The sequence below is a fragment of the Amphibiibacter pelophylacis genome (assembly GCF_037688875.1).
In the GTDB taxonomy this organism is placed as follows: Bacteria; Pseudomonadota; Gammaproteobacteria; order Burkholderiales; family Burkholderiaceae_C; genus Amphibiibacter; species Amphibiibacter pelophylacis.
The window spans coordinates 57,042-169,662 of the sequence record NZ_JAWDIE010000004.1 but is presented as its reverse complement, the minus strand read 5'-3'; the positions used below and the strand labels follow the sequence as shown (position 1 = coordinate 169,662).

The following is a 112,621-nucleotide window of genomic DNA, read 5'->3' as shown; positions in this document are numbered from 1 at the left end:
ACCGGCTGAGCCGGCCTCTGACCCGGAAGAAGCGGCCAGCGCAGCTTCGGCCGCTGCGTTGCCACCTGCGCTGTCGCCCCTGCCTTCGGTCACGCTGGACGATGCCCGTGCCAGCCTGTCGGGCTGGATGCAGGACCGCCTGGGCCTGGCGCCCGGCAGCTTCGTGATCGACAGCGGCTCGGGACTGTCGCGCCACACGCAGCTCTCGGCCGTCCAGTTCACGCGTCTGCTGCAGACGGCCTGGGGCAGTGCGGTGATGCCCGAATTTGTCAGCAGCCTGCCGCTGGTCGGGGTGGATGGCACGTTGCGCAAATCGCACGCCACGCCGGGCAGCGGCCACCTCAAGACCGGTACACTGCGCGACGTCAAGGCCGTGGCCGGTTATGTGCGCGGGCGCAATGGCCGCATGTACACCCTGGTGGCGCTGGTCAATGGCGCGGGCGCTGAAAAGGCCGCCCGGGCTTTTGATGTCCTGATCGACTGGGTCGCCACCCAGAACTGACCGCCGCCAGACCTCTAATTTCACGGACGCCCCCATGCTGCGCCAGATTTTTCTCGATACCGAAACCACCGGCTTCTCGCCCGACGAGGGCGACCGCATCGTCGAAATCGGTTGTGTGGAGTACATCGGCCGCGAACCGACAGGCAACGACCTTCATTTCTACCTTAACCCCGAGCGCGACAGCAGCGAAGGCGCACTGCGCGTACACGGCCTGACGACCGAGTTCCTGAGCGACAAACCCCTCTTCGCCGCCATCGCCCGCGAGCTGGCCGATTACCTGCGCGGCGCCGAGGTCATCATCCATAACGCGCCCTTCGACACGGCCTTTCTGGACGCCGAGTTTTCGTCCTGCGGCCAGCCGCGCCTGAAGGATCTGGCCAGCACCATCACCGATTCGCTGGTGCTGGCGCGTCAGACCTGGCCGGGCAAGATGAACTCGCTGGACGCGCTGTGCAAGCGCCTGGACGTGGACAACACCGGCCGCACCCTGCACGGCGCGTTGCTGGACGCGGGGCTGCTGGGCGAGGTTTTCGTGCGCATGACGCGCGGCCAGAAAACCCTGTTCGGCGAACGCGACGAGGCTTCCGGCGCCAGTAGCGTCAACGGCCAAAAGGCGCTGCGCCGCAGCCTGCCCCCCGCGCTGCGCGGCCTGGAGCTGCCCGTGCCCGTCGCCAGCGCCGAGGAGCTGGCCGCGCACCAGGCGATGTTGTCCGAAATCGACAAATCCAGCGGCGGCAAGCTCAAGTGGCCCAAAGCTGTGCCATAATCTTTGCTTACCGATTTTTGCGATGCCGCTCTTACAGCGGTACAGTGCACAATTCGGGCGGTTAGCTCAGTGGTAGAGCACTGCCTTCACACGGCAGGGGTCACAAGTTCGAATCTTGTACCGCCCACCAGTACATTCAAGGCCTTGCAGCGATGCAGGGCCTTTTTGTTTCTGGTGCGCGGGGTTTAGACGGATGGCCGGGCGAAATGGGCATCCATCCCGCTAAAGCGGAAGTCGATTTGATCCCGCAGTCCGCTCAGGTCGGTTTTTCGGACCAGATCGCCTTGTCCTTCGGCCAGCACGCGCCTCAATATGCCAGCCGCGCCACCTCGCGCAGCTCCTGCGCGGTGGCGGACGGGAAGCCGAAAAATTCCAGATAGGCGGGAATCATCTCGAAGAGCATGTCCGAGCCCACCTGCACGCGGCAGCCTCGCGCGGCGGCGGCGGTCAGGAAGGCGGTCATTTCGGTGCGCATGACGACTTCGCCGACAAAGGTGTCCGGCGACAGGCGCGAGACGTCAATGGGCAGGGGATCGCCCTCGTTCATGCCCATGGGCGTGGCGTTGACGACCAGATCGAAGCCCGCCGGGTCGCAGTGGCCGGTGGCGACGTCGATATCCGTGTAGTTCTCGCGGATGCGCTGCGCCAGGCCTTCTGCGGCGGCGGCGTTGACATCAAACACGCTGATGTGCGCGATGCCTGATCCGGCCAGCGAGGCCGCGATGGCGCAGCCCACGCCGCCGCTGCCCACCACCAGCACGCGGGCGCCGCCCAGGGCCAGGCCCTTGCGCTGCACGCCACGCACGAAACCGGCCCCATCGAACTGATCGCCCCCCAGACGCCCGTCCGGCAGGCGGCGCACGGCGTTGCACGCCCCGGCCACGCGCACGGTGGGCGTGACCTCGTCGAGCAGCCCCACCGTCACCACCTTGTGCGGCATGGTGATCAGCGCGCCACGGATGTTGGTCAGCGTGAACAGGCTGCGCAGGAAGGCCGGGTAATCGGCGCTCTGGCAGCCCATGGGCACGACCAGGGCGTTGACCCCGGTCTTTTCAAACCAGGGGTTGTAGATCATCGGCGACTTGAAGCTGTGCGTCGGGTAGCCGATGTGGGCGATGAGTTCGGTGTGGCCGTTGATCATGGGACTGCTTTCAGAAAAGAACTGCGGTGCTGCGCGGCTCAGGAGGCAAACTCTTCGGAAAACACCTCGCTGGTGCCCTGCGCGTTGTAGCGTGCGCCGACCACCTGCTCGTGGCGCAGCGCGGCGCTGGCCCGTGCGATCAGCCCGGGCGGGATCGTCAGGCCGAGTGCGGCCTGGTTCTCCCGCAGGTGTTCAGCGCGCTGCGTGCCGGGGATGGCGTGCACGTGCGTCCCCTGCGCCAGCACCCAGGCCAGCGCCAGTTGCGCCAGCGAGCAGCCGGCCTCGTCGGCCAGCGCCTGCAGGGCAGGCAGCAGGCGCAGGTTGGCGGCGTAGGCGTCCGGGGCAAAGCGGGGCATGTGGCGGCGGATGTCGCCTGCGGCCAGATCGTCCACCTGGCGCAGGCGGCCGGTCAGGAAACCCCGGCCCAGCGGGCTGAAAGCGACCAGCGCCACGCCCAGTTCGCGGGTGGCGTCCAGCAGCGCGATTTCGGGGTTGCGCGTCCACAGCGAGAACTCGTTCTGGATGGCGGTGATGGGCGCCTCGGCGTGCGCCTGGCGCAGCAGCGCCACCGACACCTCCGACAGGCCGATGCCGCCGATTTTGCCCTCGGCCTGCAGCCGGGCCAGTTCGCCCACGCTCTCGGCGATGGGCACGCGCGGGTCGTGCCGGTGCAGGTAGTACAGGTCGATGTGATCGGTCTGCAGGCGGCGCAGCGAAGCCTCGCACTGCGCGCGCAAGGTGGCGGGGCGGCCGTCGATGACGCGCACCAGGCGCCCGCTACCTTCCACATCCACGCCGCCCATGCCGCATTTGCTGGCCAGGAAAAAGCGCTGGCGCTCGCCGCGCAGCGCCTGGCCGACCAGCGTTTCGCTGGCGCCAAAGCCGTAGAGCGTGGCCGTGTCGAAGTGATCCACGCCCAGATCCAGCGCCTGGCGGATCAGCGCGCGGGCCTGCTCGTCGGGCAGGGCGGCGCCGTAGGCGTGGCAGACGTTCATGCAGCCCAGGCCGATGGCCTGGACACGGGCGCGGCCCAGAGGGCGGGGAGAAGACAGCGAAGAAGGCTGGGAAGAATCCGTCATGCATAAGCTCCAGGGTGAGTGCCGGGGTGAGTGCCGCGAAGGGCGCGCAGGCCGGGCGGCAGCGTCAGCGGCGCGCTGCGGTGCAGCACCTCGTGGACCAGCCACAGTGTGCTGGCGCGGGCGCGCTCGGCCACGGTATCCAGCGGCAACTGCTGGTAATCGTCGTTAAAAACCTCGTAACTGTAATCGCCCGCGTAGCCGATGGCGTCCAGCTTGAGCACCAGTTGCGCCAGCGCCTCGCTGTGCACGCCTTCGCCGGGAAAGACGCGGAAGGTGCGCGCTGTCTGCATGCGGTCCTCAAAGGTGGGCGTGTCCTGCCACATGAAATCCGACAGCTGGACGAGGAAGATTTTGTCGGGGTCGATCTGCTCCAGCGCGTCCAGGGGCGTTTCGCTGGCGAAGATGTGGAAGGAATCGATGCCTATGCCCAGGTTGGGCGCGTTGGCACGCTCGACCAGGTCCCAGGCCTGGGTGAATTCGTTGACGTGACGTCCCCAGGAGAGCGCCTCGTAGGCGACGCGGATGCCCAGCGGCAGCGCCATCATGGCCAGCTTGTGCAGATCGCGGGCGAGCTTGTCCGGATCGCTGCTGGCGTGGCGCGAGGTGGACGAGCAGGCCAGCAGCACGCGGCTGCCCAGCGCGGCGCACATCTGCAGCATGCTCTGCGCGATATCCACCTTGTAGTGGTGCAGGTGATCGGACAGGCCTTCGAAATCGCGCAGCACCTGAAAGCCCGTCGGACGCAGGCCACTGGCGCGCACGGCGGCCACGGCCGCATCGACGCCGCCTGGGTGTCCGACCAGATCGCGCGCCGACAACATCACCTGGCTGAATCCGGCGCGCTGCATGGCTGCCAGCCGGGCCTCCAGCGGTCCGGCCAGGGTGATGGTGTCCATGCCAAAGCCGTCCAGGCGCTTCATGACACGCTCCATTCGGGGCGGCGCACCAGCTCGAAGGCCACCCCACCCAGCTCGCCGCGCGTGAGGGCTCCGTGGGCGCCGGTCTCGCCCTGGCGCAGCCCGGCGGCTTCGACAAAGCGCACGCCGCGCGCCTGCAGCGCCTGCACGGCGCCAGAAACGTCGTGCGTGCCAAGGCCGATGCGCTGCAGGTATTCGCTGCTGGGCGTGATCGCGTCGCCCCAGGTTTCGGGCTCGATAAGCTGCCAGAAAAAGCGGTGGCAGGGGCTGCGCAGCACCCGGCCCTTGGGCAGGATGCCAAAGCGTTCGTCGTCCGGCAGCGGCGTGAAGCCCAGCAGGTGGCCGTACCAGGCCTGCCAGTCGCTGGCGCGATCCAGGCCGACGTACTGCACCAGGCCGAAATAATCCATGCCCGCGATCGCCGGGGGGTGCGTGTCCACGCCCGGAATCGGGACGAAATCGATGTCGAAAATGGAGAAATCCCGCCAGCGGTCCACCCAGTAAAAGCGGCTGCCGCCGGGGCCCTGGATGGCCGGAATGTGCAGCTCCATGCCGCGCGCGTGGCTGGGCACGTCCCAGGCGCCGAGATCCAGGCAGTGGGCGTGGGCGCGCTGGGCGTCCTGCACGCGAAAGGCCACCGCCGATAGCACGGGCTGGCTGTCGCGCGCAGCGACCACGCGGCTGTCGTCGGGGCTGGCGTTGACGACCAGATTCATGCCGCCCTGGCGGTAGAGCGTCACCTCGCGCGAGCGGTGGCGGGCGACCGGGCAGAAGCCCATGGCCTCCAGCACCTGGCCCAGCGCCTGCGGGCGGTGGGTGGCGTATTCGACGAACTCGATGCCGTCCATGCCCAGGGGGTTGGGCGGGCTGGGAATGTCCTCGCGGACCATGGGCTGATCGCTCATTGCGCTCTCCTGCAAGTCATGGGTGCATCCTGGCACGGGGTGGCCGGGAGGATGGGTGGACGGAAAGACCGGCTTGGGGGTCTTGTCCGCTCAGGCGCCCAGCTGCTGCTCCAGCCCGTGCAGCACGCGGTAGCAGGGCAGCACCTGCGCCAGGCTGGCATTGGGCTCGCGGCCTTCGCGGATGGCGGCGAAGAACTCGCGGTCCTGCAGCTCGATGCCGTTCATGCTGACGGCCACGGGGCTGACGTCAATTTTCTCGTCCTTGCCGGTGTACAGGTCGTCGTAGCGCGCGAGGTAGGTCGCGGTGTCGCCGATGTAGCGGAAGAAAGTGCCCAGCGGGCCGTCGTTGTTGAAGGACAGGCTCAGCGTGCAGATCGCGCCGTTTTCGGCTTTCAGCTGCAGGCTCATGTCCATGGCGATGCCCAGCGTGGGGTGGATCGGGCCCTGGAGGGCGTTGGCCTTCACAATGGGCGAGCCAGACTGGTAAGCGAACAGGTCAACCGTGTGCGCGGCGTGGTGCCACAGCAGGTGGTCGGTCCAGGAGCGCGGTTGGCCCAGCGCGTTCATGTTGCTGCGCCGGAAGAAATAGGTCTGCACATCCATCTGCTGGATGCTGAACTCGCCCGCCGTGATCCGCTGGTGCACGTACTGGTGGCTGGGATTGAAGCGGCGCGTGTGCCCGCACATGGCCACGAGGCCGGTTTTGCGCTGCAGGTCCAGCAGCGCCTCGCCCTCGGCCAGCACGTCGCACAGCGGGATCTCGACCTGCACGTGCTTGCCCGCTTCCAGGCAGGCATTGGCCTGCGCGGCGTGCATCTGCGTGGGCGTGCACAGGATGACGGCATCAACTTCCTTCAGCGCCAGGCTGTCGGCCAGTTCGGTGCTGACGTGGGCGATGCCGTACTGGTCGGCCACCTGGCGCGTCTTGTCCAGATCGCGGCTGACGAGCGAGACCACCTCGACGCCCTCGATGTTCCTGATGCCGTCCAGATGCTTGATGCCGAAGGCGCCAGCGCCAGCGAGTGCGACTTTGATTGTCATGGGGAATCCTTATGCGTTTTCCAGAATGAGGTGGCCCACCGCCGTGTTGCTGGCAGGCACATGGTAGAAGCGGTGCGCGACGCGCGGCGGGCGGCCGCTGCCCGCAACGTCGCTCATGGCGCCGCGCGCGATCAGCCACATCACCAGTTCGATCCCTTCGCTGCCGGCCTCGCGCACGTAATCAATGTGCGGTGTGGCGGCGCAGGCGGCCGGATCGGCGATCATCTGGTCCAGCCAGGCGTTGTCCCACTCGCGGTTGATCAGCCCGGCGCGCGCGCCCTGCAGCTGGTGGCTCATGCCGCCCGTGCCCCAGATCTGCACGTTCAGGTCTTCGTCAAAGCTCTCGACGGCGCGGCGGATGGCCTGGCCGAGCTGGAAGCAGCGCTGGCCCGAGGGCACGGGGTACTGCACCACGTTGACGTGAAAAGGGATGACCGGACAGGGCCAGGCGCCGTGCACCGGATCCTGCTCGCCGCACATCAGCGACAGCGGCACGGTCAGGCCGTGATCGACATCCATCCTGTTGACCAGGGTCAGATCAAAATCCTGCTGGATGACGCTTTGCGCGATGTGGCTGGCCAGCTCCGGGTGGCCCTGGACCACGGGCACCGGCCGCGCGCCCCAGCCCTCGTCGGCGGGATTGAACTGCGCGCCCGTGCCCAGCGCGAAGGTGGGGATCAGGTCCAGGCTGAAGGCCGTGGCGTGGTCGTTGTAGACCAGAAAGATCACGTCCGGGCGATTGTCCCTGAGCCATCGGCGCGAAAAATCATAGCCCGCGAACAGCGGCTTCCAGTAATCCTCCCCGGTTTTCTGGAGATCCATGGCCACGCCGATGGCGGGCACGTGCGAGGTGTAAACGGATGCGGTGATGCGGGCCATGTCAATCCTTTGTGTGTCCGGCCTGGCCTTGCGGCTGGCGGTGGGGCTGGGCGTCGCCGTCCTCGCCCAGGTAGCGGTTGCCTTCGATGGAGCGGCCGCCCGACACCATCATGTGGCGGTATTTCTGCTCGCTCATGCCGGTCATGGACCCGGCCATCTGCTGGAAGGACAGGCCGTCGGTGGCGCCGATGCGCGCCAGGAAGTAGATGTTGCCGCCCTGCGCCATGCAGGCGTTCAGGTCACGCGCCAGCACGGCGGCTTTCTGCGCCTCGGTCATCGGCCACTCATCCAGGTAGGCGCGCTCGTCGGCCTTGAAGCGGGCGCGGTTCTCCGCCTTCATCAGGCTGGTGCAGAACTGGTTGAGCCAATACCCTTTGCGCGATTGCTCCGCGTCGAAAATCGTGGTGCCAGGAATGTCCTGATAGGGTTTGTCCAGGGCCATGGTCATGCCTCCTCGGGCCAGTACAGCCGCATCGGGTTATCGACCAGCAGCTTGCGCTGAAGTTCGGGCGTCGGTGCGATGTGGGGGATGAAATCGACCAGCAGGCCGTCGTCGGGCATGTGGTCCTTGAGGTTGGGGTGGGGCCAGTCGGTGCCCCACAGCACGCGGTCGGGGAACTCTTCCACCACGCGGCGCGCGAAAGGCACGACATCGGCGTAGGCGCTGCGCTCACCGTCCAGCGCCTTCGGTCCGGTGACCGACAGGCGTTCGGGGCAGCTGACCTTGCTCCAGACGTTGGGGTGCTCGCGCATGAATTTCAGGAAGAGCCCGAACTGCGGCCCGTCCACCGGCAGGCTGACGTCGGGGCGGCCCATGTGGTCCACGACGACGGTGGTCGGCAGTGCGGTGAAGAAATCCCACAGCTCGGGCAGATCGACCGCCTCGAAGTAGATCACCACGTGCCAGCCCAGCGGTTTGATGCGCGCGGCGATCTCCAGCAGCTCGTCTCTGGGCGTGAAATCGACCAGGCGCTTGACGAAGTTGAAGCGCACGCCGCGCACCCCGGCCTCGTGCAGCGCCTGCAGTTCGGCATCGCTGATGCTGCGCCGGACGGTGGCCACGCCGCGCGCATGGCCACCGCTGTGCTGCAGCGCATCGACCATGGCGCGGTTGTCGGCGCCATGGCAGGTGGCCTGCACGACGACGTTGCGCGCAAAGCCCAGATGGTCGCGCAGCGCAAAGAGCTGCGCCTTGCTGGCGTCGCAGGGCGTGTACTTGCGCTCGGGCGCGTAGGGGAACTCGGCGCCGGGGCCAAAAACGTGGCAGTGCGCATCCACCGCCCCGGCCGGCAGCCGGAACGCCGGCTGGCTCGGGCCCGCGTACCAGTCCAGCCAGCCGGGGGTTTTGGTGCAATCGCCTGAGGTGGGTTTGTTCATGGTGCAGTTCTTGAATAATCTGGGGTCGGCTCAGCGCATCGCGCCACGGGTTTCTGGCGTGAACGCCAGGGCCAGCAGGTAAAGCAGGGCGATGACGGCGGTCACGCCCACCAGCGTCGCAGCCAGGCCGGTGGCCTGCGCCGACAGCAGCGAGACCAGCACCGGCGTGGCTCCGCCCAGCGAGAAGCCGATGTTCCAGGACACCGCCGTCCCGGTTGATCGGATGGCGGTGGGAAACAGCTCATTGAGCACGATCAGCAGCGGGGCGTAAGCCAGCGTGCCCAGCGCACTGAGCGCTACGGCCAGCCAGGCGATCTCGGCTGTGGATGTTGCCCCACCCAGCGCACGGTAGAGCAGTGGAATGCCCACCAGGCTGATCAGCCCGTAGATCGCCATGGCCTTGCGGCGGCCGATCAGATCGGTGATCCAGCCCGCCAGCACGGAGCTGGTCATCACGGCAAAGGCGCAGGCGCTCAGGATCAGGCCGGTCTCCTGCGCGGGCAGATGGCTGACCAGGCGCAGGAAGCTGGGCAGATAGCCCGAGGTCAGATAAGACAGCGCGCCGCCCGCAAACGTCAGTGCGATGCCAATCGCGGCGGCGCGCCGGTTGCCGGGCTCCAGCAGGCGCCGGGCGGGCGGTTTTTCGCGCTTCACCGGCGCGGCGGCCTTGTGCTGCTGCAGCGAAGCCCACAGCGGCGATTCCTGCAGCTGCGTAAAGACCAGCAGGCCCAGCACCGAACTGAGCAGACCGCTGAAGAACATCACGCGCCAGCCCCACTCGTCGAAAGCCGGACCGGGGAAGAGCGTGCTGGCCAGCAGAAAGACCAGAGAGGCCATCAGCTTGCCGACGCCGGAGCCCCCGCCCGAAATGATGCCCGAGGCCAGACCGCGCCAGCGCGGCGCGATCGATTCCGTGCCCAGCGTGTGCGTCGAAGCGACCATGCCGCCCATGAACACGCCCTGGATCAGGCGCAAGGCCAGAAACAGCAGCGGCGCCAGCACGCCGACCTGCTGCAGCGTCGGCAGCGCGCCCATCAGCGCGGTGCTGGTGCCCACGCCCACCGAGGCAATGACCATGGCGCGTTTGCGTCCGTGCGTATCGGCCAGCGGGCCGAACAGCATGCCGCCGACCGGACGCATCAGCAGCGTGGCCGTGAACGAAGCGTAGACCGCTGCCAGCGACAGCATGGGCACATCCGAAGGAAAAAACAGGCGCGCCAGCACCGGTGCCACATACAGCAGGATGAAAAGATCAAACAGATCGAATGCCCAGCCCAGGCAGGAAAAGCCCACGGCCAGCATGGCCTGACGCTGGGGCAGCGGCGGCGCAGCAGCGCTGCCGTGTCCAGTGATGGTGGTGGCAGTCATCGCCGTGCCCTCAACCGACATACCGCAAACCCGCAGCCGCCAGCGGTTCGCGCATTTTGTACATGTCCAGGCCCAGCACGCCGCTGGCCAGTCTGGCGCGTTTTTCGCCCTCGAAGCTTTCGCGCCTGACGGAGGCCTCCAGCGCGGCGGCGGCCATGGCGCGGGGCACGCAGACCACGCCGTCGTCGTCGGCGACGATGACATCGCCCGGCGTGACAAAGGCCCCGGCGCAGACCACGGGAATGTTGACGCTGCCCAGCGTCGCCTTGATCGTGCCTTTGCTGGAAATGGCGCGGGACCAGACCGGAAAGTTCATCTGCTGCAGGGTTTTCACGTCGCGCACGCCCGCGTCGATGATCAGGGCGCGGGCGCCGCGCGCCTGGAAGCTGGTGGCCAGCAGATCGCCGAAATAGCCGTCGGTGCAATCGGCGGTGACGGCGGCGACGACCACATCACCGGGCTGGATCTGTTCGGCGGCCACGTGCATCATCCAGTTGTCGCCGGGCTGCAGCAGCACCGTCACGGCCGTGCCGCTGACTTGGCAGCCGGGGTAGATCGGGCGCATATAGGGCTTCATCAGGCCGACGCGGCCCAGGGCCTCGTGGACGGTGGCGGAACCGAATCCGGCCAGTTCGTCGCTGACGGATTTTTCGGTGCGGGTGATGTTGCGGTAAACCACGCCAAGTTCGTACATGTCAGTCTCCTGTGTCAGTGCGGGCTCAGAGGCCCCGGGCGGCGAGGCGCGCATCCAGGCGCGGGAAAACGCGGCGCGCGTTGCCTTCAAACACCTGGTGGCGCTGGGCCTCGGTCAGGTGGGGTGTGGCGGCCACGTAGCGTCTGGTGTCGTCAAAATAGTGGCCGGTCTCGGGGTCGATGCCGCGCACGGCGCCGATCATTTCGCTGGCGAACAGGATGTTGTCCACCGGGATCACCCGGGTCAGCAGATCAATGCCGGGCTGGTGATAGACGCAGGTGTCGAAGAAGATGTTGTTGAGCAGGTGGTCCTGCAGCAGCGGTTTTTTCAGCTCCTGCGCCAGACCCCGGAAGCGGCCCCAGTGGTAGGGCACCGCGCCGCCGCCGTGCGGGATCAGGAAGCGCAGCGTCGGGAAATCCTTGAACAGGTCGCTGGTCAGGCACTGCATGAAGGCCGTGGTGTCGGCGTTGAGGTAGTGCGCGCCCGTGGTGTGGAAGCAGGCGTTGCAGCTGGTGCTGACGTGAATCATCGCCGGGATGTCGTACTCGACCATCTTTTCGTAGATCGGGTACCAGTGGCGGTCGGACAGCGGCGGGCTGGTCCAGTGGCCGCCGGACGGGTCCGGGTTCAGGTTGATGCCGACGTTGCCGTACTGCTCCACGCACTTCACCAGTTCGGGGATGCAGGTGGCCGGATCGACGCCCGGGCTTTGCGGCAGCATCGCGGCGGGCACGAAGTGATCGGGGAAGAGCTGGCTGACGCGGTAGCACAGCTCGTTGCAGATCGCCGCCCAGGTGCTGCTGGTGGAGAAATCGCCCACGTGGTGCGCCATGAAGCTGGCGCGCGGGCTGAAGATCGTGAGGTCGCTGCCGCGCTCGCGCATCAGGCGCAGCTGGTTGGTCTCGATGGTTTCGCGGATGTCGTCGTCGCTGATTTTCAGCTCGGACGCTTTCGGCGCCCGCGAGGGGTCACTCAAAGCGGCGACCTGCAGATCGCGCCAGGCGCCCAGCGCCGCCGGGGCCGTGGTGTAGTGGCCATGCACATCGATGATCAAGGGTGTGTTGCGGCTCATGGGGGTCCTTGCAGGAGGTGTGGGTGGCGGCGGGTGGGGCCAGCGGCGTGTCATGGCCCCTATTTTTCCCGCCGGGTGGACGCTTGCCCAGACCTTGGGCGCTCTAGCAGTTATGCCAAAGCGCTATGCAGTGGGTCGGGGTATGCCTGTTGTTCGATGAGGGCCGGTGGATTTACCCACCAAAGGTCCGTACAGGCGGTTGATGATGAAGACTTTCATGCCCACGGGCGGGTGAACCAGGCCGATCTCGACCACCATCAGCGCCGGGATGCCGTGAGTTGGCGGGCGGGGGTCATGGTGAGTCTCCTTGGGTTTTCAGATCAGAAAAGAGTCCGTGCAGGTCAGGCCTCACAGGCCCAGTCCGACGTAGTTTTCAGCCAGCACGGTCTGCGCCGCGTCCGAGTTCATCAGGTAGGCCAGTTCGGCGTCCTGCATTTTTTCGTCAAAGCCAACCGCTTCGCCGTTGAAGCGGTGCATCAGGCTGGTGAACCACCAGCTGAAGCGTTCAGCCTTCCAGATGCGGGCCAGCGCGCGGGTCGAGTAGTGCGCCAGCTCGTCCTCCTGCCCGCTGCGGGCAAAGCCCGCGATGGCCTCAAACAGGTAGCCGACGTCGGAAGCGGCCAGGTTCAGGCCTTTGGCCCCGGTGGGCGGAACGATGTGGGCGGCGTCTCCGGCCAGAAAGAGGCGGCCAAAGCGCAGCGGTTCGGCGACAAAGCTGCGCAGGGGCGCGATGCTTTTCTCGATCGAGGGCCCAGTCACCAGAGCCGCGGCAGCCTGCGGGTCCAGGCGGCGGCGCAGTTCGGCCCAGAAGGCGTCGTCGCTCCAGGCGTCCGGGCTGTCGGCCAGGCTGCACTGCAGGTAGTAGCGGCTGCGCGTGCGGCTGCGCATGCTGCACAGGGCAAAGCCACGCGCGTGGCGCACGTAAATCAGTTCGTCATCGACCGGCGGTACGTCGGCCAGCACGCCCAGCCAGCCAAAGGGATAGACCTTTTCGTACTGCTGGATGGCGGTCGCAGGCACGCTGGCGCGGCAGACGCCGTGAAAACCGTCGCAGCCCGCGATGATGTCGCAGGCCAGTTCGTGCGTCTGACCGTCCTTCTCAAAGCGCACGCGCGGGTGGGGGCTGTCGAAATCCAGCGGTGTCACGTTGCTGGCCTCGTACACCGTGGGCAGACCCGTAGCAGCGCGGGCCGCCATCAGGTCGCGGGTGATTTCGGTCTGGCCGTAGACGATGACCGATTGGCCGCCCGTGCGCTCGCTCAGGTCGATGCGCTGGCGCTGGCCGTCCACGCACAGCGAAAAGCCGTGGTGGATCAGGCCTTCGCGGTGCATGCGTTCAGCGACACCGGCCTGGGCGAGCTGGTCGGCCGTGGTCTGCTCGATCACTCCGGCGCGGATGCGCGACAGCACGTAATCGGGGCTGCGCTGCTCAAGGATGACCGCGTCGATGCCGGCGCGGTGCAGCAGCTGGCCCAGCAGAAGGCCAGCAGGGCCGGCGCCAATAATGGCCACTTGCGTGCGGGTGGGAAGGCTCATGGGGCGTCCTTGTCGGGGTGAAAAATCACGCGGCGTCCATCCCCTGGCGCCGCTTCGCTTCCGCCGTGCCCGGCGCGGCCATGAAGGCCAGCACCTCGCGGCCCAGTGCAGCGTGCGGGCTGTGACGCGCCATAGCGCCGCCAAACACGGTGGTGATCTGGGCGTCGGGCGGCAGATCGGCCAGGGTCAGGCCCTCCAGATGGATCAGCTCGGCGCGTTGCTGAAAGCCCAGGCTGACCTCGCCGCGCGCGACCAGCTCGCCCACCGGCGTGCCGGGCGGCGCGGTGACCAGGCGCGGCTGAATCTCGTCCAGGAGGCCCCAGCGCGCAAAAAGCTGCGTCAGCGCCGCGCCGCTGGGCCCGGTGGACACGCCGACGCTGGGCGCGGCACGCACGGCTTCGCGCAGCGTGGCGGCGCTGTCCAGGCGGGGCAGGGGAGCGCCCGCCGCAACCGCCACGACCACGCCGGAGCGCGCCAGATCAACGCGGCTGCCCGGCAGCAGATGACCGCTGGCGTCCAGGCGCTCCAGCGCGTCGCTGGCCAGGAAGATCAGGTCAAACGCCTCGCCCGCTACCACGCGCCGCGCGGCTTCAACGCCACCGACCGATTCAATCTGCAGCGCCACGCCGCCCACCGTGCCCCAGGCGCGGGCCAGATCGGCCAGCAGCCGCCGGGTGGCCATGGAGGAAATGCCGCGCAGTGCAGCCGGGATTTCGGATGTTTTCATGCAGCCCATTGTTCCTGCGCACCCCGGGGCTGAACAGACCACCGGGGCTCTAGCAGTTATGCCGAAGCGTTATACTGAGTTCAGGGCTATGCCGATAAGGGTTTTTACGGATGGACATCAAGCAGCTGGAATACTTCGTTCGAGTCGCCGAACTGGGCAGCTTCACCCGTGCTTCGCAGGCGCTGGGCGTGGCGCAGCCTGCGCTCAGCCGCCAGATTCGCCTGCTGGAGGTTGAACTGCGTCAGAACCTGCTCACCCGCAACGGGCGCGGCGCGCTGCCCACCGAGGCCGGTCAGCTGCTGCTGGAGCACGGGCGCGGCATCCTGCACCAGATGGCGCTGGCACGCGAAGAGCTGGGCCGTGCGCGGGGCGCGCTGGCCGGACACGCGGCGATCAGCCTGCCGCCCAGCCTGTCGCGCCTGGTCACGGTGCCGCTGACGCGCGCGCTGCGCCAGGCCATGCCCGATGCGCAGTTCAGCCTGAAAGAGGGCTTTTCGGTGCTGATGCTCGATGCGCTACGCATGGGCAGCCTGGACCTGGCGCTGCTTTACAACCCGCCCGAAAGCCCGGAGATCGAACTGCAGCCGATCTATGACGATCCGCTGGTGCTGGTCGCGCACCGGGGTTCGGCGGCGGCGGGCGAGGGGGGCGCGCTGCGCCTGGCACAGGTGGCCGAGCTGCCGCTGGTGCTGCCCAGCCGTCCCAACGCTTTCCGTCTGCTGATCGAGCGCGAAATGGGCCTGATCGGCCGCCGCCCGCAGGTGGTGATGGAGGTCGATGGCCTGAACGGCATCCTGGGCCTGGTCCAGGACGAGCTGGGCGCGGCCGTGCTGCCCGCCTACACGCTGGCGCACTTCGAGGACGCGCAGCAGTTTGTGCTGCGCCCCATCCACGGGCCGCGCCTGATGTGCGAGCTGGTGCTGGCCATGTCCGCCTACCGGCCGCTCACCGCCACGCAGCAGCAGGTCGTCAGCGTGCTGCGTCAGGTGGTTCTGGCCGCGATGCAGCCTTATGGCGCCCTGACCGCTTCCGCGTGATTCGGCCTCAGGTTATTTGTAGATGGCATAGCTGCTATTGCGGCTATCGCATTGTTTGACAATTGAGGCCGCGCTAGATTAGCGGCACTTTCACACAGAACCGGAGACAGACATGTCCACTGCCCCACACCCTGCTGGCGCCCCATCCAGCCAGACCCGCAAAGCCACGGCCAGTGGCTGGATCGGCTCGGTGCTCGAGTATTACGATTTCTTCATCTATGCCACGGCCGCGGCGCTGATCTTCCCGCAGATCTTCTTCCCCAGCACCGACCCCACGGTCGGCATCGTGGCCTCGCTGGCCACTTACGGCGTGGGCTATGTGGCCCGCCCGATTGGCGCCTTCGTGCTGGGCCACTGGGGCGATACCAAAGGGCGCAAGCGCGTGCTGGTGCTGTGCATGTTCCTGATGGGATTTTCGACGCTGGCTGTCGGCCTGTTGCCGACTTACGCGCAGGTCGGCATGCTGGCCCCGGTGCTGCTGGTGCTGTTGCGCCTGATCCAGGGCTTTGCGGTGGCGGGAGAGATCTCGGGCGCCAGTTCGATGATCCTGGAGCACGCGCCGCTGGGCCGTCGCGGCTACTACGCCAGCTTCACGCTGCAGGGCGTGCAGGCCGGACAGATTCTGGCCGCCGCTGTTTTCCTGCCGCTGGCGCACTTTATGCCCGCTGACGCGTTCAACAGCTGGGGCTGGCGCATCCCCTTCCTGCTGAGCTTTGGGGTCATTGTCGTGGGCTATTACATCCGCCGCGAGGTCGAGGAAACCCCTGTGTTCGAGGCCGGGCAGGCCAAGACGGCCTTGCAGCGCGCGCCCATTCCGACGGCGTTTGCCGAAAGTGGCGCCAACATGCTGCGCGTGGCGCTGGGTTCGCTGATGAACGTGATTCCGGTGGTGACGACGGTGTTCGGCGCCGCCTACGCGGTGCAGCCGCAGTACGGCGTGGGCTTTCACAAGGACGTTTACCTGTGGATTCCGGTGCTGGGCAACATCCTGGCCGTGCTGATCATTCCGCACGTTGGGGCGTTGTCCGACCGCATCGGCCGCCGCCTGCCCATGGCGCTGGGCTGCGTGCTGTCGGGGCTGCTGTCCTTCGCCTACCTGTATGCGATCAGCATCGGCAGCGTGCCGCTGGCCATCATCATGTCGCTGCTGATGTGGGGCGTGGTCTACCAGGGCTACAACGCGGTCTTTCCCAGCTTCTACCCCGAGCTGTTTCCGGCGCGCACCCGCGTCACCGCCATGGCCATTTCGCAGAACTTCGGCACCATGCTGACGGCGCTGCTGCCCGCCCTGTTCACCGCGGTCGCTCCTCCGGGATCAACCAGCGTGCCGGTGGTGGTCGGGTCGATCACGCTGGCCATCACCGTGATCTCGGCCCTGGCGATCTGGAGCGCCCGCGAAAACTCGCGCCTGCGCACCGAGGACCTGGGCCAGCCCGATGCCCAGCCGGTGCCCGCAGCTCAGTACGAGGCCAGCCGCCTGGCGGCGCTGGCCATGAAGCGGGCCTGAGCGGATGCCCAGCCCCGGATTGGTGGGGGCGGCCTGCTGACGCTTACAGCAGCCGCGCCCCCAGCGGCACCTCGCCCTCGGGCTGGCACAGACGCACGGCGCCGCTGGCGTCGTGAAAGCCGGTGATCAGGCACTCCGAGCGGATCGGCCCGATCTGGCGTGGCGGAAAATTCACCACCCCCACCACCAGCCGCCCCACCAGATCCTGCGGCGTGTAGTGCACGGTGATCTGCGCGCTGGATTTTTTCACGCCGATCTCCGGGCCGAAATCCACATGCAGGATGTAGGCCGGGCGGCGCGCCTGCGGGAACTCTTCAGCACTCATCACCCGCCCGACGCGTAAGTCCACGGCCAGGAAGTCGTCGAAGGTGATGGGGGCGGGTGGTGTGGGGGAATCAGGCATCACACATCCACCTCCACCGCATCGCCGTGCAGCTCCATCAGTTCGCGGCGGGCCTGCGCTTCGCCCTTGCCCATGAGCTGGGTCAGGATGAGCTGGGTGCTGTCGGGTGTACCGGGTGCCTCGGGGGTGCTTTGTGCTTCTGAGCTGTCGTCCTCGGGGACCCGGGCGATGGCAAGTGCAGCGGGCGCATCCGCATCCAGCGCGATGCGCAGCAGGCGGCGGGTGTCGGGGTTGAGCGTGGTGTCCCACAGCTGGGTGGCGCTCATTTCGCCCAGGCCCTTGAAGCGGCTGATGGACCACACCGCCTTGCTGCCGGGGTGCTCGGCGGGGTCGTTCAGGCCTTCTTTGCGGAGGCGGTCGAGTTCGGACTGCAGCTCGGCGGCGTCCAGCGCGTAGCGTTTGCTGGCCGGTTTTTTGCCGCGCGCGGGCGCGTCCACGCGGAACAGCGGCGGACGCGCCACGTACAGGTGACCGCGCGCGATGAGCTGCGGAAAATGCCGGTAGAACAGCGTCAGCAGCAGCACCTGGATGTGCGAGCCATCGACATCGGCGTCCGACAGGATGCAGACCTTGCCGTAGCGCAGGCCCTCCAGCGCGTCCGGGCCGTCCAGGCGGTGCGGATCGACGCCTATCGCCACGGCGATGTCGTGGATTTCGGTGTTGGCGAAGAGCCGGTCGGCTTCCACCTCCCAGGTGTTGAGCAGCTTGCCGCGCAACGGCAGCACGGCCTGCGTCTCCTTGTTGCGGCCCATTTTGGCGCTGCCGCCCGCGCTGTCCCCCTCGACCAGGAACAGCTCGTTGAAGAGCAGGTCGCGGCTTTCGCAGTCGGTCAGCTTGCCCGGCAGCACGGCAACGCCCGAGCTGCGGCGCTTTTCCACCTTCTGCCCGGCTTTCTGGCGCACCTGCGCCTGGCGGATGACCAGTTCGGCGATGCGCTTGCCATGATCGACATGGCTGCCCAGCCACAGGTCGAACGCCGGTTTGACGAACTGGCTGACCAGGCGCAGCGCATCGCGGCTGGACAGGCGCTCCTTGGTCTGGCCCTGAAACTGCGGGTCCAGCACGCGCGCCGACAGCACGAAGCTGGCGCGGCCAAACACGTCGTCGGGCATCAGCTTGACGCCTTTGGGCAGCAGGCTGTGCAGATCAATGAAGTGGCGGATGGCCTGGAAGAGGCCGTCTTTCAGCCCGGCCTCATGCGTGCCGCCCGCCACGGTGGGGATCAGGTTGACGTAGCTTTCGCGCAGGAGCGCGCCCTCTTCGGTCCAGGCCACGCCCCACTGTACGCCCTCGCCCTCGGCGAAGCTGCTGTCGGCGTCGCCCGCCTCGCGTGCGCTGGTGTGGCGCTCGCCCTCGAAAAGCGGCACCAGCGGCTCGCCCGGCAGCGTCTGCGCCAGATAGTCGCGCAGGCCTTCGCGGTACTGCCAGGCCTGGGTCTGGCGCGGACTTTCCTGGATCAGCTCGACCTTCAGCCCGGCCAGCAGCACCGCCTTGCTGCGCAGCAGGTGAACCAGCTGCGCCAGCGGCAGGGTGGGGCTGTCGAAATAACGCGCATCGGGCCAGACGCGCACCGTCGTGCCCTTGCGCCGCTCCCCCGCCGCGCGCGGCCGCACCTGCAGCGCTTCGGCCACATCACCGCCCGCAAAAGCCAGCGTCGCCACCTGATCGTCGCGGCTGACGCTGACCTGCAGCCGGGTCGAGAGCGCATTGGTCACGCTGACGCCCACGCCGTGCAGGCCGCCCGAAAAGCTGTACGCGCCGCCCGAGCCCTTGTCGAACTTGCCGCCCGCGTGCAGGCGGGTGAAGACGATCTCCAGCACGCTCACGCCCTCGTCGGGGTGCAGGCCGAAGGGAATGCCGCGCCCGTCGTCCTCGACGCTGACCGAGCCATCAAGGTGCAGCGTGACGGCGATGCGCTGGCCATGTCCCGCCAGCGCCTCGTCGGCGGCGTTATCGATCACCTCCTGGATGATGTGCAGCGGATCTTCGGTGCGCGTGTACATGCCGGGCCGCTGCTTGACGGGCTCCAGGCCCTTAAGGACGCGGATGGCGCTTTCGCCGTAATCGCCCGCTGGGGCGCCGGACGTGGATTTTGCGGAGGGGGGAGCAGGGAGGGTCATGCGGGCATTTTATAATCCGGCAATCTGATCGCCCCTTCTTCCTATCTTCCTGCAGGCTTTCCATGAATCGCATCACCGGCAGCATCGTCGCCCTGGTCACCCCTTTCCAGGCCAATGGCCAGGTGGATGCCCCTGCGCTCAAGCGCCTGATCGACTGGCACATTGCCGAGGGCACGTCCTGCCTGGTCATGGTTGGCACCACGGGCGAATCGCCCACGGTCAGCACGCAGGAGCACTGGGACATCATCAAGCTGGCCGTCGATCACGCCGCCGGACGCATCCCCATCATGGCGGGCACGGGCTCCAATTCGACCGCCGAGGCCATCGAGCACTCGAAAGTGGCGAAATCGGTTGGCGCCGACTGCACGCTGTCGGTCGTGCCTTATTACAACAAGCCCAGCCAGGACGGCATTTACGCGCACTACGCGGCGATCGCCGATGCGGTCGACTTGCCCATGGTGCTGTACAACGTGCCGGGCCGCACCGTGGCCGACGTGCAGCACGAGACCGTGCTGCGCCTGGCGCAGATTCCGCAGGTGATCGGCATCAAGGAAGCCACCGGCAACATCGAGCGCGCGCAGTGGCTGATCCGCGAGGCGCCGGAAGATTTCTCCATCTACTCGGGTGACGACGGCACGGCCGTGGCCCTGATGCTGCTGGGCGGGCACGGCAACATCAGCGTCACCGCCAACGTGGCTCCGCGCCGCATGGCCGAGCTGTGCCGCGCCGCGCTGGCGGGCGATGTCGCCCGCGCCCGCGCGCTGCAGCTGCAACTTTTGCCGCTGCACAAGGTCTTGTTCAGTGAGCCCAGCCCGGCGCCGACCAAATGGCTGCTGTCGCGCATGGGCCTGATCCAGGACGTGTCGCGCCTGCCCATCCTCCCGCTCAGTGCGGCTGGCCGCGAGCGCGTGCTGCAGGCCTGTCGCGATGCGGGGCTGGAGCTTCCCGCTGTATCCTGACGTTCTGCCGCTTCTGGCCTCACCCGAATTCTCCCGGCCCCGGCCGGAACACCCCATGCCCCACACTGATCGGACCGCAATGCCCCAGAAACAACCGACCCTGCGCCGCGCCCGCCCCCTGGCGGTTTCCCTGACCGTGATCGCCATGGCGGGGCTGACGGGCTGCTCGTCGATCGGCAAAATGTTTGATGGCGACGAGGTCGACTACCGCAAGCAGTCCGGCAGCGTGGCCGATCTGGTCGTGCCGCCCGACCTCAGCCAGCTCAGCGCCGAGCAGGGCTTTGTGCGCGAGAACACGCCCATCGGCGGCGCCGTCACGCTGGCGGGCCCCGGCGCACAGACGCCCGCAGCGCCGGGCGCGGCCCGCGCCACTCCGGCTGTCACGCCCGCCGTGGTGGGCGATGCCCGCCTGATGGGTCAGGGCAACCTGCAGTGGGTGCAGACTTCGCTGACCCCGGCGCAGACCTGGACGGCGCTGCGCCAGTTCTGGTCGGATGCCGGTTTCGAGCTGGCCGTGGACCAGCCGGCCATCGGCCTGATGGAAACGCAGTGGAAGGAAGACCGTACCAAGATCCCCGAAGATTTCATCCGCCGCAGTATTGGCCGCTTCTTTGACAGCCTGTACTCCACCGGCCAGCGCGACAAGTTTGTCGTGCGCGTCGAGCCCGCGCCGGGTGGTGGCAGCGCCGTTTACCTGACCCACAAGGGCATGCAGGAGGCCGACAACAGCAACATCGTCTCGCAGGCCGATCGCGTGGTCTGGGTGCCTTCGCCGCGCAACCCGCAGATCGAGACCGAATACCTGCGCCGTGTGCTGCTCAAACTGGGCGGCGGCAAAGATGTGCAGCAGGCCCAGCCCGTGCAGTCCGATGACCGCGGCCGCGCGGCGGCCCAGCCGCAGACCCTGCCGTCCGGCCAGTCCGGCGTGGTGCTGAACCAGCCTCCGGCGCAGGCCTGGCGTGTGGTCGGCCTGAACATCGACCGCAGCTTCTGGCAGATGCAGTCGCGCGACGAGGCCCAGGGCACCTACAGCGTCACCCCGCCGGTCGAGGAAAAAGGGTTCCTCTCGGGCCTGTTCAGCAAGGACAAGAGCCTGCTGCCCAAGGGCGCGCAGGCCACTGTCCGCGTCGGGCCCGGCCAGATCGCCAGCCAGGCCGTGGTGACGGTGGACGCGCGCGCCAGCGATGGTTCGCCCGTGTCGCCCGAGCTGCAGCTGCGCCTGCTGCAGGACCTCTTCCCCAAGGAATGATCGCTGCCCCAGCGGGCGCCGCGCAGCCCTGACCCGATCCCCCATGCGCCTTCGGGCGCTTTTTGTTCTTTTGAGACCCACACCATGTCTTCCCATACCAGCCCGGACGCCGCGGCCTCTTTCGCCGCCCACGAAGCCAGCACGCACGGCAGCCACGCGGACAACCCCCTGATCCAGGAGCGCCGCGCCAAGCTGCAGGCCCTGCGCGAGCGCGCGGCGGCCAGCGGCCAGGCGGTGTTTCCCAACGACGTCAAGCCCACGCACCAGGCGGCGGCGCTGCACGCCGAATTCAGCGAGACCGACGCCGTCGCCCTGGAAGAGCAGAAGCGGGGGGTCACCGTCGCCGGGCGGATGATGCTCAAGCGCGTCATGGGCAAGGCGGCGTTTGCCACCGTGCAGGACGCCAGCGGCCAGATCCAGCTTTACATCGCCCGCGATTCGGTCGGCGAAGAGGCGCTGGCCGATTTCAAACACTGGGATCTGGGCGACATCGTGGCCTGCACCGGCCACCTGTTCCGCACGCGCACGGGCGAACTGAGCGTGCACGCCACGTCGCTGCGCCTGCTGACCAAAAACCTGCGCCCGCTGCCCGACAAGTTCCACGGCGTGCACGACGCCGAGCTGAAAGTGCGTCAGCGCTACGTTGATCTGATCACCGACAGCGACACCCGCGAGCGCTTCCGCCGCCGCAGTGCCACGCTGGCGGCCATCCGCCAGTTCATGCTGCAGCACGAGTTCCTGGAGGTCGAAACGCCCATGCTGCACCCGATTCCGGGCGGCGCCAACGCGCGGCCTTTCGTGACGCACCACAACGCGCTGGATCAGGCCATGTTCCTGCGCATCGCGCCCGAGCTGTATCTGAAGCGTCTGGTGGTCGGCGGTTTCGAGCGCGTGTTCGAGATCAACCGCAATTTCCGCAACGAGGGCGTGTCCGTGCGGCACAACCCCGAGTTCACCATGATGGAGTTCTACGCCAGCTACTGGACGCACCGCGACATGATGGATTTCACCGAGCAGATCCTGCGCCACGCCGCGCAGGCGGTGTGCGGCACGGCGCAGCTCAGCTACCAGGGCCGCCCGGTCGATCTGTCGCAGCCCTTCGCGCGGCTGACGATTGCGCAGGCGGTGCGCCAGTATGCGGGCGTGAGCGACGAGCAGGCCACGGACGCCGATCACCTGCGCCAGCGCCTGCAGTCGCGCGGCGTGACGGCGATGGCGCACTGGGGCCTGCCCGAGCTGCAGTTCGCGCTGTTCGAGGAAGTGGTGGAAGAGCAGCTCTGGCAGCCGACCTTCATCATGGATCATCCGGTGGCGGTGTCGCCGCTGGCGCGGGCTTCGGACGCGGATCCGGGCGTGACCGAGCGCTTCGAGCTCTATATCACCGGCCGCGAGATCGCCAACGCCTTCTCCGAGCTCAATGATGCCGAAGAGCAGGCGCGCCGCTTCAACCAGCAGGCGCAGGCCAAGGACGCGGGCGACGAAGAGGCCATGTATTACGACGCCGATTTCATCCGCGCGCTGGAGTACGGCATGCCGCCGACCGCCGGCTGCGGCATTGGCCTGGACCGCCTGGTCATGCTGCTGACCGACGCGGCCAGCATCCGCGACATCATCCTCTTCCCGGCGCTGCGCCACGAGGCTTGACCGCACTCTGCTGACCCTGGAGCAACATCTGGCATGAGTACCCTGTCCATTTTCCTGTCGCTGGGCCTGCTGATGTTTCTGGCCTACCGCGGTTTTTCGGTGCTGCTGCTGGCGCCGCTGATGGCTGCGCTGGCCGTGCTGCTGTCGGGTGACGCGGCGCTGCTGCTGCCGATTTACACCGACACCTTCATGGGAGCGCTGTCGCGCTACCTGATGCAGTTCTTCCCGCTTTTCCTGCTGGGGGCGGTGTTTGGCCAGCTGATGGCCGATTCGGGTGCGGCCCACCGCATTGCGCTGTGGGCCGAGCGCCGTGTGGGTTCGCGCCATGCGGTGCTGACGGTGGTGCTGGCCTGCGGGCTGCTGACCTATGGCGGCGTGTCGCTGTTTGTCGTGGCTTTTGCCATTTTCCCGATCAGCCAGGCGCTGTTCCGCGATGCGGACATCCCCAGGCGCCTGATACCGGCTTCGATCGCGCTGGGCTCGTTCACTTTCACCATGACGGCGCTGCCGGGTACGCCCGCCATCCAGAACGCCATCCCCATCGCGTTTTTCGGGACCAACAGCTTCGCGGCGCCGGGCCTGGGCGTGATCGCCGCGCTGATCATGGGCGGTGGCGGCCTGCTGTGGCTGCAGTCGCGGGTGGCGCGGGCGCGCCGTCTGGGGGAAGGCTATGGCGAAGACAGCCGCGCAGGGGCGGCCATTGCCCCGGGCAGCGAGCCGGACATCTCCACGCTGCAGGCCTTCATTCCCCTGGTGCTGGTGATCGGCGTCAACGCCCTGATGACTTACGCGGTCTTTCCGGCCCTGGACATGGGCTTTATGAAGGCGCGTTTCGCCAGCCTGGATCCGGGCAAGAGCGCGGGCATCTGGTCCATCCTGATCGCGCTGGGCGTGGCCATTGCGTGGCTGCTGCTCGTGCAGGCGCGTCAGCTCAAGGACATGCGCAGCAGCATCAACGCAGGGTGCAGCGGGGCGCTGCTGCCGATTTTCAACACCGCATCCGAAGTCGGTTACGGGGCGGTGATCGCCAGCCTGGCCGGTTTCGCGCTGATCCGTGACGTGGTGCTGAACGTGTCGCCGGGCAACCCGCTGATCTCCGAGGCGGTGGCCATGAATGTGCTGGCCGGCATCACCGGATCGTCTTCGGGGGGCCTGAGCATTGCCCTGCAGGCGCTGGGCTCCGATTATCTGCGCATGGCGCAGGAAGCCGGGATCAGCCCGGAACTGATGCACCGTGTGGCCGTGCTGGCCGCCGGGGGCATGGACACGCTGCCGCATTCGGGCGCGGTCATCACGCTGCTGACCATCTGCGGCCTGACCCACCGCCAGTCCTACGGCAACATCGCCATGGTCACCGTGGCGCTGCCCATGCTGGCACTGGGGGTCGTGATCGCCCTGGGCACGGCGTTTGGCAGTTTCTGATGCGGCCGTTTTGAGCGCTCCGGCCTGCGGCCTGATCGCCGTCCACGTCTGCCCGGGCGCGGTGCGCCTCCTGGAGGGCCTGCCGCAGCAGGCGCCGTCTGAGGGCTATCTGTGGGTGAGCTGCGCGCGCAGCGCTTTTGCCGGTCAGGCGCACGCGCTGCAGGACATGCTGACGCAGGTCTGCGGCGACGATCTGATTGATCTGCACTGGGCGGATCTGTTCAACACCCAGCGGCCCTCGTCGTGCGAGGCCGGGCCGGGCTACCAGCTGCTGATTTTCCGGCGTCTGCAGCCCGGCACAGTGGCCGAGTCCGACCCCACGGCGCTGCGCCACCTCGACACGGAGGCGGTGGGCTTCGCGCTGTTTGACCGTCTGCTGCTGAGCATTCACCCCGACGGCTGTCCCAGCCAGGCGGCGCTGCTGCAGCGTCTGGGCTGCGCCGCAGCGGGCGAGGGCGCGCCGGGGCCGGACGATGACGCCACGCTGCCCTACCGCAGCGACGCCGCGCAGGAGCTGCTGCGCGCGCAGGCCGCTTACGCCCGCGCCCAGGCCTGCGAGATGGACGCTGACCTGCCCGCGGGCCACAGCCCGAACCCGTCCGCGCCGCGCCGCCTGACCGGCAGCGTGCTGCCGCTCAACAGCACCGACCTGATGCTGCGCCTGCTGGGCCACATCGTCGATGGCTTTCTGGACCTGCGCCGCGACCTGACCCACCAGCTGGAGCACTGGCAGGACGAACTGCTGCGCCCGGCCAGCCGCTTCAGCGACTGGGGCGCGCTGCTGCAGTCGCGTCTGGGGCTGCACCGCCTGTACGAGATCTGCGAGGACCAGCAGGCCACGCTGGCCGATTGGCTGCTGCACCTGGAGGGTCTGGCGGTGGACGAATCGGGCGACGACGCCCGCGTGCTGACGGTGCTGAAAGTGCGCAGCCGCGACGTGCAGGAGCACGTCAACCGCGTGGCGCGCCACGTTCAGCGCCTGGAAGCCAACGCCGAAACCACGCTGCAGATGCATTTCAGCGCCCAAGGCAACCGCACCAACGACATCATGCGCACACTGACTGTGCTCACGGCCATATTCCTGCCGCTCAACCTGCTGGCAGGCATTTTTGGCATGAACTTCCACACCATGCCGCTGCTGGACTGGGTGGGCGGTTTCTGGTTCACGCTGGGCAGCATGATCGCGCTGGCCGCCGCCATGGCGGGCTGGTTCTGGCGCAAGCGTTACCTGGAAAGCAGCGGGGCAGTGCGCTGAGGTCAGCCCGCGCGCGATAGCCCGGGTTGAAAGAATTTCATCCGATCTGTCTGAAAACTTTTCAACCACTGCGTTCACTGAGCGTCTGGGAGCGCTGTCCAGAACGCGGCATGACGCTGCCGCGCCATGCGTCGGAAGACGCTTCTGCCTCTGGCATGTCGCTTTGGCAGGCGGCTTGTCACATCGAAAGATAAGTATTTACCCTGGGGTCGTGACATTTGGCACGGGTTTTGTATGGAGAGGAGCGTGCCGCCGGGGATTTCCTCCCCGCGCGGGCGGCCATCCAACCAGGAGACACCCCGTGGAAACCTTTTACGAAGTCATGCGGCGTCAGGGCATATCCCGGCGCAGTTTCATGAAGTACTGCTCGCTGACGGCCACTTCGCTGGGCCTGGGGCCGGCGTTTGTGCCTCAGATCGCGCATGCAATGGAGACCAAGCCGCGCACGCCTGTGCTGTGGCTGCATGGTCTGGAATGCACCTGCTGCACCGAATCCTTCATCCGCTCGGCACACCCGCTGGCCAAGGATGTGGTGCTGTCCATGATCTCGCTCGACTACGATGACACGCTGATGGCCGCCGCCGGTCACCAGGCCGAGGCCATCCTCGAAGAGATCATGACCAAATACAAAGGCCAGTACATCCTGGCCGTGGAAGGCAACCCGCCGCTGAACGAGGATGGCATGTTCTGCATCCAGTCGGGCAAGCCCTTCGTGGAAAAGCTCAAGCGCGTCGCCAAGGACGCCAAAGCCATCATCGCCTGGGGCTCGTGCGCCAGCTGGGGCTGCGTGCAGGCCGCCAAGCCCAACCCGACGCAGGCCACGCCGATTGACAAGGTCATCACCGACAAGCCCATCATCAAGGTGCCGGGCTGCCCGCCCATCGCTGAAGTGATGACCGGCGTGATCACCTACATGCTGACTTTCGACCGCATCCCCGAGATGGACCGCCAGGGCCGTCCCAAGATGTTCTACAGCCAGCGCATTCACGACAAGTGCTATCGCCGCCCGCACTTCGACGCCGGCCAGTTCGTCGAGAAGTTCGACGACGAGTTCGCGCGCAAGGGCTACTGCCTCTACAAGGTCGGCTGCAAGGGCCCGACGACCTACAACGCCTGCTCCACCGTCATGTGGAATGAGGGCGTCAGCTTCCCCATCAAGGCCGGACACGGCTGCATCGGCTGCTCGGAAGACGGCTTCTGGGACAAGGGCTCGTTCTACGACCGCCTGACCACCATCCACCAGTTTGGCGTTGAAGGCACGGCCGACAGCATCGGCGGCAAGGCCGCGCTGGTCGTGGGCGCGGTCACTGCCGCGCACGCCGCAGCCTCGGTGATCAAGCGCGTCAGCAGCAAGGACGCCGCCCCCAGCCAGACTGAAAAGCAAGGACACTGATCATGACCGCCTATTCCACCCAAGGCTTCAACCTGGACGACAGCGGACGCCGCATCGTCGTCGATCCCGTGACCCGCATCGAGGGCCACATGCGCTGCGAGGTCAACCTCGACAGCAACAACGTCATCCGCAATGCGGTCTCCACCGGCACCATGTGGCGCGGTCTGGAGGTGATTCTCAAGGGCCGCGATCCGCGTGACGCGTGGGCCTTTGTCGAGCGCATCTGCGGCGTGTGCACGGGCTGCCACGCGCTGACCTCGGTACGCGCCGTAGAAGACGCGCTGGGCATCCGCATTCCGCACAACGCCCACCTGATCCGCGAGATCATGGCCAAGACGCTGCAGGTCCACGACCACGCGGTGCACTTCTACCATCTGCATGCGCTGGACTGGGTCGATGTCGTGGACTGCCTGAAGGCCGACCCGAAGAAGACCAGCGAACTCCAGCAGATGGTGTCGCCCAGCCACCCGCTCTCCAGCCCCGGCTATTTCCGCGACGTGCAGAACCGCCTGAAGAAGTTTGTCGAATCCGGCCAGCTGGGCCCCTTCGCCAACGGCTACTGGGGCTCCAAGGCCTATGTGCTGCCGCCCGAAGCCAACCTGATGGCCGTGACGCACTACCTTGAAGCGCTGGACATGCAGAAGGAATGGGTCAAGGTCCATGCCATTTTCGGCGGCAAAAACCCGCACCCCAACTACCTGGTGGGCGGCGTGCCCTGCGCCATCAACCTGGACGGCGACATGGCCGCCGGGGCGCCGATCAACATGGAACGCCTGAACTTCGTCAAGCGCCTGATCGACGAGATGGTCGAGTTCAACAACAACGTCTACATCCCGGACGTTCTGGCCATCGGCACCATTTACAAGAACGCGGGCTGGCTGCACGGCGGTGGCCTGTCGGCGACCAATGTGGCCGACTACGGCACTTACGAGAAAGTGCCCTACGACCACGCCACGCAGCAGCTGCCGGGCGGCGTGATCCTGAACGGCAACTGGGACGAGATCCTGCCGATCGATCCGCGCGACCCCGAGCAGGTGCAGGAATTCGTGACCCATAGCTGGTACAAGTACGCTGACGAGACCAAGGGTCTGCACCCCTGGGACGGCGTCACCGAACCCAACTACGCGCTGGGCGCGGGCACCAAGGGCACCAAGACGGCCATCGAGCAGCTGGACGAATCGGCCAAATACAGCTGGATCAAGTCGCCGCGCTGGCGCGGTCACGCGGTCGAAGTCGGTCCGCTGTCGCGCTACATCCTGGGCTATGTACACGCCAGCAAGGGCAACAAGTACTGCCAGCGCGTGAAAGAGCAGGTGGATTACTCGGCCGGGATGATCAACTCCGGCATCCCCAAGGCGCTGGGCCTGCCCGAGACGCAGTTCACGCTCAAGCAGCTGCTGCCCACGACCATTGGCCGCACCCTGGCGCGCGCGCTGGAATCGCAGTACGCCGCTGAAATGATGGTGGACGACTACAACCAGCTCATCGCCAACATCAAGTCGGGCGACCGCGCCACGGCCAACACCGAGAAGTGGGATCCGTCTACCTGGCCCAAAGAGGCCAAGGGCGTGGGCACGGTCGCCGCCCCGCGCGGCATGCTGGGCCACTGGATCCGCATCAAGGATGGCAAGATCGAGAACTACCAGTGCGTGGTGCCCACGACCTGGAACGGCTCGCCGCGCGATCACAAGGGCCAGATCGGCGCCTTCGAGGCGTCGCTGATGAACACGCCCATGGTCAATCCGGAGCAGCCGCTCGAGATCCTGCGCACGCTGCACAGCTTTGATCCCTGCCTGGCCTGCTCGACGCACGTCATGAGCGAAGACGGCCAGGAAATGGCCACCGTCAAGGTCCGCTGACCCTCGGGCACGGGTCTTGCTTGATACTCGGCCGCCGGGTCCGCCCGGCGTCCCGTTCACGAAAAGAGAAGGAATCACCATGTTTGATCTGACATCCCTCACCGCCCGTCGCAGCCTGCGCGGCGCCGCAGTTGCGGCCGGTCTGGCCACGGCAGCGGGCCTGGCCCAGGCCCACACCGGCCACGGCACCCACGGCCTGGAGGCCGGACTTGTTCACCCGCTGGGGCTGGATCACCTGCTGGCCATGGTCGCCGTTGGCGTCTGGTCGGTGTTCGCCTTGCCCGCCAGCAAGGCCTGGCAGGGCCCGGCCACCTTCATGCTGGCGCTGGTCGTCAGCGCGGTGCTGGGCTGGTCGGGCGTGACCATCCCCTTCGTCGAGCACGCCATCAGCCTCAGCGTGGTGCTGTTTGGCGCCATGCTGGTGCTGGCCGCCCGCCCTGAAACCCGCCAGCTGCCCGCAGGTCTGGGCCTGGGCCTGATCGCTGCTGCCGCTTCGCTGCACGGCCTGGCGCATGGCGCCGAAACCCCGGCCACCGGTTTTGTTACCTACGCCATTGGCTTCCTGGTGACCACGGCCGCGCTGCACGCGGGCGGTGTGATGGCCGGTCTGTCGGTGCGCCGCTGGCTGGGCCAGCACACGGGCAAGCTGCTGACGGGTGCGGGCCTGGGCCTGGGCGTTGCGGGCCTGGCGCTGTTCAGCCAGATCTGATCCTGCTGTGACTGGCAGGCCGCCCGGCGGGCGGCCTGCCCAACAACTACCTTAGCGGAGACACGCATCATGAGCAGCACCCCTTTACTCAGCACCGGCAGCACCCCCGAGGAGCAGGAACTGGCCCGCCAGGGCCAGGCCATCCGCTCGGTTTATGTTTACGAAGCGCCCGTGCGCATCTGGCATTGGGTCAACGTTTTCTGCATCGTCACGCTGTGCGTCACGGGCTATTTCATCGGCAGCCCGCTGCCCACCCTGCCGGGTGAGCCCAGCGACCACTTCCTGATGGGCTACATCCGCTTCGCCCACTTCACGTCGGGCTATGTGATGGCGATTGCGCTGCTGGGCCGCATCTACTGGGGCTTTGTCGGCAACCACCATGCCCGCGAGATGTTCAGCATCCCGCTGCACCGCAAGGAATACTGGACCGAGCTGCTGGGCATGATCAAGTGGTACGCCTTCCTGAGCAAGCGTCCGGGCCGCTATGTGGGCCACAACCCGCTCGCGCGTGCGGGCATGCTGCTGGGCTTTTTCGTCTGCGGCCTGTTCATGATCTGTACGGGTTTCGCCCTGTACGGTGAGGGCGCCGGACACGGCAGCTGGGCCAACACGCTGTTTTCCAGCTGGGTGATTCCGCTGTTTGGCCAGTCGCAGGACGTGCACACCTGGCACCATTTCGGCATGTGGGCGATGATCATTTTCATCATCGTGCACATCTACGCTGCCGTGCGCGAGGACATCATGGGTCGCCAGAGCATCATCAGCACCATGGTTTCCGGTTACCGGACTTTCAAGGACTGAACGATGACGCCGGACAGCTCTGACATCACCGTCCTTGGCATTGGCAATGTGCTGTGGGCCGACGAAGGCTTTGGCGTGCGCTGCGTGGAAGCCCTGCAGCAGCGCTACACCTTCGAGCCGCCCATCCAGCTGATCGACGGGGGAACCCAGGGCCTTTACCTGATCCAGTTCGTGCAGTCGGCTCAAAAGCTTCTGATTTTCGACGCCATCGACTACGGCCTGGCGCCCGGAACGCTCAAGGTCATCCGCAACGATGACGTGCCGCGTTTCATGGGCGCCAAGAAAATGAGCCTGCACCAGACTGGCTTCCAGGAGGTGCTGCAGCTGGCGCAGCTCACCGGACACTTCCCGCACGATCTCGTGCTGCTGGGCTGCCAGCCGCAGGAACTGGAAGACTACGGCGGCAGCTTGCGCCCGGTGGTCAAGCAGAGCCTGGAGGTCGCGCTGGGCATGGCCGTGCAGTGGCTGCGCGAGCAGGGCATCACCGTGACGCCGCGCGAGGCCGCACCCAGCGGCCAGGAGGCCGTGACCGTGCCCACGCTGTCCATGACCGCCTACGAATCGGGCCGCCCTGGCGAGGTGGACGCCTGCCGCGTTGGCGACGAACGCTTTTTGATGACCGCGCTGCCCGGCCAGCCCGGCAGTGGAGCCTGACATGTGCATCGGCATTCCCATGCAGGTGCGCGAACTGGCGCCGGGCCGCGCTCTGTGCGTGGGCCGCGGCCAGGAGCGCTGGATCAGCTCCCTGCTGGTCGGTGATCTGGCGCCCGGCGACTGGGTGCTGATGTTTCTGGACAGCGCCCGCGAGGTGATCTCCCCCGGGCGCGCCGCCGAAGTCAACGCCGTGCTGGACCTGGTCGAAGCCTCGATGGCCCCGGCCGGACAAGACCCTCACGCCTGCGCCGATGACGGTGCAGGCTTTATGCTGCCCTCCCGGATGAGCGCGCACGAGCTGGCGCGACTCACCGGGGCCTGATCGACTTTTTTCGGACTGTTTTCCGGATTGGACCGCGCCATGAGCGACACCCCACACCCCCTGTTTGCCCGCCTGGTCACCGAGTGCGGCGCCACCTGGCTGGACAGCGCAGGCCTGGACGCTTTCCTGGCCCAGGGCGGCGAGCAGGTCATCCTGCTGGCGGGCAACCCCGTGCGCTTTCCGGAAGGCCTGGACGTGGCCGTGGTGCTGCCCGAGCTGAACGCCCACTTTGGCGGCCAGTGGCACATGGCCATCGCCACGACCGCCAGCGAGGACGCCATCGCCCGTCGCTATGGCGCCCAGCAGTGGCCCAGCCTGATTTTCCTGCGCGACGGCCAGTACGTTGAAACCGTGGCCGGAATGCTGGATTGGGACGTCTACCTGACCCGCATCGGCGCGCTGCGCCAGCAGGCCGCGCGCCGCGCTCCGGGCATTGGCATCGCCGTGGTGGCGGCTGGCGCAGGGACCAGCGCGAGCGCCTGCGGCCACAACCACTGAAGCCTGTTTCACCGTTTTTGCCCAGGATTTCCCCATGAGCACCCCCACCGGCCGCTTTGACCATCTGCCCGCTTTCCCCATTCCGGTCATCACCGATCTGGGCCCCGGTTCGCACACCGAGGACGAGGAGCTGGACTACATCACCATGCCCCAGGGCATGGCCACCTACCGCGCCCCGCAGCTCCCCGAGCCTGAGGCGCTGGACGGCCACATCCCGGCCATCGAAGCGCTGGAAGCCGTCCGCGCCGCGCTGCACGCCGCAAGCCTTGGCCGGGCCGCTGGCGCGGTGTCGCTGCGCTCGCTGGCCAGACCGGACCTGCAGATCGTCAACCAGGCGCTGGGCGAGGGCGAAGTCAGCGCCCGCATCCTGCCCGACGCCAGCGGCGCGCACACGCAGATCCAGGAATCGGTCTACACCGGCGTCTGGCGCGTCATCCGCTGGCAGGGCGATCAGGTGGTGGACGACTGCGTGGAAGTTGGCGCCGTACCGCCCTCGCTGCTGGAAGCGCTGCAGGCCGATGTCGCCCAGGCGCAGCGCCTGGAGCGCCTGCTGGACACGCCCGCGCCCGACGGTGTGCTCAACGCCACGCCGCTGCTGATCGAAATCCAGGGCCAGTGCCGCGACCGCGCCACGCTGCTTGCCGCCGGACAGACCCCGGCTGCGCACGTCATCAACCTGACGCTGCTGCCGATGACGCCGCTGGACATCGCCTTCCTGGACCACCAGCTGGGCACCGGCCGCATCCTCATCCTGTCGCGCGGTTACGGCAACTGCCGCATCACCAATTCGCTCACGCCCGACACCTGGCGCGTGGTGTACTACAACTCGCAGGAGACGGTGATTCTCAACAGTGTCGAGATCACCGGACTGCCTGAAGTCGTGACCGCCGCGCCCGAAGACCTGGTCGACGCCGAGGCCCGCCTGGCCGACGTGCTGGACTGGATGCGCTCCGCGCAGAGTGGCGCCGTGGAGACCCCGGCATGAGCAGCGGCTTCGAGGGCAGCTACCTGGGCGACGCCGCCCGGCTGCCCGATAACGCGCGCATGGAATGCAAGATCTGCTGGTGGGTCTACGACCCCGCCCAGGGCGACAGCCAGTGGCAGATTCCGGCCGGGACGCCGTTCACGGCGCTGCCCGCGCACTGGCGCTGCCCGAACTGCGACTGCCCGCCCGACCAGTTCATGGTCCTGGGCGACTGACGCGGCGGCGGTTGCATGTCTGCTGCGCCGGGTGTCATGCTGCCGGGCCGTCTGGCCCAGGCCAGGCTGCGCGGTCTGGGCCAGCGCTTCGTGCACATCGCGCAGACGCGCATGGCCGGGCTGCCCATCGTCCACCCGGGCCTGAGCGTGGCGCTGGAAGGTTTTCGCGAACAGGCCTGGGCCGTGGGCAGCTCGCCAGCCAGCCAGCAGGCTCTGGGCTGCACGGGCGTGCTGATCACGCCCTGGACCATGTCGCTGCTGCGCCTGCCGCTGTCGCTGTCTTGCGAGGTGCTGCCCTTGGGCCACAAGGGCGTGCGCCGGGTGGGGCAGGGCGCTGCGGCGCAGGTGTTTGATTTCATTGGCGGTAGCGAAGAAGGCCTGGGGCCTTTCGAGATGTGCTCGCTGTTCTCGCCCATGACCGATTTTGCCGACCAGGCCGCCGCCGTGGCCACCGCCCGTGCGGTGATGGACGCGCTTTTCGTTGCAGCCCTGCCGCCTGCCACCGAGCCTGTTCCTGCTGTGACTGCGCAGGCCGCTGCCGCAGCGCCTGATGCACCGCCTGATGTGTCGCCTCAGCCTGCCCGGCGCTGGTTTCTGCGCGGCGGGGTGGCCTGATGGCCGCTGTGTCCGCTTCATCGGGTCAGTCAGGACTTTCCACGCTGATGGGCGTGCTGCGCCTGCAGCCCGGCCAGACGCCGCCGCTGTCACTGCGCCGACCGGTGCTGCTGGGCGGCTGGCTGCGCCAGTGGCTGGGCGGCGCCGATGCGGCGGGGGTTCCGGCCCGCGTGGGCACCCTGTTTGCCCTGTGCGGCAGCGCCCAGGCCGACACCGCGCAGCGCGCACTGGCCGTGGCGGCTGCGGCGCCCGATGATCTGTCCGCTCTCAGCGCCTTGCAGGGTCCGCAACCAACCGCGATGGCGCGGCGCCTGCGCCTGGCGACGGTGCGCGAGCATCTTCAGCGCTTCTGGATGGACGGCGGGGGCGCCCCCGAGGCCTCTCCAGGTGCGGCCTCTCACGGTGCGGCCTCTCCCGGCGCGGTCTACCCCGGCCTGCCGCACGACATGCTGGCCGCGTCGCCGCTGCCGCGTCTGATGGCGGCATCTGCCAGCGCCGATGCCGATGCCGCGCAGGCCCTGCTGGACCACACCCGCGACTGGATCGACACCGTCTGGCTGGGCCAGAGCGGTGCCCTGGCCGCGACGCTGGCGGCTTTCGATGCTCACGGACCCGCTGGCCTGCCCGGGCTGGACAGGGCCTGGCGCGAGCAGATCGCTGCGCGGCCGCAGGCCCCCGGATCAATCTGGCTGCAGGCGCTGCTGGGGACCGAGAACGCGCAGCGCGCTCAGGCGCTGGCCCACCCTGCCGCGGTGATGCTGCGTGCCGATCGCGAGACCACGCTGCGCCACCTGGCCCTGCGGCTGCGCACGCAGGACGATTTCGCGCAGATGCCCGATATCGACGGCCAGCCGCACGAGTGTGGCCCCTGGCTGCGCCTGGGCGACAGCGCCGTCACGCAGCGCCCGCTGGACGCCTGGACGCGCCTCGTGATGCGCTGGGTTGATTTGGCCCGCCTGCTGGCCCCGGACGGCGCGCACTGGCTGCGCAGCGGCGCCCTGCGCACGGGCGAGCATGAAGGGCTGGCCTGGACCGAAATGGCGCGCGGCGTGCTGCTGCACTGGGCGCAGCTGGAGCCCCAGGCGCCAGACGCTGCGCCGGACACCCCCCGGCGTGTGCGCGATTTCCGCGTGCTGGCGCCGACCGAATGGCACCTGCACCCCGATGGCGCGCTGGCCGCCAGCCTGGCCGGGCTGGAGGCTTCTGAAGCGCGGCGCCGGATCGCGGTTTTCGACCCCTGTGTGCCGCTGGAGAACCCTGATGCATGAAATGAGTCTGGCCGGAGGCATCCTGCAGGTGCTGGAAGACAGCCAGCGGCGCGAGGGTTTTGCCCGCGTCACCGCGCTGCGCCTGGAGGCCGGGGCGCTGTCGGGAGTCGAGGTTCGCGCGCTGCGTTTCGCGCTGGAAAGCCTGCAGCCCGGCAGCCTGTTCGAGGGCGCACGCATCGACATCGACGAGCCGCCCGCGCAGGCCTGGTGCATGCCGTGCAGCGAGTCGGTGGAGATCCGATCGCGGCTGGACGCCTGCCCGCGCTGCGGCAGCCACCAGCTTCAGCCGACCAGCGGCACCGAGCTGCGCGTGGTCGATCTGCGGGTTCAGGATGATTGAGACCCGCCCTGGCGCCGGGTCCGCTAAAGTGCTTGTTCAGTGATTTTTTTGATGTGGGGAGATCGCCATGTGTGTGGTGTGCGGATGCAGTGATGTGACAGGGCAGGGCCAGGCCGGAGCGCCCAAAGGCGTGTCGGTGGATGCGGTGACGGGCGATCTGCACTTTGGCGCCAACGCCGCGCGCGTGTCGGTGCCGGGCATGAGCGCCGAACGCGCCATCGCGCTGGAAGTGAACGTGCTGGACGCCAACAACCGCGTCGCCACGGCCAACCGGGCGCATTTCGAGAGCCACGGCGTCACCGCCTACAACCTGGTCTCCAGCCCCGGATCCGGCAAAACCACGCTGCTGTGCGCCACGATTCTGGCACTGCGCCAGCGCCTGCCCGATCTGCCCGTGGCCGTCATCGAAGGCGACCAGCAGACCAGCAACGATGCCGACCGCATCCGCGCGACCGGCGCCGCCGCCATTCAGGTCAACACCGGCAAGGGCTGTCACCTGGACGCGCCCATGGTCGCCGAAGCCTTCGCGCGCCTGCCGCTGCATGCGCACGGTCATGGCCACGGGCACGATCACAGTCATTCTCACGATCACCACGATCACCACGATCACCACGACCACACCCACGCGCCCGGCGCGCTGCTGATGATCGAAAACGTCGGCAATCTGGTCTGCCCAGCGCTGTGGGATCTGGGCGAAAACGCCAAGGTCGCCATCCTGTCGGTCACCGAGGGCGAGGACAAGCCCCTGAAATACCCCGACATGTTCGCCGCCGCGCAGATCATGGTGCTGAACAAGACCGATCTGCTGCCCCACCTGGATTTTGATGTGGACGCCTGCATCGCCTACGCGCGCCGCGTGAATCCGGCCATCGAGGTGATCCAGCTCTCGGCCCGCACGGGCGAGGGCATGGACGCCTGGCTGGACTGGCTGCTGCGCGCCCGCTGATTCCAGCCCGCGACCTGCCTGTCTATTGACTGTCCATGAACCGTCCATGAACCGCCCATGAACGCGCCGTTTAATCCCACACCGTCAGTTGCCCTGCCTGATGCCTATGCTGCGGGCGTTCAGCGTCTGCCGCTGGCGGCGCCGGTGCGCGTGCTGGCGCTGGGCGCCTTCCTGAAGAACACCGCCTGCTGGCTGGACGGCGATCGCGTGCACTGGCGCCCCAGTGGCCTGCTGGCTGCGGGCGACAGCCATGGCGATCTGCGCGATCCGCAGGCCTGCGCCGCGCTGCAGACCAGCGTGCAGGCGCTGATCGATCTGGCTGATCAGGCCGAACAGACCGGTTTGGCCACCATTCAGGCCGTGGCGCACGACCTGCATCCCGATTTTTTCAGCACCCACTGCGCGCTGGAAGTGGCCGAGCGCCTGGGCGTCCCCGCCGTGGGCGTGGCCCATCATCATGCGCATCTGGGCGTGGTGATGGCCGAGCAGGGCTGGCGGACCCACGAGGGCGATCCCGTGCTGGGCCTGGCGCTGGACGGCGTGGGCCTGGGGCCCGACGGCACGGCCTGGGGCGGCGAAGCGCTGTGCATCGAAGGCGGCCAGATGCGTCGCGTGGGCACGCTGCCCGCGCTGGCCCTGCCGGGCGCCGATGCGGCGGCTGTGGCGCCCTGGCGCTTGCGCCTGAGCGTCGCCCACGCGCTGGGCCTGGACGTGCAGGACGCCAGCCTGCGCGGCGCGATACCGCCCGCGCAGGTGTCGGGCGTGGCCCAGATGCTGGCGCGCGGCCTGAACTGCCCGGCCACCACGGCAGCGGGGCGCTGGTTTGACGCCATGGCCGCGCTGCTCGGTCTGTGCGAGGTGCAGCAGCACGAGGCCCAGGCCGCGCTGGCGCTGCAGTCTGCGGCGCAGGCGGCTGTGGTGGCGGGCGGCGATACGTCCGCTGTCTTGCCGCCCGCTGCCGATCCGGCCAGCGACGACGCCTGGTGGGCGCTGATGCGCCAGGCGCTGGCGCTGGGCCAGACGGCGCGATCCAGGCCCACGGGGTCTGAATCGCTCCAGGCCGAGATCAACACAGCGGCGCTCGCCTTCCACCGCCTGCTGGCGGCGCGGCTGGTGGCCCTGCTGGAGGCCGAGGCGCACAAGCTGTACGGCCCCGGCCCTGGCCCCGTGCGCGTGGCGCTGGGCGGCGGCTGCTTTTTCAATCCCCTGCTGCGCGACGATGTGCTGCAGCAGGGTCAGGCGCGCGGCTGGCGCATGGCCCTGCCGCGTCAGGTGTCCTGCGGCGACGCCGGGCTGGCGCTGGGGCAGGCCTGGGTCGCTGCCGGGCTGCTGGCTTGATCCCCATCCCGATTTTCAGCATTCAGGAGATTCATATGTGTCTGGCCATTCCCGCCCGCGTCGTGGCCCTCCAGGAGGACCAGCAGGCGCTGGTTGACCTGAGCGGCGTGCGCAAAAGCATTTCCATCGCCCTGGTGCCGCAGGCGCAGGTCGACGATTACGTCATCGTCCATGTCGGGCACGCCATCGGCCTGCTCGACCCCGAAGAGGCGCAGCGCACGCTGGCGCTGTTTGCCGAGCTGCCCGCCGGGAGCCCCGCATGAAGTACATGACCGAATTCCGCGACGCCGAACTGGCGCAGCAGCTGGCGCAGCGCATCGCCGCCGAGGCCGATCCGGCGCGCGAGTACCATTTCATGGAGTTCTGCGGCGGCCACACGCACGCCATTTCGCGCTACGGCGTGGCCGACCTGCTGCCGCCCAATGTGCAGATGGTGCACGGGCCAGGCTGCCCGGTCTGCGTGCTGCCCATCGGGCGCATCGATCAGGCCATCCGCCTGGCGCTGGATCACGGCGTCATTCTGTGCGCTTACGGCGACACGCTGCGCGTGCCCGCGTCGGACGGGCTGTCGCTGCTCAAGGCCAAGGCGCAGGGGGCGGATGTGCGCATGGTTTATTCCCCGGCGGACGCGCTGGCGCTGGCGCAGCGTCACCCGGATCGCCAGGTGGTGTTCTTCGCCATCGGCTTCGAGACCACGACCCCGCCCACGGCGCTGGTGCTGAAATCGGCCAAAGCCGCGCAGGTGGACAACTTCAGCGTGCTGTGCTGCCACGTGCTGACGCCTCCGGCCATCGTGCACGTGCTGTCCAGCGAGCAGCACCGCCAGATCGAGCGCGAGGCGGGCGGCGTGCGGCTGGACGGTTTTGTCGGCCCGGCGCACGTCAGCATCATCATCGGGACCGAGCCTTATGACGGTTTCGCGCGTGACCACGCCAAGCCGGTGGTGGTGGCGGGTTTCGAGCCGCTGGACGTGATGCAGGCCATCGCCATGCTGGTGCGCCAGGTCAACGAGGGCCGTCACGAGGTTGAGAACGAATTCACCCGCGCCGTCGTCCCCGGCGGCAACAAGGCGGCGCAGGCGGTGGTGGACGAGGTCTTTACGCTGCGCGACAGCTTCGAGTGGCGCGGCCTGGGCGAAGTGCCCTCCAGCGCGCTGCGCCTGCGCCCCGAATACGCCGCCTGGGACGCCGAGGTGAAGTTCCCCAGCGAATACCGCAGCGTGCCCGACCACAAGCAGTGCGATTGCGGCGCCATCCTGCGCGGCGTCAAAAAGCCGCAGGACTGCAAACTGTTTGGCACCGTGTGCACGCCCGAGACGCCCATGGGCTCGTGCATGGTGTCCAGCGAAGGCGCCTGCGCCGCGCATTATTCCTTCGGCCGCTGGCGCGATATCCCCATCGTCAGCGCCCCCGTCAGCGCCCCGGCCTGATCCACATCCCTCTGGAGACGCGCCCCATGGCGACCCGCAAAAACTACCAGCGTCCGCTGGACCTCCGCACCGGCCGCGTGGACATGAACCACGGCGCGGGCGGCCGTGCCGCGCACCAGCTCATCACCGAGCTGTTTGTCGCTGCCTTTGACAACCCGCTGCTGCGCCAGGGCCACGACGGCACGACGCTGCCCGACGCCAGTGGCCTGGGCCCCGGCCGCTGGGTGCTGGCGACCGATGCGCACGTGATCTCGCCGCTGTTCTTTCCGGGCGGCGATATTGGCTCGCTGTCCGTGCATGGCACCGTGAACGACGTGGCCATGTCGGGCGCGACGCCGATGTACCTCACCGCCAGTTTCATTCTGGAAGAAGGCTATCCGCTGGCCGACCTGCAGCGCATCGCGCAGAGCATGGGCCAGGCCGCGCGCGAGGCGGGCGTGGCCATCGTGGCGGGCGACACCAAGGTGGTCGAGCGCGGCAAGGGCGATGGCGTTTTCATCAGCACCACGGGCCTGGGCTGGCTGCCCCAGGGCATCGCGGCCGACGGCACGCGCGCGCGGCCGGGCGATGTGATCCTGGTCTCGGGCTCGCTGGGCGAGCACGGCGTGGCGATTCTGTCGCAGCGCGAATCGCTGGAGTTCGAGACGCAGATTGTCTCGGATTCGGCCGCTCTCAACGGCCTCGTGGCCACGCTGCTGGCCGCGCTGCCTGACAAAGACAGCCTGCGCGTGCTGCGCGACCCCACGCGCGGTGGCCTGGCCACGACGCTCAACGAGATCGCTGTGCAGTCGGGCGTGGGCATGCACCTGCGCGAAACCGACATCCCCGTGCTGCCGCAGGTCGATGCGGCCTGCGAGCTGCTGGGGCTGGATCCGCTCTATGTCGCCAACGAGGGCAAGATGATCGTCATCGTGGCGCCGCAGGCCCAGGAAGCTGCGCTGGCTGCGCTGCGCGCGCATCCGCTGGGTGCGGGCGCGGTGCGCATCGGCGAGGTCGTCGCTGACGACAGCCATTTCGTGCGCATGACCACGGAGCTGGGCGGCCAGCGCATGGTGGACTGGCTCAGCGGCGAGCAGCTGCCGCGCATCTGCTGAAGGGCGGCATGGACAGCTCTGCCCACACCGGCCTGACCGTGCTCGTCGTGGATGACGAGCGCCAGTCGCAGGCGGCCATGCGCCGCGCGCTGGAGGAGCATTTCGACGTGCTGTGCGCCAGCGACGCGACCCAGGCCCGCGAGGCACTGCAGGCGCACGAGGTCGCGGCGGTGATCTGCGACCAGCGCATGCCCGGCCTGAGCGGGGTGGATTTCCTCAAGGAAGTGCGCGACACCTGGCCGCAGGTGGTGCGTTTCATCATCTCAGGCCACACCGACAGCGAGGACATCATCCGGGGCGTGAACGAGGCCGGCATCTGCCAGTACCTGCTCAAGCCCTGGCGCGCCGCCGATCTGCTGAACAGCGTGATGCAGGCGGTGCAGGCCACCGAGCTGACGCACAGCGTTCAGCGGCTGGACCTCGAACTGCGCAAGGGCACAGGTGGCCTGCGCCGCCAGGTCCAGCGCCGCCAGCAGCAGCTGCAGACGGTGTTTGGCATGGACCGCATCGTGCGCCGGCCGGACAGCCCCATGGACGCGCTGTGCCGCAGCCTGGCGCGCGTGGCCGTGCACGATGTGGCCGTGCTGCTGCTGGGCGAATCGGGCACGGGCAAAGAGCTTCTGGCGCGCGCCATGCACTACGCCAGTCCGCGCCAGACCGGGCCTTTCGTGGCCGAAAACTGCGCCGCGCTGACCGACACCCTGCTGGAGAGCGAACTCTTCGGCCACCGCAAAGGCGCTTTCACCGGCGCGGTCAGCCACCACGCGGGTCTTTTCGAGCGCGCCAACGGCGGTACGCTGTTCCTGGACGAAATCGGGGATACGTCGCCCGCCTTCCAGGTCAAGCTGCTGCGCGTGCTGCAGGAGGGCGAAGTGCGTCCCGTCGGCGCCACCCAGCCCATCTCCGTCGATGTGCGCGTGGTCGCGGCCACCCACCGTCCGCTGCACGACGACGTGCGCGCCGGGCGTTTCCGCGAAGACCTGTTCTACCGTCTGGCCGAGGTGCGTCTGGACGTTCCGCCATTGCGAGACCGGGGCGCAGGCGACATCGCCGCTATCGCCCAGACCCTGCTGCCCGACCTGTGCGCGCACCTGGCGCGTCCGTCGCTGGCTCTCGCTCCCGAGGCGCTGGCCCTGATCCAGCAGCAGCCCTGGCCGGGCAATGTCCGCGAGCTGCGCAACACCCTGCTGCAGGCCGTGCTGGCCTGCGAGGGCACGCGGCTGACGGTGGACTGTTTCGCAGATGTCCTGGGGCCTGTGCGGTCGCTGACGTCGCCCACGCCGCAGCCGCTGTCTCCGCGCGGCCCGCTGGAGGCTGATCTGCCCGGCGCGGAAGACAGCGCAACCCCGCTCACCCCGGTCGCCCCGCTGGATCCGGCCGACTGGGAAGCCCTGGCTGCGCCCTTGCAGTCGGGCGAAACCCTGCAGGACCGCGTCGATGCGGTCGAAAAACGCCTGATCGCCGCCAGCCTGGAGCAGCACCGCTGGAACCGCAGCCGCGTCGCCCAGGAGCTGGGCCTGTCGCGCGTGGGTTTGCGTGGCAAGATGCAGCGTCTGGGGCTGGAGTAGCCCCCCGCAGAATCCCCCTGAGACATCTCCCACCGCCAGAATCCCATGAACCCAGACCCGATCAGCCCCACCCGCAGCACGCGCCCGTCGCCATTGCGCGTGCTGTGGCTGCAGTCGGGTGGCTGCGGCGGCTGCACCATGTCGCTGCTGTGCGCCGATGTGCCGGACCTGAACGGGCATCTGGCGCGCGCGGGCATCGATATGCTCTGGCACCCCAGCCTGTCGCTGGCCAGTGGCGACGAGGTCATCGCGCTGCTGGAGCGCTGCGCCAGCGGCGAGCAGGCGCTTGACGTGCTCTGTGTCGAAGGTGCCGTGGTGCGTGGCCCGAACGGCACGGGCCGCTTCCACCTGCTGGCGGGCACGGGTGTGCCCATGATGGACTGGATCAACCGCCTGGCGAAGCGGGCGCGCTATGTGATGGCGGTGGGCTCGTGCGCGGCTTTTGGCGGCATCAGCGCGCTGGGCCACAACCCCACGCAGTCCTGCGGCCTGCAGTACGACGACGACCAGCCCGGTGGCCTGCTGGGCGCAGGTTTTGTCTCGCAGGCCGGCTGGCCGGTGATCAATGTGGCGGGCTGCCCCACGCATCCCGGCTGGGTCATCGACAGCCTGACCGCGCTGGCCGACGGGGCCTGGACGCCCGCCGATCTGGATCCGCTGGCCCGGCCGCGCTTTTACGCCGACCAGCTGGTCCACCACGGCTGCACGCGCAACGAGTTTTACGAGTTCAAGGCCAGCGCCGAGAAGCCCTCCGACCTCGGCTGCATGATGGAGCACATGGGCTGCAAGGGCACGCAGGCGCACGCCGACTGCAACACCCGGCTGTGGAACGGCGAGGGCAGCTGCACGCGCGGCGGCTACGCCTGCATTTCGTGCACCGAGCCGGGTTTCCAGAATCCCGGGCACGCCTTCCACGCCACGCCCAAGCTGGCGGGCATCCCCATCGGGCTGCCGACCGACATGCCCAAAGCCTGGTTTGTGGCGCTGGCGTCGCTATCCAAAAGCGCCACCCCCGCGCGCGTCAAGGCCAATGCCACGGCCGACCACGTGGTCGCGCCGCCCGTGCTGCGGCGCACGCGGCTGAAAAACCGGGGCGGCTGATGGAGCGCCAGCGTCTGATCGTCGGGCCCTTCAACCGCGTCGAGGGCGACCTGGAAGTGCGTCTGGACGTGGCCGGTGACCGCGTTGAGGCGGCCTGGGTCACCGCGCCCATGTACCGGGGCTTCGAGAACATGCTCGTCGGGCGCGATCCGCTGGACGCGCTGGTCATTGTGCCGCGCATCTGCGGCATTTGTTCGGTGTCGCAGTCGGTGGCGGCGGCGCTGGCGCTGGGCCAGGCGCTGGGCGTGCAGCCCACGGCCAACGGCGATCTCGTCACCCGCCTGATGCTGGCCACCGAGAACCTGGCCGATCACCTGACGCACTTTTACCTGTTCTTCATGCCGGATTTCGCCCGGCCGATTTACGCCAGCCAGCCCTGGTTCGAGGCCGTGTCGCACCGTTTTGCCGCGCACAGCGGCGCTGGAGCGCGGGCGGCGGTGGCGGCGCGCCAGCGCTTTTTCACCGTGCTGGGCCTGCTGGGCGGGCGCTGGCCGCACACGCACAGCATTGGGCCGGGAGGATCGTCGCGCGCGGTCACAGCCGCCGAGCGCCTGCGCCTGCTGGCCACGGTGCGCGAATTCACCGCCTTCGTCGAAGAAACGCTGCTGGGCGACCGCATTGAATCGCTGCTGGCGCTGCAGTCGCAGGCCGATCTGGAACGCTGGCTGCAGGGCCCGGCCCGGCACGGCGATTTCGCCCTGTTCGCGCAGGCCGCGCACAGCCTGGACCTGGCCGGGCAGGGCGTGAGCGGGGCGCAGCTCTACACCCACGGCGCCTGGGGTGGCCTGTGGCCGTCCGGTACCTGCGCCACGGTCAGCGCCCCGGCAAATGCGGCGGACCTGCTGCCCGCGACCGTGCGTTCCGTCGCCGAGCTGGCCCAGGGCGTCACCGAGGACAACCACCACGCCTGGTACGCCGATGGCCAGCACGCGCCCCAGGCCGGGCTGACCCAGCCGCGCGCCGACAAGCCTGGCGCCTACACGTGGAACAAGGCGCCGCGCTGGCACGGTCAGGTGATGGAAACCGGCGCCATCGCCCGCCAGGTGCTCTCGGGCCAGGCGCTGGTCTGCGATGCGGTGTCGCGCAGCGGCGCGAACGTCTGGACGCGTGTGCTGGCCCGGGTGGTCGAACTGGCCCGCGCGCTGCCCCTGATGCAGGAGGCACTTCAGGCCCTGCAGCCCGGTCAGCCCTTCCAGTCGGGGGCGCTCCCCGGTTTTGCGCCGCACGCGCACGGCGTGGGCCTGACCGAAGCCGCCCGCGGCGCTCTGGGCCACTGGCTGACGGTGGAGCAGGGCCGCATCAGCCACTATCAGATCGTCGCGCCCACCAGCTGGAACTTCTCGCCCCGCGACGCGGCAGGCACCCCCGGCGCACTGGAAGCCGCCCTGGTCGGCACCCCAGTGCGCCCCGGCGAGCGCACACCCGTCGCCGTGCAGCACGTGGTGCGGTCGTTTGATCCTTGTATGGTGTGTACGGTGCATTGAGCCGTGAGGAAACGCGATGAACGCACGTACTGAGTTCCAGACCCTGCTGGGTGCGGATGGCCATCCGGCCTTTGTAGTCGTTCCTTATGCGGAGTTTGTGCGGCTGTACGGCTTTGCGCCCGGCACCATTCCCCATGCGGTGGTCAGCGCCGCATTCGCCCAGATCGAGGCGGCCCGACGACCCCGTAAGGTGACGCTGCAGAAAGTGGCCGACGCCCCGGGGCTGTCGCGGGAGCAGCTTCAGACCTGAACCGATCCTCATCGCCCATGATCCCCACCCAAACCCCCCTCATCGACCCCGCCGCCGCGCCGTGGGAGCGCGAAGGCGCGGTGGACGAAGGCATGTGGCTGGATGTGATCCAGCGCATGGACGCGGTGTACTCGCAGCTGGTGCAGGACGAAATCGAGCTTGAGGCCAAGAACGAGCGCCTGCAGGCCAGCCAGCAGTTCATCGTCAGCCTGCTGTCCAGCATGAGCGACGTGCTGCTGGCGGTGGATGCGGCCGGGCGCGTCGAGCAGACCAACACCGCGCTGCACGAGCTGGTCGGGCGCCGCGCCGAGCAGATCGAAGGCCAGCCCGTGCAGGCGCTGCTGGCCCGAGAGCGCGATGCGCAGCGGCTGGAGCAGGTCTTTCAGGCGCTGGGCCAGGCCAGTCTGGACGACACGCCGGGCAGCGCGCCGCGGCCTAGCGTGGCGCTCGAAATTCACCTGCTGGATGCGGCGGGAGGCGAAGTTCCCGTCGATCTGCGCTGCACGCCGCGCACCACGCCCCAGGGCGGTCAGCCGGGTTTTGTGCTGGTCGGGCGTCCGCTGGGTGATCTGCAGCAGGCCTACGCACAGCTGCGCCAGGCGCACGAGGCGTTGCAGCGCACCCAGCAGCAACTGCTGCAGGCCGAGAAAATGGCCTCGCTGGGCCGCCTGGTGGCGGGGGTGGCGCACGAGCTCAACAACCCGATCAGCTTCGTGCTGGGCAATGTCGACGCGCTGCAGCGCTACCACCGCCGCTTGGGCGATTACGTTCGCGCCATGCACAGCGGCGCCGCAGCCGCCGAGCTGGACGCGCTGCGCACCCAGTGGCGCATCGACCATGTGCTGGACGATCTGCCCGATCTGACCGAAGGCCTGGTCGAAGGCGCCGACCGCACCGCCGACATCGTCCAGGGGCTGAAGCGTTTTTCAGCGGTTCAGCCTTCGCAGCGCTGCGTGATCGACGTCCGCCCGGTGATCGAGCAGGCCGCGCAATGGGTCAGCAAGGCCGAATCCAGCCATTTTCAGATTCGCCTGGAGCTGGGCGACGAGCCGCTCTGGGCCGAGGCCAACGACGGCCAGCTGCTGCAGGTGGCGCTCAACCTGATCCAGAACGCGCACGATTCGGCCTGCGGCGTCACACCCGACGAGATCGAACGCAGCCGCGCCCGCGCCGTACCGCCCGCACTGCTGATCCGCAGCCACCGCGACGGCGCTGAGGTGGTGCTGGATTTCCAGGACAACGGCCCCGGCATCCCCAACGATCACCTGCCGCGTATTTTTGACCCCTTCTTCACCACCAAGCCGGTGGGCAAGGGGACCGGCCTGGGGCTGTCGATCAGCTACGGCCTGCTCGAGCAGAACGGGGGACGTCTGATCGCGGGCAACGGGCCTGACGGCGGCGCCTGCCTGAGCATCCGCCTGCCCGCCGTGGCCGAGCGCACCGCCTGAGCTAGACTGGCAGGGCTGCTAACGCTAACAGCACTGCTGATCCACCCCTTTGAAGCGCCGGTCCAGGCGACGCTGCCATGAAATCCCTGCAAGCCCACCACCGCGTCTTCGCGGGCTTTTTTCTTTATTCGTTTTGCCTGGGGGGATTTTTCCCGCGCCTGGCCGAGCTGCAGCGCACCATGGGCGTCACCGAGGGCCAGCTGGGCCTGGGCCTGATCGGTACGGCCATGGGCACGCTGATTTCGCTGACTTTTGGCGGACGCTGGATCGAGCGCCTGGGGCACCGGCGCGTGCTGCTGTGGCTCACGCCCATCGTTCCGGCGTTTTACGCTGTGGCTTCGCACGCCACCGGGCCGCTGGCGCTGTTTCTGTGCCTGCTGCCGGCCGGTCTGCTGATCGGCCTGATCGAGATCGTCGTCAACCTCGAAGCCGACCGGGTCGAGCACCAGGGCGGCGTGCGCATCATGAACCGCGCCCACGCCTTCTGGAGCTTCGGCTTTTTCGGCGCGGGCCTGATCGGCACCCTGGCCGCACGCGTGGGCCTGAGCCCGCAGTGGCACCTGGCGCTGGTTGTGCCGCTGGCGGCTGTGCTGACGATGCTGCTGCTGTCGGGCTTTCAGCCCGCACCGCACCGCGAGGCGCAGGACGCGCCGCCCGAAGCCGCGCATGTGGTGCGGCCTTCGCGCACCATTCTGCTGCTGGTCGCGCTGGTGATGTCGGCCATGGTGATGGAGGGCGCGGGCATCGACTGGTCGGCCATTTACATGCGCGATGTCTTTGGCGCGAGCGCCGTGGTGTCGGGTCTGGCGGTGACGCTGGGGGCCATGTCGCAGGCCCTGGCGCGCTATTTTGCCGACGGCTATGTCGAGCGCTACAGCCCCATCGTCGTGGCGCGCACGCTGCTGGTAACGCTGCTGATCGGCGTGGTGCTGGTGTTTTTCGCCGCCGCGCCCTGGATGGCGCTGCTGGGTTTCGCGCTGATGGGCGTGGGCACCAGCGTGATGTTCCCGCTGGCCATGTCGGCCGCCGCGCAGCTCACCGACAAACCCGCTGCCGTCAACGTCGCGGCGCTGGCGCAGACCTCGTTCGTCAGCTTCCTGCTCGCGCCGCCCCTGCTGGGCTTTGTCGCCCAGCACGCAGGCATCCGCTGGACCTTCGGCATCGGCCTGCCGCTGGTGCTGCTGAGCCTGGCGCTGTCGGGGATTCTGCGGCGGCGGGCTTGAGGGTGCAGACCGACTGACTGCAGCGGGCTACGCAACACATTAAATAGTGCAATGCATCGAAAAATGATTTGTTATGAATTGATTTTGCATTGAACGTCCGTCGCAATCAGGTCTCAAAAGCCGCAAGCCCGCTGAACCCGGGTGAGCCTGGCCCTTCGGGACCGGTCTGGTCTTTTGAACCCCTCTGGAATCACCATGAAAAAAACCCTGTTCGCACTGATCGCTGGTATCGCCCTGACCGGAACGGCGCTGGCCCAGACCGCTATGGCGCCCGCCAAAGATGCCGCTATGACCAAGCCGGCAGCCATGGCCCCGGCTGCGCCAGCCGCTCCGACTGCTGCCCCCAAAGCAGCTCCGTCCAAAATGGCCGCCAAAACGGCTCCGGCCACGGCCCCTGCTGCAGGCGGTGGCGATGGCAAGGTGTGGGTCAACGGCAAGGTCTTCCACTGCGAAGGCACCAAGTACTATGGCAAAACCAAAAAAGGCGAGTACATGACCTTGGCCGATGCCAAGGCCAAGGGCGCGCATGTGGCCAAGGGCCAGACCTGCGACAAATAATCGCATCCGGTTGCGCCTGAATGAAATGGCCCTTCGGGGCCATTTTTTATGGGTGCCCGCGTCCGCTGGCCGGTTTTACGGGTTTCCCGGTTTTTCCCGCTGCCGGATACTGAAACACCTGCTTGAAATAATCCCGGAAGGCTTTCATCGCCGGGCTGTGTTCCTGACCTCGCCGCCAGCCCAGGCCAATATTCATGGTGGGTATGGTTTCGGTGAGATTCAGGGTTTCAATGCGGCCGCCTTCCAGCGACCAGGGGCGGTAAACCATATCCGACAGGATCGTCACGCCTTGGCCATTGGCGACCATGCTGCGCACCGCTTCGACCGAGCTGGTACACAGCCGCACTTTGGGCGTCCACGGGGTATTCGACCAGTATTTGAGCGTGGTGACGTCGGCTTCGTCCACCGTCAGCATGATATAGGGCTGCTGCGCCACGTCGGCCAGGGTGATATCGGCGCGATCCAGCAGCGGGTGCCGGGCGGCCACCCACAAACGCCGCTGCGAGCCAAAAAAAGTTTCCAGCGTCAGATCGGGCAGGGCGGCATTCGAGGTCAGAAGGACGCCCAGATCATACTGCCCGGACATCAGCCCTGATTCAATGCCCGAGCGCGCTACCTCGTGCACCTGAATATCGATGCCGGGGTGGCGTTGCTCGAAGCGCTGTAAATGGTGCGGCAGGAAATACCCCAGCACCGTGTAACTGGCCGCCAGTACCAGCGTGCCCGTCACGGGCGTTTCAGGCGGGGTCAGGCGCAGGGCGTCATCGACCGCGCCCTGCACGGTGTAGGCGTGGCTCAGGAAGCGTCGCCCCATTTCGGTCAGCTCCACGCCCCAGGAATGGCGCTCGAAGAGCGCTTGCCCGAGCAGCGCTTCCAGCTCCTGCACGGCGGTGGTGACGGCCGATTGCGAGATATTGAGCTGGATCGCCGCCTGCGAGATCCGCCCCAGTTCGGCCACTGCCGTGAAGTATCTGAGCTGACGCAGAGAGAAACTCATGGTTAACCCTGGGTGTTGGAAAATAAGATAACGAGCTTTCTGATTATATTACTTTTCAGATTGCTGATGGCTTTCTAGACTGGCCCGACCAGCAACTCACCAGCCCCGCCGGACGACGGCGTGATGCTTATGAAAACATCGATCGATCTGAATTCCGATATGGGCGAGGGTTTCGGCCCCTGGCAGATTGGCGACGGCGTGGACGAAGAGATCATGCCGCTCATCAGCTCGGCCAATATCGCCACCGGCTTTCATGCGGGCGACCCGAATATCATGCGGCGTATGGTTGAACTGGCCCACCAGCATGGCGTGGGCGTGGGCGCGCACCCCGGCTTTCGCGATCTGGTGGGGTTTGGCCGCCGCCCGATCAAGGCGTCCGTGGATGAGCTGGTGAACGATTTCATTTACCAGACGGGTGCGCTGCGCGAATTCACCCGCCTGAATGGCAGCACGCTGCGTCACGTCAAGCCGCACGGTGCGCTGTATATGCACGTGGCGCAGGACGAGGCGCTGTCCACCGCGCTGGTCGATGCCGTCCTGAAAATTGATCCGCAGCTGTACCTGTACTGTATGGCCAGTTCGGTGACCTGGCGTGTGGCCACGCAGCGCGGCCTGCGCGTGGTGCGCGAATTTTATGCCGACCGCGATTACGATCTGAGCGGCTCGATTGTTTTTACCCGCCGCGTTGGTGCGCTGGACCCGCAGGCTGTGGCCGCCAAAGTATTGCGCGCCTGCCGCGAAGGCACGGTGCAGACGGTGGAAGGTGAATCCATGGCGATCGAGTTTGATTCTGTCTGCATACACAGCGATACCCCCGGCGCGCTGGCCCTGATCCAGACCACGCGCGATACCCTGCTGGCGAACGGCATTGCCTTGGCCGCGCACAGCGCCTGATTGATTTTCCGGAGTTGATATGTCTGCCACCCACGAAATTCTCAGCCCCTTGCCGGGCACTTTTTACCGCAGCCCCAGCCCCGAGGCGCCGCCCTTCAAATCCGAAGGCGATGCCGTTGCCGTCGGCGATGTGATTGGCCTGGTCGAGGTGATGAAGCAGTTCAGCGAAATCACCGCCGACGCGGCGGGCACCGTGCTGTCCTTCCCGGCGCCCAGCGGCGAGCCCGTCGATCCGGGCCAGGTGCTGGCCGTGCTGAAGCTGGCGTGAGGCGCACGATGGCGCAGGACCGCTTCGACACTGTGCTGGTCGCCAACCGGGGCGAGATCGCCGTGCGCATCATCCGCGCCGCGCAGGATCTGGGCCTGCGCGCGGTGGCCGTCTACAGCGACGCCGATGCCGACAGCCTGGCCGTCCGCCTGGCCGACGCCGCTGTGCGCATCGGCCCCGCACACGCCAGCAAAAGCTATCTGGACGGCGCGGCGCTGCTGCAGGCCGCCCGCGACAGCGGCGCCGGAGCCATCCACCCAGGCTACGGTTTTCTGTCGGAAAACGCCGCCTTTGCCGAGAGCGTGGAGCAGGCCGGGCTGGTTTTTGTCGGCCCCACGCCGCAGGCCATACGCACCATGGGCGACAAGGCCGCCGCACGCGCCGCCGCCATGGCGGCCGGGGTGCCGACGGTGCCGGGCAGCGCGGGCGAAATCGCCTCTGCCGACGAGGCCGTAGAGGTCGCACTAACCATGGGTTGGCCGGTCATGATCAAGGCCTCGGCGGGGGGTGGCGGGCGCGGCATCCGTGTCGCAAACGACGCGACCGAGTTGCGCCAGCAACTGCCGCAGGCCATCAGCGAGGCCACTGCGGCCTTTGGCCACGGCGGCGTGTATCTGGAGCGATTTATTGCTCGCGCCCGCCACATCGAGGTGCAGATTCTGGGCGATGGCGAGCGCGTCATCCACTGTTTCGAGCGCGAATGTTCGCTGCAGCGCCGCCGTCAGAAGGTCTGGGAGGAGGCGCCTTCGCCGGTGCTGAATGCGGCCACGCGCGCGGCGCTGTGCGATTCCGCGCTGCGCCTGGCGCGCGCCGTGTCCTACCGGGGCGCGGGCACGCTGGAATACCTGTTTGATGAGACCACGGGCGAATTCTTCTTCATCGAGATGAATACGCGCATCCAGGTCGAGCATCCGGTCACCGAAATGGTCACCGGCGTCGATCTGGTGCAGGAAATGATCCGCATCGCGCTGGGCCACCCGCTGCGCCTGCGCCAGGAGGACATCGCCCTGAACGGCGCCGCCATCGAGGTGCGCATCAACGCCGAAAACGCCGCGCGCAACTTCTTCCCCAGTCCCGGCCAGGTCAGCGCGCTGCGCGTGCCCGGTGGCCCCGGCGTGCGCTTTGACACCCTGATGTTCGCGGGCTGCAGCGTCCCGGCTTACTACGATTCGCTGCTGGGCAAGCTGATCGTGCACGCGCACGACCGCCCGGCGGCGCTGCGCCGTCTGCGCCGCGCGCTGGGCGAGCTGCAGGTCGAGGGCGTGCACACCACGGCGCCGCTGCACCTGGCGCTGTGCACTGCGCCCGAAGTGGTCGCGGCGCAGTTCCACACCGGCTTTCTGGAGCCCTGGCTGGCCTCGCATCCGCTGACTTCTCCCGCACAAACTGCACAAACCGCACCCAACTCCGCCGCAAAACCAGGAGACCCCGCATGAGTCCCACCCCCGCAGCGGCCCCCAGCCGCTACACCTTTGGCGGCGACGAGCACGTTTTCGTCGAAATCAGCGAATCCATGTCGCTGCCCGCCTTCTTCAAAGGCATGGCGATCTGCACCGCGCTGCGCGAGCGCGCCCTGCCGGGCGTGAGCGAAATCTGCCCGGCCAACGCCTCTTTCCAGGTCCGCTTTGACCCGGACGTGATCGCGCCGGACGACATGGTGCGGGTGATGCAGGAGATCGAGCAGTCGGTCGGCGACGCGCCAGGCGATCTGGCCACGCGCATCATCGAGGTGCCGGTGCTCTACAACGACCCCTGGACGCACGAAACCCTGATGCGCTTTCGCGAGCGCCACCAGGACCCGTCCAGCACCGATCTGGAATATGCCGCGCGCATCAACCATTTCAGCTCGGTGGCAGATTTCATCGAAGCGCATTCCAGCGCGCCGTGGTTTGTTTCCATGGTCGGCTTTGTGGCCGGCTTGCCGTTTCTCTTCCAGATGGTTGAGCGCGAGCGCCAGCTGGAAGTGCCCAAATACCTCAGCCCGCGCACCGATACGCCCAAACTGACGCTGGGTTATGGCGGCTGCTTCAGCTGCATCTATTCGGTGCGTGGCGCGGGCGGTTATCAGATGTTTGGCGTGACGCCCGCACCGATATTCGATCCGGCGCAGAAACTGCCTTATCTGAAAGACATGATGGTGTTTTTCAAACCTGGCGATATCGTCAAATGGAAACCCATCGACCGCGCCGAATATGACCGCATCCTGGCCGAAGTCGAAGCGGGCACTTATACGCTGCCCATGCGTCCGGTGACTTTCTCGCTGCCGGAATTTCTGGCCGCCCCGGATTCCTACAACCAGAAACTGCTGCAGGTGCTCCATGGCGATTGAGATCATCAAGCCCGGTCTGGCCACCACCGTCCAGGACGCGGGCCGTCCCGGTTATTACCACCTGGGGATTCCGCTGTCAGGCGCCATGGACCAGGAAAACTATCAGCAGGCCAACGCGCTGGTCGGCAACCCGGACGGCGCAGCGGTGCTGGAATGTACGCTGATGGCGCCCGAGCTGCGCTTTGACGCGCCCGCCTTGGTGGCTCTGACGGGCGCTCAGTGCGTGCCGCGCCTGAACGGCGCCGAGGTGCCGCTGTACACCAGCTTTGCGGTGCAGGCGGGCGATACGCTGGCGTTTGATTTCTTCCGCCTGGGCGCGCGGCTTTACATCGCGGTGGCGGGCGGCATTGCGGTGCCCGAGGTACTGGGCAGCCGATCGACCTATGGTCTGGGCGCTTTTGGCGGCCTGGACGGGCGGCGCCTGCAGGCGGGCGATGTCCTGCCCGTGGGCCAGCCCAGCCCGGCGGCGCGCCCCGGCCGGACGCTGGACGCGGCGCTGCGCCTGCCCCTGAGCAAGGCGGTCGAACTGCGCGTGCTGCCCGGCCTGTACTTCCACCGCCTGCAGGACGAATCGGTGCAGAGCTTTTTCGCCGACACCTGGCGCGTCGCGCCCGAGGCCGACCGCATCGGCTACCGCTTCAAGGGCGGCACGCCGCTGAAGTTCCACGAGCGCACGCCGCCTTTTGGCGCAGGCTCGGACCCGTCCAACATCGTCGACGCGGGCTACCCCTATGGTTCCATCCAGGTCCCGGCGGGCAAGGAGCCCATCATCCTGCACCGTGACGCGGTCTCGGGCGGCGGCTACGCCATGGTCGGCACCGTCATCAGCGCCGACATGGACCTGATCGCCCAGATGCAGCCCAACCACACGGCGCGCTTCGTCCGGGTCGATATGGCCCAGGCGCTGGCCGCCCGCGCTGAGCGCCGCGCAAGGCTGGAGAGGCAGAGGGCGGCGCTGGGGTGAACTGTCCGGGTGAACTGTCGAGGTGAGGGTTGGCTCGCAGGCTGACGCCAGCGTCTTGCAGGTTTTCTATCAGTCCTGCACAATCTGACGGGGAAATTCCCCGGATGGATGAAGGACGGCACCATGCAGAGCATGACCCTGGAACAGTTGCGTGCGTCAGCCCGTACGGGCGGCGTGTCGGGGGTCACCCTGCGGGGCGATGGCGGCGGTTTTCTGGTTGAAATTGCCACCCGCAGCGGTCAGGACGCCTTTCTGGCCAAGGCGCGCAGCACTGAGCCGCGGCGTTTCGGTAACCCCACGTCCGCACTGACCGTGCTGCGTGATGTGGGCATTGTCGTGACCACACTGGATGCCACACACTGGATCCCGGGCCACAAGGCCATGAGCCACAGTCGGCAAAGCCGGGCGCAGGCGCTGCGCAGTGCCCATGAAGCTGCGGCCTACAACCAGTGGCTGGCTGCAGAGATTCAGGCGGCTATCGATGACCCGCGCCCCAGCCTGGCGCATGACGAGGTGATGGCCGAAATGGACGCCCAGATCGACGCCCATCTTGCTGCCCCGAGCCCTTCGGCCTCCGCATGACCGGTGTGCCTTACCGGATTGAATGGCGGCCCGCGGCCCGCGATGATCTGGAAGGCCTTGTTCACCACATCGCCCGGGACAGTCCGCTGGCTGCTGTGCGATTCGGCCAGAAGCTGCACGATCAGACGCTGCTGCTGGCGCTGCAGCCTGAGCTGGGTCGCACGGGTCGGCCCGGTCTGCCGGGTTTCCTGCGCGAATGGGTGGCCCACCCGAACTACCTCATTTTTTACCGCGTGCTGGAACAGACCCGAACGGTTCAGATCCTGCGGGTCAAGCACGTGGCGCGGCAGGCGCCGTGATCTGGGAGCCCCAGACTTCCCAAGCCCGCAACCCCGCTTGCCCAGTCAGGCAGGGCTTTGGCCCGTGCGCTGCGGCATGATGGCGACCTGATCGCTGTCATGCTGGAGAGCCCGACCATGAGCCTTGCTCCCGATTCATCCGCCGCTTCTGATTCCGCTGAATCCGCCCACCCGCAGGCCCTGAAAGGCATCCGGGTGCTGGAAATGGGCCAGCTGATTGCCGGGCCTTTCGCCGCGCGGTTGCTGGGCGAGTTTGGCGCCGAGGTGATCAAGATCGAGCCGCCCGGCACGGGCGATCCGCTGCGCAAGTGGCGGCTGCTGGACGAGACGGGCAATTCGGTCTGGTGGGCCGCGCAGTCGCGCAACAAACAGTCGGTGGCGCTGGACCTGCGCCAGGCGCCCGCGCAGGATCTGGTGCGCCGCCTGCTGGTGGACTGCGATGTGCTGATCGAAAACTTCCGCCCGGGCACGCTGGAGCAGTGGGGCCTGGGCTGGGACGAGATCTCAACAATCAACCCCGGCCTGATCCTGCTGCGCGTGTCGGGCTACGGGCAGGACGGCCCCTACCGCGACCGGCCCGGCTTTGGCGTGGTTGCCGAAGCCATGGGCGGCCTGCGCCACCTGTGCGGCGAGCCGGGGCGCACGCCGGTGCGGGTGGGTGTGTCGATCGGCGATTCGCTGGCCGGTCTGCACGGCGTGATCGGCGTGCTGCTGGCGCTGCGCCACCGCGACCAGCCCCCCGGCGGCGGGCGCGGGCGAGGCGGCGGCCAGGTGATCGACGTGGCGCTCTACGAGGCGGTTTTCAGCATGATGGAAAGCCTGATCCCCGAGTACAGCGCCTTTGGCGCCGTGCGCCAGGCGGCCGGCAGCAGCCTGCCGGGCATCGCGCCGACCAACGCTTACCGCTGCCAGGACGGTCGCTACGCGCTGATCGCGGGCAACGGCGACAGCATTTTCCGCCGCCTGATGGCCCTGATTGGTCGGCCTGATCTGGGCGCTGACCCGCTGCTCGCGCACAACGACGGGCGTGTGGCGCAGGTCGAGCGCCTGGACGCGGCGATTGGCGACTGGGCTGCGCAGCTCCCGCTGGAGGCGGTGCTGGACGCCCTGAACGGCGCGGGCATCCCGGCCGGGAAGATTTACGACGCGGCCGATATCGCCCGCGATCCGCACTACCAGGCGCGCGGCATGCTGCGCGAGGCGCAACTGCCCGGTGGCCAGACGGTGACCGTGCCCGGCGTGGTGCCGCGCCTGAGCGTCACGCCCGGCTCGCTGCGCACCGAAGCGCCCCGGCTGGGTCAGCACACCGACCAGGTGCTGCGCGGCATGGGCCTGACCGCCGGGCAGATCGCCGAGCTGCGCCAGCAGGGCATCATTGGCTGAACACCTCAAGGAGATCTCCATGCCCCTGATCGACCACCTGGACCACCTGGTGCTGACCTGCACCGACCCCGAAGCCACCCGCCACTTCTACACCGAAGTGATGCAGATGCAGCTGGAAACCTTTGGCGCGGGCCGCCTGGCGTTCAAGTTCGGCCACCAGAAAATCAACCTGCACGTGCGCGGTGCCGAGTTCGAGCCCAAAGCCCATCTGCCCGTGCCCGGCGCGCTGGACCTGTGCTTCATCGCCAGCGTGCCCCTGGCTGAGGTCATCGCCCACCTCGAGCGCTGCCGCTGGCCCATCGTCGAAGGCCCGGTCGAGCGCACGGGCGCCACGCAGAAGATTCGCTCGGTCTACGTGCGCGACCCCGATCTCAACCTGATCGAGATTTCCGAGCTGATCTGACGCTGCGCCCCCTGGCGCTGCACGGGTGGGCCTTCAGAACGAACGCGGCAGGCCCAGCACGTGCTCGGCGATGTGGGCGTAGATCAGGTTGGTGGAGATCGGCGCGACCTGGTAGAGCCGGGTTTCGCGGAACTTGCGCTCCACGTCGTACTCGTGCGCGAAGCCGAATCCGCCGTGCGTCTGCAGACAGACGTTGGCCGCCTCCCACGAGGCCTTGGCGGCTAGGAATTTGGCCATATTGGCCTGCGCCCCGCAGTCCTGGCCCGCGTCAAAACGGCGGCAGGCCTCGAAGCGCATCAGGTTGGCGGCCTGCAGCTCGATCCAGCTGTCGGCCAGCGGGAACTGCACGCCCTGGTTCTGGCCGATGGGGCGGCCAAACACCACGCGGTCGCGGGCGTAGGCGGTGCCCTTGTCCATAAACCACAGGCCGTCGCCGATGCACTCGGCGGCGATCAGCGTGCGCTCGGCGTTCAGGCCGTCCAGGATGTAGCGAAAGCCTTCGCCTTCCTCGCCGATCAGGTTCTCGGCCGGGACTTCCAGGTCGGTGAAGAAGAGCTCGCTGGTCTCGTGGTTGACCATGTTGGCGATGGGCCGCACGTCCAGGCCGTGGCCGATGGCATCGCGCAAGTCGACCAGAAACACCGACAGCCCCTGCGAGCGCCGCCGCACCTGATCCAGCGGCGTGGTGCGCGCCAGCACGATCATCAGGTCAGAGTGCAGCACGCGGGAGATCCACACCTTCTGCCCGTTCAGCACGTAGCGGTCGCCTTTGCGGGTGGCCGTGGTCTTGAGCTGCGTGGTGTCGGTGCCGGTGGTCGGCTCGGTCACCGCCATGGACTGGATGCGCAGGCGCCCGGCGGCGATCTCGGGCAGGTAGCGCTGTTTCTGCGCATCGCTGCCGTGGCGCAACAGCGTCCCCATGTTGTACATCTGGCCGTGGACCGCCCCGGCGTTGGCGCCGCAGCGGTTGATTTCTTCCATGATGACGCTGGCCTCGGTCAGGCCCAGGCCCGAACCGCCGAACTCCTGCGGGATCATGGCGGCCAGCCAGCCGGCCTGCATCAGCGCGTCCACAAAGGCGTCGGGGTAGGCGGCGCGCGCGTCGATGTCGCGGAAATAGGCGGATGGGAAGGCGGCGCACAGGCTGCGCACGCCGTCGCGGATGTCGCTGCACACGCCTTCGTGCGGATCGGGCTGCGGCGGGCGGGGCGTCTGGGGCGTGCGGGTCGTCTGGGCGCTCATGCGGCGTCTCCTTGAGGGGCGATCGTGGCGGTGGCCTGCATGGTCACCTCGCCGCGCGCGTTGCGCGTCCACAGATCAATCTGTTGGGGATCACCCGCCTGCGGCGCGCCGTGGACCGAGAAGGTTTCGGTGTCGAACACCGGCTGCAGGGCGCGAAAGGCAAACGCCGTCACCGTGGCCTGGGGCCACTGGCGGCGCAGCAGATCGAGCAGCAGCGTGGCGATCAAAGGGCCGTGGACGATGAGGCCGGGGTAGCCTTCGACCTGCGTCACGTAGCGGCGGTCGTAGTGGATGCGGTGGCCGTTGAAGGTCAGCGCGCTGTAGCGAAAGAGCAGCACGTCGTCCGGCACGATGTCGCGCGACCAGACGCCATCGGTGCGCGCAGGCTGGGGCGCGGGTGGGGCCTCGCCGGGGCGGGCGGCGTCGCGGTAAACGATATCGTGCTCTTCGATCAGCGCCACGCCGTCGGCGTCCGCGACCTTGTGACGGACCAGCACGAAGACCAGGTCACCGCTGCGCCCGCGCTTGTGCGTGACGCTCTCGATGGTGGACGTGCGGCTGACCAACTGCCCGGCGCGCAGCGGGCGCAGGAACTCGAAGCGCCCACCCGCCCACATGCGGCGCGGCAGCGGCACGGGCGGCAGGAAGCCGCCGCGCAACGGGTGGCCGTCCGGCCCGATCTGCGACTGGCGCGCCATGGGCAGAAAGTACAGCCAGTGCCACAGCGGCGGCAGGGCGTCGCCCGCCTGGGGCGGCGCATCGTCGCGGTCCAGCGTGGCCGACAGCGCAGCCATGGGCGCCAGCGTCAGGGTGTCGTGCTGCGTTTGGCTGCGGCCCACCCAGCTTTGCAGGTGGGCGATGTCGAGGGCGGGGGGCGATGCCTCCGGCGTGGCCCGGGTCCGTTCAGCCCGAGTATCCCGATTCATGGCGCTTCCTTCCGAATCAGACCGAAGCCAGTTTCAGGCCAATAATGCCCGCCACGATCAGCGCCAGGCTGGCCAGACGCATCATACTGGCCGGTTCGCCCAGCAGGATAATGCCCAGAATCGCTGTGCCCACCGCGCCCACGCCCACCCAGACGGCATAGGCCGTGCCGACCGGCAGCGATTTCATCGCCACACCCAGCAGCCCCAGGCTGATGATCATGGACAGCACCGTGCCCACCGTGGGCCACAGCCGCGTGAAACCTTCGGTGTATTTCAGCCCGATGGCCCAGCCAATTTCGAAAAGCCCGGCGATGATGAGGATGATCCAGTTCATGTTTTGTCTCCTGACTCGACCCAGATCGCCCGGAAATCATTCACGTTGGTGTGCGTCGGCCCGGTGACGAGCAGGTCGTCCAGGGCGTTGAAGAAAGGCCAGGCGTCGTGGCGGTGCAGGTGGTCGCGGGCGCTGAGGCCCAAGGCTGCGGCGCGGGCCAGTGTGTCGGGGTTGACGAAGGCGCCGGCGTTGGATTCGACGCCATCGATGCCGTCGGTGTCGGCGGCCAGCGCCCAGATGCCGGGCGCGCCCTGCAGGGCGTGGGCCAGGGCCAGAGCGAATTCGCTGCCCCGGCCGCCCCGGGGAGCGGCCTGTCCGGGCGGCGTGGGCGGCAGTGTGACGGTGGTTTCGCCGCCACTGAGCAGCACGCACGGCGGCTTGAAGCAGCTGTCGCCGCGTGCGCTGCTGAGCGCCAGCGCGGCGTGGACGCGGCCCACTTCGGCCGACTCGCCCTCGATCACGTCCGACAGGATGTGCGCCGTGACGCCCAGCTCGCGGGCGCGCTGCGCGGCCGCCTGCAGCGACTGCAGCGGGGTGGCGATGAGTTCGCAGCGGTGCGTGGCGAAGGCGGGGTGATCGGGCGCGGGCGTTTCCAGCGCGCCGCTGGCCAGGGCTGCGCGCACGGCGTCCGGTACGGTCAGGCCGTAGCGGTCGATGATGGCCAGGGCGTCCGCGCAGGTGCTGGCGTCGGGCAGGGTGGGACCGCTGGCGATGGTGCCGGGATCGTCGCCCGGCACGTCGCTGATTGCCAGCGTCAGCACGGGCGCCAGGCCCGCTGCCAGCGCCAGGCGCCCGCCCTTGATGGCCGACAGGTGCTTGCGCACCGTGTTCATGGCCTCGATGGGCGCGCCGCTGGCCAGCAGTTCGCGGTGAATGCGCTGCTTGTCGGCCAGCGTCAGGCCGTCCACCGGCAGGCACAGCAGGGCCGAGCCGCCGCCTGACATCAACGCGATCACCAGATCATCTGGCCCCGGATTCTGCTGCCGCAGCCAGTCCAGCTGCAGGCGCGCAGCCTGTTCGCTGCGTGCATCGGGCACGGGGTGACGCGCCTCGTGGACGGTGATGCGCTGCGGCGTGCCCGGCGTCCGGGGCGGAATGTGGCCATCCCGGGTGACGACATGGCCGCTCAGCGGTGCGTCCAGCGGCCAGAGCGCTTCAAGCGCCTGCGCCATCGCTGCCGAGCCCTTGCCCGCACCCACCACCAGCGTGCGCCCCTTGGGCGGTGGCGGCAGGAAGGCGGGCAGGCGCAGGCGGGGCTGGGCGGCGTCCACGGCCGCGTCAAAAAGCTGGCGCAGCAGGGCGCGGGGGTGGGCGGTCTGGGCGCTCATGGGATTTCAGCGCAGCAGCGTGCGCGACTGTTTCAGCGCGGCGCTGCCCGCTTTGGGCTGCACCGAGGCGTTGTCGGGGTAGCTGCGGCCATCGAAGTTCAGCAGCACCTCGCCGCTGCCTTTGCTGTGCACGATCAGCGACGACCAGCCCTTGCTGCGCGTCTTCGCCAGCCGCACCGGGGTGTCCGCCACGCTGGTGTCACCGACAAGATGGAACTCGTGCGCGCTGCCCCGAAACACCAGCAGCGTGCAGCCGCCGGAGCCGCACCAGTCGCGTCCGCCCAGCAGCACAACGGCGTCAGGGCGGCCGTCGCGGTTCAGATCGACGCGCGCGGTGCGAAACGGCGGTACTTTGCTGGCGCCTTTGGATTTGACGAACTCGGCCACGGCGTCCGACACCGTGTGGCCCGAACAGGCCTGCGCGGCGGGGGCGGCGGCCAGCAGCAGGGCGGCGCACAAGGCCAGCGGGGTGGCGGTTCTGGGAAGATAGGGCATGGGTGTTCCTTGGGGTGATGGCGCTGTCAGTATCAACGATCCTCACGGGTGTGCCAAAGCCGCAGCACGTAGAGCGCCTTGCTGGTCCACTTCAGCTTCATCGGCGTGGTAGCGGGATCGGCTGGTCAGTGCCCAGGCTCTGGGCCCATGTCTGCACAGCTTCATGATCGATGACGCGACCAGCCGCCACGTCCGCCATCGCATCGAGGGTGAGGCTATCGCGCGCCTCCGGCTGGGTGATCCAGGCTTCCAGACTGGATTCGGGTAAGCGGTTCATACCGCTGATTGTCCCACTCCACGCGGCGGGTAGAGACCCGGATTAGCCCTGACCGATGCCGCTGCGGGCTTTTGCACCAACAAAAAAGCCACCCCTCCGGGTGGCTCTTTCCAGTCAGCGCAGCGCTCTGATCAGTGGAACTGTTCTTCTTCGGTCGAGCCGGTCAGGGCCTTCACGCTGGACGAACCGCCCTGGATGACGGTGGTCACGTCGTCGAAGTAGCCTGCGCCGACTTCCTGCTGGTGCGAGACGAAGGTGTAGCCTTTTTCGCGGGCCTTGAATTCCTGTTCCTGCACCTGCTCGACGTAGTGCTTCATGCCCTCGCCGCGCGCATAGGCGTGGGCGAACTGGAAGGTGTTGTACCAGTTGATGTGGATGCCCGCCAGGGTGATGAACTGGTATTTGTAACCCAGCGCCGACAGCTCGTCCTGAAAAGAGGCGATCTGCGCGTCGTTGAGGTTTTTCTTCCAGTTGAAGCTGGGCGAGCAGTTGTAGCTCAGCAGCTTGCCGGGGCAGGCGGCGTGCACGGCCTGGGCGAATTCGCGGGCGAAGCCGATGTCGGGCACGCCGGTTTCGCACCACACCAGGTCGGCGTAGGGGGCGTAGGCCACGCCACGGCTGATGGCCTGCTCCAGACCGTTCTTCACGCGGTAGAAGCCCTCTTGCGTGCGCTCGCCGGTCAGGAAGGCCTTGTCGTTGGCGTCGTGATCGGAGGTGATCAGGTTGGCGGCTTCGGCGTCGGTGCGCGCCAGGATGATGGTGGGCACGCCCATGACGTCGGCGGCGAAGCGCGCGGCGACCAGCTTCTCGATGGCTTCCTGCGTGGGCACCAGCACCTTGCCGCCCATGTGGCCGCACTTCTTCACGGCGGCCAGCTGGTCTTCAAAGTGCACGCCAGCGGCGCCAGCGGCGATCATGTTCTTCATCAGTTCGAAGGCGTTCAGCACGCCGCCGAAACCGGCTTCCGCGTCGGCCACGATGGGCAGGAAGTAATCGACAAAGTCCTTGTCGCCGGGGTTGATGTCGCGGCTCCACTGGATTTCGTCGGCGCGCTTGAAGGTGTTGTTGATGCGGCGCACCATGGTCGGCACCGAGTCGTAGGCGTACAGCGACTGGTCGGGGTACATGGTCTCGGAGGTGTTGCCGTCGGCGGCGACCTGCCAGCCCGACAGGTACACCGCTTCCAGACCGGCCTTGGCCTGCTGCATGGCCTGGCCAGCGGTGATGGCGCCAAAGGCGTTCACATAGCCCTTGGCGGCTTCGCCGTTGACCAGCGCCCACAGGCGCTCGGCGCCACGGCGGGCCAGGGTGTATTCGGGCTGCAGGCTGCCACGCAGACGAACGACGTCTTCAGCGCTGTAAGGCCGTTTCACGGACGACCAGCGGCTGTTGTCAGCCCAGTCTTTTTTGAGGGCAGCGATCTGCTGTTCACGGGTGGCTTGTGTCATGGAAAGCTCCTTGGAAGGCTTGGAAGAGAAGGATGGAAGAGGGCGGTTCAGGGCGATTGCGGGTGAAAGCGGTTCGCCTGAAGCGGATCGCCGCATTCTAACGCCACTATCAAAGACAACTTATGTCTTATATAAGATTGGAGCAAAAAAATGCTGAAGACAGGCTTCAGCAGGTTCTGAATCAGGGCGGGCGCCGGGGTTCCGCTGTTCCGTCAATGGTGGCGGCCCCGGCGTGGCGTTCAGGTCAGGGGATCAAGGGGCAGTGGGTCAGGGCGCCGGAACCGCCACGATGCGGTGCGCGGCCTGCCAGCGGCTGGATTGCCAGTCGCCGCTGGGCAGGCGCAGGCGGTGCGTTGCGCTGTCCGACTGCTCGACCAGGAAGCGGAGGGGCGTGGCGCGGCCGCTGGCATCGACGGCGTGGACGAAGTAGCGGGTCTGGCTGTCCAGCACGGCGTCATTGCCGAAGGTGAACGTGGCCGGCGTACCGCGCGCCACCGTTCCGTCCAGCGTCAGGGCGTTCAGCGAGCGGGCCACAGGCACGAGGCCCTGAGCGTCCTGGCTGATCTGCAGGTAGGCGGCCGGAAAAGTGGCGCCCGGAATCAGACCGCCCGCCTGCAGCTGCAGCTTCTGGATGCGCCAGCGCGGCGCTGTGCTGGCGTCGGTGTCGCCCGCCAGGCCCAGATCAAAGCCGGTGTACGTGCCGTGGCCACCGGTGGCCAGCGGGGCAGAGGGCGTCAGCAGGCGCGTGCCTTCGGGCGGTGCGGCGGTGGTGATCTGCACGCTGGGCTGCCAGCCGCTGTCGATGACGCGGCCGCCTTTGCCCAGCAGCTGCAGCGCACCGTCAGCCCCGGGGCTGGCCCGGAAGCGCGCCCAGGCCGGCTGGCCCTGGGCGGTCACAAACACCAGGCGGTAGCGCGCCTGGCGGTCCAGCCAGGTGTCGGGCGCGAACAGGAAAGGCATGTCCTGATCCATCAGCGCGGCGGGCGCGATGGCGTTCTGCGAGGTGGCCACCGGGCGCAGGGGCAGGCCGTCGCCGGATTCCTGCCAGATCTGCGCGTTCACGGGCGTGGTGTCGGCAGCCACGCTCGTGCTGCCGCCGATCAGGCGGATGCGGTCCAGCAGCACCAGGCGCTGGGGCGCAGCCTCGCGCTGGCTGACTGTCAGCGCGGCGGCATCCAGCGCAAAGCGCAGACCGGTGTAATAGCCCTGACCGGTCGGCGCTGCATTCTGCCAGCGCACGCTGTTGGGGAAGGCCATCAGTTGGCCCAGCTCGCGGGCGTAGCGGCAGCCGATGTCCAGCTGGTCGATCGCATTGAAGTGCACGCCATCCCAAAGCGGTGTGCCCTGCGTGGGCACCCAGGCGTAGCGCTGGGGCTGCTGCTGCACCAGGCCGCGGAACTGCGCGACCGTCACGGGCCAGGCGGTGCCTTTGGGTCGGGTGGGTTCGCCCAGAACGGCCACCAGGGGCTTGGCCGCACCCAGATCGTGGCCCAGACGATCCACCAGGCGCTGCAGGCGCACGGCGGTCTGGCTGGCCTCGGCATCGGTGTTGGATTCGCCCTGCAGGTACATCAGCGCTGACCAGGTCGGGGTCACCCCGGCCGGGAGCTTGCCCACCGCCGTGCGGAAGGTGGAGATCACCTTGGTGTAGGCGTGGTGATCGGCCGAATCCGGATCCCACAGGCCGTTACCGCCCCCGCCGCGCGAGGCCTTGACGATGCCGAACTGGCGGTAGCCCTGGGCGAGGGCGCAGCGCGCCATACCCACTTCGGGGCCCCACAGCGCGGTGCCTTTGCCCACGTAGATGTAGTTGGGCTGGGCCACGATGGGGCCCCAGGCCGTGGCGCCACCCAGAGCGGCATCGTCCGATGGGGAGGGGCCTGCAAAGTTGTCCCACCAGAAATACTTCCAGCCGGGCTGCTCGCTGGGGAACTGGCCCAGCCGCAAGCTGGAGGGCAGCGCGGCCGGGGTGTTGCCCAGCGTGCCCAGCGAGTTGGATTGGCCGGTCAGGCCGATCAGGTACAGCGGTTCGGCCTGCGCGGCGTGCAGCGGCACGAGGGCCAGAGCGGCCAGGCTGGCGAGTGCCAGAACGGTGGGTTTCAGGGAGATTCGGGGCATGGGGGGAGACGCGGGCAGCGCGGAAGTCAGCGGAATTCGCGTGAAAATATCACGCGCCAGCCGTTGACGGGAACTTTATGCCCCGGCTCGCCACGCTGTCGCTGCCGCGCGACAGCTGCGGCCCGTCAGCCCCCGCCCCTCAGCGCTTCTCGGCCTGCCAGGCGCGCAGCTTGGTGCGCAGGCGGGTGATGGTCTGGCTGTGCAGCTGGCAGACGCGCGATTCGGTCACGCCCAGCACCAGGGCGATTTCCTTCAGGTTCATATCGTGCTCGTAGTACATGCTCATGATGTACTGCTCGCGCTCGGGCAGCTTCTTGATGGCATCGACCAGCGCCTGGCGCATGCGCTGGTCCTGCAGGCGGTGGAAGGGGTTGCTGGCTTCGTCCACGACGTGACGGTCGAGGTAGTTCTCGTCGCCCTCGTCGCCCGACAGATCTTCCAGATACAGCAGCTGCGTGCCGCGCACCTTGCCCAGCATCTCTTGATAATCGGTCAGCGACAGACCCAGCTCGGCGGCGATCTCGGCCTCCAGCGGCATGCGGCCCAGCTTCTGCTCCAGACGGTGGACGGCGGTTTCGATGTTGCGCTGCTGCTTGCGGTCGCCCCGGCTCATCCAGTCGTTGGCGCGCAGCTCGTCGAGCATCGCGCCCCGGATGCGCTGGGTGGCGAAGGTCTCGAACTGCACCCCCTGGCCCGGATCGAAGCGGGTGAGCGCATCGTTCAGGCCGATCATGCCGACCTGGATGAGATCGTCCAGCATCACATTGGGCGGCAGTTTGACGATCATCTGGTGCGCCAGCCGTCGCACCAGCACGCTGTACTGGCGCAGCAGGGCGTTGGTGTTCAGGCGGCCTTGCGCGGTGTAGGTGGCCGCCGAGGGCACTGCGGTGGCGCTGGAAGGGGTGGCGTTCAAATCGGCTCCCGGTACTGCGGATGGGTCAGGCAAAGAAGGGGCGGTCATGGCGTGCTGGACAGCAGCACCCCGGGTGAGGGCTGGACAGGACCGCTGTCCAGCAGGCTCTCCATCCAGTCGGGCGGGACGCCGTCGGTGGCCTGCGGCAGCGGCTGGCGGGCGGTGATGCGCTGGCCCGTGGCGCGCAGCGCCGGGGCCGCAGCGGGCGCCTCCAAGGGCGGCTGGGCCGGTGCTGCAGCCGCCTCGTCGCCCCGGAAGGCGCGAATCTGCCCCTGCGTGAGCGCAGTGAAAGCCTCGTCCCAGGCCAGTGCGGGCGTGCCCCGGTGGACATCCAGCGCGGTCGCACTGATGTGACCGCTGGCGTCGCGCTGCACGTCCACGCAGCTCAGCAGGCTGGCTTCCAGAAAGTGCGTCATGCACGAGGACATGGCCGTGGCGATGCGCCCGCTGGCCACGGGCTGGGCCGAACCCGGCACCACGGCGCGCGCGGCCGAGGGCGGCGAGCCAGCGGCCTGCGCATGCGCCGCAGTCTGCGCGGCCAGATCAGCGGCCTCGCTGGCGATCAGCACATCGCAGGTGCGCAGGCCCAAGCGCAGGTTGAGCAGCTTGAAGCTGGCGTAAGCGTCCAGCACGCTGTCCACGCGGCTGTCGGTCAGCACCACCGGGCGCACGCTCTGTCCGGCAAAGAGGCGGACCAGATCGGGCGCGCTGGCGTGCAGCAGCACCACGGCGTCTTCGGGCAGGCAGGCCTGGATGGCGTGCAGGAAGTGGACGGCATCGCCGTGCACATCCAGAAAATGGCGCGGCAGGCCCCGGGCGGCGAGGTAGGAGACCCCGTCGGCCACGGGCTCCAGGCAGCATTCCAGGCTGACCGTGGCCAGCTCGGCGGGCTCGGGCGCCAGCGGCCCGGCATCGACGACGACCACGCGCTCGTTGCGCTGGGTGAAGGCGACGGTGAGCGATTCCAGCAGCTGGCGGCTGGCCACGTAGGGGTTGGAGACGACCGGAATCCAGCACACGCGGTGCTGCGGGCGGAACAGGCGGCGCAGGCCTTCGGCCTGATCGGGGGCGGGAGCGGTGGGCAGTGCCATCGGGACCTCAGCCGTGCAGGGCCACGCCGGGGCGTCCCTGACGGGCCGGGGGTGGCATGAAGGCGATGGTGGCGTCGCGCTCGCCAAAGCGGAAGGCGGGAGCGCTGACGGTGCTCATGGCGCGCTGAACCAGCGCCTGCGGCGACAGGCGGTGCCAGTCCTCGGGCACGCGCTGGCCGTTGGCCACGCCGACCACGCGCAGGCGGTGGCGCAGCGCCACGTCCAGCGCCGGGCCGAGCTTGAGCGTTTCGTCCACCTTGGACAGGATCACGCCGTGGCAGCTGTGGCCGCTGTAGGCCACGGTGACATCTTCCAGTGTGTCGCCCTGCGCCGAGGCGTTGAGCACCAGCACGTGGCGGATGTCGGGGCGGGTGACCATGTCCAGCAGCTCGCGGGTGCGGTGATCGCGCTGGGCCATGCCGGCCGTGTCGATCAGCACCATGCGCTTGCCCGACAGCAGCGTCAGCAGATCTTCCAGAGACGATCTGTCGTGCGCCGTGTGCACCGGAACGCCCAGGATGCGGCCGTAGGCGCGCAATTGCTCCTGCGCGCCCAGGCGGTAGGCGTCCAGGGTGATCAGGCCCAGCCCGGCGGTGCCGTGCTTCATGGCGAAGGCGGCGGCCAGCTTGGCCGTGGTCGTGGTCTTGCCCACGCCAGTGCTGCCTATCATGGCGTAGATGCCGCCATCGTCCTCCAGTGGGGCGTCGTCCCAGCCGGTCAGCAGGTGCTGCAGCAGCTGGGCGCTGGCCCAGCGGTCCACGCTGTCGCTGTCCAGATCGGCGGGCATGGCCTCGACCATGGCACGCACCAGCGGGCTGGAGAAGCCGCGCTCCATCATGCGGCGGGTGAATTCGCCCTGGTGCGGCTGGCAGCGCAGGCGCTCCAGGAAGGCCAGGGTCTCAAAGCGGTCTTCGATGAGCTGTTTCATCGAGCCCAGCTCGCGCATCACGGCGCGCTGCGCCTGCGGGCTGGCGTCGGCGGCAGCGGCCGAAAACGCGGGCTGCGCGGGCGGGATTTCGCTGGCCGCACTGAAGGTGCGTGCTGCGGCAGGCTGCGGCGCGGGTTTGGCGGCGGGGCGTTGCACAGGAGCGGCAGCCTGGAGGGGATTCTGCAGCGGCGCCTGCGCCTGCACCTGCGCTTCGGCTGCGGCCAGCGCGGCCACCAGCTCGGCGGCCGCAGCGGGGAAAGCGGGGTCGTCCACAGTGCGCAGGGGCGCCGCCTGGGTCGCGGCCGGGGCGTAGCGGGCCTGGTCCTGGGCACGGGCGCGAGTCTGCGCCTCTTCCTGGGCGGCCTTGGCTTGCGCAGCGCGGCGGCGCAGCATGCGCTCGCGCACATAGTCCTGGAAGGAGAGCGTGCTCATGCCGTCATCGGCCGGGGCGGCTTCGACGGTCTGAACCGGGGCGGCGGGCGCGGTGCTGGCCGAAATGGCTGGGGCGCTGGCCCAGCGGCTGTGCCATTCCTGCGCAGATTCCGCGCTCATGGCGACCAGCTCCACGCCCTGCGGGCAGGGCTGCGTGGCCATGATGACGGCGTCTTCGCCCAGCTCTTCACGGACCAGTTTCAGCGCATCGCGCGACGTGCGGGCAATAAAGCGTTTGATCGACATGGTTTCCTCACCGGACTGCTGTCCCGGGACGACGGACCCGGGGTACTGGAAACAGTGTGCGTGAGGTCGATGCGGCGCAGTCAGGCGATGAGGCGAGGGTTTTCGGTCTTTTTGTCTGCAGCTTGAGGCCCATGAAAAAGCCCGCCGAAGGCCTGAACCTTGGGCGGGCTGTCGCTGAGGGCTTGCGCTTTACGCGGGTTTTTTCGGCGCAGCGGACGGCTTTGCGGCGGTTTGGGCCGCGACAGGTTGAGCCACCTGCGGCTTCACGGCTACCGGCTCAGCCGCCTGCGCAGCGCTCACCAGATCCACCGGAGCAGCGGCCTGGGCGGGCGCCGGGGCCACGGTAGCAGGGGCTGCTTTGGCGACGGTTTGGGCAGCAGGCGGTACGACCGGTTGGGCGACGGCCTTGGGTTCTGCCGGGGTCAGGGCAGGCGCTGGTGCGGCCTTTGGCGCGACCTTGGCTTCAGCGGGTTTCACGACTGCTGATTTGGGTGCTGCGATTTTGGGCGCTGCTGCTTTGGGCGCGGTCACTTTCGGTGCTGCGATCGTGGGCGCCTTTTTCACCACGGCCTTGGCCGGGGCCAGGGCCGCGGCTGCAGCGGCAGTGACCGGGGCAGGAGCTGCTTTGACGACCGGTTTGGCCGCAGCTTTTGGAGCCGCCTCGGTGGCAGGGGCCACAGTCGCGGCCGGTGCCGCCTTGGGCTGCAGGCCCGCGATAAAGTCGGTGATGACGGGGTAAACATGCTCGCGCCAGCGGCGGCCGGAGAAAATCCCGTAGTGGCCCGCGCCCATCACGTCGTAGCGCTGCTTGTTCTTCGCCGCCATGCCTTCGCACAGATCGTGCGCAGCGTGGGTCTGGCCGGGACCGGCGATGTCGTCCAGTTCGCCCTCGACGGTCAGCAGCGCGGTGCGCGTGATGTCCTGCGGGCGGACCAGCTGGCCCGCGACCTTCCAGCGCTTGTTGACCAGGTCGAAATCCTGGAAAACGACGCGGATGGTGTCCAGATAGAACTCGGCCGGCAGATCCAGCACGGCGTTGTATTCGTCGTAGAACTTGCGGTGGCTCTCGGCGCTGCTTTCGTCGCCGCGCACCAGATCCTTGAAGTAATCGTAGTGCGAGGTCAGGTGACGATTGGGGTTCATCGCCACAAAGCCGGTGTGCTGCAGGAATCCGGGGTAGACGCGGCGTCCGGCGCCGGGGAAGTTCTGCGGCACGCTGTGGATGACGTTGTTCTCGAACCACTCGATGCTCTTTCCCACGGCCAGATCGTTGACGGCTGTGGGCGTGTGGCGGGCGTCGATCGGGCCGCCCATCATGATCATCGAGCGCGGCGTGGCTTCGCCACTCGAGGCCATCAGTGACACGGCGGCCAGCACGGGCACGGTGGGCTGGCAGACCGACATGACGTGAATCTGGTCGGCGCCCAGGAAGCGGATGAACTCCTGGATGTAGTGCACGTAATCGTCCAGCGAGAAGGGACCACTGTCCAGCGGCACCATGCGTGCATCGACCCAGTCGGTGATGTAGACATCGTGATCGCGCAGCATGGTGCGCACCGTGTCGCGCAGCAGCGTCGAGTGGTGGCCCGACAGCGGCGCCACGATCAGCACGCGCGGCTGGGTCTTGAGCGCCTGCAGGGTCTGGACGTCCTCGCTCAGGCGCTGGAAGTGCAGCAGGCGGCAGAAGGGCTTTTCGAGCGCGAGTTTTTCGAACACGGCCACATCGCGGCCGGCGGCGTGGACTTCGGTGATCTCAAAGCGCGGTTTGACGTAATCCTTGGCGACGCGGTTGAGGACCTGGAAAGCCGCCGCCATCCGGGGTGCGGCCATCGTCATCGACAGGGGCGAGAGCGGGTGGGTGAGCAGCTTGGACGAGGCCTGCGCCAGCTCGGCAAACGGGGCGAGTATGGCGCGCTGGGATTCAAACAGGTGGTACAGCATGGGGACTTCCGCAAAAGAACGATGGCAGGAACTGTAGCGCAGATTGTGCACTGCAGCAATCGAATGGAAAATACAGTGACATATCGTCCTTACAGAACATTTTCAGCCGCCCCGGCCTTCGGGTAAGTCCTGGAAAAAGCGCAGAACCGGGCCAGTTCTGCTGTTTGCGTCGTATTTCTGACACAGCGCCCATGAAAAAGCGGCCGGGACTGCGCAAGGCAGTTCCGGCCGCTGGGCGCCAGGTCAAGCCGGTTCAGGGCTTGGCCGGGGCCTTGTCGGGGCTGGCGTCTTTGGCCGTCGCGTCAGCCGCAGGGGCTGCGGGTGCAGCGGGTGATTCAGCCGCAGCCGGAGCGGAAGGCGCCGTCGGGATGACCGGTCCGGTGTCCGCTGCAGGCGCTGCGGGCTGGGCCGGAGCCTGCTGCAGGATGGACTGGCCGGCCGCCGGGCCGCCAGGCTGGCGGCCATTCAGCGACACCAGGCCCACGGTGCTGGCGAAAAACACCACTGCGCACACGGCGGTGGAACGCGACAGGAAGTTGGCGCTGCCCGTGGCGCCAAACAGGCTGCCGGAAGCCCCGCTGCCAAACGAGACGCCCATGTCGGCGCCTTTGCCACGCTGCACCAGCACAAGGCCGATCATGGCGAGCGCCGCCACAATCTGCACCACCACCAGCACATTGATCCAGATACTGCTCATAAAGTCCTCACTGCGGCGCCAGGGCCGAGGCGGCTGCCTGGCACAGGGCCGCGAAATCGGGCGCCACCAGGGACGCCCCGCCGATCAGTCCGCCGTCGATGTCCGGTTGGGACAGCAGTTCGGCGGCGTTGGAAGGTTTCATGCTGCCGCCGTACAGCAGCAGCATCTGGGCCGCCCGGGGTGTGGCCACAGCCAGCTGGGCGCGCAGGGCCGCGTGGACCTCCTGCGCCTGCTGGGCGGTTGCCGCAAGCCCCGTGCCGATGGCCCAGACGGGTTCGTAAGCCACGATGAGTTCGCCCACGCAGTGGCCGACCTCGTGGATGACCACCGACAGCTGCTTCTTGACCACGTCAAAGGTCTGACCGGCTTCGCGCTCAGCCAGGGTTTCGCCGACGCAGACGACCGGGGTCAGCCCCAGCGCCAGCGCCTGACGCGCCTTGATGGCCACCGTGGCCGAGGTCTCACCGTGCAGGCTGCGCCGCTCGGAGTGCCCCACCAGGGTGAAGCGGCAGCCGAACTCGCGCAGCATGGCCGCGCTGGTCTCGCCGGTGTAGGCCCCGGCCTCGTGGGCCGAGCAGTCCTGCGCGCCCAGCCAGCCGGGCGTGCCGTCCAGCAGGCCGCGCACCTGCGCCAGATAAGGCGCAGGCACCGCCACGCCCCACTGGACGCGCTGGTCCAGGCCCGCCAGCGACTGGCCGACGGCAGCCAGCAGGGCGGCGTTGCCGTCCAGGCTGGCGTTCATTTTCCAGTTGCCCAGCAGGCACTTGCGGCGCGGCGCTGCAGGGGTTGAGGGGGCTGCGGTTGCCATGTCGTGGTCCTCGAAGGGTTTACTGCGCAGCGCCCGGGGCAGACGGGGCCACCGCCGCGACAGGAGCGGCCGGTGCAGCGGGCTGCATCGGGGCGTCGCGGTCGATCAGGGCCTTCATCGACAGCTTGATGCGGCCTTTTTCGTCGGTTTCCAGCACCTTCACGCGGACGATCTGGCCTTCGGTGACGAAGTCGGTGACCTTCTCGACGCGCTGGTGGGCGATCTGGCTGATGTGCAGCAGGCCGTCCTTGCCGGGCAGGATGTTGATCAGGGCGCCGAAATCCAGCACCTTGACGACCGGGCCTTCGTAGATTTTGCCCACTTCGGCTTCGGCGGTGATCTCGGTGATGCGCTTCTTGGCCAGTTCGGCCATGTCGCCATCGGTCGAGGCGATGGTGATGGTGCCGTCTTCCTCGATGTTGATCTGCGTGCCGGTTTCTTCGGTCAGCGCGCGGATGGTGGCGCCGCCCTTGCCGATCACGTCACGGATCTTCTCGGGGTTGATTTTCATGGTGTACATGCGCGGCGCGAACTGCGAGATGTCTTCGCGCGAGCCGCTCATGGCGTCCTGCATCTTGCCCAGGATGTGCAGGCGCGCTTCCTTGGCCTGCGCCAGGGCGACCTGCATGATCTCGGCGGTGATGCCCTGGATTTTGATGTCCATCTGCAGCGCGGTGATGCCGTCCTGCGAACCGGCGACCTTGAAATCCATGTCGCCCAGGTGATCTTCATCGCCCAGGATGTCGGTCAGCACGGCGAACTTGTTGCCGTCCTTGATCAGGCCCATGGCGATCCCGGCGACGTGCGCCTTCAGCGGCACGCCCGCGTCCATCAGCGAGAGGCAGCCGCCGCAGACCGAGGCCATGCTGGACGAGCCGTTGGATTCGGTGATCTCGGAGACCACGCGCAGCGAGTAAGGAAACTCTTCCTTGCTGGGCAGCACGGCCATCAGTGCGCGCTTGGCCAGACGGCCGTGGCCGATTTCGCGGCGCTTGGGGCTGCCGACACGGCCGGTTTCGCCGGTGGCGAACGGAGGCATGTTGTAGTGCAGCATGAAGCGGTCGTGGAACTCGCCGGCCAGCGCGTCGATGGTCTGCGAATCGCGCTCGGTGCCCAGCGTGGTGGCGACCAGCGCCTGGGTTTCGCCCCGGGTGAACAGCGCCGAGCCGTGCACGCGCGGCAGCACGCCCGAACGGATCTCGATGGGACGCACGGTGCGCGTGTCGCGGCCGTCAATGCGCGGCTCGCCCGACAGGATCTGGCCGCGCACGATGGCGGCTTCGATGTCAAACAGCAGGCTGTCGAGCTTGCTGGAATCGATGTCGGTGCCGTTGGCCGCCAGTTGCGCCCGGATGTCAGCGTAAGCGGTGCGGCACGCCTGGGTGCGGGCCTGCTTGCTGCGGATCTGGTAGGCGGCGCGCAGCGGCGTTTCGGCCACGGCCTTGACGCTGGCGATCAGCGCTTCGTCGCGGGCTTCCGGGGCCCACAGGCCGGATTCGGTCCACAGCGGCTTGCCCGCTTCGCGCACCAGCTCGTGGATGGCGTTGATGGCGATGTTGCCCTGCTGGTGGCCGTAGACCACGGCGCCCAGCATGGTTTCTTCGCTGAGCTGTTTGGCTTCGGATTCGACCATCAGCACGGCCGCTTCGGTGCCGGCGACGACCAGGTCCAGGTCAGAGCGGGCCAGGTCGGTCGGGCCGGGGTTGAGCACGTACTGGCCACCGATGTAGCCGACGCGCGCAGCGCCGATCGGGCCGTTGAAGGGCAGGCCGGACACGGCCAGCGCGGCGCTGGTGGCGATCAGCGACAGGATGTCCGCCGACACTTCGGGGTTGAGCGACAGCACGTGCACCACGACCTGGACTTCGTTCAGGAAGCCTTCGGGGAACAGCGGGCGGATGGGGCGGTCGATCAGGCGGCTGGTCAGGATTTCCAGCTCGCTGGGGCGGCCTTCGCGCTTGAAGAAGCTGCCGGGAATCTTGCCCGCGGCGTAGGTTTTCTCGATGTAATCGACCGTGAGCGGGAAGAAATCCTGCCCGGGCTTGGCCGATTTGGCACCGACCACGGTGGCCAGCACGACGGTGTCATCGCAGGAGGCCAGCACGGCGCCGGAGGCCTGGCGGGCGATTTCGCCGGTTTCCAGGGTGACGCTGCGGCCGCCCCATTCGAAGGTTTTGGTGATTTTGTTAAATATGCTCATAGCGGTTTCCTTGCAATCAGTGGGGGTGTCCCTAGGCTGCGCGTGAGCCTATGCCATTGCGGCAGATTGGCGCGCAGCCAGGAATCTGCCGGAATGACACGGGGGGTACCCATGCGGGAGGCGGTCGGGACGTTGGATGCGAAAAAAAAGCCTGGTCACCGCAGGGGTGGCAGGCTCGGGGAGCGGACCCACCCGGCGCAGCAGCGCTGCGTGGCGGGGCAGGGGCCGCTGCGGGGACACTTACTTGCGCAGGCCCAGTTTCTGGATCAGCGCGGTGTAGCGGTCAGCGTCGGTGCGCTTGAGGTAAGCCAGCAGGCTCTTGCGCGAGTTGACCATTTTCAGCAGGCCGCGGCGGCCGTGGTGGTCTTTCAGGTGCTGCTTGAAGTGGGGCGTCAGGTAGTTGATGCGCGCGGTCAGCAGGGCAACCTGGACTTCGGTCGAACCGGTGTCGTTGGCGGCGCGGCCGTGTTCTTTGACGATGGCGGCAATGGTTTCGGGGGTAAAGGACATTCTTGACTTTCGGTGTAACCCGGTGAAACTGGACAGCACGTCGGTGAAATCGCTGCGCGCCAGCCGGGCGTTGGACTTGCGGTCGCCCTGAAAGAGGGGCGCCGTGCGGGTTTTCCGGCGTCGCTTGCACTTCGCCAAAACGCGCATTATAGATCAGAGCGCGCCCTGTGGGGAGAGCAAATGTCGCAGCAGGGCGGGCGGCACTTCATTCGCTAAAATGGTCAGCAATAACACAGCGTCGTCTGGCTTAATGCCAGACGTATAGCGGCTGTACCCAGTCTGGAGACGTGGATCCGGGCTGGCGCCGATTGACTTTTCAGTCTCCACGACGTCCCCCGGGGCACAGGAGAAGCATCTTGAGTTCGAAATCCCGGCCGTCGGCCGCCCCTGCGGTGGTGCAGACTTATCCGGCAGTGATCGGCGTGGGCTCTTCGGCGGGCGGGCTCGAAGCCCTGACCCAGCTGATCAGCGCGCTGCCGCCGCATTTTCCGGCCAGCCTGGTGGTGGTGCAGCACCTGTCGCCCACGCACCAGAGCATGCTGGCGCAGCTGCTGGGCCGCAAGACCTCGCTGCTGGTGCGCGAGATCGTCCATCAGGAGCCGCTGCAGCCCGGCATCATTTACGTCACCCCGGCCAACCGCAACGTCACCGTGGGCGGCGACCGCCTGCTGCTGCAGGAGCCCGACGCCCACGTCGTGCCCAAGCCCTCGGTCAACGTGCTGTTCGCCAGCCTGGCTGAAGCCTATGGCGAGAACGCCATCGGCGTCATCCTGTCGGGCACGGGCTCGGACGGCACGACCGGCATGCTGGCGATCAAGGCCTCGGGTGGGATGACGTTTGCGCAGCAGCCCGACACGGCCAAATACCCCGGTATGCCCACGGCGGCGATCGACGCGGGCTGCGTGTCGCGCATCCTGCCGCCCGAGGACATTGCCCGCGAAGTCAGCCAGCTGGTGCTCAGCGGCGAACAGTCGGTGGCGCGCATGGCGGTGATGCCGCCTGCCAACCTCAAGACGCTGCTGACGCTGGTCAAACGCAAGACGCGGGTCGATTTCCAGCATTACAAGGAAAACACGCTGCTGCGCCGCATCGAGCGGCGGCTGGCGGCCACGCGCTGCGCTTCGCTGGAGGCCTATCTGGAGTACATCGAAGGCCACCCCGACGAGCTGGATCTGCTGTGCCAGGATCTGCTGATCTCGGTGACCTCGTTCTTTCGCGACCCCGACGTCTTCGAGGCGCTGGCGCACGAGTTCGCCACCTGGGTGGGCACGCGCCCGGCTGGCGAGGAGTTGCGCATCTGGGTGCCCGGCTGCGCCACGGGCGAGGAGGTCTACACCATCGCCATCCTGCTGTGCGAGGCCTTCGGGCAGCGCCTGTCGGACATCGGCGCGCGCATTTTTGCCACCGACATCGACCAGAGCGCCCTGGAAGTGGCGCGCCGGGGCATCTATCCGGTCTCGTCCGCCAAGACCATCCCGGCCGAGCTGCTGCACCGCTATTTCATCCGCCAGGGCGACAGCCTGCAGGTGCGCAAGCAGATCCGCGACATGGTGGTTTTCGCCCGCCAGGACGTGGTGCAGGATCCGCCTTTCATGCGGCTGGACCTGGTCAGCTGCCGCAACCTGCTGATTTACTTCAACGCCGAGCTGCAGGAGAAGGTGCTCAAGCTGTTTCACCTCTCGCTCATGCCGGGCGGCCTGCTGCTGCTGGGCAAATCGGAAAGCATCGCGCGCCAGGGGGCATTGTTTGATGTGGCGCAGAAAAAGGCCAAGCTGTTCCGCAAGGTCAGCCGCGTGGGCGATCCGGCCACGCCGGAAGTTGGCAACAACCTGGTCAGCTCCATTGTCCGGCTGGCGCAGACGCCCCGCCCGCAGTCCATCGAGGCCCAGGTGGGGGAGACGCTCAACCGCCTGTATGCGCCCCCCAGCATCCTGGTGTCGCGCAGCATGGATGTGCTGCGCCTGCAAGGCGATGTCGGCCGCTTCCTGACGCTGTCCAGCGGCAAGGCCTCGCTCAACCTGCTGGGCATGCTGCCGCGTGAGTTGCGGCTGGAGCTGCAGCGCCTGCTGCGCCAGATCGAATCCGACCCCGACCTGCGCCGCAGCCCGCCGCGCCGCGTGCAGCTGCAGGATGGCTCGGTGGCGCTGGTGCGCCTGGCCGTGCACGTGGTCACCAAAGACCCGATGACGCTGCTGGTCTGCCTGGAAACCGTTGCGGCGCCCGACACCGCGCCGCCCGCCGAGGCGCCCGCGCCGGATGCGAGCGCGGTGGTGTCCGTGGTGGACGAATCCACGGTGCGCCGCCTGGAGGACGATCTCGCCGCCGCGCAGGAAAGCCTGCAGACGGTGGTCGAAGAACTGGAGACCTCGAACGAAGAGCTGCAGGCTGTCAACGAGGAAATGCAGGCCGCCAACGAGGAAATGCAGGCCAGCAACGAGGAACTCGAGGCCAGCAACGAGGAGCTGCAGTCCAGCAACGAAGAGCTGACCACGGTCAACGAGGAGCTGTCGGTCAAGACCCACGAGCTGGGCGAGCTCAACCAGGAGCTGGGCAACGTCCTGGCCAGCATCGACTTCCCGGTGATCGTGCTGGACACCCAGCACCAGCTGATGCGCTGGAACCAGATCGCCCGCCAGATGTTTGGCCTGGGCGAAGTGCGCCGCATCGCCATCGAGCACACCTCGCTGCTCAGCACCTGGCCGGACCTGATGGTCAAGCTGCAGTGGGCGATGGAAAACGCCGCGCTGCACGAATCGGTGTGCACGCGCGGCGAGCGCCACTACATCATGCGCATCACGCCCTACGTTGAGGGCGCGCCAGCGGGCACGATCCGCGGCGCGGTGCTGACGCTGATCGACCAGACGCTGGTGATCGACACCGAGGCCAAGCTGCGCCTGGCACGCGCGCAGCTTCACGAGGTCATCAACAGCTCGACCAACCTGATTGCCGTCAAGGACCAGCAGGGGCGGCTGCTTTATGCCAACCGGCGCTACCTCGAGGCCCTGAACCTGCCGACCGACGACCAGAAATCGCTGGGCCGCACCGATTTCGAGCTGCTGCCCATGACGCTGGCGCGCGCGCTGCGCGACCCGGAGCTGGACATGCTGGAAAGCGGCCAGGCCATCGAGCGTGAAGAGGTGCTGCAGTTGCCCGGTGCGCGCGGCGAGTATCTGGCGGCGCGCTACCCGGTGCGCGGCGAAAGCGATGAAATTTTCGCCACCGTCACGCAGCTGACCGATATTTCGGGCATGAAATCGGCCGAGCGCAGCCTGCGCAGCCAGGCGCTGATGTTCCAGAACACGCTGGACGCGCTGGTGGATCCGGTGGTGGTGGTTAGCCGCGACGGGTTCATCACCCATTTCAACGAGGCCTGGACCCGCTTTGTCGCGCAGCTGGACCGCAGTGCGGGCACGGACACAATCAAGGACAGGCCGCCCCAGGGCCACGGCATTGGCGATGTCTACCAGCTCGCTGCCGAAGGCCCGCCCGGACAGGATCTGCTCGCAGCGCTGGCCCGCGCCGGGGCGGGCGAGGTCGTCCAGCAGGACTGCGCCGTGCACATGGGCGGCCAGACGCGCTGGATGATGGTGCGCATGTCGCCCATGCACCGCGAGCACGGCGGCGTCGTCGTGCTGCACGTGGACATGACCGAGCAGCGCCGCCTGAATGACCGCCTGCGCCTGGCGTCCACGGTGTTTGACAATTCCAACGACGCCATTCTGGTGTTCTCTGGCACGGGCGAGGTCCTGATGGCCAACCTGCCGGCCGAGCGCCTGCTGGGCTACGCCAGCGGTGCGCTCACGGGCAAGATGGTCATGGCGCTGCTGGAGCCGCAGTTCAGCCGCCAGATCACCCGCCGCGTGATCAGCAGCGCCATCAAGGAGCGCAACTGGCGCGGCGAGCTGTCGGTCCTAACCGCCAGCGGCCGCGTGCTGCCGATGTGGACGGGCATTTCCGCCGTGATGGACGAATCGGGCGAGCTGCTGCACTGGGTGGCGCTGGCCAGCGACATCAGTCGCCTCAAGGAGACGCAGACCCACCTCTCCAAAATGGCCTATTACGACGGCCTGACCGGGCTGCCCAACCGCCGGCTGTTTGGCGAATACCTGACCAGCGCCATGCGCCGGGCGCGGCGCAATTCGGCGACGATGGCGCTGCTGTTCATTGATCTGGACCGCTTCAAGACCATCAACGACACGCTGGGCCACCACATCGGCGACGAGATGCTCTGCCACCTGGCGCGACGCATCTGCGCCGAGCTGCGCGACACCGATCTGGTTGCGCGGCTGGGCGGCGACGAGTTCACCATCCTGCTCGAAGGCGTCGAGACCGCCGACGACGTGCGCCACGTCTGCCAGAAGCTGCTGCAGGTGCTGTCGCGCCCGGTCGAGCTCGATCATCAGGTGATTTACACCAGCGCCAGCATCGGCGTGGCGCTTTTCCCCGAGCACGCCAGCGACGAGGCCACGCTGATCCGCCGCGCCGACAGCGCCATGTACAACGCCAAGAGCCTGGGCCGCAGCCAGTTCAGTTTCTACGAGGAAAGCCTGGAATCGCAGTCCAGCGAGCGCCTGACGCTGGAAACCGGCCTGCGCCAGGACGCGGGTTTTGCCGATTTCGAGGTCTACTACCAGCCCATCATCGACCTGCAGGGCGACCAGCCGCCGCGCATGGAGGCGCTGCTGCGCTGGCACCACCGCTTCATCGGGGCGGTTGAACCGGCACGGTTTATCCCGGTGGCCGAGGACATCGGCCTGATCCACAGCCTGGGCAAATGGGTGCTGCAGCAGGCCTGCGAGCAGTTCCGTCGCAGCCGCGACGGCCGCCCCGGTGCGCCGGGGGCCATGGCGGGCGTGAGCGTCAACCTCTCGCCCGTGCAGATCCGCCAGCCGGGCCTGGCCGAGTATGTCGAATCGCTGCTGGAAACCTATGATATTCCGCAAGGGTATCTGACGCTGGAAATCACCGAATCCATGCTGCTGGAAGACACCGAGCTGGTCAAACAGACGCTGACGCGGCTGCGCCGCATGAAAGTCAATATCGCGCTGGATGATTTCGGCACGGGCTATTCCAGCCTGGCGCAACTGCGCCTGCTGCCGATCAATATCCTGAAAATCGACAGCAGCTTCATCCAGCAGATCGACAGCGAGCAGCCCGACCAGACGCTGGTGGCCGCCATCATCGCCATGGCCCGCGAGCTGGGCCTGAAAGTGGTGGCCGAAGGCGTGGAGACCCAGGAGCAGCTGGCGCTGCTCAAACGCCTGGGCTGTGATTTTGCCCAGGGCTTCCTGACCGGGCGGCCCGAACCCATCGCCCAGCCCGCCTGAGCGCTTTTTTTGAAACCCTGCAATACCGACAGACCGAATCCCCGCATGAGCCCGAATCAATCTCTTCTTTCCGCCTTTTCCGTCACGCACAAATGGCCGCCGCAGTATCCGGACCGGCTGCAGCTCTATACCCTGGCGACGCCCAATGGCGTCAAGGTATCCATCGCGCTGGAGGAAATGGGCCTGCCTTACGAAGCCCACCGCATCGATTTCGGCAGCAATGATCAGCTCTCGCCCGAATTTGTCGGCACATTCCTCAACAACAAGATTCCCGCGCTGATCGACCCGGACGGCCCGGGGGGCCAGCCGCTGGCGCTGTTTGAATCAGGCGCCATGCTGGTTTATCTGGCCGAGAAAACCGGGCAGTTTCTGCCCAAAGACCCGGCCCGGCGCTACGAAGCCCTGCAGTGGCTGATGTTCCAGATGGGCGGCGTCGGCCCCATGTTTGGCCAGGTGGGCTTTTTCGTGCTGTTCGGCGGCCGCGATTTTGAAGACAAGCGTCCCCGCGACCGCTACCTGGCCGAAAGCCGCCGCCTGCTGGGCGTGCTGGAGCAGCGCCTGACCGGCCGCCGCTGGATCATGGGTGACGACTACACCATCGCCGACATGGCCATCCTGCCCTGGGTGCGCAACCTGATCGAGCGCTACGGCGTCGGCGACCAGGTCGGCTGGTCCGATTTCCCTGAAACCGCCCGCGTGCTCGCCCAGTTCGTGCAGCGTCCTGCGGTGCAGAGGGGGTTGGCGGTGGGGGCTTGACTGACCCGTTGATGAATGGGTGCGCAAGGAGTCGCTTCAGTTGCTTATTCCTTCCGTATTTCGATTGACGGGGTTTTCGTAGATACGATAACATCATGTATATCACTTTCGATCCGGCCAAACGGGAGCGAACGCTGAGCGAAAGGGGTATCGACTCTGCCGATGCCAAGGCCGTTTTTGAAGGCCCCACGCTGGAGCTGGAGGATGTGCGCAACGACTACGGCGAACAGCGCATCCTTTGCTACGGTTTTCTGGACCAGCGTCTGGTCGTTGTCGGCTACGTGGCGCGCGGCGAAGATCGACATGTTTTCAGCATGAGGAAAGCCAATGATCGCGAACAGACCCGCATTCTCCCCCTCCTGGACTTCTGATCTGGCTCGGCTGGATGCCCACACCATTACCCCAGCCGAGTACGACGAGCTGCCCGAGCTGACCGACGAGATGCTGGCGCGGGCACGCATCAACAAGGGCGGTCGGCCGCTGTCCGCCAGTCCGCGCAAATTGATATCGCTGCGGCTGCCCGCCGAGGTGATCGAGCGCTGGCGGGCCACTGGGCCAGGCTGGCAGACCCGCATGGCCGAGCGGCTGGCGCAGCCGCTGGAGAAGGCGTGATCGCTCAATACGGCTCCGTCGCGCAAAGACCGCCTGCGCAACATCTGAACCACCTTCTGGGCATCCGCCTGCCCATCATTCAGGCGCCGATGGCCGGGGTGCAGGGCAGTGCACTGGCGCTGGCGGTGTGTCGCGCTGGGGGGCTGGGCTCGCTGCCAGCGGCGGCGCTGAGTCCGCAGGCGCTGCAGGCCGAGCTGGAAGTGATGGCCCGCGATTCGGGCGGCCTGGCGTGGAACCTGAACTTTTTCGCCCACACCCCGCCCGTGCCCGATGCGGGCCGCGAAGCCGCATGGCGGCAGGTTCTGGCGCGCTATTATGCGCAGCACGGCATCGATCCGGATCGCGTTCCCGCAGGCGCCGGGCGCAGTCCGTTTGACGAAGCGCTGGCCGACCTGGCCGAGCCTTTCCGGCCGCCGGTGGTCAGTTTTCACTTTGGTTTGCCCTCCAAGGCGCTTCTGGCGCGGGTGCGCGGCTGGGGCGCAAAGGTGCTGTCCAGTGCCACGACGGTGGACGAGGCGCTGTGGCTGCAGGATCACGGCGCCGACGCCATCATCGCGCAGGGGCTGGAGGCGGGCGGGCACCGGGGCCACTTCCTGTCGCACGATGTTTCGGCGCAGATGGGCACTTTCGCGCTGCTGCCGCAAGTGGTGCGCGCCGTCAAGCTGCCGGTGATCGCCGCGGGCGGGATCGCCGATGCGGCGGGTGTGGCGGCGGCTTTCGCGCTGGGTGCGGCTGGAGTTCAAGCCGGGACGGCCTATCTGCTGTGCCCCGAGGCCAGCACCAGCGCGCTGCACCGCGCCGCGCTGGCCAGCCCGCAGGCGCGTCACACGGCGCTGACCCGGCTGTTCACCGGCGGCGCGGCGCGCGGCATTGTCAACGGCGCCATGCGCGAGCTGGGTGGGCAGGAAGATGCTGCACCGGCGTTTCCGCTGGCCACCGCAGCCATCGCGCCGCTGCGTACTGCCGCCGAACGGGCGGGCCGCAGCGATTTCACGCCGCTGTGGTGCGGTCAGAACGCCAGCGGTTGCAGGGCCATTCCGGCTGCCGACGTCACGGCGGCGCTGGCGCAGGGTCTGCCGGATCAGGCCTGATGGGCTGAAAGAGCGGGCTGAGTCCGCTCAGCCCCGGCGTCGCATCACCCTCAAACCCAGCGCGGCCAGAGCGCCGATCAGCAGCGCGACCGGCCCTGTTGCCCCGCCTCCGCCGCCACTGCTGACACCACCGTCACTGCTCCCCAGCAGTGCAGGCGTGGGCGCGGTGCTGGGCGGTATGCCGCCCACGTCCAGCGCTGACAGATGGACGGCATTGCGCACCGGCGGGGTATAGGGCTGCCCCGCGGCGTGCAGGACGGCCCAGCGCAGGGCCTCCTGGGCATCCAGCTGGCCCGCACCGCAGGTGCTGGGGGTGCAGTTGCACGACCCGGCGGCGCTGGCCGAGCAGCTGGGCCAGCCATCGACCACGGTGTGCGGGCGGGCGCTGGCTTTCAGGCCCTGGATGATCTCGTCCGGTGTCAGGGCCGGATCGGCCTGCAGCATCTGCGCCGCTGCCGCTGCGGCCATGGGCGCGGTGAAGCTGGTGCCCTGGACCGTGGTGTAGGCCGCCAGGCGAGGGCGCGTGGTGCCGGTGTTGCTCAGGGTCAGCACGCCGCTGTCATCCCAGGGCTGTCCGTTGACATCACCGCCCGGCGTTGACAGGGCCACCTGCGGGCCGAAGCTGCTGTACCAGGCCTTCATGCCCAGGCGGTTGAGCGCCGCCACCGTCAACACCCCCGGACAGTTGCCCGGCCGCTCGACGGCGCCCGCCTCGTTACCGGCCGCAGCCACCACCAGCACGCCGCGCTGGCGCAGTTCGGCGATCACGCGGCTGTAGCTGGCATCGCAGGCCTGCGCGTGCCCCAGACTGAAGTTGATGATGCGCGCCGGGGTCGGGTTGGGCGGCATCAGTGTGGCGCAGCCCTGCGCCGGATCGTAGGGGTTGAGGAAAGTGCGGCAGACACCCGGTATTCCGGCGGCCCAGCGCATGGCGTCGATCACATCCTGCGTGCTGGCGCCGCACAGGCCCGATACGCGCAGTGGCATCACCCGGGCCAGTGGTGTGGCGGACGCCACGCCCATTGCATTGTTGCTGGTGGCAGCCAGAACGCCCATGACGCTGGTGCCGTGCCAGGAGCTGTCCTGGCTGTCGCAGCCGGAAAACCGGTCGGGAGAGGCGTTGATGCGGAACTGGCTCAGGGCGTCGCCTGGATCGCTGGGATCGGCGTCGCGGCCATCGCCGTCATTGGCGTAGCTGGCGTCGGCGACAAAATCGTAGCCTGGCAGCAGGCGGCGGGTGTCGAAGTCAGGGTGCGCAGTGATGCCGCTGTCCAGCACCGCGATCACTGGCAGCGGATTTCCGGGCTGGGCAGCCTGCAGCGGATCAAAACCCGCCGCTGCCGGGTTGCCTGGCCCGACGGGCTGCAGCCACCACTGCTCGGGCCAGTAAGGGTCATCGGGGGTGGCCGCGTGGGCTGCGGTCTGCATCAGCATCAGACCGGCCAGCAGCGCAGCAGACAGCAGCAGGGCGGACAGGCCCCGGCGGCGGGTTTGTGGGTCGGGCAGCAGGGGCATGGCGGCAGTCCTCGAATTCATTCTGAAACGATTGTGCCACTGGCGCTCCTGACGCCATGCGTGGGCGCAAAAAAACCGCCTGAGGCAGCCGGTGGGCGTCCTGCAGGCGGATGGGGTGCGCTGTGGGCGGGCGCTTACTTGCTGGCGACCACGCGGGCCATTTCCAGGCACTTGTTGGAGTAACCCCACTCGTTGTCGTACCAGCTCACGACTTTGACGAAGGTGCCGTCCAGCTGGATGCCTGCGTCGGCGTCGAACACGCTGGTGCAGGTTTCGCCGCGGAAATCGGTGGCGACGACCTTGTCTTCGGTGTAGCCCAGCACGCCTTTCAGGGCGCCTTGGCTCTGTGCCTTCATTTCGGCGCAGATGTCCTTGTAGTCTGCCGGGGTGTTCAGCTCGACCGTCAGGTCAACCACCGACACGTCGCTGGTCGGCACGCGGAAGGACATGCCGGTCAGCTTGCCCTTCAGTTCCGGCAGGACCACGCCCACCGCCTTGGCCGCGCCCGTGCTGCTGGGGATGATGTTTTCCAAGATGCCTCGGCCGCCGCGCCAGTCCTTGTTGGACGGGCCATCGACGGTTTTCTGCGTGGCGGTGGCGGCGTGCACCGTGGTCATCAGGCCGCGCTTGATGCCCCACTTGTCGTTGAGCACCTTGGCGATCGGCGCCAGGCAGTTGGTCGTGCAGCTGGCGTTGGAAACAATTGCCTGGCCCGCGTATTTGTCGTGGTTGACGCCGTAGACAAACATCGGCGTGTCGTCTTTGCTGGGGGCGGAGAAGATGACTTTCTTCGCGCCCGCGGCCAGGTGCTTCTCGCCCGCATCCTTGGTCAGGAACAGGCCGGTGGCTTCCAGGACGACGTCGGCGCCGACCTCGTTCCACTTCAGGTTGGCGGGATCGCGCTCCTGCGTCAGGCGGATGCGGTTGCCGTTGACGATGAGCGTGTTGCCTTCGACCGACACGTCGGCCTTGAAGCGGCCGTGCACGCTGTCGTACTGCAGCATGTAGGCGAGGTAGTCGGGTTCCAGCAGGTCGTTAATGGCGACGATCTGGATGTCGTGGAAGTTCAGCACCGCCGAGCGCAGCACATTGCGGCCGATGCGGCCAAAACCGTTGATACCGATCTTGAGGGTCATGTTGAGTCCTTGGTTGACAGCGGAAAACAGGTCCGGTTCAGGGAAGTTGGGCAAAAAGCGCCGGGCCTACGGGGTCTAGCTTAATCGACAAATGGTCCGGTCCGCGTCCGGCCCGATTGAGAAAACCTCAACCCGGGCTTGATGCGGACCTGAACCCAGCCGCGCGGCCTCAGGCGCCCAGCACCTCGCGGGTGGCCTGCGCAAGGTGGCTGGCGGTGAGGCCAAACAGCTCGAACAGCTGCCCGGCCGGGGCCGATTCGCCGTAGCGGTCCAGGCCTAGCACGCGGGCGCAGCCGTAGCGGTACCACAGGCCGGTGACGCCCGCCTCGATGGCCAGGCGCGGCACGCCGACGGGCAGCACGCGATCGCGGTACGCGGCATCCTGGCGGTCGAAGGCCTCGCAGCAGGGCATGGAGACCACGCGCGCAGCGATGCCGCTCTCGGCCAGCTGGGCCTGCGCGGCCAGGGCGATGGACAGCTCGCTGCCGGTGGCGATCAGCACGGCCTGCGCGGCGCTGGCGGGTTCGCTCAGCACATAGCCGCCGCGCGCGATGTCGGCCAGGCTGGCCTTGGGCGCGTAGGGCAGGTTCTGGCGCGACAGCAGCAGGGCGCTGGGCCGATCTTTGGCCTGCAGCGCGCTGGTCCAGGCGACCAGGGTTTCGGCGGTGTCGGCGGGGCGCCAGACGTCCAGACCGGGGATCAGGCGCAGGCTGGCCGCGTGCTCGACCGACTGGTGGGTCGGGCCGTCTTCGCCCAGGCCAATCGAGTCGTGGGTGAAGACGTGCACCACGCGGCGCTTCATCAGCGCGGCCATGCGCAGGGCGTTGCGGCTGTAATCCGAGAAGGTCAGGAAAGTGCCGCCGTAAGGGATGTAGCCGCCGTGCAGCGCGATGCCGTTCATGATGGCGGCCATACCGAACTCGCGCACGCCGTAGTTGATGTGGCGGCCGATGTGGCCGGTGGCATCGGTGACGACGCTGCCGGTGGATTCGTCAAAGCGCAGCTTGGGCGTGTGGCTGGTGTTGGTCAGGTTGGAGCCGGTCAGGTCAGCCGACCCGCCCAGCAGCTCGGGCAGGGCGCCGGTCAGCCATTCCAGCGCGTTCTGGCTGGCTTTGCGGCTGGCGATGGTTTCGGCCTTGGCGTGCGTGGCGGCCAGCGCGGCCTGGGCCGATGCGGCGAAATCGTCAGGCAGCTCGCCCGCCAGACGGCGCTGAAGCTGCGCGGCCAGTTCGGGGAAGGCTTGGCGGTAGGCGGCGAACTGCTGGTTCCAGACGGCCTCTTCGTTGCCGCCCTGGGCGCGTGCGTTCCAGGCGTCGTACACGTCCTGGGGGATGGTCCAGGGCTCGTGATCCCAGCCCAGCGACTGGCGGGTCAGCTTGATTTCCTCGGCGCCCAAGGGCTCGCCGTGGGCCTTGGCGGTGCCCGCGCGGTTGGGGCTGCCGTGGCCGATGCGCGTGGTGCAGATGATCAGGTTGGGCGCGTTGTCCAGGGTTTTGGCCTGGGCGATGGCGCGTTCGACCTCGTCAGCATCGTGGCCGTCCACCGGGCCGATCACGTTCCAGCCGTAGGCAGCAAAGCGCTCGGCGATGTTCTCGCTGAACCAGGGCTGGACTTCGCCGTCGATCGAGATGCCATTCGAGTCATAGAGCGCGATCAGCTTGTTCAGGCGCCAGGACGCGGCCAGGGCGCAGGCCTCGTGGCTGACGCCTTCCATCATGCAGCCGTCGCCCAGGAAGGCGTAGGTGTGGTGGTTGATGATGTCGTAGCCGGGGCGGTTGAACTCGGCAGCGAGCAGCTTTTCGGCCAGCGCCATGCCGACCGCGTTGCAGATGCCCTGGCCCAGCGGCCCGGTGGTGGTCTCGACACCGGGGGTCACATCGACTTCGGGGTGGCCCGGCGTCTTGCTGTGCAGCTGGCGGAAGCCTTTCAGGTCGTCCATGGTCAGCTCGTAGCCCGTCAGGTGCAGGAGCGAGTACAGCAGCATCGAGGCGTGGCCGTTGGACAGCACGAAGCGGTCGCGGTCGGGCCACAGCGGGTTGGCCGGGTTGTGGCGCAGGTGGCGGCCCCACAGCGCGGCAGCCATGTCGGCCATGCCCATGGGGGCGCCGGGGTGGCCGGAGTTGGCCTGCTGGACGGCGTCCATGGCGAGGGCGCGCACGGCGTTGGCCATGGCGGTGTACTGTTCGGGGCTGAGCGATTTCATGGAAGGCACCTGGTCGCGGCGGCAGAGCGCCGGGTTGGGAGATCGGGGGATGTCACAATCACGGGCGGTGATTTTACCGGCCAATTCTGCTGCGCCATGAGCCATCTTCAAGACTCTTTACCTCCGGTGACCCGCGCCATGATCCTGGCGGCTGGACGCGGCGAGCGCATGCGCCCGCTGACCGACGCTGCGCCCAAGCCGCTGCTGGCGGTGCACGGCCGGCCGCTCATCGTCTGGCACCTGCTGGCGCTGGCGCGCGCCGGGGTGCGCCAGGTGCTGATCAATACCGCCTGGCTGGGCGATCAGTTCGAGCCTTGCTTGGGCGACGGCCGCCGTTTTGGTCTGCAGATTCTTTATTCGCACGAGGGTCGGGATTACGGCCAGGCGCTGGAAACCGCCGGTGGCCTGGCCACGGCCTGGCCATTGCTGCAGGGCGGCGCCGATGACGAAGCAATCTGGCTGGTCTCGGGCGACATTTACGCCCCGCGCTGGCAGTACAGCGCCGAGGCGGCTGCGCGCTTTGCGGCCAGCCCGGATGACGCCGCGCTGTGGCTGGTGCCCAACCCCGGCTTTCACGCGCAGGGCGATTTCGATCTGGACGGCGACCGTGTTCGCCGTCACCCGCCGGGCGCCGACGGCCAGATTGCGCGCCACCCCTACACCTACGCCAATGTGGCGCTGGTGCGCCGTCGCCTGGTTCAGGGCATCGCGCCCGGCCAGCGCGCGGCGCTGGGGCCTTGCCTCTTTGATGCGGCGGCGCGGGGCGCCCTGGCCGGGCACCTGTGGAACGACGGTGCCGACGGGCCCTGGCTCAACGTCGGCACGCCGCAGGAGCTGGAGCGCGCCAACGCCGCCCCGGCTCCCGGCGGGACGGATCACGCGGGCCGTCAGCTCGGCTGATAGCCCCAGGCGATCAGCGTAGCCAGGCCGCCCACGGTCTGCAGCAGGCGGCCCCGTTTTTACAGCAGCGGCACGTCGGTGACGGCCTGCACCGATTCGCGCGTCTCGCCCTCGGCGACTTCAACGAGCTTCAGCCCCTGCGGCGTCACGTCGATCACCGCGAGGTCGGTGATGATGCGGTCGACCACGCCCACGCCGGTCAGCGGCAGGGTGCATTCGGGGATGATTTTGGTGCTGACCTTGCCATCCTTGCTGCGCGCCACGTGCTCCATCAGCACGATGACGCGGCCCACGCCCGCCACCAGATCCATGGCGCCGCCCATGCCTTTGACCATCTTGCCCGGGATCATCCAGTTGGCCAGATCGCCCTGGCCGGAGACCTGCATGGCGCCCAGAATGGACAGGTTGATCTTGCCGCCCCGGATCATGGCGAAGCTGTCGTGGCTGCCGAAAATGCTCGAGCCCGGCAGCGTCGTCACCGTCTGTTTGCCCGCGTTGATCAGGTCGGCATCGACCTCGTCGTCGGTGGGGAAAGGGCCGATGCCCAGCATGCCGTTCTCGCTTTGCAGCCAGACGTCCACGCCTTCGGGGACGTGGTTGGCCACCAGCGTGGGCAGGCCAATGCCCAGGTTCACATAAAAGCCGTCCTGCAGCTCGGCAGCCGCCTTGGCCGCCATTTGGTCACGATTCCAGGCCATGTTTCGTCCTTTGATGGGTCAGGGTGCAGGGTGCATGTCGCGGCGTCAGGCGGCCGGACGGGTGGTGCGCTGTTCGATGCGCTTTTCGGGCGTGGCGTTGAGCACGATGCGGTGCACGTAAATGCCCGGCAGGTGGACGGCGTCCGGGTCCATGGCGCCCACGTCGACGATCTCCTCGACCTCGACCACGCACACTTTGCCCGCCATGGCGGCGGCCGGGTTGAAGTTGCGCGCCGTGCGGCGGAACTGCAGGTTGCCGCTGGCGTCCGCGCGGTGCGCCTTGACCAGCGAGACCTCGGGCAGCAGCGCGCGCTCCATCACATAGGTTTTGCCGTCGAACTCGCGCGTTTCCTTGCCTTCGGCCACCAGCGTGCCCACGCCCGTCTGGGTGAAGAAAGCCGGGATGCCCGCGCCGCCCGCGCGCAGCTTTTCAGCCAGCGTGCCCTGGGGCGTGAACTCCAGCTCCAGCTCGCCGCTGAGGTACTGGCGCTCGAACTCCTTGTTCTCGCCGACGTAGCTGGAGATCATTTTTTTGATCTGCCGCGTCGCCAGCAGCTTGCCCAGGCCAAAGTTGTCCACACCGGCGTTGTTGGAGATCACCGTCAGGTTTTTGGCGCCGGTGGCCTGCAGGGCGTCGATCAGGGCCTCGGGGATGCCGCACAGGCCAAAGCCGCCGACAGCCAGGAGCTGGCCGTCGTGGATGAGTCCTGCCAGCGCGGCATCGGCGGAAGGGTAGATTTTGTTCATGTCCGACCTTGTGCTGAAAGAAAAGAAAGAAGATTCGCCCGGATCGCCTTCATTGCGATTCGGGCCGGATTCAGGCGAGAGACTCAGCGGGGGCAGGAACGCCGCCCGATTCGCGCAGCGTCACCAGCGCCTGGCGCAGCGGCGCAGGCAGGGCGATGGCCTTACCGGCTTCGTAGTGCACCCACACCACCGTGGCGCCGCCGCGCGCCAGCGGCACGTCGGGCGCATCGGTGCGGGCCATCGTGATGTAGGTGTCGAAGCTGGACCGGCCGATCTCGCCCAGGAAGTGCGTCACGCGCAGCGTGGCCGGGTGGGTGATCTGGGCCAGGAAGTTGCAGAAGGCATTGATGACCACCGGGCCGGTGCCGGGCGCGACGGCCTCGGCGGCGCCGGGCTGGGTGGCGTAAAGATCCTGCAGCATCTCGATGCGCGCCGATTCCATGTAGCGGAAATAGATCGCGTTGTTGATGTGCTGGAAAGCGTCCATGTCCCCCCAGCGGGTGGGGATGTCACAGTGGTGGACCCGGACGATGTCGGAGGGCAGATCCAGTTTCATGGGCAGCAGGCTCTTGATGCGATGCACCATTCTAGCGGCAGCCCGCCGCGCATCCTGCCAGCGATGCGGTCAACGGCGCGCCGCAGGCACCAGGCGCAGGATCAGCGGCATCACCAGCAGCGCCAGCACGATGCCAATCACATCGGCCACGACATCGTGCCAGTCCGACTGGCGCGTGGGCGTCAGCGCCTGCAGCACCTCGATGGCCACGCCAAACAGCACCAGCAGCGCCAGCGGCACACTGCGGTGACGCGGAAACGCCAGGCAGCCCAGCACCGTCAGCACGAAAAACGCCAGCACATGGTTGGATTTGTCCCAGCCGGTGCTCAGCGCTTCCGGCACGCTGGGCACCAGCGCCAGAACCAGGGTAGCGCACAGCCCCGCCACGAACACGAGTCGCCAGGGGCGCTGCGCCCGCTCGGGATCAGAGAGAAAAGACAGCTTCATGTCAGCATTGTGGCATGGGTGGGTATCCAGGCGATCAAAGATGCCCGCGCCGGGAAAGTGACCCGCGCGGCCAGTCTGGATGATCTGATGAACGATCTGAATGCGGACGCCTGATTACACGGGACAATTCAGACGGGATTACCGGCGTGAGGCAAAGGGCCGCTTTCGCACGACGCTGGATTCAGAGATGCGCGCGATTTTGTCGCTGCTTCTGGCGGATCTGCCTCTGGAGCCACGCCACCGCGATCACGCTCTGACGGGGGACTGGAGCGATCATCGCGACTGCCATATCAAGCCCGATCTGGTTCTCGTTTACCAAAAACCGGACGCGCACACTTTGCGGCTGGTGCGGCTGGGCTCGCACGCAGAACTGGGGCTTTAGACCCTGCCCACCCTCACAGCGGCTTGTAAGCAATCGCCTCAATCTCCACCTTGCAGTCCACCATCATGGCTGACTGCACGCAGGAGCGGGCGGGGGGTGGGCCGGTGAAATAGCTCTGGTAGATGCGGTTGAAGGTCCAGAAATCGCGCGTGTCGTCCAGCCAGACGGTCATTTTGATGACGTCGTCCAGCGTGCAGCCCGCCAGCGCCAGCACTTTTTTGACGTTGGCGAAGGTGCGGTGGGTCTGGGCTTCGATGCCGCCGGGTTCGATCTCGCCGTTCTCGCCCATGGCGACCTGGCCGGAGATGTAGACAAAATCCCCCGCGCGCACGGCGGGCGAGAAGGGCAGGCGCTGGCCACCGGCGCCGGACGGGGTGTGGCCAAAATGTTCGCGGTGTGCGGTCATGGGTTTCCTCGGGGATTTTTTGAAGCGCTTATTTGACGGCGCCGCTGGACAGGCCCTGGACCATGTAGCGCTGCATCCAGGCGAAAAGCACCGCCACGGGCACCACGGCGCAGACGGTGGCGGCCATGACCAGCTCCCATTTGACGACGTACTGCCCGGCGACCATATTGGTCACCAGCACGGTCAGGGTCTGGTTTTCTTCTGAGCGGATCAGGGTGTAGACCACCGCGAACTCGTTCCAGGCGTTGACGAAGGTGAACAGCGCCGTCACCGCCATGGCGGGCACCGCCAGCGGCAGGAAGACCTTGAACACCGTGCGCACCGCACCCGAGCCTTCAAGCCAGGCCGATTCTTCCAGGTCGCGCGGAATGCTCTGAAAATAGGACGACAGCATCCACACCGCAAAAGCGATGCCGAAAGCGCTGTACGCAATCACCACGCCCAGGCGCGAATCAACCAGGTTGCCGCCGTCAAACCAGGGCGTGACGGCGGCCATTTTGAACAGGCCCAGCACCAGCAGGATGGGCGAAAGCATCTGCGTGATCAGCAGAAACTGCCGGTAAGCGCCCTGGCCGCGAAACTGCAGCCGCGCAAAAGCGTAGGCGGCCGGGACGCTGACGATCAGCGTCAGCACGGTGGCCGACAGCGAGACCAGCAGGCTGTTGAACAGCGCCGTGCCAAAGCCGGTCTGCGTCCACATGTCGCTGAAATTGCGCCACTGCCAGACCTGCGGCAGCCAGCGCGCGGGGTAGACGTAGATTTCGCTGGCCGGTTTGACGGCGGTCAGAAACATCACCGCAAAGGGAAAAATCACCACGACCACCAGCGGCGAGAGCACCAGCCAGCAGATCAGGCTGCGGCGCAGTTTGGCGGCGTTCATGCGGCGCTCCCTTCGGCGCCCGAGCCCGAACCGGCTCGCCCCTGCAGCCGGGCGTAAATGATGGTGAAGGTCAGCAGCAGCGCCAGCATCATCAGCGAGATGGCGGCGGCCTCGCCCGGACGGCCCAGGCGGAAGCCTAGCTGGTAAAGGTAAGTGACCATGATGTGGGTGGCGTTGTCCGGCCCGCCCTGGGTCATGATCCAGATGATGGGAAACGAGTTGAACACGTAGATCACGTTCAGCACGATGGCCATATTGATGAAGGGCCGCAGCAGCGGCAGCGTCAGGCGGCGGAACTGCTGCCAGCTCGAAGCGCCTTCCATGTCGGCAGCCTCGTAAATGTCGGTGGGGACGGACGACAGCCCGCCCAGAAAAATCGTCACGGTGAAGGGAACGGACACCAGAATGCCCACCCCGACTTCCACCCAGAAGGCCATCTGGCCATTGGCCAGCCAGGAAATCGGCCCGGATATCAGCCCCAGACTGCCCAGCGAGGCGTTGACCATGCCGTACTGGTCATTGAAAGCCCAGCGCCAGACGATGGCCGTCATGGTCAGCGACACCGCCCAGGGCAGCATCACGATGGTTCGCGCCAGCCCCCGCCCGTAAAAATCGCGCTGCAGCACCAGCGACACCGGAATCGACACCAGAATGGTGCCGCCCACCACGCAGACCGTCCACTGCAGCGTGCGCCAGACCACCTGCCCGAACACCGGGTCGGCCAGCACTTGCTGGAAATTCGCCAGGCCCGTGAAGCCACGCACCGCGCCGAAGCGCGAGATCTCGTGCAGCGAGTGGTTGACGATGGTGTAGAAGGGGTAGCCGATGATGGCCACCGCCAGCAGCAGGCTGGGCGCAATCAGCGCCCAGGCCACCGCCGGGCGGCGGGTGGGATCCGGGCTCATGCTTTACTGGCTCAGCTTGGTGTTGGCCTCGGCGGCGGCCTTGTCCAGCGCGGCTTTGGGCTGGGCCTTGCCCAGATAGACGGCCTGCATGGCGTTGGTCACCGCCTGCGCCGTGTCCTCCCAGCCGGTCACCAGCGGGGCAAACTTGGCGTTGGGCAGCAGGGCAACAAACTTCGACAGCACCGGGTCCCTGGCGAACACCGGGTCTTCGGCCACGGCCTTGGTCACGGGCAGGAAGCCTTCGTTCTTGTCGAATTCGACGCGCGCTTCCTTGCTGAAGATGTAGCCCAGAAACTTCTTCGCGGTCTCCTTCTCTTTGGACGACTTGAACATCATGATCGAGTCGGTCACGCCGTAAGTGACGTTCTTGCCGCCATTGGGCAGGCCGGTGATGCCGTACTGCAGCTTGGGCGCGTCCTTGGCGATCTGCTTGGCCAGCGGCGGAATGGTGATGACCATGCCCAGTCGCCCCTGCTTGAACAGGCCGTGCAGGTCTTCGCGGCTGTAGCCGGTGACGCCGGGCTCGGTCAGGCCCTGGTCAATCATGCTCTTGTACAGCGTCGCGGCCTTGACCCCGGCGGCCGAGTTGAAAGCGGCCTTGCCCGAAGCATCGACCACGTCGCCGCCCATGCTCCACAGGCCGTAGTAGAAGTAGACGTCGGTCTCGATTTCCTTGCCCTGGACGCCAAACCCATAAGCGCCTGCGGCCTTGATTTTTTTGGCGGCAGCGACCACGTCATCCCAGGTCTTGGGGCCGTTGGGGAAACCGGCCTTGGTCATCAGATCCTTGTTGTAAAACAGGGCGCGGGCGCTGGCCGCCATGGGCAGGCCATACAGCTTGCCCTGGATGGTCGCAGGCTTGAGGAAGGCGGGCACGAAGCGGCCTTTCAGCTCGGGGCTCAGGCCGTCCAGCGGCTCGGCGATGTCGTCCTTCACAAAATCCAGCAGCCAGCGCGTGCCGATGACGGCGATATCTGGCGCGCTGTTGCCGCCGATGTCCGTCTGCAGTTTCTGCTGCAGGTTGTCCCAGCTGACCACTTCGACCTTGACCTGATCGCCGGGGTTGGCTTTCTCGAAGCCTTTGGCCATCTGCTCGATCCACGTCTTGGTGTAGTCGCTGTAGCTGGGAATGGTGACGCGGAGGGTGCCCGCGTGCGCGGACGTCAGGCTGGCCAGACCGAGCACACAGGCGCTGGCCCACTGGATCAGGGAAGGTTTGATCATGACGGTGTCCTCGAAAAAGGGGAAGGAATCAACAAAGGCAGGGAGGGCGATGGGCCGCAGTCCGGAATCGGTCTGTGTGTTTTTATCCTACATCGCTGCGGCAATATGCCCATCATGGAAAACCCTGGTCGATTTATTTTTCTATAAAAAACAATTGTTTGAATGATTTTTTATTGCTTGCCCAGCCTTTGCCGCAGATGGACAGGTTGAGTAAATTGTCTACATTTGCTAAGGTCCGTAAGGTCTGAACCCTGCGGCTGAATCCCGCCAAAGCGCCTTTCCTGTCTGGATCTGCATGACTGCTACTGACCGCCCTGATCCTGTCCACTGTGCCGTTCGCTCGGTTTATGCCTACGCTTTTGACGTGGCCGAAACGGGCGTGGACGCCATGGCCGATCACCTGCGCGGCAGCGGCTTCAACGGCCTGACGCTGGCCCTGAGCTACCACGCGGGCAAGTTCCTGCGGCCGCAATCCAGAAGCAGCGCGGTGGTGTTCCCGCAGGACGGCGTGGTTTATTTCGACCCGGACAGGGCGCGCTATGGCGAGCTGACCCCCCAGCCGCACAGCGAGGCCGCTGTGCGCAGCGTGGCCCGCGCCTGGCAGGACAGCGTCGCCACACAAGGCCTGGCGCTACACGCCTGGACGGTGCTGCTGCACAACAGCCGCCTGGGCGCGCTGCACCCGCAGTACACGGCGCGCAACGCGCTGGGCGATGGCTATGTTTACAGCCTGTGCCCGTCGCACGCGGCGGTGCGCGAGTACGCCGTGGCGCTGTGCGCCGACATCGCCCGCCTGGAACCGGCCAGCCTGGTGCTGGAAACGCCCGGCTGGCTGCCTTACGCCCACGGCTATCACCACGAATTTGCCCAAGTGCGCAGCAACCCCTGGCTGGAACAGCAGCTGGGCCTGTGCTTCTGCCCGGCCTGTGTTCGCCTGGGGCAGGCGCGCGGCCTGGACGCCCCGGCCCTGCGCGCCCGTACCGCGCAGCGCATCCAGCGCTATCTGCACGCGCCGGTGGATGCCCCGGCTGATATGGCGCAGGCCTGGCTGCAGGCCGATCTGGTCGCCGACCCCGAGCTGGCCGCCTGGCATCGCCTGCGCCAGGAGACCGTCACCGCGCTGGTCGCCGACATCCGCGCTGCGCTGCCCGCGCGCGTGGCCCTGGGCGTTATCCCCAGCGTGCAGCGGCCCAGCAGTCTGGCCTACCTGGAAGGCAGCGACTGGGCCGCGCTGGCCCGCACGGCCGACTGGGTGGAAGTGCCTTTTTACGAGCCCGACGCCGCCCGCGTTGCCGCCGACGCCTGGGACGTGTGTTGCCGCGTGGGCGAAGACGCTGTGCGCCAGCGCCGCGTGCGCGCCATCCTGCGCCCCGGCCCGCCCGATCTGGGCGACGGCCGCGAGGTGGCGCAGGCGCTGGAAGCCCTCGCCCAGGCTGGCATTGCCGATGTCAGCTTTTACAACCACGGCCTGCTGCGTGCCGCGCACTGGCAGCGGCTGGCAGCGACTTTGCGCGGGCATGCGCCAGCCACAGTTTTAGGAGTTTCCCCATGACGACACGGTTTTCTCCAGCAGATCGCTCCGCCGCCCGCCGCGTCACCCTGGTCACCGGCGCCTGTGGCGGAATCGGCCTGGGCCTGTGCCGTCGCGTGCTGCAGGCGGGCGATGTGCTGATCGCGCTGGATCACGATGCCGCTGCGCTGGCCGCGCTGCCCGAGCGTCTGGCGCAGGAGGGTGTCAGTGCCCATGATCTGGCCCGATGGCATCCGCTCGCCGCCGACATCACCGACGCGCCCGCGCTGGAAGCGGCGCTGGCCGCCGTCACCGCACAGACTGGCCCGGTGGATGTTCTGGTGGCCAACGCGGGCGCCGCCCGGGGTCTGACGCTGCAGGGCACGCAGCGCGCCGACTGGCACGCCGACATCGATCTGAACCTGAACGGCACCTACCACTGCGTCGAGGCGGTGCGGGCGGCCATGATGCAGCGCCGCAGCGGGCAGCTGGTGCTGATCGGGTCGGTCAACGCGCTGGCGGCGCTGGGCCACCCGGCCTACAGCGCGGCCAAGGCGGCGCTGATCAGCTACACCCGCGCGCTGGCGCTGGAACTGGGCCCGCACGGCATCCGCGCCAACATCGTGCTGCCCGGCACCGTCAAAACCCCCGCCTGGCAGGCGCGCGCCGACAAGAATCCGCAGGTTTTCGAACAGCTGCGCAAGTGGTATCCGCTGGGCGATTTCGCCACGCCGGACGACATCGCCAGCGCCGTGCTTTTCCTGGCGTCGGACGCGGCGCGCGTCATCACCGGCGTGGCCCTGCCGGTCGATGGCGGGCTGATGGCCGGGGTGCGCCCGCTGGCCGCCGAGCTGACCCAGGCCGATATCTGACGCCGCAGGGCGCCCCACAACCCCTCACGACCCTTTCACGAACCCCGAAGGAGAACCCCATGGCCCAGCTTCAGCTCTCGCAGCTGCGCAAGCAGTTTGGCGCGACGCAGGTCGTGCACGGCATCGATCTGGACATTGCCGATGGCGAATTTGTGGTGCTGGTCGGCCCCTCGGGCTGCGGCAAATCGACGCTCTTGCGCATGATCGCCGGGCTGGAAAGCATCAGCGGCGGCGAGCTGCGCGTGGGCGGCGTGCGTGCCAACGAGCTGCCGCCGCAAAAGCGCAACATCGCCATGGTTTTCCAGAGCTACGCGCTCTACCCGCACCTGTCGGTGTTCGAGAACATCGCCTTCGGACCGCGTTCGCGCGGCGAAGCCGAGGCCGATTTCCGGCCGCGCATCGAAAAGGCCGCCGGGATGCTCAACCTCTCGCACCTGCTGGATCGACTGCCGCGTGCGCTGTCGGGCGGCCAGCGCCAGCGCGTGGCCATGGGCCGGGCGGTGGTGCGCGAACCGGCGCTTTTCCTGTTCGACGAGCCGCTCTCCAACCTGGACGCCCAGTTGCGCGTGCAGATGCGCGCCGAAATCAAGACCCTGCACCAGCGCCTGCGCAACACCATCGTTTACGTGACGCACGACCAGGTCGAGGCCATGACCATGGCCGACCGCATCGTGGTGATGCGTGCGGGTTACGTCGAGCAGGTCGGGCGCCCGCTGGAGCTGTACGACAGCCCGGTCAACCGCTTTGTCGCCAGCTTTATCGGGTCGCCCGGCATGAACTTCGCCGAAGGGACCAGCCGCCTGCAGGGCGATGCGCTGGTGCTGGACGTGGCGGGAACCGCGTGGCCGCTGGGTGATCTGGCCCCGCGCGCGGGTCTGCAGCCCGGCCAGGCGCTGACCCTGGGCCTGCGCCCCGAACACCTGCGCCTGGCGGACAGCGGCCTGCCGATGACGGTGACGCTGGTGGAATCCACGGGCAGCGAGGCCCACGTCCACGGCCAGGTGCCCGGCTGCGACGCCCCCTGGTGCGTGGTGCTGCACGGCCGCACCGAACTGAAGGCGGGCGACACCGTGCACCTGCAGGTGCAGGAAGCACGCCTGGCGCATCTCTTTCACAGCGACAGCGGCCGCCATGTGCTGGCGCCGCAGGCCGCACCCGGCGCTGCGCTGGCCCGGGCCGCCTGAGGATGGCCATGACCGCTGACCTGATCTCCGCCCCGGAACTGGCGCTTTACCCCCACGCTGCGCGGCACCCGCTGGGCGAATCGCTGCACGCCCTGTGGCAGCAGCCGCTGCCTGCGGGCCAGAAGGGCCTGGCGCTGGACGGTCCGACGCCGCTGCCCGCCTGGCTGGCCCGCCGCCCCAGCGTGCGCGACGGCGACACCGGCTTTCCCCTGGCGGTTCTGGACCAGGGACGCCTTTTGCACAACGCGCAGTGGATGCAGCGCTTCTGCCAGCATCTGGGCGTATCGCTGGCGCCGCATGGCAAAACCACGATGAGCCCCGAGCTGTTTGATCTGCAGCTCCAGGCGGGCGCCTGGGGCATCACCGTGGCGACTTTCAGCCAGTTGCAGGCGGCCTACCGCATGGGCGTGCGCCGCCTGGTGGTGGCCAACCAGATCGTCTCGGGCGCCGAGCTGCGCGCCCTGCTGCGTCTGCTGGCATCGGACGCCAGCCTGTCGGTGATGATGCTGGTGGACGCGCTGGCCGGGGTCGAGCGTCTGCGCGACGCGCTGGCCGATCAGCCGCTGCGGGGTCAGCCGAACCAGCCCCACCCGTCGCACCAGAGCCTTGGCGTGCTGCTGGAGCTGGGCCAGCCCCAGGGCCGCGCCGGGCTGCGCGACGATGCGGCGGCGCTGGACATCGCCCGCGCCATCCACGCCACGCCCGGCCTGCGCCTGGCCGGGCTGGAGGTTTACGAGGGCCTGTTTGTCACGGCCCGGCGTGAGCACGATCTGGCTGGGGTGGATGCGCTGCTGGCGCGGCAGGTGCGCCTGGCGCAGCAGCTGGACGCGGCCGGGATGTTTGGTGCGCAGCAGCCTCAGGCGGGCGATGACGCCCAGCCGCCGATCTGGCTGTCAGCGGGCGGATCGGCCTTTTTTGACCGCGTGGCGCGTGGCCTGTCGGCCTGCCCGCCGCTCAGCCGCCCGCACCGCGTGCTGCTGCGCAGTGGCTGCTACCTGACGCACGACCACGGCTTCTATCACGGCCTGCTCGACGAGATGGCTGTACGCGAGCCGCAGATTTTTGCCGCCTTGCCCCCCAGTGGCCTTCTGCCCGCGCTGCAGGTCTGGGCCATGGTGCAGTCGCGGCCCGAGCCCGGCCTGGCCATTTTGACGATGGGCAAGCGCGACGCGTCTTTTGACATCGACCTGCCGCGCCCGCTGGCCTGGCATCGCCCGGGGCAGCCCGGCCCTATGACGCCCGTCCCGCAGTTGGCGCAAGAGGGCTGGCGCATCGACCGCATGAACGATCAGCACGCCTACCTGCGCCTGCCGCCCGGCAGCGCCGGTGATATTGCGCTGGCCGTGGGCGACATCGTGGCCTGCGGCATTTCCCACCCCTGCACCACCTTTGACCGCTGGACGCTGCTGCCCGTGTGCGACAGCGACGGGCGGGTCTGCGGGGCTGTCCACACCCAGTTTGGCTGACCATGAACGAACGATCCGCTCCTGACACGGCCGACGCTGCGGCGGCCGGAGAAGCCTCCGCCGCCGAAGGCTGGCTGCGCACCTCGCCGGGCCACCTGATCCCCGAGATCCGCGCCGCGCTGGACGGCCTGCGCCCGGCCGAGCGCCGCGTGGCCGAGGTGGTGCTGGCCGATGTCGATCACGCCATCCACGCCAGCATCACCGACCTGGCCGCGCGCGCCGGGGTCTCGGAGCCGACCGTGACGCGCTTTTGCCGCGCCGTGGGCTGCGAGGGTCTGCGCCGCTTCAAGATGCGCCTGGCGCAGAGCGTGGCGGGCGGCCTGAACTACACCAGCGCCAGCCTGACGCGCGACGACAGCACCTCGCAGCTGCTGGACAAGGTCAGCAGCGCCGCCATCGAGGGCCTGAACCACATGCGCCAGCTCGATACCGCGCAGGTCGAGGCGGCGCTCGATGCGCTCACTGCCGCCCACCGCATCTTCTTCATCGGCGTGGGCACCGGATCGGCCACGGTGGCGGCCAACGCGCAGCTGCAGTTTCTGCGCTTGGGCAAATCGGCGCACGCTTTTGGCGACACCCACCAGCAGCGTCTGTACTGCGGGCTGCTGCAGCCGGGCGATGCGCTGTTTGCCATCTCCAACAGCGGCGCCAGCGTCGAGATCGCGCAGTGCCTGGACATTGCCCGCGAACGCGGCGCCACCACCCTGGTGCTGACCAACCACCACGCGCCGCTGGCCAGCCGCGCCGATATTGCGCTGCTGCTGGGCCTGTCCAGCACCATAGACAGCCACACGCCGGGCGTTTCGCGCCTGGTGCACATGTGCGTGCTGGACGCCCTGATCACCGGCGTGGCGCTGCGCATCGACCGCAGCCAGCTCGACACCATGCGCCAGGCCAAAGCGCGCCTGCACCACCTGGTCGACACCGAATTCCGCCACTACAGCGACAGCCTGCGCCAGCGTGCGCCCCAATCATGAGCGATATTTCTCCCCGCACGGTGCTGCGCAACGCCCGCGTGTTCGACGGCAGCGGCAGCGCGCCCTACAGCGCCGATGTGCTGCTGGCCGATGGCCTGATCCGTCAGATTGCGCCCTGCGGCAGCCTTCCTCAGACAGCCGGGCAGGCCGAAACCGATCTGGACGGCCTGGCGCTGGCGCCCGGTTTCATCGACACCCACACGCACGACGACCGCCTGGCGCTGATCCAGCCGCAGATGTGGCCCAAGCTCAGCCAGGGCGTCACCACCGTCATCACCGGCAACTGCGGCCTGAGCCTGGCGCCCTGGCAGGCCCCGCTGGATCCGCCCCAGCCGCCCGCGCCGCTGACGCTGCTGGGCGCCTCGGCCGATTTTGTCTATGACCGCTTTGCCGATTACGCCCGCGCGGTGGATGCCGCGCAGCCCGCGCTGAATGTGGCCAGCCTGGTTGGCCACGCCACGCTGCGCCTGCGCTGCATGGCCGATACCGCCCGCGCTGCGACACCCGACGAGCTGGACGCCATGCGTGCCGTGCTGCGCGAATCGCTGCAGGCCGGGGCGCTGGGCCTGAGCAGCGGTGTGTTTTACGCCCCGGCACGTGCGGCGGGCCACGACGAGCTGGTTCCGCTGCTGCGCGATGTGGCGCAGCACGGCGGCCTTTACACCTCGCACATCCGCGACGAATACGCGGGCGTTCTGGACGCCCTGAACGAGGCCTGCGACGCGGGCGAAGCCGCCCTGGTGCCGGTGCTGCTGTCGCACCACAAATGCGCCGGTCCCGCCAACTGGGGCCGCACGGTCGAAACGCTGGCGCTGGTCGCCGAGCGCCAGCGCCGTCACCCCGTCCGCCTGGACGCTTATCCCTATCCGGCCGGATCGACCGTCCTGGACCCCGATTATGTGGATGGCGTCATCCGCATCATGATCTCCTGGTCCACCGCGCACCCGGAGATGGCCGGACGCGATCTGGCGGATATCGCCGTGCTGTGGGGCGTGGACCAGAAAGAAGCGGCGCGGCGCCTGATGCCCGCAGGCGCGGTCTACTTCCAGATGCGCGAGGACGACGTGCGCCGCGTGCTGTCCTTCCCGCACACCATGATCGGGTCCGACGGCCTGCCGCACGACCAGCACCCGCACCCGCGCCTGTGGGGCACTTTCACCCGCGTGCTGGGCCACTACAGCCGCGACGAGGGCCTGTTCCACCTCGCCGAAGCCGTGCGCCGTATGACGAGCCTGCCCGCCGACACCTTTGGCCTGTCGGGGCGCGGACGCATCCGCCCGGGGCTCGCTGCCGATCTGGTCGCTTTTGATCCGGACACGGTGCGCGACCGCGCCACCTTCGAGCAGCCCTGCCTGCCTTCCGAGGGCATCGCCCACGTCTGGGTGGCGGGCGTTCAGGCGGTGCACGACGGCCAGGCCACGGGCGCGCGCGCCGGTCGCTGGCTGCGCCGACAGCGCGAGCGCTTTGGCGACTGTGCCACGCCCGTGCAGGAGGCCGCATGAATTTCCCCGGCCTGATTGGCGTGGACTGGGGTTCAACCCACAGCCGCGCCCTGCTGATCGCCCCGGACGGCGAATGTCTGCAGCAACGCACCGGGGGGCCCGGTGCCAAAGCGCTGGCCGGGCAGGGCGCTGCCGCCTGGGCGCAGGCCCTGCAGACGCTGCTGGGGGACTGGCTTCCCGGTCACGCCCACCTGCCTGTGCTGCTGTGCGGCATGGTGGGCAGCGCGGCGGGCTGGTGTCACGCACCTTATGTGGATGTGGCCGCCGATCTGGTGGTGACGGCTGATACGCTCGCTGAAGTCATGTCTGGCCTGCCCCGGCCGCCGGAATCGTCCTTGCCGACGATGATGGCCGTGGTGCCCGGCCTGCGCCACCCGGCGCCCGTGGCTGCCCCCGGCGCGCTGCCCGATTTCAGCGACATCCTGCGCGGCGAGGAAACCCAGATCCTGGGCGCGCTGGCGCTGTGTCTGCAGGCGGACTGCGTCATCCTGCCGGGCACGCACAGCAAGTGGGCGCCGGTGGACGGGCAGGGCCGCATCCAGGGCTTTTCGACCTGGTGGACAGGCGAGCTGTTCGAGCTGGCCACGCAGCACAGCCTGCTGGGCCAGGCCATGTCGGGCAGCGGCTGGGACGAGGCCGCGTTTGACCAGGGCGTCGCGACCGCGCTGGCGCGGCCCGACTGGCTGCACCAGCTTTTTGGCGTTCGCGCCCGGGGCGTTCTGGGCGAGATGGCTCCCGAGCGCCTGCACGCTTTCCTGTCCGGCCTGCTGCTGGCCTACGAATGCTCGGCGGCGCTGGCGCGGCATGGTCTGCCGCCGCAGGCGCGGCTGGTGCTGGTCTGCGGACCGGCGCTGGCGACGCCGTACCAGCGCGTGCTGAAGCACCTGGGCCGGGAGGCCACGCTGGTCGATGGCAGTACCGCCGTGGCGCGGGGGCTGGCGCAGCTGGCGGCTGCGGCCGGGTTGACCTCCGCCTTCAACGGGAGAGCCTCATGAGCGCCGACACCCTGGCGCGTTACGAGGCGGCGCTGGCCGAACTGCCGCTGGTCGCCATCCTGCGCGGCATCACGCCGCAGGAGGTTGATGGCGTCGCCGAGGTTCTGTTTGAGGCCGGGTGGCGCGTGCTGGAAGTGCCGCTGAACTCGCCCCAGCCGCTGGACAGCATCGCCCGACTGGCCCAGCGCATGGGCGAGCGCCTGGTGGTGGGTGCGGGCACGGTGCTGGACGTGGCCTCGGTGGCCGACGTGGCGGCGGCAGGCGGGCAGCTGGTGCTGTCACCCAACTTCAACCCGGCCGTGGTGACGGCGACGCGCGCGGCTGGCATGGTCAGTGTGCCGGGGGTGCAGACGGCCACCGAATGCTTTGCCGCTCTGGAGGCGGGCGCCGGGCGGTGCGCTGCGGGCGCGGGGGTCGGGCTGCTGCTGACACGCGCCTGCTGGATCGCGGCGCCGGCCTGATCCCCGTGGCTGAGCCGGAACACCGACACCGCACCCAGCATGGTCTGCGACTGCTGGCGCAGGCTCTCGGCGGCGGCGGCAATTTCTTCCACCAGCGCGGCGTTCTGCTGCGTGCCCTGATCCAGCTGCGTGATGGCGTTGCTGACCTGGTTGATGCCGCTGGTCTGCTCCGAGGTGGCGGCGTTGATTTCGGCGATCAGGTCGGTCACGCGGCGCACCTGGTTGACGATGTCGCGCATGGTCTCACCGGCCTCGCCCACCAGGCGGCTGCCTCCGGCCACGGTTTCCACCGAACTGGAGATCAGACCCTTGATCTCCTTGGCGGCGCCTGCGCTGCGCTGCGCCAGGTTGCGCACTTCGCCCGCCACCACGGCAAAGCCACGGCCCTGTTCGCCCGCACGGGCGGCTTCCACGGCCGCGTTCAGCGCCAGGATGTTGGTCTGGAAGGCGATGCCGTCGATCACGCCGATGATGTCGTTGATCTTCTGGCTGGAGGCGCTGATGTCCTGCATGGTCTGCACCACGCGGTCCACCACCTGCCCGCCGCGCGCCGCGACTTCCGCTGCCGAGTTGGCCAGCTGGCTGGCCTGCTGCGCGCTGTCGGCGTTCTGGGCCACGGTGCTGGTCATCTGGTGCATGCTGGCGGCGGTGTGCTGCAGCGAGCTGGCGGTGTTTTCGGTGCGCTGCGACAGGTCCTGGTTGCCGCTGGCGATTTCCGCCGACGCGACCACGATGCTGTCCGCCGAATGGCGCACCTGGCCGATCAGGCTGACCAGCGACTGCTGCATGGCGCCCATGGAGGCCAGCACGCTGCCCGCAGGCGCGGACTGCGCCCCGTCAATGGCGCGCAGATCGCCCGAAGCGACGTTCTGCACCAGCTCGCTCAGGCGGTTGGGTTCGGCGCCCAGGGCGCGGCCCAGGCTGCGTGTGATCAGCGTGGCGGCGACGACCCCCAGCACGATGGACAGACCCGCCAGCGCCAGCATCAGCGTCAGTGCGGTTTCGTACTCGTCCTGACCGGCTTTGGCCGTTTTGACCGCGACCTGGCCCGATTCACCCAGGAAAGTGCCCAGCTCGCCGACCAGTTTGGCCAGCGCCGGGCTGCATTCGGTCTTGATGCGCTGACCCGCCAGCTCATGTTCGCCCGCCAGCAGGTTGGCCACGATGGACTGGGCCACCGGCCGGTAGATGGCCTCGGTGGCCTCCACTTTTTTCGCTTCTGCCAGCAGCGCGGGCTGGACGTTGTCGACCTGGCTGAGCCGGTCTTTGAGGCTGGCCAGCGAGCGGTCGATTTTGGCGTCCTGCTCCTTGACGCGTTCGCTCAGCCGGGTGACCGACGCCGCGTCATCGTGCTGGATGGCCATGTCGCGGATGGCGATCGCCCGCGCGTTGACCGCGTCGATCATGTCGTTGGCCGCCAGCTCGATCTTGGAGACCTGGCTGATGTGGTTCTGGTAGCGGGCGTTGGCCTCGTGGACTTCATAGCTGCCCAGTCCGGCCATGACGGCCAGACCGGTGGCCAGAATGCCAAAGCCCAGCGTCAGCTGGCCCCGGACGGTGAGCTTGCTCAGATTCATGAAGGGCTCCAGCAGATCAGTGTGTGTGGTGAAAAGAGAGGGCAGGGAAGGGACGCCGCACAGCGCTCAGTGCAGCTGCTGGCTCTGGTTGAGCTGCATGTCGGCCATGAGCTGTTCGATGTCGGTCAGGATCAGCATGCGCTGCGCTTCGGCGCCACTGCTGTCCACGCTGCTGAGCGTCGCCAGGCCCTGGATGTAGCTGGCGTCCAGGTTGCCGCTGAAATCGGGCGCGGGGCGGATGTCCTCGGCGCGCAGGCGCACCACGTCGCTGACCGAATCGACCACCAGCCCAACCACGCTGTGCGTCAGGTTCAGCACGATGACCACGGTGAAATCGTCGTAGCGGATGTCGTCCAGATACAGGCGCAGGCGCAGGTCGGCGATGGGTACGATGACGCCGCGCAGGTTGACCACGCCTTTGACGTAGCCGGGCGCGCCAGCGATGCGCGTGGGCGGCTCGTAAGAGCGGATCTCCTGGACCTTCAGGATGTCGATGGCGTACTCTTCCGAGCCGACGCGGAAGCTCAGGTACTCCTGCGCCGGGGCCATGACGCCCGAGGCGGGAGCCGGTTTGCTGGAAACAACGGTCGTGTCTGTATTCATGAAGGTCTCGCCAGAAGGGGGGGTGAGCAAAGAGCGGCCCGAAGGCTTCTGGGTGTGTATCGGCAGCGTGCGGCCAAACCCAAGGGCGGAGGCGTCCGGTCTTGCGCTGAATTAAGGGCGAAGCGCGGGGCATTTCCGCCTTTGGGCTGTGCGCCCTGCGCCGGCTGGTGTGGGGCGGATTTCTGTCATAATGCGTGCCTCTTCGGGCGGTGTCTGCCTCCGCCCATGCATTCCTGCCGGAGTGGCGAAATCGGTAGACGCAGGGGATTCAAAATCCCCCGCCTTCACAGGCGTGCCGGTTCGAGTCCGGCCTTCGGCACCATCACCCCCACCAGCCCTGTAGCGCGTTGATGAGCGACGATACCGACCTGCCGCCCGATATGTCGCCTGATCCGGACGCAGGCCCGCCGCCCGACGACAGCGCGGATCTCTTTGAGGCGCTGGCCGCCACCGAAGCCGATGTCGGCCAGCTGCGCGTTCCGCCGCACTCGATCGAGGCTGAACAGAGCGTGCTGGGCGGACTGCTGCTGGACAACGGCGCCTGGGACCGCATTGCCGACCAGATCACCGCTGACGATTTCTACCGCCACGAGCACAAGCTGATTTTTACGGCCATCGGCCAGCTGGTCGCTGCCTCGCGCCCGGCCGACGTCATCACGGTGGACGAGCAGCTCAAACTGCATGGCGCCGACGAAGCCAGCGGCGGCATGGTCTACCTCAATGCGCTGGCGCAGAGCGTGCCCAGCGCGGGCAACATCACGCGCTACGCCGACATCGTGCGCGACCGCTCGGTGCTGCGCCGCCTGATCGGCGTCAGCGACGGCATCATCGGCCAGGCCTTCAACCCGCGCGGCCTGGCGGTTTCCGACATCCTGGACCAGGCGCAGAGCCAGATTTTCCAGATCGGCGAAGAGGGCGCCCGCACGCGCCAGGGCTTTCAGTCCATCGACGTGCTGGTCAAGAACCTGGCCGACCGCGTGGTCGAACTGGCCGAGAACGGCGCGCAGGACGTCACCGGCGTGCGCACCGGCTTTTACGACATGGACCGCATGACTTCGGGCCTGCAGCCGGGCGACCTGATCGTGCTGGCGGCGCGCCCGTCCATGGGCAAGACGGCGTTTGCGCTCAACATCGCGCAGCACGTCGCGGTGGAAGAAAGCCTGCCGGTCATCATTTTCTCGATGGAAATGGGCGCGGACCAGATCGTCAACCGTCTGGTCGGTTCTCTGGGCCGCATCGACCAGGGCCACCTGCGCACGGGTGCGCTGTCCGACGACGAATGGGGCCGCCTGACCGAGTGCGTGGACCGCCTGGCGGGCGCCTCGCTGGTGGTCGATGAGACGCCAGGCCTGTCCTCGTCCGAGCTGCGTGCCCGCGCCCGCCGCCACGCCCGCCTGTGCGGCCGCGTCGGGCTGATCGTGGTCGATTACATGCAGCTGATGACAGGCTCCGGGCGGGGTGGCGACGAGAACCGCGTCAACGAAATCAGCGAGATCTCGCGCGGGCTCAAGGGCCTGGCCAAAGAGCTGCAGTGCCCGGTGCTGGCGCTGTCGCAGCTCAACCGGGGGGTGGAGTCGCGCACCGACAAGCGCCCCATGATGAGCGATCTGCGCGAATCGGGCGCCATCGAGCAGGATGCCGACCTGATCATGTTCATCTACCGCGACGAGTACTACAACAAAGAGAACAGCAAGGAGCCGGGCGTGGCGGAAATCATCATCGCCAAGCACCGTAACGGCCCCGTGGGCGCCGTCAAGCTGGGCTTTGTCGCGCGCAACACGCGCTTCGAGAACCTGGCCGCCGAATACAGCTGACGCCGCCCGGCGCCGTCAGACGGGATGTTCCGCGTGCCAGCGGCGCGCGTCTTCAAGGTCAGCGGCAATGCCCGCCTGCAGTTCGGCCAGGCCTGCGTAGCGGCGCTCGAAGTGCAGATGCGCCAGCAGCTCGACCCGGATGTGGCGGCCGTAACCGCCCTCAGGCCCCAGTTCGCGAGGCCAGTCCAGCACGTGCGTTTCCAGCCAGGGCTCCAGGCCTTCGCCCAGCGTCGGGCGGGTGCCCAGGCTCGATACCCCCGCCAGAACGCGCTGCGGCTGGCCCGGTACCAGCTGGTGGACGCGGCTGACAAAAATGCCGCGCGCCGCCGTGGGCGTGCCCGGGGGGCGCAACGCCAGGCGCTGGTTCAGCGTGGGAAAGCCCAGGGTGCGGCCCAGTTTCTGGCCGTGGCGCACGCGCCCATCCAGCGCGTAAGGCTGACCCAGCAGCGTTTGCGCCTGCGCCATGTCGCCCGCCAGCAGCGCAGTGCGCAGCGCGGTGCTGGAGATGCGGCGGCCGCCATCGTCGACATCGGCCAGGGTTTGCACAGCAAAGTCCAGCTCGGCCCCCAGGCGGCGCAGCAGGGCCACGTCGCCCGCCCGCCCGGCGCCGAAGCGGAAATCATCCCCCAGCACCAGGTGGCGCACCTGCAGCGCCCCGGCCAGCACCTGGCGCACGAAGCGCTCGGCTGGCTGAGACGCCATGGCAGGATCAAAACGCAGCACGAAGGTGGCCTGAACGCCGCAGGCGGCCAGCGCCAGCAGCTTGTCGCGCAGGGGCTGGATGCGCGGCGTGCGCTCGGCTTCGGGTGAGCTGCTTTTCTGGCTGGCGAAAAAATCGCGCGGGTGGGGCTCGAAAGTCAGCACGGCCGGGACCAGGCCTTTGGCCTGCGCCGTCTGTACAAGCTCTTGCAGCAGCGCCTGGTGGCCGCGGTGGACGCCGTCAAAATTGCCGATGGCCAGGGCGCAGGGCGCGGCCGTCGGGCCGTTCGTCACGGCGGGAAAGGTGCGGAGAATCTTCATGGCCAGGGCGGCAGTCTGCGGGAATGGGGGCGAAGGAAGCCGGTGACGGTCAGGCGGCGGGCAGCAGCGGTGCAGCGCTTTCCAGCCAGCGCCACTGGCCGGGCGGCAGATCGGCGGGCAGGTCCAGCGCGCCGATGCGCTCGCGGTGCAGGCCCAGCACGTGGTTGCCCACGGCGGCGATCATGCGCTTGACCTGGTGGTACTTGCCCTGGGTCAGCGTCAGGCACAGCTGGCGCGGCGCGGTCTGCAGCGCCGACTGCGCGGCCACGGGGCCGGGGTCGTCGGCCAGCACCACGCCCTCCTGCAGACGGGCGAGCTGGTCGGGGGTGATGTCGCGCGCGGTGTCCACGCGGTAAATTTTGGGCACATGCCAGCGCGGCGAGGTCAGCCGGTGCAGCATCTGCCCGTCGTCGGTCAGCAGCAGCAGGCCGGTGGTGTCCTGATCAAGTCGGCCCACGCACTGCATGCCGCGCTGGCGCAGGGCCGGCGGCAGCAGGCTCAGCACGCTGGGCCAGTGGCGCGGTTTGAGCGAGCACTCGAACCCCGCCGGTTTGTGCAGCATGACCAGCGGGTGCAGCGCCAGCGGCCATTCGTGGCCCTGCACCGTCCAGGTGCCGCTGACGGGCAGCGGCTGGTCGGCATCGGTGACAGTCTGACCCTGCCAGACCACCTCGCCTCGCCGCAGCAGCCCGGCGCACAGGCGCCGCGTGCCAAAGCCGTGGGCGAACAGCAGATCGCCCGCGCGCTGCGTTTCGGGTGCGGCGGCGGGTTTGGAAGGGGCAGGATGCGGGGTCGGTGTCGGGGCGTCGGCTGGGGTCATGCCGACATTGTCTCAGATGACAGCAGGCGGGCGAGCTTGCCGCGCAGCGCTTCCAGGTCGTAGGGCTTGGTCAGCACATCGTCCATGCCCGCGTCCAGGCACTGCTGCTTGGTGCTGAGCATCGGGTCGGCCGTGGTGCCCAGGATGGGCACGGCGGGCAGACCGCGCTCGCGCTCGGCGGCGCGCCAGCGCCGGGCGACCTCCCAGCCGCTCAGGCCCGGCAGGTGGCCGTCGAGCAGCACGCAGTCGAAGGCACACGTTTCCAGCTGCTGCAGGGCCAGCGGGCCCTGGCTGGTTGCGGTGACGCTCAGGCCCAGCTTGCGCAGCATGCCCTGCGCGAGCAGCGCGCTGACCGGATCGTCCTCGACCAGCAGCACATGCCCGTGCAGGGGCCAGATCTCGCCGGGCTGGGTGTCGGGCTCGGTGGCCTGGACGGCGGGGCAGGGGCATTCGAATTCGAAGACGCTGCCTGCGCTGGAGGTGGCGGTGCAGCGCACCTCGCCGCGCAGCGCCTGGGCCAGTTCGCGCACGATGGCCAGGCCCAGGCCGCTGCCCGGCTGGCCGGGCGCCGAGGCCTGCTCGAAAGGTTCGAACATGCGCTCGATCATGTCGTCGGCGATGCCCTGGCCGCTGTCACTGACGCGGATCAGCAGCCGCTGTCCGGTGGCGTGCAGCAGCACCTGAACCTGCCCGGCGGTGGTGAACTTGATGGCGTTGCCGACCAGGTTGACGACGACCTGGCGCAGCCGCTTGGCGTCACCCGACAGCAGGCGCACGCCGGGCGGCAGCTCGTGGTCTATCGTCAGGCCCAGTTCCTTGTCGCGCGCCAGCGGTCCCAGCAGCGCCTGCATGTCGTGCGCCAGCGCGGCCAGATCGAAGGGCGCCGGGTTGACCGAGACCTTGCCCGCCTCGATGCTGGCCACATCCAGCAGGTCGTCGATGATGGCCAGCAGGTGCTCGCACGACAGCCGGATCATGCCCAGGTTGTCGCGCACCTGCGGGTTGCGGCTGCGCTCCAGGCTGATCTGCGCCAGGCCCAGCACGCCGGTCAGCGGCGTGCGCAGATCGTGGCTGACGCTGGCCAGAAAGCGGTCCTTGGATCGCCCGTTGCGTCGCGCCAGCTTGAGCGCGTGATCACGGTCCTTGGCCAGCTCGCCCGCGCGCAGGCGCAGATCGATCAGGGCCAGCGTGCTGGCGCGCACCTGGCGCGTGCAGACCATCAGAAAAACCAGGTAGCCCGACAGGCCCAGCAGCTTGATCCAGTCCATCTGCGCCGTGAGCGGCAGGCTGGCCAGCATGGCCGGCAGGGCGATGATCAGCGCGTTGGTGGCCGACAGGCTGAAGCTCAGGCTATAAGTGTAGGCGGTGACCGACATGGCACCCAGCATGCCGCTGAGCGCCAGAATGATCAGCGGCAGCGGCTGCTCGGGGTGGATCAGCAGGCCCAGCGTCCCCCAGGATGCGGCGCGCACCAGCGTAACAGCGTGTATCAGGATCAGCCAGCGGCGCTGGTGCAGGTAGTTGCGCGCATCGCGCCGGTAGGCCCAGGCCACACCGCCGCACAGCAGCATGCCCACGCTCTGGCTGACCAGCCACCCCGGCGCCCAAGGCTGACTGGCGAAGAAGGCCAGAACCAGGCCCATGAAAAAGGCGCTGCCCCACAGACCCGCGCGCATGCCATCCATGAGCAGGCGCATGCGCTCGTGCGCGAGCCGCAGCGGATAATCCAGCTCCTGCACCAGGGGGTTGCTGACGACGTAATCGCGCAAGGCCTCTGGTTTGCGGACGGTCGCCGACCTGAACCTGAAAAATTTCACAGTTGCCCCTCTTGGCCTGTCCTGCGATGGAGAATTTGTACTTTGTCAGGAATTCTTGCACATTTTTCGGCCCCCTGTCAGCCTGAAAAGCCGATATGCAGATGTGGCAGTGGCCATGCCATGACGCGCCGCAGCCAGCGTGGGGCCGCCACGCTGGTCTGGATGCTGGTCTGGCTGGCGCTGATCGCCGGGACCACCTGGGCCCTGCAGCGCTGGCTGTCACCGCCGCCGCTGGCGGTAACGGCGCAGGGCGACTGGCTCATTCCGCGCGGCAGCGACGGCCATTACCACGTCCCCGGCACAGTGGGCGGCCAGCCTGTGCGTTTCCTGGTGGATACCGGCGCCAGCCTGGTCGTTGTCACCGAAGCCCTCGCGCAGCGCGCCGGCCTGCCGCCGGGTGAACCTGTCACCTTTCAGACCGCGGCGGGCGACAGCCCGGGCCGCATTGTGCCGGGCATGCCCGTTGCGCTGACCGGTCCTCAGGGCCAGTCGCGCACTGTGTCCCGAGTGCGTGTCGGCGTCGGCCTGGTCGGTGCCAGCGACGACGACGCCCTGCTGGGCCAGAGCTTTCTGCGCCATTTCGATGTGCAGATCAAGGATGGGGTGATGCGGTTGACGGCGCGGTGAGGAATCGTAAAGCTCTGAAATAGCGCAGAACTGGGGGCTCGGTGGGAAGATTTTTTCGATTACAGGTTACTTGAGAGGGTTTGTCGGGAGATAAAATATTTCAAAAAATATACGGATAAGTGCGTATTTCTCAAAAATCAAACGTTCCAATCATTGAGCCTCCAAGTGCGAATAAAAGTTTAAAATATTTAAAAGGATATTGTTTTGTGTATCGAGTAAATTTATTCATTCTTCTCGTGCTCATTTCGGCTGACTTGAGTGGCTGTGGATTTTCATCAATTGATGCCCCATCGCCCGGTCCGTCACAGCTGTGGACGAAACCCGGTGCAGCAGAAAATGAAGTTGTAACTGATTCGAAGATTTGCAGTGACAAAGTAAAGCCACTTCATGATTCGGCTAAGTTTGATAAATATACTTCCTGCATGCTTGATAAGGGCTATAAGTTTGTTCTATCGCCAAAGGGGTTTCAATCTTTCTGTGATGAGTCAATGATGTCAACCCTTGCGTGCAGATCGGCGGAAAGTGGCTTTATTTGGCCCAAGGCCGATTGAGGTATTGATTTATGCTGGTGCTAAATCACTAGCAAAGGAATCTCGGATCAATTCAACCTGGTAAACCTCCAACATCGCACTCGGCCCGAGACATTATGGAGCAGACCTCCTTCGCCACACTGCCTTCGACCGCAAGGGTTGACCTGATTGGCACAGTGATTGCCGGGAATGCTCCGACAGGTGGTGGATATATGTCGATGGATGCCGCGTCTGCGAATTATGAACCAGGCGTTGAAATTGAGCGCGCGTAGAGATGCATCGGGAGTGCCGCTGAAAGCGCCCCCTTGATTGTGCCGTCAGTAAAAGTTAAGGAGGGGATAAAGTGACTTATGGAATAGAGAGAGTAATTTGCTTGATGATGACTGTTTTAATGACGTCAGCTTGTGCTATCTATGAAATTGATTCGCCACCACTAGGGCCTGAAGATTACTGGGTTAAGGTAGGGCAAAGCAAGCCCAGGATTCGAGTGGCATTACGCGAGTGTGGTTATGACAAGGCGAAATCGATATCAGATTCCGAGTTCGTTGACTTGTGTATGCTCAGACAAGGATTTGTTTTTTTTGAGGACACACGAAATGCTCATAAGATGTGTCGGCCCGAGTCACATACGTGGAGCATGCCCCGATGTCAATCGTTGAGGGAACCTTTGATCAACTCCACCCGGTAAACTTCCAGCATCGCACTCAGCCCGAGACATTATGGAGCAGACCTTCTTCGCCACACTGGCCTTCGACAGCAAGAAGAAACAGACGCGCTGCGAGCGTTTTTGGGCGAGATAGAGCGGGTTGTGCCCCGGACGGAACTGCTGACCGTGATCGAGCCGTATTATTCCCAAGTCAGCCGTCGTGGCCGTTAACCGATGCCTCTGGCGGCGATGCTGCGCATTTCTTTCATGCACCAGTCGAGGCAGGGTAGTTCGTGGTGTTTCGGCATAAAAGTCCATGTCGGCGCCGACATGGATTGTGAGCTTGCTTATATCGTATCGGTGAGTGCGGGGAATGCGTCTGCCACCAGTGAGATATCTCACTGGGTGTTACGAGGTATGATCCCCTGAAAAATTGAATCCGTCCAGACGGGCGGCCGCGAGATAACTCGGAAATTGTGAGTTACGGATGGGTTCGGCGGGGAAGTTTTTCTTGATCAGAGATTCCTTGAGGCGCCAAGATCGGGTTAATGCCCGAAATTTATGAGCATCGTGTGGCGTGTTGAGCAGCAAGCCTATACCGAAGTGAGGCAGAGCAAGTCATCATTCCTGATGGTTTTTGTCGGCTGGTCTCAAGTCAATTGAT

Annotated in this window: 107 protein-coding genes, 2 tRNA genes and 1 pseudogene (1 of these 110 running past the window's edge); 63 read left to right on the top strand and 47 right to left on the bottom strand. The window is 67.5% G+C overall.

The features are described 5' to 3' along the window. The 3 genes from RV045_RS04025 to RV045_RS04015 form a co-directional block, all read left to right on the top strand. Positions 1–502 carry the 3' end of a D-alanyl-D-alanine carboxypeptidase/D-alanyl-D-alanine-endopeptidase gene (locus tag RV045_RS04025; RefSeq protein WP_423234481.1) on the top strand. The gene continues 1,217 nt to the left of window position 1, outside the view, so the window shows 502 of its 1,719 coding nt (coding positions 1,218–1,719); the start codon falls outside the window, past its left edge; its stop codon occupies positions 500–502. Between the two features lie 34 nt (positions 503–536). After that, a complete protein-coding gene (gene dnaQ, locus RV045_RS04020) occupies positions 537–1,268 on the top strand; it encodes a DNA polymerase III subunit epsilon (RefSeq protein ID WP_423234480.1) in 732 nt (243 codons plus the stop codon). Positions 1,269–1,323: 55 nt separating this feature from the next. Further along, a tRNA-Val gene (locus RV045_RS04015) sits at positions 1,324–1,398 on the top strand. Between the two features lie 177 nt (positions 1,399–1,575). Here the strand turns inward: RV045_RS04015 and RV045_RS04010 are convergent. The 13 genes from RV045_RS04010 to RV045_RS03950 all read right to left on the bottom strand — a co-directional run bounded on the left by RV045_RS04010 (position 1,576) and on the right by RV045_RS03950 (position 14,004). Continuing rightward, complete coding sequence (locus tag RV045_RS04010; RefSeq protein WP_423234479.1) at positions 1,576–2,409, bottom strand: shikimate dehydrogenase family protein; 834 nt, start codon at positions 2,407–2,409, stop codon at positions 1,576–1,578. Positions 2,410–2,447: 38 nt separating this feature from the next. Beyond that, entirely contained in the window at positions 2,448–3,488 is a 1,041-nt protein-coding gene (locus RV045_RS04005) for an aldo/keto reductase (protein WP_423234478.1), read from the bottom strand. Further along, positions 3,485–4,408, bottom strand: coding sequence for a sugar phosphate isomerase/epimerase family protein (locus RV045_RS04000; protein WP_423234477.1), 924 nt, complete (start codon positions 4,406–4,408; stop codon positions 3,485–3,487). Before RV045_RS04000 ends, RV045_RS04005 begins: the two co-directional genes overlap by 4 nt. Next, positions 4,405–5,310, bottom strand: a complete 906-nt coding sequence (locus tag RV045_RS03995; RefSeq protein WP_423234476.1) for a 4-hydroxyphenylpyruvate dioxygenase — start codon at positions 5,308–5,310, stop codon at positions 4,405–4,407. The genes RV045_RS04000 and RV045_RS03995 overlap by 4 nt, the downstream gene beginning before the upstream one ends. A gap of 90 nt (positions 5,311–5,400) precedes the next feature. Further along, positions 5,401–6,351, bottom strand: a complete 951-nt coding sequence (locus RV045_RS03990; protein ID WP_423234475.1) for a Gfo/Idh/MocA family oxidoreductase — start codon at positions 6,349–6,351, stop codon at positions 5,401–5,403. Between the two features lie 9 nt (positions 6,352–6,360). Then, the gene (locus RV045_RS03985; protein ID WP_423234474.1) at positions 6,361–7,230 is read right to left on the bottom strand and encodes a class III extradiol dioxygenase subunit beta; all 870 of its coding nucleotides are present in this window, start codon (positions 7,228–7,230) and stop codon (positions 6,361–6,363) included. Between the two features lies 1 nt (position 7,231). Continuing rightward, positions 7,232–7,672: a protocatechuate 4,5-dioxygenase subunit alpha gene (ligA, locus tag RV045_RS03980; protein ID WP_423234490.1), complete on the bottom strand. Its 441-nt coding sequence runs from the start codon at positions 7,670–7,672 to the stop codon at positions 7,232–7,234. 2 nt (positions 7,673–7,674) lie between these two features. Beyond that, positions 7,675–8,607 (bottom strand): amidohydrolase family protein, encoded by a 933-nt coding sequence (locus tag RV045_RS03975; RefSeq protein ID WP_423234473.1) that lies wholly within the window; start codon positions 8,605–8,607, stop codon positions 7,675–7,677. Between the two features lie 30 nt (positions 8,608–8,637). Next, entirely contained in the window at positions 8,638–9,975 is a 1,338-nt protein-coding gene (locus RV045_RS03970) for an MFS transporter (RefSeq protein ID WP_423234472.1), read from the bottom strand. Positions 9,976–9,985: 10 nt separating this feature from the next. Further along, the gene (gene ligK / locus RV045_RS03965) at positions 9,986–10,669 is read right to left on the bottom strand and encodes a 4-carboxy-4-hydroxy-2-oxoadipate aldolase/oxaloacetate decarboxylase (RefSeq protein ID WP_423234471.1); all 684 of its coding nucleotides are present in this window, start codon (positions 10,667–10,669) and stop codon (positions 9,986–9,988) included. 25 nt (positions 10,670–10,694) lie between these two features. Beyond that, on the bottom strand, positions 10,695–11,723 hold the full coding sequence (locus RV045_RS03960; protein ID WP_423234489.1) for an amidohydrolase family protein: 1,029 nt from the start codon (positions 11,721–11,723) through the stop codon (positions 10,695–10,697). Positions 11,724–12,089: 366 nt separating this feature from the next. Further along, positions 12,090–13,277 carry a 4-hydroxybenzoate 3-monooxygenase gene (gene pobA, locus RV045_RS03955; protein WP_423234470.1) on the bottom strand — a complete coding sequence of 396 codons (1,188 nt, stop codon included), beginning with the start codon at positions 13,275–13,277 and terminating at the stop codon, positions 12,090–12,092. Between the two features lie 25 nt (positions 13,278–13,302). Then, positions 13,303–14,004, bottom strand: coding sequence for a substrate-binding domain-containing protein (locus RV045_RS03950; protein ID WP_423234469.1), 702 nt, complete (start codon positions 14,002–14,004; stop codon positions 13,303–13,305). Between the two features lie 110 nt (positions 14,005–14,114). On the opposite strand from RV045_RS03950, the gene RV045_RS03945 reads away from it, so the two are divergent. Then, positions 14,115–15,041, top strand: a complete 927-nt coding sequence (locus RV045_RS03945; RefSeq protein WP_423234468.1) for a LysR family transcriptional regulator — start codon at positions 14,115–14,117, stop codon at positions 15,039–15,041. Positions 15,042–15,153: 112 nt separating this feature from the next. After that, positions 15,154–16,548, top strand: coding sequence for an MFS transporter (locus tag RV045_RS03940; protein WP_423234467.1), 1,395 nt, complete (start codon positions 15,154–15,156; stop codon positions 16,546–16,548). Between the two features lie 43 nt (positions 16,549–16,591). Here RV045_RS03940 and RV045_RS03935 read toward each other — a convergent pair whose 3' ends face one another. Together RV045_RS03935 and RV045_RS03930 are read right to left on the bottom strand one after the other, a co-directional pair. Beyond that, on the bottom strand, positions 16,592–16,951 hold the full coding sequence (locus RV045_RS03935) for a tRNA-binding protein (RefSeq protein ID WP_423234466.1): 360 nt from the start codon (positions 16,949–16,951) through the stop codon (positions 16,592–16,594). Beyond that, a complete protein-coding gene (locus RV045_RS03930) occupies positions 16,951–19,071 on the bottom strand; it encodes a DNA topoisomerase IV subunit B (RefSeq protein WP_423234465.1) in 2,121 nt (706 codons plus the stop codon). The genes RV045_RS03935 and RV045_RS03930 overlap by 1 nt, the downstream gene beginning before the upstream one ends. Positions 19,072–19,133: 62 nt before the next feature. On the opposite strand from RV045_RS03930, the gene dapA reads away from it, so the two are divergent. The 29 genes from dapA to RV045_RS03785 all read left to right on the top strand — a co-directional run bounded on the left by dapA (position 19,134) and on the right by RV045_RS03785 (position 47,698). Continuing rightward, positions 19,134–20,030 carry a 4-hydroxy-tetrahydrodipicolinate synthase gene (gene dapA, locus RV045_RS03925; protein ID WP_423234464.1) on the top strand — a complete coding sequence of 299 codons (897 nt, stop codon included), beginning with the start codon at positions 19,134–19,136 and terminating at the stop codon, positions 20,028–20,030. Positions 20,031–20,109: 79 nt separating this feature from the next. Beyond that, positions 20,110–21,279 carry an outer membrane protein assembly factor BamC gene (bamC, locus tag RV045_RS03920; RefSeq protein WP_423234463.1) on the top strand — a complete coding sequence of 390 codons (1,170 nt, stop codon included), beginning with the start codon at positions 20,110–20,112 and terminating at the stop codon, positions 21,277–21,279. 84 nt (positions 21,280–21,363) lie between these two features. Beyond that, positions 21,364–22,923 (top strand): lysine--tRNA ligase, encoded by a 1,560-nt coding sequence (gene lysS, locus RV045_RS03915; RefSeq protein ID WP_423234462.1) that lies wholly within the window; start codon positions 21,364–21,366, stop codon positions 22,921–22,923. Between the two features lie 33 nt (positions 22,924–22,956). Then, positions 22,957–24,345 carry a GntP family permease gene (locus tag RV045_RS03910; RefSeq protein WP_423234461.1) on the top strand — a complete coding sequence of 463 codons (1,389 nt, stop codon included), beginning with the start codon at positions 22,957–22,959 and terminating at the stop codon, positions 24,343–24,345. A gap of 10 nt (positions 24,346–24,355) precedes the next feature. Then, positions 24,356–25,600, top strand: coding sequence for a magnesium transporter CorA family protein (locus tag RV045_RS03905; RefSeq protein ID WP_423234460.1), 1,245 nt, complete (start codon positions 24,356–24,358; stop codon positions 25,598–25,600). Between the two features lie 301 nt (positions 25,601–25,901). Then, positions 25,902–26,993, top strand: coding sequence for a hydrogenase small subunit (locus RV045_RS03900; RefSeq protein WP_423234459.1), 1,092 nt, complete (start codon positions 25,902–25,904; stop codon positions 26,991–26,993). Between the two features lie 2 nt (positions 26,994–26,995). Then, positions 26,996–28,852, top strand: coding sequence for a nickel-dependent hydrogenase large subunit (locus RV045_RS03895; RefSeq protein ID WP_423234458.1), 1,857 nt, complete (start codon positions 26,996–26,998; stop codon positions 28,850–28,852). 79 nt (positions 28,853–28,931) lie between these two features. Further along, positions 28,932–29,561 (top strand): HupE/UreJ family protein, encoded by a 630-nt coding sequence (locus RV045_RS03890; RefSeq protein WP_423234457.1) that lies wholly within the window; start codon positions 28,932–28,934, stop codon positions 29,559–29,561. Positions 29,562–29,630: 69 nt separating this feature from the next. Next, positions 29,631–30,362 (top strand): Ni/Fe-hydrogenase, b-type cytochrome subunit, encoded by a 732-nt coding sequence (cybH, locus tag RV045_RS03885; protein ID WP_423234456.1) that lies wholly within the window; start codon positions 29,631–29,633, stop codon positions 30,360–30,362. 3 nt (positions 30,363–30,365) lie between these two features. Beyond that, positions 30,366–31,016, top strand: a complete 651-nt coding sequence (locus RV045_RS03880) for a HyaD/HybD family hydrogenase maturation endopeptidase (protein ID WP_423234455.1) — start codon at positions 30,366–30,368, stop codon at positions 31,014–31,016. A gap of 1 nt (position 31,017) precedes the next feature. Next, positions 31,018–31,338, top strand: a complete 321-nt coding sequence (locus RV045_RS03875) for a HypC/HybG/HupF family hydrogenase formation chaperone (protein WP_423234454.1) — start codon at positions 31,018–31,020, stop codon at positions 31,336–31,338. A gap of 39 nt (positions 31,339–31,377) precedes the next feature. Continuing rightward, positions 31,378–31,836 (top strand): thioredoxin domain-containing protein, encoded by a 459-nt coding sequence (locus RV045_RS03870; RefSeq protein WP_423234453.1) that lies wholly within the window; start codon positions 31,378–31,380, stop codon positions 31,834–31,836. Between the two features lie 34 nt (positions 31,837–31,870). Next, complete coding sequence (locus RV045_RS03865) at positions 31,871–32,821, top strand: hydrogenase expression/formation protein (RefSeq protein ID WP_423234452.1); 951 nt, start codon at positions 31,871–31,873, stop codon at positions 32,819–32,821. After that, positions 32,818–33,036, top strand: coding sequence for a rubredoxin (locus RV045_RS03860; protein WP_423234451.1), 219 nt, complete (start codon positions 32,818–32,820; stop codon positions 33,034–33,036). The genes RV045_RS03865 and RV045_RS03860 overlap by 4 nt, the downstream gene beginning before the upstream one ends. Before the next feature lie 15 nt (positions 33,037–33,051). Then, the gene (gene hybE, locus RV045_RS03855; protein WP_423234450.1) at positions 33,052–33,651 is read left to right on the top strand and encodes a [NiFe]-hydrogenase assembly chaperone HybE; all 600 of its coding nucleotides are present in this window, start codon (positions 33,052–33,054) and stop codon (positions 33,649–33,651) included. A gap of 8 nt (positions 33,652–33,659) precedes the next feature. Continuing rightward, positions 33,660–34,919 carry a hypothetical protein gene (locus RV045_RS03850; protein WP_423234449.1) on the top strand — a complete coding sequence of 420 codons (1,260 nt, stop codon included), beginning with the start codon at positions 33,660–33,662 and terminating at the stop codon, positions 34,917–34,919. Continuing rightward, positions 34,912–35,259, top strand: a complete 348-nt coding sequence (hypA, locus tag RV045_RS03845; RefSeq protein ID WP_423234448.1) for a hydrogenase maturation nickel metallochaperone HypA — start codon at positions 34,912–34,914, stop codon at positions 35,257–35,259. Before RV045_RS03850 ends, hypA begins: the two co-directional genes overlap by 8 nt. 67 nt (positions 35,260–35,326) lie before the next feature. Further along, the gene (gene hypB / locus RV045_RS03840; protein ID WP_423234447.1) at positions 35,327–36,205 is read left to right on the top strand and encodes a hydrogenase nickel incorporation protein HypB; all 879 of its coding nucleotides are present in this window, start codon (positions 35,327–35,329) and stop codon (positions 36,203–36,205) included. Positions 36,206–36,262: 57 nt separating this feature from the next. Further along, on the top strand, positions 36,263–37,543 hold the full coding sequence (locus tag RV045_RS03835; RefSeq protein WP_423234446.1) for a Kae1-like domain-containing protein: 1,281 nt from the start codon (positions 36,263–36,265) through the stop codon (positions 37,541–37,543). A 35-nt stretch (positions 37,544–37,578) separates the two neighbouring features. Continuing rightward, positions 37,579–37,806: a HypC/HybG/HupF family hydrogenase formation chaperone gene (locus RV045_RS03830; protein WP_423234445.1), complete on the top strand. Its 228-nt coding sequence runs from the start codon at positions 37,579–37,581 to the stop codon at positions 37,804–37,806. Further along, positions 37,803–38,972: a hydrogenase formation protein HypD gene (gene hypD, locus RV045_RS03825; RefSeq protein ID WP_423234444.1), complete on the top strand. Its 1,170-nt coding sequence runs from the start codon at positions 37,803–37,805 to the stop codon at positions 38,970–38,972. The genes RV045_RS03830 and hypD overlap by 4 nt, the downstream gene beginning before the upstream one ends. A 26-nt stretch (positions 38,973–38,998) precedes the next feature. Further along, on the top strand, positions 38,999–40,066 hold the full coding sequence (hypE, locus tag RV045_RS03820) for a hydrogenase expression/formation protein HypE (protein WP_423234443.1): 1,068 nt from the start codon (positions 38,999–39,001) through the stop codon (positions 40,064–40,066). Between the two features lie 8 nt (positions 40,067–40,074). Continuing rightward, positions 40,075–41,634: a sigma-54-dependent transcriptional regulator gene (locus RV045_RS03815; protein WP_423234442.1), complete on the top strand. Its 1,560-nt coding sequence runs from the start codon at positions 40,075–40,077 to the stop codon at positions 41,632–41,634. 45 nt (positions 41,635–41,679) lie between these two features. Then, complete coding sequence (locus RV045_RS03810; protein WP_423234441.1) at positions 41,680–42,735, top strand: NADH-quinone oxidoreductase subunit B family protein; 1,056 nt, start codon at positions 41,680–41,682, stop codon at positions 42,733–42,735. Continuing rightward, positions 42,735–44,219 carry a nickel-dependent hydrogenase large subunit gene (locus RV045_RS03805; RefSeq protein WP_423234440.1) on the top strand — a complete coding sequence of 495 codons (1,485 nt, stop codon included), beginning with the start codon at positions 42,735–42,737 and terminating at the stop codon, positions 44,217–44,219. The genes RV045_RS03810 and RV045_RS03805 overlap by 1 nt, the downstream gene beginning before the upstream one ends. A gap of 16 nt (positions 44,220–44,235) precedes the next feature. Next, the gene (locus RV045_RS03800) at positions 44,236–44,469 is read left to right on the top strand and encodes a hypothetical protein (protein WP_423234439.1); all 234 of its coding nucleotides are present in this window, start codon (positions 44,236–44,238) and stop codon (positions 44,467–44,469) included. A 17-nt stretch (positions 44,470–44,486) separates the two neighbouring features. Then, positions 44,487–45,917, top strand: coding sequence for a sensor histidine kinase (locus RV045_RS03795; protein WP_423234438.1), 1,431 nt, complete (start codon positions 44,487–44,489; stop codon positions 45,915–45,917). A gap of 77 nt (positions 45,918–45,994) precedes the next feature. Then, positions 45,995–47,140 (top strand): MFS transporter, encoded by a 1,146-nt coding sequence (locus tag RV045_RS03790; RefSeq protein ID WP_423234437.1) that lies wholly within the window; start codon positions 45,995–45,997, stop codon positions 47,138–47,140. Positions 47,141–47,335: 195 nt separating this feature from the next. Continuing rightward, on the top strand, positions 47,336–47,698 hold the full coding sequence (locus tag RV045_RS03785; protein WP_423234436.1) for a signal protein: 363 nt from the start codon (positions 47,336–47,338) through the stop codon (positions 47,696–47,698). A 46-nt stretch (positions 47,699–47,744) separates the two neighbouring features. Here the strand turns inward: RV045_RS03785 and RV045_RS03780 are convergent, their stop codons facing one another. Continuing rightward, on the bottom strand, positions 47,745–48,695 hold the full coding sequence (locus RV045_RS03780; RefSeq protein WP_423234435.1) for a LysR family transcriptional regulator: 951 nt from the start codon (positions 48,693–48,695) through the stop codon (positions 47,745–47,747). A 123-nt stretch (positions 48,696–48,818) separates the two neighbouring features. Between RV045_RS03780 and RV045_RS03775 the strand changes: the two genes are divergently transcribed. The 9 genes from RV045_RS03775 (at position 48,819) to RV045_RS03735 (ending at position 55,817) form a co-directional block, all read left to right on the top strand. Continuing rightward, positions 48,819–49,589, top strand: a complete 771-nt coding sequence (locus tag RV045_RS03775; RefSeq protein ID WP_423234434.1) for a 5-oxoprolinase subunit PxpA — start codon at positions 48,819–48,821, stop codon at positions 49,587–49,589. 19 nt (positions 49,590–49,608) lie between these two features. Continuing rightward, on the top strand, positions 49,609–49,857 hold the full coding sequence (locus RV045_RS03770; RefSeq protein ID WP_423234433.1) for an acetyl-CoA carboxylase: 249 nt from the start codon (positions 49,609–49,611) through the stop codon (positions 49,855–49,857). Between the two features lie 8 nt (positions 49,858–49,865). Continuing rightward, positions 49,866–51,293 carry an acetyl-CoA carboxylase biotin carboxylase subunit gene (locus tag RV045_RS03765; protein ID WP_423234488.1) on the top strand — a complete coding sequence of 476 codons (1,428 nt, stop codon included), beginning with the start codon at positions 49,866–49,868 and terminating at the stop codon, positions 51,291–51,293. Further along, positions 51,290–52,186, top strand: coding sequence for a 5-oxoprolinase subunit B family protein (locus RV045_RS03760; protein ID WP_423234432.1), 897 nt, complete (start codon positions 51,290–51,292; stop codon positions 52,184–52,186). Before RV045_RS03765 ends, RV045_RS03760 begins: the two co-directional genes overlap by 4 nt. Next, positions 52,176–53,150 (top strand): 5-oxoprolinase subunit C family protein, encoded by a 975-nt coding sequence (locus RV045_RS03755; RefSeq protein WP_423234431.1) that lies wholly within the window; start codon positions 52,176–52,178, stop codon positions 53,148–53,150. Before RV045_RS03760 ends, RV045_RS03755 begins: the two co-directional genes overlap by 11 nt. Positions 53,151–53,273: 123 nt before the next feature. After that, on the top strand, positions 53,274–53,732 hold the full coding sequence (gene relB, locus RV045_RS03750; RefSeq protein WP_423234430.1) for a type II toxin-antitoxin system RelB family antitoxin: 459 nt from the start codon (positions 53,274–53,276) through the stop codon (positions 53,730–53,732). Continuing rightward, a complete protein-coding gene (locus RV045_RS03745) occupies positions 53,729–54,031 on the top strand; it encodes a type II toxin-antitoxin system RelE/ParE family toxin (protein WP_423234429.1) in 303 nt (100 codons plus the stop codon). Before relB ends, RV045_RS03745 begins: the two co-directional genes overlap by 4 nt. A gap of 117 nt (positions 54,032–54,148) precedes the next feature. Beyond that, entirely contained in the window at positions 54,149–55,414 is a 1,266-nt protein-coding gene (locus RV045_RS03740; protein WP_423234428.1) for a CaiB/BaiF CoA transferase family protein, read from the top strand. 19 nt (positions 55,415–55,433) lie between these two features. After that, complete coding sequence (locus tag RV045_RS03735) at positions 55,434–55,817, top strand: VOC family protein (protein ID WP_423234427.1); 384 nt, start codon at positions 55,434–55,436, stop codon at positions 55,815–55,817. Positions 55,818–55,850: 33 nt separating this feature from the next. Here RV045_RS03735 and RV045_RS03730 read toward each other — a convergent pair whose 3' ends face one another. The 15 genes from RV045_RS03730 to rpsO form a co-directional block, all read right to left on the bottom strand. After that, on the bottom strand, positions 55,851–57,059 hold the full coding sequence (locus tag RV045_RS03730; RefSeq protein WP_423234426.1) for an acyl-CoA dehydrogenase family protein: 1,209 nt from the start codon (positions 57,057–57,059) through the stop codon (positions 55,851–55,853). After that, on the bottom strand, positions 57,056–57,985 hold the full coding sequence (locus RV045_RS03725; RefSeq protein ID WP_423234425.1) for an HTD2 family dehydratase: 930 nt from the start codon (positions 57,983–57,985) through the stop codon (positions 57,056–57,058). The genes RV045_RS03730 and RV045_RS03725 overlap by 4 nt, the downstream gene beginning before the upstream one ends. A gap of 16 nt (positions 57,986–58,001) precedes the next feature. Further along, positions 58,002–58,319: a quaternary ammonium compound efflux SMR transporter SugE gene (gene sugE / locus RV045_RS03720; RefSeq protein ID WP_423234424.1), complete on the bottom strand. Its 318-nt coding sequence runs from the start codon at positions 58,317–58,319 to the stop codon at positions 58,002–58,004. Then, positions 58,316–59,647, bottom strand: a complete 1,332-nt coding sequence (locus tag RV045_RS03715; RefSeq protein WP_423234423.1) for a glycerate kinase type-2 family protein — start codon at positions 59,645–59,647, stop codon at positions 58,316–58,318. The genes sugE and RV045_RS03715 overlap by 4 nt, the downstream gene beginning before the upstream one ends. 6 nt (positions 59,648–59,653) lie before the next feature. Continuing rightward, the gene (locus tag RV045_RS03710) at positions 59,654–60,142 is read right to left on the bottom strand and encodes a hypothetical protein (protein WP_423234422.1); all 489 of its coding nucleotides are present in this window, start codon (positions 60,140–60,142) and stop codon (positions 59,654–59,656) included. 408 nt (positions 60,143–60,550) lie between these two features. After that, positions 60,551–61,867, bottom strand: coding sequence for an isocitrate lyase (gene aceA, locus RV045_RS03705; RefSeq protein WP_423234421.1), 1,317 nt, complete (start codon positions 61,865–61,867; stop codon positions 60,551–60,553). Positions 61,868–62,134: 267 nt separating this feature from the next. Beyond that, positions 62,135–63,985, bottom strand: a complete 1,851-nt coding sequence (locus RV045_RS03700) for a sialate O-acetylesterase (RefSeq protein WP_423234420.1) — start codon at positions 63,983–63,985, stop codon at positions 62,135–62,137. Between the two features lie 139 nt (positions 63,986–64,124). Continuing rightward, positions 64,125–64,898, bottom strand: a complete 774-nt coding sequence (locus tag RV045_RS03695; protein WP_423234419.1) for an RNA polymerase sigma factor FliA — start codon at positions 64,896–64,898, stop codon at positions 64,125–64,127. A 44-nt stretch (positions 64,899–64,942) separates the two neighbouring features. Continuing rightward, entirely contained in the window at positions 64,943–65,989 is a 1,047-nt protein-coding gene (locus tag RV045_RS03690) for a hypothetical protein (protein ID WP_423234418.1), read from the bottom strand. A 7-nt stretch (positions 65,990–65,996) separates the two neighbouring features. Continuing rightward, on the bottom strand, positions 65,997–67,595 hold the full coding sequence (gene flhF, locus RV045_RS03685) for a flagellar biosynthesis GTPase FlhF (protein ID WP_423234417.1): 1,599 nt from the start codon (positions 67,593–67,595) through the stop codon (positions 65,997–65,999). 189 nt (positions 67,596–67,784) lie between these two features. Further along, positions 67,785–69,536 (bottom strand): polyhydroxyalkanoate depolymerase, encoded by a 1,752-nt coding sequence (locus RV045_RS03680; RefSeq protein WP_423234416.1) that lies wholly within the window; start codon positions 69,534–69,536, stop codon positions 67,785–67,787. A gap of 253 nt (positions 69,537–69,789) precedes the next feature. Beyond that, on the bottom strand, positions 69,790–70,233 hold the full coding sequence (secG, locus tag RV045_RS03675; protein WP_423234415.1) for a preprotein translocase subunit SecG: 444 nt from the start codon (positions 70,231–70,233) through the stop codon (positions 69,790–69,792). A gap of 7 nt (positions 70,234–70,240) precedes the next feature. Then, complete coding sequence (tpiA, locus tag RV045_RS03670; RefSeq protein ID WP_423234414.1) at positions 70,241–71,041, bottom strand: triose-phosphate isomerase; 801 nt, start codon at positions 71,039–71,041, stop codon at positions 70,241–70,243. Between the two features lie 19 nt (positions 71,042–71,060). Beyond that, positions 71,061–73,241, bottom strand: a complete 2,181-nt coding sequence (pnp, locus tag RV045_RS03665) for a polyribonucleotide nucleotidyltransferase (protein WP_423234413.1) — start codon at positions 73,239–73,241, stop codon at positions 71,061–71,063. A gap of 240 nt (positions 73,242–73,481) precedes the next feature. Further along, positions 73,482–73,751 (bottom strand): 30S ribosomal protein S15, encoded by a 270-nt coding sequence (rpsO, locus tag RV045_RS03660; protein WP_423234412.1) that lies wholly within the window; start codon positions 73,749–73,751, stop codon positions 73,482–73,484. 356 nt (positions 73,752–74,107) lie between these two features. On the opposite strand from rpsO, the gene RV045_RS03655 reads away from it, so the two are divergent. The 5 genes from RV045_RS03655 to RV045_RS03635 all read left to right on the top strand — a co-directional run bounded on the left by RV045_RS03655 (position 74,108) and on the right by RV045_RS03635 (position 81,537). Then, positions 74,108–79,078, top strand: a complete 4,971-nt coding sequence (locus tag RV045_RS03655) for an EAL domain-containing protein (protein ID WP_423234411.1) — start codon at positions 74,108–74,110, stop codon at positions 79,076–79,078. A gap of 45 nt (positions 79,079–79,123) precedes the next feature. Further along, on the top strand, positions 79,124–79,834 hold the full coding sequence (locus RV045_RS03650) for a glutathione S-transferase N-terminal domain-containing protein (RefSeq protein ID WP_423234410.1): 711 nt from the start codon (positions 79,124–79,126) through the stop codon (positions 79,832–79,834). Positions 79,835–79,929: 95 nt separating this feature from the next. Then, the gene (locus RV045_RS03645) at positions 79,930–80,205 is read left to right on the top strand and encodes a BrnT family toxin (RefSeq protein WP_423234409.1); all 276 of its coding nucleotides are present in this window, start codon (positions 79,930–79,932) and stop codon (positions 80,203–80,205) included. Beyond that, positions 80,162–80,446: a BrnA antitoxin family protein gene (locus RV045_RS03640; protein ID WP_423234408.1), complete on the top strand. Its 285-nt coding sequence runs from the start codon at positions 80,162–80,164 to the stop codon at positions 80,444–80,446. Before RV045_RS03645 ends, RV045_RS03640 begins: the two co-directional genes overlap by 44 nt. Further along, on the top strand, positions 80,443–81,537 hold the full coding sequence (locus RV045_RS03635; protein WP_423234407.1) for an NAD(P)H-dependent flavin oxidoreductase: 1,095 nt from the start codon (positions 80,443–80,445) through the stop codon (positions 81,535–81,537). The genes RV045_RS03640 and RV045_RS03635 overlap by 4 nt, the downstream gene beginning before the upstream one ends. A 27-nt stretch (positions 81,538–81,564) precedes the next feature. Here the strand turns inward: RV045_RS03635 and RV045_RS03630 are convergent, their stop codons facing one another. The 3 genes from RV045_RS03630 to tkt form a co-directional block, all read right to left on the bottom strand. After that, on the bottom strand, positions 81,565–83,052 hold the full coding sequence (locus tag RV045_RS03630; protein ID WP_423234406.1) for a S8 family serine peptidase: 1,488 nt from the start codon (positions 83,050–83,052) through the stop codon (positions 81,565–81,567). Positions 83,053–83,186: 134 nt separating this feature from the next. Continuing rightward, a complete protein-coding gene (gap, locus tag RV045_RS03625) occupies positions 83,187–84,188 on the bottom strand; it encodes a type I glyceraldehyde-3-phosphate dehydrogenase (RefSeq protein WP_423234405.1) in 1,002 nt (333 codons plus the stop codon). A gap of 169 nt (positions 84,189–84,357) precedes the next feature. Continuing rightward, positions 84,358–86,391, bottom strand: a complete 2,034-nt coding sequence (tkt, locus tag RV045_RS03620; RefSeq protein WP_423234404.1) for a transketolase — start codon at positions 86,389–86,391, stop codon at positions 84,358–84,360. Positions 86,392–86,487: 96 nt separating this feature from the next. Between tkt and RV045_RS03615 the strand changes: the two genes are divergently transcribed. Further along, complete coding sequence (locus RV045_RS03615; RefSeq protein ID WP_423234403.1) at positions 86,488–87,291, top strand: nucleotidyltransferase family protein; 804 nt, start codon at positions 86,488–86,490, stop codon at positions 87,289–87,291. 59 nt (positions 87,292–87,350) lie between these two features. Here RV045_RS03615 and RV045_RS03610 read toward each other — a convergent pair whose 3' ends face one another. The 4 genes from RV045_RS03610 to RV045_RS03595 all read right to left on the bottom strand — a co-directional run bounded on the left by RV045_RS03610 (position 87,351) and on the right by RV045_RS03595 (position 89,739). Beyond that, positions 87,351–87,989 carry a 3-oxoacid CoA-transferase subunit B gene (locus RV045_RS03610; RefSeq protein WP_423234402.1) on the bottom strand — a complete coding sequence of 213 codons (639 nt, stop codon included), beginning with the start codon at positions 87,987–87,989 and terminating at the stop codon, positions 87,351–87,353. Between the two features lie 45 nt (positions 87,990–88,034). Then, the gene (locus RV045_RS03605; RefSeq protein ID WP_423234401.1) at positions 88,035–88,736 is read right to left on the bottom strand and encodes a CoA transferase subunit A; all 702 of its coding nucleotides are present in this window, start codon (positions 88,734–88,736) and stop codon (positions 88,035–88,037) included. 70 nt (positions 88,737–88,806) lie between these two features. Then, positions 88,807–89,292, bottom strand: coding sequence for an acyl-CoA thioesterase (locus RV045_RS03600; protein WP_423234400.1), 486 nt, complete (start codon positions 89,290–89,292; stop codon positions 88,807–88,809). A 69-nt stretch (positions 89,293–89,361) separates the two neighbouring features. Beyond that, positions 89,362–89,739, bottom strand: a complete 378-nt coding sequence (locus RV045_RS03595) for a VanZ family protein (RefSeq protein ID WP_423234399.1) — start codon at positions 89,737–89,739, stop codon at positions 89,362–89,364. Between the two features lie 100 nt (positions 89,740–89,839). On the opposite strand from RV045_RS03595, the gene RV045_RS03590 reads away from it, so the two are divergent. Further along, the gene (locus tag RV045_RS03590; protein ID WP_423234398.1) at positions 89,840–90,121 is read left to right on the top strand and encodes a type II toxin-antitoxin system YafQ family toxin; all 282 of its coding nucleotides are present in this window, start codon (positions 89,840–89,842) and stop codon (positions 90,119–90,121) included. 13 nt (positions 90,122–90,134) lie between these two features. Here RV045_RS03590 and RV045_RS03585 read toward each other — a convergent pair whose 3' ends face one another. From RV045_RS03585 to RV045_RS03570, 4 genes are read right to left on the bottom strand one after another with little or no spacing between them, the layout of a single operon-like run. Then, entirely contained in the window at positions 90,135–90,527 is a 393-nt protein-coding gene (locus tag RV045_RS03585) for a RidA family protein (protein WP_423234397.1), read from the bottom strand. Between the two features lie 28 nt (positions 90,528–90,555). Continuing rightward, complete coding sequence (locus RV045_RS03580; RefSeq protein ID WP_423234396.1) at positions 90,556–91,407, bottom strand: carbohydrate ABC transporter permease; 852 nt, start codon at positions 91,405–91,407, stop codon at positions 90,556–90,558. After that, positions 91,404–92,312: a carbohydrate ABC transporter permease gene (locus tag RV045_RS03575; protein ID WP_423234395.1), complete on the bottom strand. Its 909-nt coding sequence runs from the start codon at positions 92,310–92,312 to the stop codon at positions 91,404–91,406. The genes RV045_RS03580 and RV045_RS03575 overlap by 4 nt, the downstream gene beginning before the upstream one ends. Positions 92,313–92,315: 3 nt before the next feature. Further along, entirely contained in the window at positions 92,316–93,536 is a 1,221-nt protein-coding gene (locus RV045_RS03570) for an ABC transporter substrate-binding protein (RefSeq protein ID WP_423234394.1), read from the bottom strand. Between RV045_RS03570 and RV045_RS03565 the strand changes: the two genes are divergently transcribed. The 9 genes from RV045_RS03565 (at position 93,535) to RV045_RS03525 (ending at position 102,503) form a co-directional block, all read left to right on the top strand. Further along, entirely contained in the window at positions 93,535–93,702 is a 168-nt protein-coding gene (locus tag RV045_RS03565; RefSeq protein ID WP_423234393.1) for a hypothetical protein, read from the top strand. The genes RV045_RS03570 and RV045_RS03565 overlap by 2 nt on opposite strands. 129 nt (positions 93,703–93,831) lie before the next feature. Next, positions 93,832–95,088: a hypothetical protein gene (locus RV045_RS03560; protein WP_423234392.1), complete on the top strand. Its 1,257-nt coding sequence runs from the start codon at positions 93,832–93,834 to the stop codon at positions 95,086–95,088. Continuing rightward, positions 95,085–95,918 (top strand): SDR family oxidoreductase, encoded by an 834-nt coding sequence (locus tag RV045_RS03555; protein ID WP_423234391.1) that lies wholly within the window; start codon positions 95,085–95,087, stop codon positions 95,916–95,918. Before RV045_RS03560 ends, RV045_RS03555 begins: the two co-directional genes overlap by 4 nt. 59 nt (positions 95,919–95,977) lie before the next feature. Beyond that, positions 95,978–97,102: an ABC transporter ATP-binding protein gene (locus RV045_RS03550; RefSeq protein WP_423234390.1), complete on the top strand. Its 1,125-nt coding sequence runs from the start codon at positions 95,978–95,980 to the stop codon at positions 97,100–97,102. A gap of 8 nt (positions 97,103–97,110) precedes the next feature. Next, entirely contained in the window at positions 97,111–98,568 is a 1,458-nt protein-coding gene (locus tag RV045_RS03545; RefSeq protein WP_423234389.1) for a type III PLP-dependent enzyme domain-containing protein, read from the top strand. A gap of 2 nt (positions 98,569–98,570) precedes the next feature. Next, the gene (locus tag RV045_RS03540) at positions 98,571–99,545 is read left to right on the top strand and encodes a MurR/RpiR family transcriptional regulator (RefSeq protein WP_423234388.1); all 975 of its coding nucleotides are present in this window, start codon (positions 98,571–98,573) and stop codon (positions 99,543–99,545) included. Further along, positions 99,542–101,047: an N-acyl-D-amino-acid deacylase family protein gene (locus RV045_RS03535; protein WP_423234387.1), complete on the top strand. Its 1,506-nt coding sequence runs from the start codon at positions 99,542–99,544 to the stop codon at positions 101,045–101,047. The genes RV045_RS03540 and RV045_RS03535 overlap by 4 nt, the downstream gene beginning before the upstream one ends. Beyond that, the gene (locus tag RV045_RS03530) at positions 101,044–102,042 is read left to right on the top strand and encodes a 2-dehydro-3-deoxygalactonokinase (RefSeq protein ID WP_423234386.1); all 999 of its coding nucleotides are present in this window, start codon (positions 101,044–101,046) and stop codon (positions 102,040–102,042) included. The genes RV045_RS03535 and RV045_RS03530 overlap by 4 nt, the downstream gene beginning before the upstream one ends. Continuing rightward, positions 102,039–102,503: a beta/alpha barrel domain-containing protein gene (locus RV045_RS03525; RefSeq protein WP_423234487.1), complete on the top strand. Its 465-nt coding sequence runs from the start codon at positions 102,039–102,041 to the stop codon at positions 102,501–102,503. The genes RV045_RS03530 and RV045_RS03525 overlap by 4 nt, the downstream gene beginning before the upstream one ends. Positions 102,504–102,631: 128 nt before the next feature. On the opposite strand, the pseudogene RV045_RS03520 reads toward RV045_RS03525, so the two are convergent. Both RV045_RS03520 and RV045_RS03515 read right to left on the bottom strand, forming a co-directional pair. Continuing rightward, a pseudogene (locus RV045_RS03520) lies at positions 102,632–104,080 on the bottom strand (methyl-accepting chemotaxis protein); the annotation flags it as partial. A 66-nt stretch (positions 104,081–104,146) separates the two neighbouring features. After that, the gene (locus RV045_RS03515; protein ID WP_423234385.1) at positions 104,147–104,683 is read right to left on the bottom strand and encodes a chemotaxis protein CheW; all 537 of its coding nucleotides are present in this window, start codon (positions 104,681–104,683) and stop codon (positions 104,147–104,149) included. A 235-nt stretch (positions 104,684–104,918) separates the two neighbouring features. Between RV045_RS03515 and RV045_RS03510 the strand changes: the two genes are divergently transcribed. Further along, positions 104,919–105,005, top strand: a tRNA-Leu gene (locus RV045_RS03510). Between the two features lie 28 nt (positions 105,006–105,033). Next, positions 105,034–106,497, top strand: a complete 1,464-nt coding sequence (gene dnaB / locus RV045_RS03505; RefSeq protein WP_423234384.1) for a replicative DNA helicase — start codon at positions 105,034–105,036, stop codon at positions 106,495–106,497. A 15-nt stretch (positions 106,498–106,512) separates the two neighbouring features. Here dnaB and RV045_RS03500 read toward each other — a convergent pair whose 3' ends face one another. From RV045_RS03500 to RV045_RS03490, 3 genes are read right to left on the bottom strand one after another with little or no spacing between them, the layout of a single operon-like run. Further along, positions 106,513–107,517 (bottom strand): bifunctional riboflavin kinase/FAD synthetase, encoded by a 1,005-nt coding sequence (locus RV045_RS03500; RefSeq protein ID WP_423234383.1) that lies wholly within the window; start codon positions 107,515–107,517, stop codon positions 106,513–106,515. 49 nt (positions 107,518–107,566) lie between these two features. Continuing rightward, positions 107,567–108,337: a 16S rRNA pseudouridine(516) synthase gene (locus RV045_RS03495; RefSeq protein WP_423234382.1), complete on the bottom strand. Its 771-nt coding sequence runs from the start codon at positions 108,335–108,337 to the stop codon at positions 107,567–107,569. Continuing rightward, the gene (locus RV045_RS03490; protein WP_423234381.1) at positions 108,334–110,106 is read right to left on the bottom strand and encodes a hybrid sensor histidine kinase/response regulator; all 1,773 of its coding nucleotides are present in this window, start codon (positions 110,104–110,106) and stop codon (positions 108,334–108,336) included. The genes RV045_RS03495 and RV045_RS03490 overlap by 4 nt, the downstream gene beginning before the upstream one ends. Before the next feature lie 168 nt (positions 110,107–110,274). Between RV045_RS03490 and RV045_RS03485 the strand changes: the two genes are divergently transcribed. Beyond that, complete coding sequence (locus tag RV045_RS03485) at positions 110,275–110,781, top strand: retropepsin-like aspartic protease family protein (RefSeq protein WP_423234380.1); 507 nt, start codon at positions 110,275–110,277, stop codon at positions 110,779–110,781. Between the two features lie 119 nt (positions 110,782–110,900). After that, positions 110,901–111,332 carry a hypothetical protein gene (locus RV045_RS03480; protein ID WP_423234379.1) on the top strand — a complete coding sequence of 144 codons (432 nt, stop codon included), beginning with the start codon at positions 110,901–110,903 and terminating at the stop codon, positions 111,330–111,332. Positions 111,333–112,621 lie beyond the last annotated feature (1,289 nt).

Coding starts and splice junctions, on each gene's coding strand:
- RV045_RS03605 (WP_423234401.1), bottom strand. CDS start 88,736: ATGAACAAAATCTACCCTTCCGCCGATGCCGCGCTGGCAGGACTCATC.
- RV045_RS03555 (WP_423234391.1), top strand. CDS start 95,085: ATGACGACACGGTTTTCTCCAGCAGATCGCTCCGCCGCCCGCCGCGTC.
- RV045_RS03550 (WP_423234390.1), top strand. CDS start 95,978: ATGGCCCAGCTTCAGCTCTCGCAGCTGCGCAAGCAGTTTGGCGCGACG.
- RV045_RS03775 (WP_423234434.1), top strand. CDS start 48,819: ATGCTTATGAAAACATCGATCGATCTGAATTCCGATATGGGCGAGGGT.
- RV045_RS03990 (WP_423234475.1), bottom strand. CDS start 6,351: ATGACAATCAAAGTCGCACTCGCTGGCGCTGGCGCCTTCGGCATCAAG.
- RV045_RS03585 (WP_423234397.1), bottom strand. CDS start 90,527: ATGACCGCACACCGCGAACATTTTGGCCACACCCCGTCCGGCGCCGGT.
- RV045_RS03615 (WP_423234403.1), top strand. CDS start 86,488: ATGAGCCATCTTCAAGACTCTTTACCTCCGGTGACCCGCGCCATGATC.
- RV045_RS03485 (WP_423234380.1), top strand. CDS start 110,275: ATGACGCGCCGCAGCCAGCGTGGGGCCGCCACGCTGGTCTGGATGCTG.
- RV045_RS03785 (WP_423234436.1), top strand. CDS start 47,336: ATGAAAAAAACCCTGTTCGCACTGATCGCTGGTATCGCCCTGACCGGA.
- RV045_RS03795 (WP_423234438.1), top strand. CDS start 44,487: ATGATCCCCACCCAAACCCCCCTCATCGACCCCGCCGCCGCGCCGTGG.
- tkt (WP_423234404.1), bottom strand. CDS start 86,391: ATGAAATCGCTCAGCCCCGAACAGTACACCGCCATGGCCAACGCCGTG.
- RV045_RS03940 (WP_423234467.1), top strand. CDS start 15,154: ATGTCCACTGCCCCACACCCTGCTGGCGCCCCATCCAGCCAGACCCGC.
- RV045_RS03735 (WP_423234427.1), top strand. CDS start 55,434: ATGCCCCTGATCGACCACCTGGACCACCTGGTGCTGACCTGCACCGAC.
- RV045_RS03710 (WP_423234422.1), bottom strand. CDS start 60,142: ATGCCCTATCTTCCCAGAACCGCCACCCCGCTGGCCTTGTGCGCCGCC.
- RV045_RS03865 (WP_423234452.1), top strand. CDS start 31,871: ATGAGCACCCCCACCGGCCGCTTTGACCATCTGCCCGCTTTCCCCATT.
- RV045_RS03565 (WP_423234393.1), top strand. CDS start 93,535: ATGACGGTGTCCTCGAAAAAGGGGAAGGAATCAACAAAGGCAGGGAGG.
- RV045_RS03730 (WP_423234426.1), bottom strand. CDS start 57,059: ATGAGCGCCCAGACGACCCGCACGCCCCAGACGCCCCGCCCGCCGCAG.
- RV045_RS03870 (WP_423234453.1), top strand. CDS start 31,378: ATGAGCGACACCCCACACCCCCTGTTTGCCCGCCTGGTCACCGAGTGC.
- RV045_RS03500 (WP_423234383.1), bottom strand. CDS start 107,517: ATGAAGATTCTCCGCACCTTTCCCGCCGTGACGAACGGCCCGACGGCC.
- RV045_RS03610 (WP_423234402.1), bottom strand. CDS start 87,989: ATGGCCTGGAATCGTGACCAAATGGCGGCCAAGGCGGCTGCCGAGCTG.
- RV045_RS03950 (WP_423234469.1), bottom strand. CDS start 14,004: ATGAAAACATCCGAAATCCCGGCTGCACTGCGCGGCATTTCCTCCATG.
- dapA (WP_423234464.1), top strand. CDS start 19,134: ATGAATCGCATCACCGGCAGCATCGTCGCCCTGGTCACCCCTTTCCAG.
- RV045_RS04005 (WP_423234478.1), bottom strand. CDS start 3,488: ATGACGGATTCTTCCCAGCCTTCTTCGCTGTCTTCTCCCCGCCCTCTG.
- rpsO (WP_423234412.1), bottom strand. CDS start 73,751: ATGTCCTTTACCCCCGAAACCATTGCCGCCATCGTCAAAGAACACGGC.
- RV045_RS03570 (WP_423234394.1), bottom strand. CDS start 93,536: ATGATCAAACCTTCCCTGATCCAGTGGGCCAGCGCCTGTGTGCTCGGT.
- bamC (WP_423234463.1), top strand. CDS start 20,110: ATGCCCCAGAAACAACCGACCCTGCGCCGCGCCCGCCCCCTGGCGGTT.
- RV045_RS03780 (WP_423234435.1), bottom strand. CDS start 48,695: ATGAGTTTCTCTCTGCGTCAGCTCAGATACTTCACGGCAGTGGCCGAA.
- cybH (WP_423234456.1), top strand. CDS start 29,631: ATGAGCAGCACCCCTTTACTCAGCACCGGCAGCACCCCCGAGGAGCAG.
- RV045_RS03700 (WP_423234420.1), bottom strand. CDS start 63,985: ATGCCCCGAATCTCCCTGAAACCCACCGTTCTGGCACTCGCCAGCCTG.
- RV045_RS03770 (WP_423234433.1), top strand. CDS start 49,609: ATGTCTGCCACCCACGAAATTCTCAGCCCCTTGCCGGGCACTTTTTAC.
- hybE (WP_423234450.1), top strand. CDS start 33,052: ATGTCTGCTGCGCCGGGTGTCATGCTGCCGGGCCGTCTGGCCCAGGCC.
- RV045_RS03595 (WP_423234399.1), bottom strand. CDS start 89,739: ATGAAGCTGTCTTTTCTCTCTGATCCCGAGCGGGCGCAGCGCCCCTGG.
- RV045_RS03495 (WP_423234382.1), bottom strand. CDS start 108,337: ATGACCCCAGCCGACGCCCCGACACCGACCCCGCATCCTGCCCCTTCC.
- RV045_RS03875 (WP_423234454.1), top strand. CDS start 31,018: ATGTGCATCGGCATTCCCATGCAGGTGCGCGAACTGGCGCCGGGCCGC.
- RV045_RS03985 (WP_423234474.1), bottom strand. CDS start 7,230: ATGGCCCGCATCACCGCATCCGTTTACACCTCGCACGTGCCCGCCATC.
- RV045_RS03645 (WP_423234409.1), top strand. CDS start 79,930: ATGTATATCACTTTCGATCCGGCCAAACGGGAGCGAACGCTGAGCGAA.
- RV045_RS03830 (WP_423234445.1), top strand. CDS start 37,579: ATGTGTCTGGCCATTCCCGCCCGCGTCGTGGCCCTCCAGGAGGACCAG.
- RV045_RS03890 (WP_423234457.1), top strand. CDS start 28,932: ATGTTTGATCTGACATCCCTCACCGCCCGTCGCAGCCTGCGCGGCGCC.
- RV045_RS03835 (WP_423234446.1), top strand. CDS start 36,263: ATGAACGCGCCGTTTAATCCCACACCGTCAGTTGCCCTGCCTGATGCC.
- pnp (WP_423234413.1), bottom strand. CDS start 73,241: ATGAGCATATTTAACAAAATCACCAAAACCTTCGAATGGGGCGGCCGC.
- pobA (WP_423234470.1), bottom strand. CDS start 13,277: ATGAGCCTTCCCACCCGCACGCAAGTGGCCATTATTGGCGCCGGCCCT.
- RV045_RS03525 (WP_423234487.1), top strand. CDS start 102,039: ATGAGCGCCGACACCCTGGCGCGTTACGAGGCGGCGCTGGCCGAACTG.
- hypB (WP_423234447.1), top strand. CDS start 35,327: ATGTGTGTGGTGTGCGGATGCAGTGATGTGACAGGGCAGGGCCAGGCC.
- lysS (WP_423234462.1), top strand. CDS start 21,364: ATGTCTTCCCATACCAGCCCGGACGCCGCGGCCTCTTTCGCCGCCCAC.
- RV045_RS03930 (WP_423234465.1), bottom strand. CDS start 19,071: ATGACCCTCCCTGCTCCCCCCTCCGCAAAATCCACGTCCGGCGCCCCA.
- RV045_RS03970 (WP_423234472.1), bottom strand. CDS start 9,975: ATGACTGCCACCACCATCACTGGACACGGCAGCGCTGCTGCGCCGCCG.
- dnaQ (WP_423234480.1), top strand. CDS start 537: ATGCTGCGCCAGATTTTTCTCGATACCGAAACCACCGGCTTCTCGCCC.
- RV045_RS03765 (WP_423234488.1), top strand. CDS start 49,866: ATGGCGCAGGACCGCTTCGACACTGTGCTGGTCGCCAACCGGGGCGAG.
- RV045_RS03880 (WP_423234455.1), top strand. CDS start 30,366: ATGACGCCGGACAGCTCTGACATCACCGTCCTTGGCATTGGCAATGTG.
- RV045_RS04010 (WP_423234479.1), bottom strand. CDS start 2,409: ATGATCAACGGCCACACCGAACTCATCGCCCACATCGGCTACCCGACG.
- RV045_RS03745 (WP_423234429.1), top strand. CDS start 53,729: ATGACCGGTGTGCCTTACCGGATTGAATGGCGGCCCGCGGCCCGCGAT.
- RV045_RS03650 (WP_423234410.1), top strand. CDS start 79,124: ATGAGCCCGAATCAATCTCTTCTTTCCGCCTTTTCCGTCACGCACAAA.
- RV045_RS03545 (WP_423234389.1), top strand. CDS start 97,111: ATGACCGCTGACCTGATCTCCGCCCCGGAACTGGCGCTTTACCCCCAC.
- RV045_RS04000 (WP_423234477.1), bottom strand. CDS start 4,408: ATGAAGCGCCTGGACGGCTTTGGCATGGACACCATCACCCTGGCCGGA.
- dnaB (WP_423234384.1), top strand. CDS start 105,034: ATGAGCGACGATACCGACCTGCCGCCCGATATGTCGCCTGATCCGGAC.
- RV045_RS03540 (WP_423234388.1), top strand. CDS start 98,571: ATGAACGAACGATCCGCTCCTGACACGGCCGACGCTGCGGCGGCCGGA.
- RV045_RS03690 (WP_423234418.1), bottom strand. CDS start 65,989: ATGGCACTGCCCACCGCTCCCGCCCCCGATCAGGCCGAAGGCCTGCGC.
- ligK (WP_423234471.1), bottom strand. CDS start 10,669: ATGTACGAACTTGGCGTGGTTTACCGCAACATCACCCGCACCGAAAAA.
- RV045_RS03725 (WP_423234425.1), bottom strand. CDS start 57,985: ATGAATCGGGATACTCGGGCTGAACGGACCCGGGCCACGCCGGAGGCA.
- RV045_RS03935 (WP_423234466.1), bottom strand. CDS start 16,951: ATGCCTGATTCCCCCACACCACCCGCCCCCATCACCTTCGACGACTTC.
- flhF (WP_423234417.1), bottom strand. CDS start 67,595: ATGTCGATCAAACGCTTTATTGCCCGCACGTCGCGCGATGCGCTGAAA.
- RV045_RS03800 (WP_423234439.1), top strand. CDS start 44,236: ATGAACGCACGTACTGAGTTCCAGACCCTGCTGGGTGCGGATGGCCAT.
- hypA (WP_423234448.1), top strand. CDS start 34,912: ATGCATGAAATGAGTCTGGCCGGAGGCATCCTGCAGGTGCTGGAAGAC.
- RV045_RS03810 (WP_423234441.1), top strand. CDS start 41,680: ATGAACCCAGACCCGATCAGCCCCACCCGCAGCACGCGCCCGTCGCCA.
- tpiA (WP_423234414.1), bottom strand. CDS start 71,041: ATGGCAACCGCAGCCCCCTCAACCCCTGCAGCGCCGCGCCGCAAGTGC.
- RV045_RS03590 (WP_423234398.1), top strand. CDS start 89,840: ATGCGGACGCCTGATTACACGGGACAATTCAGACGGGATTACCGGCGT.
- RV045_RS03760 (WP_423234432.1), top strand. CDS start 51,290: ATGAGTCCCACCCCCGCAGCGGCCCCCAGCCGCTACACCTTTGGCGGC.
- RV045_RS03640 (WP_423234408.1), top strand. CDS start 80,162: ATGATCGCGAACAGACCCGCATTCTCCCCCTCCTGGACTTCTGATCTG.
- hypE (WP_423234443.1), top strand. CDS start 38,999: ATGGCGACCCGCAAAAACTACCAGCGTCCGCTGGACCTCCGCACCGGC.
- RV045_RS03790 (WP_423234437.1), top strand. CDS start 45,995: ATGAAATCCCTGCAAGCCCACCACCGCGTCTTCGCGGGCTTTTTTCTT.
- RV045_RS03975 (WP_423234473.1), bottom strand. CDS start 8,607: ATGAACAAACCCACCTCAGGCGATTGCACCAAAACCCCCGGCTGGCTG.
- RV045_RS03805 (WP_423234440.1), top strand. CDS start 42,735: ATGGAGCGCCAGCGTCTGATCGTCGGGCCCTTCAACCGCGTCGAGGGC.
- secG (WP_423234415.1), bottom strand. CDS start 70,233: ATGAGCAGTATCTGGATCAATGTGCTGGTGGTGGTGCAGATTGTGGCG.
- RV045_RS03560 (WP_423234392.1), top strand. CDS start 93,832: ATGACTGCTACTGACCGCCCTGATCCTGTCCACTGTGCCGTTCGCTCG.
- hypD (WP_423234444.1), top strand. CDS start 37,803: ATGAAGTACATGACCGAATTCCGCGACGCCGAACTGGCGCAGCAGCTG.
- RV045_RS03535 (WP_423234387.1), top strand. CDS start 99,542: ATGAGCGATATTTCTCCCCGCACGGTGCTGCGCAACGCCCGCGTGTTC.
- RV045_RS03630 (WP_423234406.1), bottom strand. CDS start 83,052: ATGCCCCTGCTGCCCGACCCACAAACCCGCCGCCGGGGCCTGTCCGCC.
- RV045_RS03575 (WP_423234395.1), bottom strand. CDS start 92,312: ATGAGCCCGGATCCCACCCGCCGCCCGGCGGTGGCCTGGGCGCTGATT.
- RV045_RS03815 (WP_423234442.1), top strand. CDS start 40,075: ATGGACAGCTCTGCCCACACCGGCCTGACCGTGCTCGTCGTGGATGAC.
- RV045_RS03515 (WP_423234385.1), bottom strand. CDS start 104,683: ATGAATACAGACACGACCGTTGTTTCCAGCAAACCGGCTCCCGCCTCG.
- gap (WP_423234405.1), bottom strand. CDS start 84,188: ATGACCCTCAAGATCGGTATCAACGGTTTTGGCCGCATCGGCCGCAAT.
- RV045_RS03740 (WP_423234428.1), top strand. CDS start 54,149: ATGAGCCTTGCTCCCGATTCATCCGCCGCTTCTGATTCCGCTGAATCC.
- RV045_RS03600 (WP_423234400.1), bottom strand. CDS start 89,292: ATGAAACTGGATCTGCCCTCCGACATCGTCCGGGTCCACCACTGTGAC.
- aceA (WP_423234421.1), bottom strand. CDS start 61,867: ATGACACAAGCCACCCGTGAACAGCAGATCGCTGCCCTCAAAAAAGAC.
- RV045_RS03680 (WP_423234416.1), bottom strand. CDS start 69,536: ATGCTGTACCACCTGTTTGAATCCCAGCGCGCCATACTCGCCCCGTTT.
- ligA (WP_423234490.1), bottom strand. CDS start 7,672: ATGGCCCTGGACAAACCCTATCAGGACATTCCTGGCACCACGATTTTC.
- RV045_RS03755 (WP_423234431.1), top strand. CDS start 52,176: ATGGCGATTGAGATCATCAAGCCCGGTCTGGCCACCACCGTCCAGGAC.
- RV045_RS03860 (WP_423234451.1), top strand. CDS start 32,818: ATGAGCAGCGGCTTCGAGGGCAGCTACCTGGGCGACGCCGCCCGGCTG.
- RV045_RS03910 (WP_423234461.1), top strand. CDS start 22,957: ATGAGTACCCTGTCCATTTTCCTGTCGCTGGGCCTGCTGATGTTTCTG.
- sugE (WP_423234424.1), bottom strand. CDS start 58,319: ATGAACTGGATCATCCTCATCATCGCCGGGCTTTTCGAAATTGGCTGG.
- RV045_RS03530 (WP_423234386.1), top strand. CDS start 101,044: ATGAATTTCCCCGGCCTGATTGGCGTGGACTGGGGTTCAACCCACAGC.
- RV045_RS03895 (WP_423234458.1), top strand. CDS start 26,996: ATGACCGCCTATTCCACCCAAGGCTTCAACCTGGACGACAGCGGACGC.
- relB (WP_423234430.1), top strand. CDS start 53,274: ATGCAGAGCATGACCCTGGAACAGTTGCGTGCGTCAGCCCGTACGGGC.
- RV045_RS03715 (WP_423234423.1), bottom strand. CDS start 59,647: ATGAGCGCCCAGACCGCCCACCCCCGCGCCCTGCTGCGCCAGCTTTTT.
- RV045_RS03995 (WP_423234476.1), bottom strand. CDS start 5,310: ATGAGCGATCAGCCCATGGTCCGCGAGGACATTCCCAGCCCGCCCAAC.
- RV045_RS03945 (WP_423234468.1), top strand. CDS start 14,115: ATGGACATCAAGCAGCTGGAATACTTCGTTCGAGTCGCCGAACTGGGC.
- RV045_RS03580 (WP_423234396.1), bottom strand. CDS start 91,407: ATGAACGCCGCCAAACTGCGCCGCAGCCTGATCTGCTGGCTGGTGCTC.